General features: G+C 72.6%; 110 protein-coding genes and 1 tRNA gene (1 of these 111 only partly in view). 35 read left to right on the top strand and 76 right to left on the bottom strand.

Annotation, left to right across the window (positions count from 1 at the left end; translation table 11 throughout):
• Positions 1–279, bottom strand: the 5' portion of a protein-coding gene (locus IG69_RS0109010; RefSeq protein WP_030527833.1) for a DsrE/DsrF/DrsH-like family protein. Its footprint begins 261 nt before the window's first position; the window shows 279 of its 540 coding nt (coding positions 1–279); its start codon is at positions 277–279; its stop codon lies off the left edge, out of view.
• Positions 276–1,445, bottom strand: coding sequence for an NAD(P)/FAD-dependent oxidoreductase (locus tag IG69_RS23265; protein WP_425414801.1), 1,170 nt, complete (start codon positions 1,443–1,445; stop codon positions 276–278). The genes IG69_RS0109010 and IG69_RS23265 overlap by 4 nt, the downstream gene beginning before the upstream one ends.
• A 115-nt stretch (positions 1,446–1,560) precedes the next feature.
• On the opposite strand from IG69_RS23265, the gene pgm reads away from it, so the two are divergent.
• Entirely contained in the window at positions 1,561–3,225 is a 1,665-nt protein-coding gene (gene pgm / locus IG69_RS0108985; protein ID WP_030527829.1) for a phosphoglucomutase (alpha-D-glucose-1,6-bisphosphate-dependent), read from the top strand.
• 257 nt (positions 3,226–3,482) lie between these two features.
• Here pgm and IG69_RS20965 read toward each other — a convergent pair whose 3' ends face one another.
• Positions 3,483–4,016, bottom strand: a complete 534-nt coding sequence (locus IG69_RS20965; RefSeq protein ID WP_051750389.1) for a DUF1697 domain-containing protein — start codon at positions 4,014–4,016, stop codon at positions 3,483–3,485.
• An 86-nt stretch (positions 4,017–4,102) separates the two neighbouring features.
• Here IG69_RS20965 and IG69_RS0108975 point away from each other — a divergent pair, with 86 nt between their 5' ends.
• Positions 4,103–4,339 carry a hypothetical protein gene (locus IG69_RS0108975; RefSeq protein WP_157577472.1) on the top strand — a complete coding sequence of 79 codons (237 nt, stop codon included), beginning with the start codon at positions 4,103–4,105 and terminating at the stop codon, positions 4,337–4,339.
• A gap of 34 nt (positions 4,340–4,373) precedes the next feature.
• On the opposite strand, the gene IG69_RS0108970 is transcribed toward IG69_RS0108975, so the two are convergent.
• The 7 genes from IG69_RS0108970 to IG69_RS0108940 form a co-directional block, all read right to left on the bottom strand.
• Positions 4,374–5,642: an ATP-grasp domain-containing protein gene (locus IG69_RS0108970; RefSeq protein WP_036829629.1), complete on the bottom strand. Its 1,269-nt coding sequence runs from the start codon at positions 5,640–5,642 to the stop codon at positions 4,374–4,376.
• 15 nt (positions 5,643–5,657) lie between these two features.
• Positions 5,658–6,404: an esterase family protein gene (locus IG69_RS0108965; RefSeq protein ID WP_030527825.1), complete on the bottom strand. Its 747-nt coding sequence runs from the start codon at positions 6,402–6,404 to the stop codon at positions 5,658–5,660.
• A 22-nt stretch (positions 6,405–6,426) separates the two neighbouring features.
• Positions 6,427–7,479 carry an alpha/beta hydrolase-fold protein gene (locus IG69_RS0108960; protein WP_051750388.1) on the bottom strand — a complete coding sequence of 351 codons (1,053 nt, stop codon included), beginning with the start codon at positions 7,477–7,479 and terminating at the stop codon, positions 6,427–6,429.
• 2 nt (positions 7,480–7,481) lie between these two features.
• Positions 7,482–8,477 (bottom strand): tetratricopeptide repeat protein, encoded by a 996-nt coding sequence (locus IG69_RS0108955; protein WP_030527823.1) that lies wholly within the window; start codon positions 8,475–8,477, stop codon positions 7,482–7,484.
• Between the two features lie 43 nt (positions 8,478–8,520).
• Positions 8,521–9,546 carry a DUF8094 domain-containing protein gene (locus tag IG69_RS0108950; protein WP_030527822.1) on the bottom strand — a complete coding sequence of 342 codons (1,026 nt, stop codon included), beginning with the start codon at positions 9,544–9,546 and terminating at the stop codon, positions 8,521–8,523.
• Positions 9,543–10,244 carry a hypothetical protein gene (locus IG69_RS23110; protein WP_157577470.1) on the bottom strand — a complete coding sequence of 234 codons (702 nt, stop codon included), beginning with the start codon at positions 10,242–10,244 and terminating at the stop codon, positions 9,543–9,545. Before IG69_RS23110 ends, IG69_RS0108950 begins: the two co-directional genes overlap by 4 nt.
• A 107-nt stretch (positions 10,245–10,351) precedes the next feature.
• The gene (locus IG69_RS0108940) at positions 10,352–10,867 is read right to left on the bottom strand and encodes a MarR family winged helix-turn-helix transcriptional regulator (RefSeq protein WP_030527820.1); all 516 of its coding nucleotides are present in this window, start codon (positions 10,865–10,867) and stop codon (positions 10,352–10,354) included.
• Positions 10,868–10,956: 89 nt separating this feature from the next.
• Here IG69_RS0108940 and IG69_RS0108935 point away from each other — a divergent pair, with 89 nt between their 5' ends.
• Both IG69_RS0108935 and IG69_RS0108930 read left to right on the top strand, forming a co-directional pair.
• Positions 10,957–11,694 (top strand): HAD family hydrolase, encoded by a 738-nt coding sequence (locus IG69_RS0108935; RefSeq protein WP_030527819.1) that lies wholly within the window; start codon positions 10,957–10,959, stop codon positions 11,692–11,694.
• Complete coding sequence (locus tag IG69_RS0108930) at positions 11,691–14,234, top strand: glycoside hydrolase family 65 protein (RefSeq protein WP_030527818.1); 2,544 nt, start codon at positions 11,691–11,693, stop codon at positions 14,232–14,234. The genes IG69_RS0108935 and IG69_RS0108930 overlap by 4 nt, the downstream gene beginning before the upstream one ends.
• A gap of 20 nt (positions 14,235–14,254) precedes the next feature.
• On the opposite strand, the gene meaB is transcribed toward IG69_RS0108930, so the two are convergent.
• Positions 14,255–15,220 (bottom strand): methylmalonyl Co-A mutase-associated GTPase MeaB, encoded by a 966-nt coding sequence (gene meaB, locus IG69_RS0108925; RefSeq protein ID WP_030527817.1) that lies wholly within the window; start codon positions 15,218–15,220, stop codon positions 14,255–14,257.
• 5 nt (positions 15,221–15,225) lie between these two features.
• Positions 15,226–16,425 carry an acetyl-CoA C-acetyltransferase gene (locus IG69_RS0108920; protein ID WP_030527816.1) on the bottom strand — a complete coding sequence of 400 codons (1,200 nt, stop codon included), beginning with the start codon at positions 16,423–16,425 and terminating at the stop codon, positions 15,226–15,228.
• Positions 16,426–16,560: 135 nt separating this feature from the next.
• On the opposite strand from IG69_RS0108920, the gene mce reads away from it, so the two are divergent.
• Positions 16,561–16,998, top strand: a complete 438-nt coding sequence (gene mce, locus IG69_RS0108915; protein WP_030527815.1) for a methylmalonyl-CoA epimerase — start codon at positions 16,561–16,563, stop codon at positions 16,996–16,998.
• A gap of 6 nt (positions 16,999–17,004) precedes the next feature.
• On the opposite strand, the gene IG69_RS0108910 is transcribed toward mce, so the two are convergent.
• Entirely contained in the window at positions 17,005–19,014 is a 2,010-nt protein-coding gene (locus IG69_RS0108910; protein WP_157577468.1) for a hypothetical protein, read from the bottom strand.
• A 150-nt stretch (positions 19,015–19,164) separates the two neighbouring features.
• Here IG69_RS0108910 and ccrA point away from each other — a divergent pair, with 150 nt between their 5' ends.
• Complete coding sequence (gene ccrA, locus IG69_RS0108905; RefSeq protein WP_030527813.1) at positions 19,165–20,505, top strand: crotonyl-CoA carboxylase/reductase; 1,341 nt, start codon at positions 19,165–19,167, stop codon at positions 20,503–20,505.
• A gap of 73 nt (positions 20,506–20,578) precedes the next feature.
• Complete coding sequence (locus tag IG69_RS0108900) at positions 20,579–21,805, top strand: AI-2E family transporter (RefSeq protein WP_036829628.1); 1,227 nt, start codon at positions 20,579–20,581, stop codon at positions 21,803–21,805.
• Between the two features lie 6 nt (positions 21,806–21,811).
• Here the strand turns inward: IG69_RS0108900 and IG69_RS0108895 are convergent, their stop codons facing one another.
• The 5 genes from IG69_RS0108895 to IG69_RS0108875 all read right to left on the bottom strand — a co-directional run bounded on the left by IG69_RS0108895 (position 21,812) and on the right by IG69_RS0108875 (position 28,494).
• On the bottom strand, positions 21,812–22,090 hold the full coding sequence (locus tag IG69_RS0108895; RefSeq protein WP_036829626.1) for a hypothetical protein: 279 nt from the start codon (positions 22,088–22,090) through the stop codon (positions 21,812–21,814).
• Between the two features lie 17 nt (positions 22,091–22,107).
• A complete protein-coding gene (locus IG69_RS0108890) occupies positions 22,108–24,573 on the bottom strand; it encodes a GcvT family protein (RefSeq protein ID WP_030527810.1) in 2,466 nt (821 codons plus the stop codon).
• Positions 24,574–24,620: 47 nt separating this feature from the next.
• Positions 24,621–25,952, bottom strand: a complete 1,332-nt coding sequence (locus IG69_RS0108885) for a peptidoglycan DD-metalloendopeptidase family protein (protein WP_030527809.1) — start codon at positions 25,950–25,952, stop codon at positions 24,621–24,623.
• 223 nt (positions 25,953–26,175) lie between these two features.
• Positions 26,176–27,954, bottom strand: a complete 1,779-nt coding sequence (locus tag IG69_RS0108880; protein WP_030527808.1) for a 3-hydroxyacyl-CoA dehydrogenase family protein — start codon at positions 27,952–27,954, stop codon at positions 26,176–26,178.
• A gap of 84 nt (positions 27,955–28,038) precedes the next feature.
• Positions 28,039–28,494, bottom strand: coding sequence for a hypothetical protein (locus tag IG69_RS0108875; RefSeq protein ID WP_157577466.1), 456 nt, complete (start codon positions 28,492–28,494; stop codon positions 28,039–28,041).
• 84 nt (positions 28,495–28,578) lie between these two features.
• Between IG69_RS0108875 and nucS the strand changes: the two genes are divergently transcribed.
• Positions 28,579–29,274 carry an endonuclease NucS gene (gene nucS, locus IG69_RS0108870; RefSeq protein WP_030527806.1) on the top strand — a complete coding sequence of 232 codons (696 nt, stop codon included), beginning with the start codon at positions 28,579–28,581 and terminating at the stop codon, positions 29,272–29,274.
• A gap of 32 nt (positions 29,275–29,306) precedes the next feature.
• Here nucS and IG69_RS22100 read toward each other — a convergent pair whose 3' ends face one another.
• Positions 29,307–29,471, bottom strand: coding sequence for a hypothetical protein (locus tag IG69_RS22100; RefSeq protein WP_157577464.1), 165 nt, complete (start codon positions 29,469–29,471; stop codon positions 29,307–29,309).
• Positions 29,472–29,897: 426 nt separating this feature from the next.
• Here IG69_RS22100 and IG69_RS0108855 point away from each other — a divergent pair, with 426 nt between their 5' ends.
• Positions 29,898–30,443 (top strand): type 1 glutamine amidotransferase domain-containing protein, encoded by a 546-nt coding sequence (locus tag IG69_RS0108855; protein ID WP_030527804.1) that lies wholly within the window; start codon positions 29,898–29,900, stop codon positions 30,441–30,443.
• A 27-nt stretch (positions 30,444–30,470) separates the two neighbouring features.
• On the opposite strand, the gene IG69_RS0108850 is transcribed toward IG69_RS0108855, so the two are convergent.
• Positions 30,471–32,549, bottom strand: a complete 2,079-nt coding sequence (locus tag IG69_RS0108850; RefSeq protein ID WP_030527803.1) for a protein meaA — start codon at positions 32,547–32,549, stop codon at positions 30,471–30,473.
• Positions 32,550–32,654: 105 nt separating this feature from the next.
• Positions 32,655–32,993: an STAS domain-containing protein gene (locus tag IG69_RS21580; protein WP_242525824.1), complete on the bottom strand. Its 339-nt coding sequence runs from the start codon at positions 32,991–32,993 to the stop codon at positions 32,655–32,657.
• A gap of 153 nt (positions 32,994–33,146) precedes the next feature.
• Here IG69_RS21580 and IG69_RS0108840 point away from each other — a divergent pair, with 153 nt between their 5' ends.
• The gene (locus IG69_RS0108840; protein WP_030527801.1) at positions 33,147–33,770 is read left to right on the top strand and encodes a cob(I)yrinic acid a,c-diamide adenosyltransferase; all 624 of its coding nucleotides are present in this window, start codon (positions 33,147–33,149) and stop codon (positions 33,768–33,770) included.
• Between the two features lie 2 nt (positions 33,771–33,772).
• Here IG69_RS0108840 and IG69_RS0108835 read toward each other — a convergent pair whose 3' ends face one another.
• From IG69_RS0108835 to IG69_RS0108750, 17 genes are all read right to left on the bottom strand, one after another.
• Positions 33,773–34,204: a DUF2550 family protein gene (locus tag IG69_RS0108835; protein ID WP_030527800.1), complete on the bottom strand. Its 432-nt coding sequence runs from the start codon at positions 34,202–34,204 to the stop codon at positions 33,773–33,775.
• 25 nt (positions 34,205–34,229) lie between these two features.
• Positions 34,230–34,496, bottom strand: coding sequence for a F0F1 ATP synthase subunit epsilon (locus IG69_RS0108830; protein ID WP_030527799.1), 267 nt, complete (start codon positions 34,494–34,496; stop codon positions 34,230–34,232).
• Entirely contained in the window at positions 34,493–35,950 is a 1,458-nt protein-coding gene (gene atpD / locus IG69_RS0108825) for a F0F1 ATP synthase subunit beta (RefSeq protein ID WP_030527798.1), read from the bottom strand. The genes IG69_RS0108830 and atpD overlap by 4 nt, the downstream gene beginning before the upstream one ends.
• A gap of 14 nt (positions 35,951–35,964) precedes the next feature.
• On the bottom strand, positions 35,965–36,864 hold the full coding sequence (locus IG69_RS0108820) for a F0F1 ATP synthase subunit gamma (protein WP_030527797.1): 900 nt from the start codon (positions 36,862–36,864) through the stop codon (positions 35,965–35,967).
• A gap of 36 nt (positions 36,865–36,900) precedes the next feature.
• Positions 36,901–38,541 (bottom strand): F0F1 ATP synthase subunit alpha, encoded by a 1,641-nt coding sequence (gene atpA / locus IG69_RS0108815; protein WP_030527796.1) that lies wholly within the window; start codon positions 38,539–38,541, stop codon positions 36,901–36,903.
• 78 nt (positions 38,542–38,619) lie between these two features.
• On the bottom strand, positions 38,620–39,432 hold the full coding sequence (locus IG69_RS0108810) for a F0F1 ATP synthase subunit delta (RefSeq protein ID WP_030527795.1): 813 nt from the start codon (positions 39,430–39,432) through the stop codon (positions 38,620–38,622).
• A complete protein-coding gene (locus IG69_RS0108805; RefSeq protein WP_030527794.1) occupies positions 39,432–40,016 on the bottom strand; it encodes a F0F1 ATP synthase subunit B in 585 nt (194 codons plus the stop codon). The genes IG69_RS0108810 and IG69_RS0108805 overlap by 1 nt, the downstream gene beginning before the upstream one ends.
• A 56-nt stretch (positions 40,017–40,072) precedes the next feature.
• On the bottom strand, positions 40,073–40,294 hold the full coding sequence (gene atpE, locus IG69_RS0108800) for an ATP synthase F0 subunit C (protein ID WP_030527793.1): 222 nt from the start codon (positions 40,292–40,294) through the stop codon (positions 40,073–40,075).
• Positions 40,295–40,377: 83 nt separating this feature from the next.
• Positions 40,378–41,217: a F0F1 ATP synthase subunit A gene (atpB, locus tag IG69_RS0108795; RefSeq protein WP_030527792.1), complete on the bottom strand. Its 840-nt coding sequence runs from the start codon at positions 41,215–41,217 to the stop codon at positions 40,378–40,380.
• A 115-nt stretch (positions 41,218–41,332) separates the two neighbouring features.
• Positions 41,333–41,788, bottom strand: coding sequence for a Cg1360 family ATP-synthase-associated protein (locus IG69_RS0108785; protein WP_030527791.1), 456 nt, complete (start codon positions 41,786–41,788; stop codon positions 41,333–41,335).
• Between the two features lie 95 nt (positions 41,789–41,883).
• Positions 41,884–43,269: a sugar transferase gene (locus IG69_RS20960; protein WP_051750387.1), complete on the bottom strand. Its 1,386-nt coding sequence runs from the start codon at positions 43,267–43,269 to the stop codon at positions 41,884–41,886.
• 20 nt (positions 43,270–43,289) lie between these two features.
• Positions 43,290–44,570, bottom strand: a complete 1,281-nt coding sequence (locus tag IG69_RS0108775) for a serine hydroxymethyltransferase (protein WP_030527789.1) — start codon at positions 44,568–44,570, stop codon at positions 43,290–43,292.
• A complete protein-coding gene (locus IG69_RS0108770; protein ID WP_036829612.1) occupies positions 44,563–45,279 on the bottom strand; it encodes an L-threonylcarbamoyladenylate synthase in 717 nt (238 codons plus the stop codon). Before IG69_RS0108770 ends, IG69_RS0108775 begins: the two co-directional genes overlap by 8 nt.
• A gap of 43 nt (positions 45,280–45,322) precedes the next feature.
• The gene (prmC, locus tag IG69_RS0108765; protein ID WP_030527787.1) at positions 45,323–46,192 is read right to left on the bottom strand and encodes a peptide chain release factor N(5)-glutamine methyltransferase; all 870 of its coding nucleotides are present in this window, start codon (positions 46,190–46,192) and stop codon (positions 45,323–45,325) included.
• Positions 46,189–47,265, bottom strand: coding sequence for a peptide chain release factor 1 (prfA, locus tag IG69_RS0108760; protein ID WP_030527786.1), 1,077 nt, complete (start codon positions 47,263–47,265; stop codon positions 46,189–46,191). The genes prmC and prfA overlap by 4 nt, the downstream gene beginning before the upstream one ends.
• A gap of 85 nt (positions 47,266–47,350) precedes the next feature.
• On the bottom strand, positions 47,351–47,566 hold the full coding sequence (gene rpmE / locus IG69_RS0108755) for a 50S ribosomal protein L31 (RefSeq protein ID WP_030527785.1): 216 nt from the start codon (positions 47,564–47,566) through the stop codon (positions 47,351–47,353).
• A gap of 242 nt (positions 47,567–47,808) precedes the next feature.
• The gene (locus IG69_RS0108750) at positions 47,809–48,255 is read right to left on the bottom strand and encodes a sensor histidine kinase (RefSeq protein WP_030527784.1); all 447 of its coding nucleotides are present in this window, start codon (positions 48,253–48,255) and stop codon (positions 47,809–47,811) included.
• Between the two features lie 163 nt (positions 48,256–48,418).
• Between IG69_RS0108750 and IG69_RS0108745 the strand changes: the two genes are divergently transcribed.
• On the top strand, positions 48,419–49,273 hold the full coding sequence (locus IG69_RS0108745) for an LLM class flavin-dependent oxidoreductase (protein WP_030527783.1): 855 nt from the start codon (positions 48,419–48,421) through the stop codon (positions 49,271–49,273).
• Between the two features lie 75 nt (positions 49,274–49,348).
• Here IG69_RS0108745 and rho read toward each other — a convergent pair whose 3' ends face one another.
• From rho to IG69_RS0108710, 7 genes are all read right to left on the bottom strand, one after another.
• Positions 49,349–51,199 (bottom strand): transcription termination factor Rho, encoded by a 1,851-nt coding sequence (gene rho, locus IG69_RS0108740; RefSeq protein ID WP_030527782.1) that lies wholly within the window; start codon positions 51,197–51,199, stop codon positions 49,349–49,351.
• Between the two features lie 245 nt (positions 51,200–51,444).
• Positions 51,445–52,377 (bottom strand): homoserine kinase, encoded by a 933-nt coding sequence (gene thrB, locus IG69_RS0108735; RefSeq protein WP_030527781.1) that lies wholly within the window; start codon positions 52,375–52,377, stop codon positions 51,445–51,447.
• A gap of 1 nt (position 52,378) precedes the next feature.
• On the bottom strand, positions 52,379–53,482 hold the full coding sequence (thrC, locus tag IG69_RS0108730; RefSeq protein WP_030527780.1) for a threonine synthase: 1,104 nt from the start codon (positions 53,480–53,482) through the stop codon (positions 52,379–52,381).
• Position 53,483: 1 nt separating this feature from the next.
• On the bottom strand, positions 53,484–54,797 hold the full coding sequence (locus IG69_RS0108725) for a homoserine dehydrogenase (RefSeq protein ID WP_030527779.1): 1,314 nt from the start codon (positions 54,795–54,797) through the stop codon (positions 53,484–53,486).
• A 29-nt stretch (positions 54,798–54,826) separates the two neighbouring features.
• A complete protein-coding gene (gene lysA / locus IG69_RS0108720; RefSeq protein ID WP_030527778.1) occupies positions 54,827–56,245 on the bottom strand; it encodes a diaminopimelate decarboxylase in 1,419 nt (472 codons plus the stop codon).
• A gap of 11 nt (positions 56,246–56,256) precedes the next feature.
• Complete coding sequence (gene argS, locus IG69_RS0108715; protein WP_030527777.1) at positions 56,257–57,903, bottom strand: arginine--tRNA ligase; 1,647 nt, start codon at positions 57,901–57,903, stop codon at positions 56,257–56,259.
• Between the two features lie 10 nt (positions 57,904–57,913).
• Positions 57,914–58,342, bottom strand: coding sequence for a response regulator (locus IG69_RS0108710; RefSeq protein WP_051750386.1), 429 nt, complete (start codon positions 58,340–58,342; stop codon positions 57,914–57,916).
• A gap of 65 nt (positions 58,343–58,407) precedes the next feature.
• Here IG69_RS0108710 and IG69_RS0108705 point away from each other — a divergent pair.
• The 3 genes from IG69_RS0108705 (at position 58,408) to IG69_RS0108695 (ending at position 61,655) form a co-directional block, all read left to right on the top strand.
• Positions 58,408–58,479 (top strand) — tRNA-Arg (locus IG69_RS0108705).
• Positions 58,480–58,868: 389 nt separating this feature from the next.
• The gene (locus IG69_RS0108700) at positions 58,869–60,890 is read left to right on the top strand and encodes a DEAD/DEAH box helicase (RefSeq protein ID WP_245616116.1); all 2,022 of its coding nucleotides are present in this window, start codon (positions 58,869–58,871) and stop codon (positions 60,888–60,890) included.
• A gap of 15 nt (positions 60,891–60,905) precedes the next feature.
• Entirely contained in the window at positions 60,906–61,655 is a 750-nt protein-coding gene (locus IG69_RS0108695) for a ZIP family metal transporter (RefSeq protein ID WP_030527774.1), read from the top strand.
• Positions 61,656–61,692: 37 nt separating this feature from the next.
• On the opposite strand, the gene IG69_RS0108690 is transcribed toward IG69_RS0108695, so the two are convergent.
• Both IG69_RS0108690 and IG69_RS0108685 read right to left on the bottom strand, forming a co-directional pair.
• The gene (locus IG69_RS0108690; protein ID WP_030527773.1) at positions 61,693–62,721 is read right to left on the bottom strand and encodes a hemolysin family protein; all 1,029 of its coding nucleotides are present in this window, start codon (positions 62,719–62,721) and stop codon (positions 61,693–61,695) included.
• Positions 62,718–64,049, bottom strand: a complete 1,332-nt coding sequence (locus IG69_RS0108685; protein ID WP_030527772.1) for a hemolysin family protein — start codon at positions 64,047–64,049, stop codon at positions 62,718–62,720. The genes IG69_RS0108690 and IG69_RS0108685 overlap by 4 nt, the downstream gene beginning before the upstream one ends.
• A gap of 163 nt (positions 64,050–64,212) precedes the next feature.
• Here IG69_RS0108685 and IG69_RS0108680 point away from each other — a divergent pair, with 163 nt between their 5' ends.
• From IG69_RS0108680 to IG69_RS0108660, 5 genes are all read left to right on the top strand, one after another.
• Complete coding sequence (locus tag IG69_RS0108680) at positions 64,213–65,214, top strand: ABC transporter ATP-binding protein (protein WP_030527771.1); 1,002 nt, start codon at positions 64,213–64,215, stop codon at positions 65,212–65,214.
• Complete coding sequence (locus IG69_RS0108675; RefSeq protein WP_030527770.1) at positions 65,211–66,008, top strand: ABC transporter permease subunit; 798 nt, start codon at positions 65,211–65,213, stop codon at positions 66,006–66,008. Before IG69_RS0108680 ends, IG69_RS0108675 begins: the two co-directional genes overlap by 4 nt.
• Before the next feature lie 181 nt (positions 66,009–66,189).
• Complete coding sequence (locus IG69_RS0108670) at positions 66,190–69,999, top strand: multifunctional oxoglutarate decarboxylase/oxoglutarate dehydrogenase thiamine pyrophosphate-binding subunit/dihydrolipoyllysine-residue succinyltransferase subunit (protein ID WP_030527769.1); 3,810 nt, start codon at positions 66,190–66,192, stop codon at positions 69,997–69,999.
• Positions 70,000–70,026: 27 nt separating this feature from the next.
• Positions 70,027–70,203, top strand: a complete 177-nt coding sequence (locus tag IG69_RS22490) for a DUF6104 family protein (RefSeq protein WP_169742049.1) — start codon at positions 70,027–70,029, stop codon at positions 70,201–70,203.
• Positions 70,204–70,211: 8 nt separating this feature from the next.
• Entirely contained in the window at positions 70,212–70,886 is a 675-nt protein-coding gene (locus IG69_RS0108660) for a GDSL-type esterase/lipase family protein (protein ID WP_030527768.1), read from the top strand.
• A 132-nt stretch (positions 70,887–71,018) separates the two neighbouring features.
• Here the strand turns inward: IG69_RS0108660 and IG69_RS0108655 are convergent, their stop codons facing one another.
• The 4 genes from IG69_RS0108655 to rfbB are packed head-to-tail and all read right to left on the bottom strand — an operon-like array spanning position 71,019 to position 74,587.
• Positions 71,019–71,987: a zinc-binding dehydrogenase gene (locus IG69_RS0108655; protein WP_030527767.1), complete on the bottom strand. Its 969-nt coding sequence runs from the start codon at positions 71,985–71,987 to the stop codon at positions 71,019–71,021.
• Positions 71,988–71,997: 10 nt separating this feature from the next.
• Positions 71,998–72,666 carry a class I SAM-dependent methyltransferase gene (locus IG69_RS20955; RefSeq protein ID WP_051750385.1) on the bottom strand — a complete coding sequence of 223 codons (669 nt, stop codon included), beginning with the start codon at positions 72,664–72,666 and terminating at the stop codon, positions 71,998–72,000.
• Positions 72,667–72,716: 50 nt separating this feature from the next.
• A complete protein-coding gene (rfbD, locus tag IG69_RS0108645; RefSeq protein WP_036829607.1) occupies positions 72,717–73,580 on the bottom strand; it encodes a dTDP-4-dehydrorhamnose reductase in 864 nt (287 codons plus the stop codon).
• Positions 73,580–74,587 carry a dTDP-glucose 4,6-dehydratase gene (gene rfbB, locus IG69_RS0108640; RefSeq protein WP_030527764.1) on the bottom strand — a complete coding sequence of 336 codons (1,008 nt, stop codon included), beginning with the start codon at positions 74,585–74,587 and terminating at the stop codon, positions 73,580–73,582. The genes rfbD and rfbB overlap by 1 nt, the downstream gene beginning before the upstream one ends.
• Positions 74,588–74,639: 52 nt before the next feature.
• On the opposite strand from rfbB, the gene rfbA reads away from it, so the two are divergent.
• Together rfbA and IG69_RS0108630 are read left to right on the top strand one after the other, a co-directional pair.
• Positions 74,640–75,512, top strand: a complete 873-nt coding sequence (rfbA, locus tag IG69_RS0108635; RefSeq protein WP_030527763.1) for a glucose-1-phosphate thymidylyltransferase RfbA — start codon at positions 74,640–74,642, stop codon at positions 75,510–75,512.
• Positions 75,512–76,120, top strand: a complete 609-nt coding sequence (locus IG69_RS0108630) for a dTDP-4-dehydrorhamnose 3,5-epimerase family protein (protein ID WP_030527762.1) — start codon at positions 75,512–75,514, stop codon at positions 76,118–76,120. Before rfbA ends, IG69_RS0108630 begins: the two co-directional genes overlap by 1 nt.
• 6 nt (positions 76,121–76,126) lie before the next feature.
• On the opposite strand, the gene IG69_RS0108625 is transcribed toward IG69_RS0108630, so the two are convergent.
• Positions 76,127–77,305 carry an NAD(P)-dependent malic enzyme gene (locus IG69_RS0108625; protein ID WP_036829605.1) on the bottom strand — a complete coding sequence of 393 codons (1,179 nt, stop codon included), beginning with the start codon at positions 77,303–77,305 and terminating at the stop codon, positions 76,127–76,129.
• Positions 77,306–77,615: 310 nt separating this feature from the next.
• On the opposite strand from IG69_RS0108625, the gene IG69_RS0108620 reads away from it, so the two are divergent.
• The 5 genes from IG69_RS0108620 to sodN are packed head-to-tail and all read left to right on the top strand — an operon-like array spanning position 77,616 to position 81,069.
• Complete coding sequence (locus tag IG69_RS0108620; RefSeq protein ID WP_030527760.1) at positions 77,616–78,536, top strand: ABC transporter substrate-binding protein; 921 nt, start codon at positions 77,616–77,618, stop codon at positions 78,534–78,536.
• Positions 78,537–78,538: 2 nt separating this feature from the next.
• Positions 78,539–79,453, top strand: a complete 915-nt coding sequence (locus tag IG69_RS0108615; protein ID WP_030527759.1) for an amino acid ABC transporter permease — start codon at positions 78,539–78,541, stop codon at positions 79,451–79,453.
• Complete coding sequence (locus IG69_RS0108610; protein WP_051750384.1) at positions 79,453–80,313, top strand: amino acid ABC transporter ATP-binding protein; 861 nt, start codon at positions 79,453–79,455, stop codon at positions 80,311–80,313. Before IG69_RS0108615 ends, IG69_RS0108610 begins: the two co-directional genes overlap by 1 nt.
• Positions 80,310–80,627 (top strand): S24 family peptidase, encoded by a 318-nt coding sequence (locus IG69_RS0108605; RefSeq protein ID WP_030527757.1) that lies wholly within the window; start codon positions 80,310–80,312, stop codon positions 80,625–80,627. Before IG69_RS0108610 ends, IG69_RS0108605 begins: the two co-directional genes overlap by 4 nt.
• Before the next feature lie 46 nt (positions 80,628–80,673).
• Positions 80,674–81,069 carry a superoxide dismutase, Ni gene (gene sodN / locus IG69_RS0108600; protein ID WP_030527756.1) on the top strand — a complete coding sequence of 132 codons (396 nt, stop codon included), beginning with the start codon at positions 80,674–80,676 and terminating at the stop codon, positions 81,067–81,069.
• Between the two features lie 73 nt (positions 81,070–81,142).
• Here the strand turns inward: sodN and manA are convergent, their stop codons facing one another.
• From manA to IG69_RS22485, 4 genes are read right to left on the bottom strand one after another with little or no spacing between them, the layout of a single operon-like run.
• Entirely contained in the window at positions 81,143–82,297 is a 1,155-nt protein-coding gene (manA, locus tag IG69_RS0108595) for a mannose-6-phosphate isomerase, class I (RefSeq protein ID WP_030527755.1), read from the bottom strand.
• 49 nt (positions 82,298–82,346) lie between these two features.
• A complete protein-coding gene (locus IG69_RS0108590; protein WP_051750383.1) occupies positions 82,347–83,663 on the bottom strand; it encodes an HD-GYP domain-containing protein in 1,317 nt (438 codons plus the stop codon).
• Between the two features lie 5 nt (positions 83,664–83,668).
• On the bottom strand, positions 83,669–84,922 hold the full coding sequence (locus IG69_RS0108585) for an HD-GYP domain-containing protein (protein ID WP_030527753.1): 1,254 nt from the start codon (positions 84,920–84,922) through the stop codon (positions 83,669–83,671).
• Between the two features lie 25 nt (positions 84,923–84,947).
• Entirely contained in the window at positions 84,948–85,085 is a 138-nt protein-coding gene (locus IG69_RS22485; protein ID WP_169742048.1) for a hypothetical protein, read from the bottom strand.
• Positions 85,086–85,244: 159 nt separating this feature from the next.
• On the opposite strand from IG69_RS22485, the gene IG69_RS23260 reads away from it, so the two are divergent.
• On the top strand, positions 85,245–85,319 hold the full coding sequence (locus tag IG69_RS23260) for a 50S ribosomal protein bL37 (protein ID WP_009775747.1): 75 nt from the start codon (positions 85,245–85,247) through the stop codon (positions 85,317–85,319).
• A gap of 62 nt (positions 85,320–85,381) precedes the next feature.
• On the opposite strand, the gene rsrA is transcribed toward IG69_RS23260, so the two are convergent.
• The 4 genes from rsrA to IG69_RS0108555 form a co-directional block, all read right to left on the bottom strand.
• Entirely contained in the window at positions 85,382–85,657 is a 276-nt protein-coding gene (gene rsrA, locus IG69_RS0108570; protein ID WP_036829601.1) for a mycothiol system anti-sigma-R factor, read from the bottom strand.
• Positions 85,657–86,289 (bottom strand): sigma-70 family RNA polymerase sigma factor, encoded by a 633-nt coding sequence (locus tag IG69_RS0108565; protein WP_036829600.1) that lies wholly within the window; start codon positions 86,287–86,289, stop codon positions 85,657–85,659. Before IG69_RS0108565 ends, rsrA begins: the two co-directional genes overlap by 1 nt.
• 135 nt (positions 86,290–86,424) lie before the next feature.
• Entirely contained in the window at positions 86,425–87,042 is a 618-nt protein-coding gene (locus IG69_RS0108560) for an alpha/beta hydrolase family protein (RefSeq protein WP_030527750.1), read from the bottom strand.
• The gene (locus IG69_RS0108555; protein WP_030527749.1) at positions 87,039–87,881 is read right to left on the bottom strand and encodes an SOS response-associated peptidase; all 843 of its coding nucleotides are present in this window, start codon (positions 87,879–87,881) and stop codon (positions 87,039–87,041) included. Before IG69_RS0108555 ends, IG69_RS0108560 begins: the two co-directional genes overlap by 4 nt.
• 87 nt (positions 87,882–87,968) lie before the next feature.
• Here IG69_RS0108555 and IG69_RS0108550 point away from each other — a divergent pair, with 87 nt between their 5' ends.
• The 3 genes from IG69_RS0108550 to rsgA are packed head-to-tail and all read left to right on the top strand — an operon-like array spanning position 87,969 to position 90,818.
• Positions 87,969–88,511 (top strand): DoxX family protein, encoded by a 543-nt coding sequence (locus IG69_RS0108550; protein WP_030527748.1) that lies wholly within the window; start codon positions 87,969–87,971, stop codon positions 88,509–88,511.
• Complete coding sequence (aroA, locus tag IG69_RS22095) at positions 88,498–89,790, top strand: 3-phosphoshikimate 1-carboxyvinyltransferase (protein WP_030527747.1); 1,293 nt, start codon at positions 88,498–88,500, stop codon at positions 89,788–89,790. The genes IG69_RS0108550 and aroA overlap by 14 nt, the downstream gene beginning before the upstream one ends.
• Positions 89,790–90,818 (top strand): ribosome small subunit-dependent GTPase A, encoded by a 1,029-nt coding sequence (rsgA, locus tag IG69_RS0108540; RefSeq protein ID WP_030527746.1) that lies wholly within the window; start codon positions 89,790–89,792, stop codon positions 90,816–90,818. The genes aroA and rsgA overlap by 1 nt, the downstream gene beginning before the upstream one ends.
• A gap of 39 nt (positions 90,819–90,857) precedes the next feature.
• Here the strand turns inward: rsgA and IG69_RS0108535 are convergent, their stop codons facing one another.
• The 5 genes from IG69_RS0108535 to IG69_RS0108515 all read right to left on the bottom strand — a co-directional run bounded on the left by IG69_RS0108535 (position 90,858) and on the right by IG69_RS0108515 (position 96,776).
• Positions 90,858–92,066, bottom strand: a complete 1,209-nt coding sequence (locus tag IG69_RS0108535; RefSeq protein ID WP_036829598.1) for an ABC transporter ATP-binding protein — start codon at positions 92,064–92,066, stop codon at positions 90,858–90,860.
• Complete coding sequence (locus IG69_RS0108530; RefSeq protein WP_051750438.1) at positions 92,059–93,090, bottom strand: ABC transporter ATP-binding protein; 1,032 nt, start codon at positions 93,088–93,090, stop codon at positions 92,059–92,061. Before IG69_RS0108530 ends, IG69_RS0108535 begins: the two co-directional genes overlap by 8 nt.
• An 8-nt stretch (positions 93,091–93,098) precedes the next feature.
• Positions 93,099–94,019 carry an ABC transporter permease gene (locus IG69_RS0108525; RefSeq protein ID WP_030527743.1) on the bottom strand — a complete coding sequence of 307 codons (921 nt, stop codon included), beginning with the start codon at positions 94,017–94,019 and terminating at the stop codon, positions 93,099–93,101.
• Positions 94,012–94,941: an ABC transporter permease gene (locus IG69_RS0108520; protein ID WP_157577460.1), complete on the bottom strand. Its 930-nt coding sequence runs from the start codon at positions 94,939–94,941 to the stop codon at positions 94,012–94,014. Before IG69_RS0108520 ends, IG69_RS0108525 begins: the two co-directional genes overlap by 8 nt.
• 212 nt (positions 94,942–95,153) lie before the next feature.
• The gene (locus IG69_RS0108515; RefSeq protein ID WP_245616115.1) at positions 95,154–96,776 is read right to left on the bottom strand and encodes a peptide ABC transporter substrate-binding protein; all 1,623 of its coding nucleotides are present in this window, start codon (positions 96,774–96,776) and stop codon (positions 95,154–95,156) included.
• 276 nt (positions 96,777–97,052) lie between these two features.
• Between IG69_RS0108515 and hisN the strand changes: the two genes are divergently transcribed.
• On the top strand, positions 97,053–97,835 hold the full coding sequence (gene hisN / locus IG69_RS0108510) for a histidinol-phosphatase (protein ID WP_404349621.1): 783 nt from the start codon (positions 97,053–97,055) through the stop codon (positions 97,833–97,835).
• On the opposite strand, the gene IG69_RS0108505 is transcribed toward hisN, so the two are convergent.
• The 4 genes from IG69_RS0108505 to IG69_RS0108490 are packed head-to-tail and all read right to left on the bottom strand — an operon-like array spanning position 97,832 to position 102,401.
• The gene (locus IG69_RS0108505; protein WP_030527739.1) at positions 97,832–98,347 is read right to left on the bottom strand and encodes a methylated-DNA--[protein]-cysteine S-methyltransferase; all 516 of its coding nucleotides are present in this window, start codon (positions 98,345–98,347) and stop codon (positions 97,832–97,834) included. The genes hisN and IG69_RS0108505 overlap by 4 nt on opposite strands.
• Entirely contained in the window at positions 98,337–99,683 is a 1,347-nt protein-coding gene (locus IG69_RS0108500) for a M16 family metallopeptidase (protein ID WP_036829597.1), read from the bottom strand. Before IG69_RS0108500 ends, IG69_RS0108505 begins: the two co-directional genes overlap by 11 nt.
• On the bottom strand, positions 99,680–100,978 hold the full coding sequence (locus IG69_RS0108495; protein WP_030527737.1) for a M16 family metallopeptidase: 1,299 nt from the start codon (positions 100,976–100,978) through the stop codon (positions 99,680–99,682). The genes IG69_RS0108500 and IG69_RS0108495 overlap by 4 nt, the downstream gene beginning before the upstream one ends.
• A 58-nt stretch (positions 100,979–101,036) precedes the next feature.
• Positions 101,037–102,401: an NAD(P)/FAD-dependent oxidoreductase gene (locus IG69_RS0108490; RefSeq protein ID WP_036829700.1), complete on the bottom strand. Its 1,365-nt coding sequence runs from the start codon at positions 102,399–102,401 to the stop codon at positions 101,037–101,039.
• 557 nt (positions 102,402–102,958) lie between these two features.
• Between IG69_RS0108490 and IG69_RS0108485 the strand changes: the two genes are divergently transcribed.
• Together IG69_RS0108485 and IG69_RS0108475 are read left to right on the top strand one after the other, a co-directional pair.
• Positions 102,959–103,588: a hypothetical protein gene (locus IG69_RS0108485; protein WP_030527735.1), complete on the top strand. Its 630-nt coding sequence runs from the start codon at positions 102,959–102,961 to the stop codon at positions 103,586–103,588.
• Between the two features lie 235 nt (positions 103,589–103,823).
• Entirely contained in the window at positions 103,824–104,912 is a 1,089-nt protein-coding gene (locus tag IG69_RS0108475; protein ID WP_030527734.1) for a beta family protein, read from the top strand.
• Positions 104,913–104,920: 8 nt separating this feature from the next.
• On the opposite strand, the gene IG69_RS0108470 is transcribed toward IG69_RS0108475, so the two are convergent.
• From IG69_RS0108470 to IG69_RS0108445, 6 genes are all read right to left on the bottom strand, one after another.
• Complete coding sequence (locus IG69_RS0108470) at positions 104,921–105,499, bottom strand: sce7726 family protein (RefSeq protein ID WP_051750382.1); 579 nt, start codon at positions 105,497–105,499, stop codon at positions 104,921–104,923.
• 151 nt (positions 105,500–105,650) lie between these two features.
• Positions 105,651–106,622: a hypothetical protein gene (locus tag IG69_RS0108465; protein ID WP_030527732.1), complete on the bottom strand. Its 972-nt coding sequence runs from the start codon at positions 106,620–106,622 to the stop codon at positions 105,651–105,653.
• On the bottom strand, positions 106,619–107,110 hold the full coding sequence (locus tag IG69_RS0108460; protein WP_030527731.1) for an ImmA/IrrE family metallo-endopeptidase: 492 nt from the start codon (positions 107,108–107,110) through the stop codon (positions 106,619–106,621). The genes IG69_RS0108465 and IG69_RS0108460 overlap by 4 nt, the downstream gene beginning before the upstream one ends.
• Positions 107,111–107,500: 390 nt before the next feature.
• Positions 107,501–107,917, bottom strand: a complete 417-nt coding sequence (locus IG69_RS0108455) for a hypothetical protein (RefSeq protein WP_030527730.1) — start codon at positions 107,915–107,917, stop codon at positions 107,501–107,503.
• Positions 107,918–107,967: 50 nt separating this feature from the next.
• Positions 107,968–109,131, bottom strand: a complete 1,164-nt coding sequence (locus IG69_RS0108450) for a hypothetical protein (RefSeq protein ID WP_030527729.1) — start codon at positions 109,129–109,131, stop codon at positions 107,968–107,970.
• 509 nt (positions 109,132–109,640) lie between these two features.
• Positions 109,641–110,264, bottom strand: a complete 624-nt coding sequence (locus IG69_RS0108445) for a hypothetical protein (RefSeq protein ID WP_030527728.1) — start codon at positions 110,262–110,264, stop codon at positions 109,641–109,643.
• Positions 110,265–111,076: 812 nt separating this feature from the next.
• Between IG69_RS0108445 and IG69_RS0108440 the strand changes: the two genes are divergently transcribed.
• Both IG69_RS0108440 and IG69_RS0108435 read left to right on the top strand, forming a co-directional pair.
• Positions 111,077–111,802, top strand: a complete 726-nt coding sequence (locus tag IG69_RS0108440; RefSeq protein WP_030527727.1) for a hypothetical protein — start codon at positions 111,077–111,079, stop codon at positions 111,800–111,802.
• A gap of 104 nt (positions 111,803–111,906) precedes the next feature.
• Positions 111,907–112,101 (top strand): hypothetical protein, encoded by a 195-nt coding sequence (locus tag IG69_RS0108435; RefSeq protein ID WP_030527726.1) that lies wholly within the window; start codon positions 111,907–111,909, stop codon positions 112,099–112,101.
• 359 nt (positions 112,102–112,460) lie between these two features.
• Here the strand turns inward: IG69_RS0108435 and IG69_RS22090 are convergent.
• Positions 112,461–112,542 (bottom strand): integrase core domain-containing protein (locus IG69_RS22090; RefSeq protein ID WP_157577508.1); only part of this gene is annotated, 82 nt, incomplete at its 5' end.

Raw genomic sequence — 112,542 nt, 5'->3', positions numbered from 1 at the left:
GATCCCCACGCCGCTGTGGCCCGGCGGGTGCATCGCCGTGTTGCCGACGAAGCTGAACTTGAGGTCGGCCATCGTCGCGCGCGTGATGATGTCGAAGCCCCAGAAGGTGAAGAACATGTGCGTCTCGACGCCCTCGCCGACGGCGGCGTTGGCGAGGACGAGACCGGGGTAGGCCATGTCGAGGTTGCCCTTGGAGCAGATGATCGCGAGCTTGCGCCCGCTGTCGACGGCGTCGTCGAACGAGGGGACGACGACGGGTGCGGTGTCGGTGGCGGTCATGTCAGACACATCCCCTGGGCTTGGGTAGGCCGGAGACGTAGGCCATCTTCTTGGCGGGCTTGCCGGGGAAGAGCGCGAAGAGCTGCTTGACGGGCGTCCCGGTCTGCGTCGAGACCCGGCGCAGGGTGGCGGTCTCGCCCTGGGCGGCGAAGTCGTCGCGCAGGAAGTGGATGAGCTTCCAGTGCTCGTCGCCGAGCCGGAGGCCGATGAGGCCGGCGAGCTCCGGGGCGAGGTCCTCGCTCCACTCGTCGGGGCGGGTGAGGAAGCCTTCCTCGTTGACCTCGACCTGGTGGCCGGCGATCGTCGTGGTGGTCATCGTGGTGTGTCCTTTCCGTGGGGAAGGTGCCCGTCAGGGGCTCGGTGTCGTAGTTGACGTCGAGGAGCAGCGCCTTGCCGTGGCCCGACTCGACGAAGCAGTTCGCGTGCCCGTCGAAGGAGTGGGTCATCGGCCGGCCGGCGACGTGCTCGACGAAGTTCTCGACGAAGACCTCGACCGAGAAGTGCGCGACCGACCCCGCCTTGCTCGTCGGGATGTTGCTCGCGTCGCCGAGGGCGAAGACGTCGTCGTACCCGTGCGCGAGGAAGGTGTGCTTGTCGACCGGCACGTAGTTGAGCTCGTCGCCGAGCCCCGACGTGCCGACGAAGTCCGCGCCCATGTTGAGCGGCACGGTGACGAGCTGGTCGTAGGCGACCTCCCGCTCGTCGAAGGAGACGATGACCTTCCGCTCCTGGTCGATCCGCTCGATCATGAAGTCGGTCTCGACGGTGATGCCCTTCTCCTCGAGCAGGCTCCCGAGCGTCCGGCTCGCGACGGGCTTCGTGAACGCGCCGTCGAGCGGGGTGACGAAGACGAGCTGGTCCCAGGGCAGGACGCGGCCGTCCTCGAGGCGCACCTCGTGGGCGTCGGTGTCGACCCGCTCGACCGTCCCCATGACGACGTCGACGCCGTCGTGGATGAAGGGGCGCCTGGTCCTGCGGACCTGCTCGGGGGTGGTGATGCCGAAGGGGATGAACAGGTAGCCCGGCTGGTAGTCGTGGACGTCGTCGCGGTCGACGACGGTGATGGTCCACGCCTCGCGGGGCAGCCGCTTGCGCAGCTTGTTGACGATCATCGTCCCGGCGGTCCCGGCGCCGAGGACCAGCAGGTGCTTCTGGGTTCCGGTCATGGTTCCTTACTACTCGTCGTAGTAGTTGCGGTCTACCCCGTGGGGTATGTCCGGGTGTGATCTCGCAGACACCGTCACCTGTCGGTGGTGCGGGTGGTCTGCGAGGATCGGCGCCATGACCTCCTCGCGCGCCGGACAGCCCGCCCAGCCCTCCGACCTCGTCGACGTCGCGGCGCTCGTCACGGCGTACTACACGCGCGTGCCCGACCCGGAGGACGTCGACCAGCAGGTCGCGTTCGGGACCTCCGGCCACCGCGGCTCGAGCCTGCGCACGTCGTTCAACGAGGCGCACATCCTGGCCACGACGCAGGCCATCTGCGACTACCGGCGCGAGCAGGGTTACGACGGACCGCTGTTCATGGGTCGCGACACCCACGGCCTGTCCGAGCCCGCGTGGTCGAGCGCCCTCGAGGTGCTCGCCGCGAACGACGTCACAGTGCTCGTCGACTCCGCCGACCGCTACACCCCGACCCCGGCGGTGTCCCACGCGATCCTCGTCGCCAACCGCGGCAAGGTCTCCGGCGTCGACGACATGCCGGCCGGCCGCGGCCTCGCCGACGGCATCGTCGTCACCCCGTCGCACAACCCGCCGACCGACGGCGGCTTCAAGTACAACCCCCCGCACGGCGGGCCGGCCGACTCCGACGCGACGAAGGTCATCGCCGCGGCGGCCAACGCGTACCTGCGCGCTGGGCTGGACGGCGTGCGGCGCATCCCCTTCGCCCGCGCCCGGGCCGCCGCGCAGTCCTACGACTTCATGGGCCGCTACGTCGACGACCTGCCGAACGTCCTCGACCTCGACGCCGTCCGCGGTTCCGGGGTGCGCATCGGCGCCGACCCCCTCGGGGGTGCGGCCGTGGACTACTGGGGTGCCATCGCCGAGCGGCACCGCCTCGACCTCACGGTCGTCAACCCGCTCGTCGACCCGACCTGGCGCTTCATGACGCTCGACTGGGACGGCAAGATCCGGATGGACTGCTCCTCCCCCTCGGCGATGGCCTCGCTCATCGAGCGGCGCGACCAGTACGACGTCGCGACCGGCAACGACGCCGACAGCGACCGGCACGGCATCGTCACCCCGGACGCCGGTCTCATGAACCCCAACCACTACCTCGCGGTCGCCATCCGCTACCTCTACGGCGGGGCGCGCCCGCAGTGGCGCGAGGACGGCTTCATCGGCAAGACCCTCGTGTCGAGCTCGATGATCGACCGGGTCGCGGCCGACCTCGGACGCCGGCTCGTCGAGGTGCCGGTCGGCTTCAAGTGGTTCGTGCCGGGGCTGCTCGACGGCTCCGGCCCGTTCGGCGGCGAGGAGTCGGCCGGTGCGTCGTTCCTGCGCCACGACGGCTCGGTGTGGACGACCGACAAGGACGGCATCCTCCTCGCCCTGCTCGCCTCCGAGATCATCGCGCGCACCGGGCGGACCCCGAGCGAGCACTACGGCGACCTCGTCGCGCGCCACGGCGAGCCGGCCTACGCCCGCATCGACGCCCCGGCCGACCGCGCGCAGAAGGCGAAGCTCGCGGCCCTCTCCCCCGCCGACGTCGCGGCCGAGACCCTCGCCGGCGAGCCGATCACCGCCAAGCTCACGGAGGCCCCCGGCAACGGCGCGGCCATCGGCGGCCTCAAGGTCGTCACGGAGTCGGCGTGGTTCGCGGCGCGGCCGAGCGGCACCGAGGACGTCTACAAGATCTACGCCGAGTCCTTCCGCGGCCCCGACCACCTCGCCCAGGTCCAGGCCGAGGCCAAGGACGTCGTCTCCGCCGCCCTCGGCTCCTGACCCGACCGCCCCATCCACCCCATCAGCCCCATCAGCCCCATCAGCCCCAACATTTCGGGGTCACCCCGAAATGTCCGCGAGACCCCGGCTCCGAACCGGGGTCTCGCGGACGAACCGGGGTCTCGCGCCGTGCCGGGGCGACCTCGCCGTGCCGGTGCCCCCTCGCCGTGCCGGGGTGATGTCGCCGTGCCGGGGCGCCCTGACAGGGCGGCAGGACGAGGTGGGGGCGGCAGGGCGAGGTGACGGCGGCGTGGTGGTCAGCGGGCGTCGATCTTCGCGACGAGCTTGGTCAGCATCGTGACGTTGCGGCTCGTGCTGCTCGCCGGGCCGAGGATGCGCTCCCAGTCGCGCGTCACCAGACGGGAGTCGGTCGACTTGCCCCGCATCCGCCAGTGCACGTCGCTCCCCCGGACGACGATGGTGTCGAACTTGTTCGAGAGGGCCTCGAGCGCCCCGCCGTCCGCGGCGGACGGCGCCGAGCGCAGGAACGTCACGAAGTGCGTGTCGCCGTCGGCGACCTCGAACGGCCGGTCCTCCAGCACCGCGTGCAGCTGCGTCGGCGTCCGGACGAACGTCGAGCACTCGAACCCGAGCTCCTCCTCGAGCGCCGTCTGCACCGCTCGCTCGACCGCCGCCCGGGTACCCGTCGCGTCGAGCACGACGTTGCCGCTGTTGACGTACGTCCAGACGTCCTCGTACCCGAGGCCCTCGCACACGGCGACCACGCGGCTCATCGCGACGCGACGCCGGCCGACGTTGACGGCCCGCAGGAACCCCACCCGGGTGCTCATGGCGCCCACCCTAGGCCCGTCACGCGCCGCGGCAGGGCGACGTGGCGCCCCCACGGGCGTACGGTCGGGCGCAGTGGGTGGTCGCCGTGGAACCTCTCTCGGGGGACCCGAGGACCTGGCCGGTCGCGCCGCCGGGCTCGCCGTTCTACGTACCGCCGACACCGACCCGGGTCCTGCGCCGTCGGATGGTGCTCGATCTCGCCGTCTTCGCGCCCCTGCCGGTCGCGCTCGTCGTGTTCCTCGTGCTCGGCCGATGGCGCGAGTCCGCGTTCCTCTTCCTCGCCCTCCTCCCTCTCGCGTCGGTGCGCCGGCTGCGGGCGTGAGCCACGCTGGCCGAGCTGCGCCGCCGGCGGGAGCTCAGCCCGCCGCCGGACCCGTCGTGAGCCGCACCTGCTCGTCCGAGAGCCACAGCCCGATCAGCCCCGTGAAGTGGGCGTCGAAGCGCTCCCACTCCTGCGGCGGGTAGGTCTGCTGCACGGTCGAGACGAGCATCCGGTGGAAGTCCTCGGAGCCGACCCACTCGAGGACCATCTCGGGGACGTGCGCCAGCGTCGAGTCGCAGAAGGCGCGGTAGCGCTCGGCCTCGAAGTGGTCGTCGGCCAGGGTCTGGTAGGCAGCCAGGCGCCCCTGGTGGTCGAGCACCTCGTCGTCGGCCACGGCGAACCACGGGGCGGTGTCGATGTGCGGACGCGGCGAGCGCCCGGTCACGGTGCAGAACGTCGTCCAGCGCAGCAGCGCCGTCATCGCCCACGGGAAGTAGTAGTGCAGCGACGTGACGGCGACGTCGGGGCAGGCGTTCGCGTAGTCGATGGGGTAGACGACCCCGTCCTTGACGAGCATCTCGCAGGAGTTGAACTCCCACCGGAAGAACGCGTTGACGGTCTGGCTCACCGTGAGGACCTCGCGACCGACCTCGTCGGAGAGGAAGTCGTGGACGACGGCGTAGCGCTCGTGCATCGGCTCCTCGGGGCGGAACTTCATCGCCATCGTCTCGGGGCCGATGGTCAGGGTCCGGACGAAGTGCTCGTAGTCGGGCACCGAGGCCTGCAGGTGCATGAGCATCTCGCCGGAGTCGTCGTACGCCCGGTGCAGGTCCTCGCGGTCGCGGACCTGCGAGACGCCGCGCCAGCCACCGCCGTCGAAGGGCTTCATGTAGAGCGGGTAGCCGAGCGAGTCGGCGATCTCGTCGAGGTCGAACGGGCGGTTGTACTTCGCCGAGGTGAAGGCCCAGCGGGCATTGTCGACGGGGTTCTTGTACGGCACGAGCACCGTCTCGGGCACGTTCATCCCGAGCCGCATGAGCGCGCAGTACGCCGAGTGCTTCTCCATCGACTGGAAGGTGAACGGGCTGTTGAGCAGGTAGACGTCGTCCATGAGCGCGGCCTTCTTGAGCCACTCGCGCGGGTGGTAGTACCAGTGCGCGAGCCGGTCGATGACGAGCTCGTGGCGCGCCCGGTCGCGCAGGTTGAACGGCTCGATCGTCATCCGCTCGGTCGAGAGCGTGTGCCGCGAGCCGTCGGGCGCGGTGAGCACGCCCAGCCGGGCGGCGAGCGCCTCGAACGCGGTCGGCCAGTCCTGCTCGGCGCCGAGCAGGAGGCCGACGGGGTGGTCGGTCGGGTCGGTCACGGCGAGGTCCCTTCGTCAGGTGAAGCGGGGCAGGTGGTGGGCGAGCTGGCGGGACCACCACGGCCAGTCGTGGGCGCTGTCGTGGCCCCAGACATCGAGCTCGTGGCGGATCCCCTTGCCGGACAGCACGTTCGCGAACTCGTGGGTGGCGGGCAGCGACCGCGTCGGTGAGACCTCGAACGGCCCCTGCCCGACGACGAGGAGGATGGACACCCGCGCGCGCAGCCAGTCGAGGTGGTCGCCGCCGGCGTGCGCGACGTAGGCCGACGGGTTCGCGAAGTACGTCGCGTCGCCGACCTCGCCCCAGCCGTTCCACGTCGTCGGGTCGTAGTTGCCCGAGAGCCCGATGGCGAGGGGCACGACGTCGGCGCGGGTCAGCGCGAGGTGCACGGCGTGGTACGCGCCCATCGACGGCCCGACCGCCACGACCTCCGACGAGCCGCCGCTCTCGCCCTGCACCCACGGCAGGACCGCCTCCGAGAGCCACGCCGTGTACGCGCCGGCGCGGCGGGCGCGCTCCTCGGTCGGCAGCGAGGTGTCGGACCAGGACCAGCCGTCGAGGGAGTCGACGCAGAAGAGGCTGACCCGGCCGGCGTCGACGAGCGGGCGGACCGTGTCGAGCATCCCGTTGCCCTCGGCGTCGCGCGCCGCGCCGGCCTCGGACGGAAAGAGGAGGACCGGCCGCCCCCAGTGGCCGTACCGCACGACCTCGAGGTCGGCGTCGTGACCGGGGACCCCGAGCCGGACGCTGCGCTGCTCCATGCGCCCCGACCCTAGCCGGGCGTCAGGGCCGCTCGCCCTCCGAGCACCACACCGTCCGCAGGACGTCGGTGAGCGTGGGGTCGAGCGCATCGCGCCACGCCGTGTACGAGTGCAGGTCGTCGACCTCGCGGTGGCGCACGTCGTGGCCGGCGCGGGCCAGGGCCGCGGCCATGTCGCGGTTGTTCGCGGCGTTCTCCTCGAGCGCGCCGCACGTCATCCCGACGACGAGCGGGTGCTCCGCGTGCCGGGTGTCGAGGACTGCCTGGACCGCGCGCGAGATGCGGCCGAAGTACCGGAAGCCGCTCTCGGACTCGTCGTGCCGGACCTGGAAGAACGAGCCCGACTGCGCGAGAACCCCACCCACGCGCGGGGCCGCGGCGAGGGCCAGCAGCAGCGCCGTCAGGCCGCCGAGGCTGGCACCGACGACGACGACCGGCGCCGAGACGGGGTGCGCCGCCGCGATTCGGTCGAGACCGGCCTCGGCGACCGTGCGCAGGTAGCCCGGCGAGCCGGAGTACCACGCGTCGCGCAGGACCGGGTGCGCCAGCGCGACGCGGTGCGGCGGGAGGACGCCCGCCTCGACGAGCGCGCCGGAGTAGCGCGTCATCCCGGCGAGCAGGTCGTACTCGGGCCCGTCGTGCACGAGGAGCAGCGGCGCGGGCTCGTCGTCGGCGAGCCGCTCGGGGGTCCACACGGTGACGGGCACGTCGTCGGCGGTCTCGCCCGCGACGGCCATCGGCGACATCCGCCCCGGGGCCACGGGGGCGTCGAGCCACCACGGCGGCGCGTAGCCGGGCAGCTCGAGCACCGACCGGTCGCCGAACGCGGTGCCGACGCGCAGCGGGTTGGCGGGGTCGCAGACGACCTCGGTCTCCTCACCCCGGCGCAGCGCGAGCCGGTACTCGACGCGCCCGAGGGCGGGCCGGGGCAGGACGAGCCGCCAGCCGCCGGGGACCGCCGTGAACTCCCGCGGCCCGGGCACGGCGGGGTCGCAGTCGAGCGAGACCCCGGTGAGCGTGGCGTCGTCGGTGTCGTGGACGAGCTCGAGGGTCTCGCCGGAGACGACGACGGGCACCGTCAGAAGAGGGCGCTCATGAGCGCGGTGCGCCCCTTGCGCACCCGCTCGTCCTGCGGGCCGACGACGTCGAAGAGCCCGAGGAGGTGGGTGCGGGCGCGGTCGCGCTCCTCCCCCGCGCTCGTGCGCACGAGGTCGACGAGGCGGGTGAAGGCGTCCTCGACGTGACCGCCGAGGACGTCGAGGTCGGCGACGACGCAGGCGGCCTCGACGTCGGACGGGTCGGCCGCGGCCGCCGCGCGGGCGGCGTTCAGGTCGACACCCTGGGTGCGCTCCATGAGCCGCACCTGCGCGAGCCCGAGGCGCGCGTCGTCGTCGGAGGCGTCCGCGGCGATCGCCTGCTCGTAGGCCTGCGCGGCCGCCGTGAGGTCACCCCGCTCGATGGCCTCGTACGCCGCCTCGTGGAGCGGCGAGAGCGCCTCCTCCTCGGCCTCGGCGCCCTCGGGGAGCGGGCCGAGGTCGACGCGACCGGTGATGCCGTTCTGCACCGCGGCCTGCAGCAGCTGCTCGACGGCCTGCGCGACCTGGCCCTCGTCGGCGATGCCGGGGAAGAGCGGGACCGGCTGGCCCTGGAGCAGCCCGAAGGTGGCCGGCACGGTCGGCTGGCCGAAGGCTTGCACGAGCAGCGGCTGGAAGGCCTGGAGCAGCTCCGGGTGGCCGGTGAGGTCGGCGGTGAGGACGAGGACACGCCCCTCCTGCCGGGCGGCGACCGCCGCGACCGTGTCGATGAGCTGCCGCGTCTGCGGGTGGCCCGAGGACCACAGGACGAGCAGCCCGGCGACGTTGACCGTGCGGGTCAGGGCCTGCTGGAGCGTGGCCGGCGTGACCTCGACGACGAGGCCGTCCGGGATCGCGCGCCCGGCGGGGGCCGGCGGCCCGGGCACCGGCGCGGCGGGTGCGGCCGCGCCGGCGGTGGCGGCGCCGGGGGTCGTCATCGCCGCCACGGCGGACAGGTCGACGGCGCCCCGGGCGCCGGCGGGGTCGGGAGTCTGCGTCATGGTCGGATTCTCGCGCACCTCGGGCCCTCGCGCGGGACCGGGGTCAGCGACCCTTCCCGGAGACGAGGAGCTCGGTGGCGCCGATGGCGGCCACCTCGCCCTCGGTCGGCACGACGAGGACGACCGGCTCCAGGCTCGTGAGGCGCAGGTCGCGGGTCACCTTCTTCTTCCCGACGAGCCCCGAGTAGCGCGAGGGCAGGACGAGCTCCTTGGCCCCGGAGCCGACGGTGATGGTGTCGGTGCGCCGCATCATGCCGAAGGTCACGACGCCGCCGTCGGCGAGCCGGAAGGCGAGCGCGTCGTCGAGCACGGGCTCGTGGGCCTGCTCGAGCGTCGCGAGCTTGCCGAGCGCCTTGGCCTGCACGGCCGCCGAGGCCTCGAGCGCCTGGCCGAAGGGGTCGGCGGTGGTGACGCCGGCGGGCGCCTTCTTCGGGGCGGGCCGGCCGAGCGCGGCGGCGTAGGCGCCGTAGGCCTTCTCGGGTGACATGACGAGGCCCTCGCCGTCCGTGACGTCGACGAACGGGGCGCCCGCGCCCTGCGAGCCGAGGCTGGGCAGGCGCGAGCCGGCGAGCATCGGCACCGAGGCCTCGATGCGGTACGGCTGGTCCGGCTCGCGCGAGACCATGACGTGCAGCGACTGGGTGGAGGTCGCCTCGTCGAGGGTGGTGGCGAGGATGGCGCGCGGCCACTCGCGGCCCCGCGACTGCGCGAGCACGGACGGCTCGGGCTGCTTCGCGAGGTCGGTCGCGGCGGCTGGCGCGGCCCCACGGGCGGCGGTGTTGTCGGCCATCGTCAGGGCGTCGCCCGCGAGGACCTTCGCGCGGGCGTCGTGGCCGGCGTCGCCCTTCGTCGCTGCGTCGGCCGCGGCGGCGGAGAGCAGGCGCGTCGCGATGACGGTCGCGCCGTCCTCGTCGAGCGGGGCGGACGCGGGCTGCTCCGCCGGCGCGGGGTGGACACCGACGAGCGCGTCGGTGGCACCGCAGCCGGTGGTCGCGAGCGCCAGGCCGAGCGCCGCGGCCGCGAGGGCGGTCCGGCGACGGGGCCGGACGGACAGGGGGTGGCGGGTCATCGGGCGTCCTCCGGGGCGTCGGCGGTCGGCTCGTCGGCGGTCTGCTCGTCGGTGTCCGGCCCGGGAGCCGGTCGGGCGGGCACGGACGGTGCGGCCGGTGCCGGGCGGGGGCGACGCGGCCAGAGGGCGACGACGCCGGCGGCGAGGAGGAAGAGCCCGACGAGGGCGGCGACGACCGACTCGACGAACCAGCGCTTGTCGACGACCGTGAGCGTCACCTGCTCGACCGAGCCGCCGTCGGCGGCGATGACGACGCTCTCGGGCGCGTCCGCCTGCTCGACGGTCAGGGCGACCGGACCGTCGGCGTCGTCCTGCTGCCGCCAGAGGTCGGCGGCGCCCGGCGTCGCCGGCTCACCGCTGCCGCGGGCCGCGGTCAGCAGGGCCCAGTCCCGGACGGACACGCCGGTCACCTCGACGTGACGGCCCTCGCCGATGACGGCCGAGGCGTCGGAGGGGTTGGCGCGGGCCATCCAGAGCGACGCCCCGCGGGACGGGGTGGCGCTGACGCGCACGTCGGCATCGACGCGGTTGAGCACGTCGGGGGTGATGACGACCGGGGCGCCCGGGGCGGGCTTGGCGGTGAACTCGGCGGTGCCACTGCCACCGAGGGCGGCGGCGAACCACACGCCGGTCGCCGTGAGGGCGAGCCCGACGAGGGCGGCGAGGGCGCCGGCCACCCGCGTGAGTGTCCTGAGCATCGAGAGGGTTCCTTCGGGTCCGGGGACGCCCCGCACCGGGTCGGTCGGGCGCAGGGCGATCTCTCCACGATGACAAACGCCGAGGGGTCCGGACAAATCCCCGGTTCTCAGGGAAGGAAGTCGCGCGACCCCACCCGTACCTCCCGCAACAGGGAGAACAGGAGGGCGTGCTGCTCCTCGGAGAGCGAGGCGAGACCGAAGTCCGCCTCGTCGAGGTCGCGCGTCACGGCCTCCATCGCGACCCGCCCGCTGTCGGTGATGACGGCGAAGGCGCCGCGCCGGTCGGCGGGGTTCGGGACCCGCTCGACGAAGCCCTGGGCGACGAGGCGCTGGACGATGTTCGTCGCGCTCGTCGGGTGGACCATGAGCCGCTCGCCGACCTTGGACATCGACAGCCGACCCTCCCGGCTGAACGCGAGGAGGACGAGCGCCTCGTAGCGGGCGAAGGTCAGCCCGTGCCGCCCGGCGATGGCGTCGAAGCGCCCCAGGAGGAGCTGCTGGACGCGCATCACCGACGTCGCGGTGGCCATCGAGGTCGCCCGCGACCCCTCGCCCCACCGCGCCACCCACAGCTCGCGCGCCCGCTCGATCGGGTCGAACGGGAGGCGGACCGGCTCTCTCACGCCTCAACGCTAGCGAACGCGACACGCCCGCCGTTCGCCCGTCCGGGCCCCGTGTCCCTACCGTGGTCCCCGTGACTGGCTCGAGAAGCGTGGCCTGGGACGCGTACGCCGCCGTCCTCTTCGACCTCGACGGCGTGCTGACGCCGACCGCCGAGGTGCACATGGCGGCCTGGGCGGAGATGTTCGGCGCGTACCTCGCCGGCGTCGACACCTCCCGGCCCGGGCTCGAGGGCGCCGACACCTCCCCCTATACGGACGCCGACTACTACGCCCACGTCGACGGCAAGCCGCGCTACGAGGGCGTCGCCGACCTCCTCGCGGCGCGCGGCATCACGCTGCCGCACGGCTCCCCCGACGACCCGCCCTCCGCCGAGACCGTCTGCGGGCTGGGCAACCGCAAGAACGACGCCTTCCGCACCGTCCTCGAGCGCGACGGCGTGCGCCCGTACCCGGGCTCGGTCGCCCTCCTGGACCGCCTGCGCGACCTCGGCACGCCGCTGGCCGTCGTCTCGTCCTCCGCCAACGCGCCGGCCGTCCTCGACGCCGCGGGGCTGACCGACCGGTTCCGCACGGTCGTCGACGGGCGCGTGGCCCGCGAGCTCGGGCTCGCGGGCAAGCCCGCCCCCGACACCTTCCTGCACGCCGCGCGGGTGTGCGGGGCGGAGCCCGGCGCCTCGGTCGTCGTCGAGGACGCGGTCTCCGGCGTGCGCGCCGGAGCCGCGGGCGACGTCGCGCTCGTCGTCGGCGTGGACCGCGGGGCGGGCGCCGAGGCGCTCACCGCCGCCGGCGCCGACCTCGTGGTCGCCGACCTCGGCGAGCTCGCGTGAGGACCGCGGCCGTCGGGCCGGACCCCGTCGACCGGCTCCGCTTCCCCGCCGACCCCTGGCGCCTCGTCGAGTGCGCTCCCGACACGAGCGACCTCGGGCTGACCGAGACCCTCTTCGCCGTCGCCAACGGCTACCTCGGGATGCGCGGCAACCCCGAGGAGGGCCGCGAGGCGCACGCGCACGGCACCTACGTCAACGGGTTCCACGAGACCTGGCCGATCCGGCACGCCGAGTCCGCCTACGGGTTCGCACGCACCGGGCAGACCATCGTCGACGTCCCGGACGCCAAGCTCATGAAGCTCTACGTCGACGACGAGCCGCTCGTCGTCGGCATGGCCGACCTCGAGCACTACGAGCGCGCGCTCGACTTCCGGGCGGGCCTGCTGCGCCGCTCCCTCGTCTGGCGCACCCCGTCGGGCAAGCGCGTCCGGGTCGACTCGACCCGGATGGTGTCGATGACCGAGCGCCACCTCGCCGTGCTGACCCTCGAGGTGACGATGCTCTCGGGCGACGCGCCGGTCGTCGTGTCGTCGCAGCTGCTCAACCGCCAGGACGGCGAGGACGAGTACCACGCCCCCGCCCCCAGCCGCGCCTCGACGAGCGACCCCCGCAAGGCGTCGGTCTTCGAGGGCCGGGTCCTGCTGCCCGTGCTCCACACCGCCGACGAGGACCGGCAGGTCCTCGGGTACCGCTGCGCGAGCTCGGGGATGACCGTGGCCGTGGCCGCGGACCACCGGGTCGCCATCGAGGACCCCTACGAGGTGGTCGTCCGCGACGACGACGACCTCGCCAAGGCCGTCTACCGGGTCGAGGCGCACGAGGGCCACACCATCCGCGTCGAGAAGCTCGTGGCCTACCACACCTCGAACAGCCTGCCCGTCCGCGAGCTGCGCGACCGCTGCGAGCGCACCCTCGACCGTGCGGTGCGCCGCACGGTCGCCGACCACCACGCGACCCAGCGCGCCTGGTTCGACGCCTTCTGGGCGGCGAGCGACGTCGAGGTCGACACCGCCGACCAGCACGCCGACGCCGTGCAGCAGGCGGTGCGGTTCAACCTCTTCTCCCTCGCGCAGGCCAGCGCCCGGGCCGAGCGGATGGGCGTGCCGGCCAAGGGCGTGACGGGGTCGGGCTACGAGGGGCACTACTTCTGGGACAGCGAGATCTACGTCGCGCCGTTTCTCACCTACACCCAGCCGCAGACCGCCCGGAACCTGCTGCGCTTCCGCAGCCTCATGCTGCCGGCGGCCCGCGACCGGGCCCGCGAGATGTCGCAGCGCGGGGCCCTGTTCCCCTGGCGGACGATCAGCGGCGAGGAGGCCTCGGCCTACTACGCCGCCGGCACCGCGCAGGTGCACATCGACGCCGACGTCGTGCACGCGCTGACGCAGTACCTCGCCGCGACCGGCGACGTCGAGTTCCTCCTCCGGCACGGCATGCCGATCCTCGTCGAGACGGCTCGTCTCTACGCCGACCTCGGGTTCTGGCGCAGCAACGGCGCCGACAGCTTCCACATCCACGGGGTCACCGGCCCCGACGAGTACACGACGGTCGTCAACAACAACCTCTTCACCAACGTCATGGCCCGGGCCACCCTCGAGCAGGCCGCCGACGCGGCCGACCGGCTGCGCACCGAGCACCCGGACGACTGGGCGGTCATCGCGCACCGCCTGCACGTCAGCCCGGACGAGGTGGCGGAGTGGCGGCGGTGCGCCGACGGGATGCACATCCCGTTCGACGAGGGCCTCGGCATCCACCCTCAGGACGACTTCTTCCTCGACCGCGAGGTGTGGGACCTCAGCCGCACGCCCGCCTCGCTGCGCCCCCTCCTCCTGCACTACCACCCGCTCGTCATCTACCGCTTCCAGGTGCTCAAGCAGGCCGACGTCGTCCTCGCCCTCTACCTCCAGGGCCACCGTTTCACGGCCGAGGAGAAGCGCGCCGACTTCGAGTACTACGACCCGATCACCACCGGGGACTCGACGCTCTCCGCCGTCGTGCAGTCGGTCGTGGCCGCGGAGGTGGGCTACCACCAGGCCGCGCTGGAGTACTTCCACGACGCCCTGTACGTCGATCTCGCGGACCTCCACGACAACACCGTCGACGGCCTCCACGTCGCCTCCGCGGGCGGCGTGTGGGCGACCCTCGTCGGCGGCTTCGGCGGGATGCGCGACCACGGCGGACGCCTCGCCCTCGACCCGCGGCTGCCCGCGGCCTGGGGATCGTTGTGCTTCCGCCTCACGTGGCGGGGCACGCGAATCGCGGTGCGGCTCAACGCCTCCGAGCTGCGGATGGAGGTCGAGGCGGGTGACGGCGAGGTGCCGGTGTCGGTCCGGGGCGCCGACCACGTCGTCGCGCCGGGCCGGCCGGTCGTCGTCGCGCTCGGACACCAGGGACCCCGCGTCGACGGCCTGCTCCCCAAGCGCCCGCAGACCGGCGGCACCCGCGCCGACGGCAGCCGGATCACCGCGGGGGTGCCGGACCCGATGCCCTTCGACGTCGCCGACTCCCCCGACGCCTTCGCGGGCGACCCGACGAGCTGAGCCCGCGGCCCGACCGACCGTCAGGTCGTGCGGGACGCCTCGACGAGGCGGTCGGCGGCCGACCACGCGTCGGTCCGGCCGTCGACGACCTCCGCGGCGAGCGCGCCGAGCCGGTCGGCCCCGGTGACCCGGCCGACGCGGGCCCGCAGCGCCTCGAGCGCCAGGCCCTCGACCTCGCGCGCGGCCCGGGCCAGCCGCCGGTCGCGCAACCCGTCGGTGCCCAGGTGCGCCCGGTGGGCCTCGACGGCCTCGACGAGGTCGTCGACCCCCTCGCCGGACGTGGCCACCATCCTCACCACCGGTGGGCGCCAACCTGGTTCGCCCCGGTCGGCCATGTCCACCATGTGCCGCAGGTCGCGGGTGGTGCGTGACGCCCCCTCGCGGTCGGCCTTGTTGACGGCGAGGACGTCACCGACCTCGAGGATGCCGGCCTTTGCGGCCTGGATGCCGTCGCCCATGCCCGGCGCGAGCAGGACGACGGTGGTGTCGGCCGTCCCCGCGACCTCGACCTCGCTCTGTCCCACCCCGACCGTCTCGAGGAGGACGACGTCGCAGCCGGCGGCGTCGAGCACGCGCAGGGCCTGCGGCGCGGCCCACGACAGGCCGCCGAGGTGACCGCGCGAGGCCATCGAGCGGATGAAGACCTCGGGGTCGGCGGCGTGCTCGGACATCCGGATGCGGTCGCCGAGCAGCGCCCCGCCGGAGAAGGGCGAGGACGGGTCGACGGCGAGGACGCCGACGCGCCGGCCGCGGGCGCGGTGGGCCGCGACGAGCGCGTTCGTCGTCGTCGACTTGCCGACACCGGGGGCGCCGGTCAGGCCGACGACGTGGGCACGGCCCGAGTCGGGGGCGAGCGCCGCCATCACCTCGCGCAGGGCGGGGTGGGCGTCCTCGACGAGGGAGATCAGCCGGGCGACGGCGCGCGGGCTCCCCTCCCTCGCCGCGGAGACGAGGGAGGGGACGTCGACGTCGCGCGCCGCGGCCAGCGGGGTCAGCCCCGGGCCGGGACCTTGACGACGAGGGCGTCGCCCTGGCCGCCGCCGCCGCAGAGGGCGGCCGCACCGACACCACCGCCGCGGCGCTTGAGCTCGAGGGCGAGGTGCAGCGTGATGCGCGCGCCGGACATCCCGATGGGGTGGCCGAGCGCGATGGCGCCACCGTTGACGTTGACCTTGTCGGCGTCGAGGCCGAGCTCCTTGGTCGATGCGAGACCGACCGCGGCGAAGGCCTCGTTGATCTCGACGAGGTCGAGATCGGTCGGCGAGATCCCCTCTCGCGCACAGGCCTTCGCGATGGCGCGCGCCGGCTGGCTCTGCAGCGTCGAGTCCGGGCCGGCGACGACGCCGTGGGCGCCGATCTCGGCGAGCCACTCGAGGCCGAGCTCTTCGGCCTTCGAGCGCTTCATGACGACGACGGCCGCGGCGCCGTCGCTGATCTGCGACGCCGAGCCCGCGGTGATCGTGCCCTCCTTGCTGAAGGCCGGGCGCAGACCGCCGAGCGACTCGGTCGTGGTGTCGGGGCGGATGCCCTCGTCGCTCTTGAACTCGACCGGCTCGCCGCGGCGCTGCGGGATGCTCACGGTGACCACCTCGTCGTCGAAGAGGCCGTCCTTCCAGGCGCGCGCCGCGAGCTGGTGGCTGCGGGCCGAGAACTCGTCCTGCTGCTCGCGGGTGAAGGCGAGGTCGCCGGTGTTGGCGGTCTCGGTGAGCAGGCCCATCGCCTGGTCGGTGAACGCGTCCCAGAGGCCGTCCTGCGCCATGTGGTCGTGGAGGGTGACATCGCCGTACTTGTAGCCGTCGCGGCTCTTCTCGAGCAGGTGCGGCGCGTTGGTCATCGACTCCTGGCCACCGGCGACGACGACGTCGAACTCACCGGCGCGGATCAGCTGGTCGGCGAGCGCGATGGCGTCGATGCCCGAGAGGCACACCTTGTTGATGGTCAGCGCGGGCACCGACATCGGGATGCCGCCCTTCGTCGCGGCCTGGCGGGCAGGGATCTGGCCCTCGCCGGCGGTGAGGACCTGGCCCATGATCACGTAGTCGACCTGGTCCGGCGCGACGCCGGCCTTCTCGAGGGCGCCCTGGATGGCGAAGCCACCGAGATCGGACCCGCTGAAGCCCTTGAGGGAGCCGCTCATCCGCCCCATCGGGGTGCGGGCGCCGGCGACGATGACGGTCGGGTCGGTGGACATGCGGTGGCCTCCGTGGTCGGGTCGGGAAATCCTCTCGATGCTAGTCGGCGGCCTCCGACGCTGCCGACCCCGAGGCACGGTGACGCTCGCCACCGTGCCCTGTCGCCGCGCGCGGGGCCGACCTACGCTGGCCGCATGAGCGCCACCGACCTCTTCACCGCCATCGACCACGTGGGCGTCGCCGTCCGCGACCTCGACGAGGCGGTCGCCTTCTACGAGCGCGCCTACGGGATGACGAAGCTGCACGAGGAGACGAACGAGGAGCAGGGCGTGCGCGAGGCGATGATGGGCGTCGGCGACAGCGGCTCCTGCATCCAGCTGCTCGCCCCGCTGTCGGAGGAGTCGACGATCGCGAAGTTCCTCGACCGCAGCGGTCCCGGCATCCAGCAGATGGCCTACCGCGTCGAGGACATCGACGCCGTCTGCGCGACCCTGCGCGAGCGGGGGCTACGCCTGCTCTACGACACCCCGAAGCGCGGGACGAGCGACAGCCGGGTCAACTTCGTGCACCCGAAGGACGCCGGCGGCATCCTCGTGGAGCTCGTCGAGCCGGCGGCCGACGCCGCCCACTGACCCCGCTCAGGCGTCGCGGCGGGGTCCGGCGGCCGCCAGGACCGGCAGCAGCGGCAGCAGGACGAAGGCCGGGACGACAAGCCCGGAGTCGTTGACGGCGAACCCGACGACCCCGAGGACGACGGCCGCGCGCAGGAGCACGCCGCCGGGCGCCGGAACGCGCCACCCGGTGCGCCACGCGACGAGCAGGAGCACGAGCGCCGCGAGCGAGATCGTCAGCAGCGGCGGCGAGCCGAGGTTCGTGAGGTTCTGCGCGAGCTTGCGCCCGACCACCTCGTCGGCCCCGCCGTCGATCACGGTCTGGACGAACTCGCCGAGGTGCGTGCGCGCCGCGGCCGGCCGCAGCCAGTCGAGGACCGCGAGCGCGAGCGTGAGGACGACGACGGCGACCCCGGCGACGAGGACCCGGACGACGCTGAGCCGCAGGCCCGCCGCGGCCGCGAGGACGAGCAGGCCGCCGAGCACGAGACCGGGCGGGCCGCCGAAGTCGGCGCCGTAGGAGGGATGGCCCTCGAGGGCCGTCGCGAGCAGGAGCAGGAGCGCGGCGAGGCCGAGGGCGACCCGCCGGCGGGGCCGCGCCCACGCTCCGAGCGCCGCCATGACGGTGAGGACCGCGACGCCGTAGAGCGCGAAGCTCGTGTTGCCGAACCCGTAGAAGCGCCCGCCCACGGTCGGGTTCTGCCCGAAGACCGACGAGAGCTGCAGGCGCGAGCCGGCGAGGACGTCGCCACCGAGCACGACGAGCGTGACGGCGCCGACGACGAGGGCCGCGCCGAGGCGGTGGCGCCGCCCGGCCGCGAGCCCCACGGCCGTGACGAGCACGACGGCCACGGCCAGCGCACCCGCGAACGCCAGGCGCGGGCGACCGGTCGACCACCACGGCACGAGGTTGGCGACGAAGGTCGCGACGGGCACGGTCGCCACGGCGACGCCGGCGGCGACGAGCCACGCCGGCAGGGGCGCGTCCCCTCCCCCACGGCGACGACGGACCAGCAGCACACCGACGGCGGCGGCGCACCACAGCGCGAAGGCCGCCGCCAGCCACCCGGTGACCTGGGGGCTCACCTCGCGCAGCGTCGCGGCCCGGACCTCGAACCCGTCGCGCGCGGCGACCCGCTCCTGCCCGGGCACGTCGTCGGCCTCGGCGGTGACGACCCGCCCGGTCAGCCCGGAGGCGTCGGCCCCGGACCACTCGAGCACGGACGCCGTGAGGTCCTGGAGCTGCACGAGGCCCGGCTGGCGCGTCGAGGGCGAGGTGAGGACGCCCGCGGGCGGCCCGGAGACGACGACCGCACGGGGGCGCACCGGCGACTCGCCGTCACCGACCCCGGCGACGACGAGGCGGGTCCCCGGCGCCGTCGAGCGGACGAGGCCCTGGACGACCGCGTCGAGGCGGCGCAGCGCGGCGTCGCGCGCCGGCGGGTCGACCGGCAGGGTGCCGGCGTCGACGAGCAGCACCGGGCACGAGGGGGTGGCGGGGACGTCGGTCGAGTAGTCGGGGACGGCCCCGTCCTCGTCGGCGGCCGCGAGCGCGGCCCCCGGCCCGACGGCCTGCACGCACGTACCGGCGTCGGCCAGCCGCTGCCCGAGCGTCCCCGGCACCGCGCCGTAGGACGCGTCGCGGGCGGCCTGCCGGTAGGTGGCCCAGCCGGGGAGGACCCCCGACTCGGGGGCGGCCGGCGGCTCGCAGGTCGCGGTCGGACCACCGGCCCGGCGCCCGGCCGACAACGTGAGCCACCCGTCGACGGCGCACGCCCGCGAGTGCGGCCCCCGCACGGTGAGCGACGCGACGGCGCCCTCGGCGGCGACCCGCGAGAGCCACGGCGTGCGGGCCTCGTCGATGTCGGACCACGCGAGGCCGGGGGCCCCGACGAGCACGACCGGGACGGGGTCCGCCCCGGTGGCCGCCGAGGCCGTCGGCACCGGGCCGAGGAACAGCCCCAGCACCGCGCAGAGCGTCGCGACGAGCGCGCCTACCACGGCGCGCCGGGGTCGGCGGATGGGCTCGGGACGCACACCGGAACGGTATCCCGCGCGCCCGCCCACCGGCTCGCCGCTCCGTGACCGGGGTCACGGGGTGACTGCCGTCTCACGCAGTACCGGGCCCGGTGACCGGCCAGTAGGTTCGCCGGGAACCGCTGCCCAGCACCGAAGGAGCACGACCCCATGGACCAGATCCGCGAGGCCATCCTCTCCGGTGACCGCACCCCCGAGACCTACTCGGGCATCGCCGTCCCCGGCTCGTACCGCGCCGCCACCGTGCACAAGGACGAGGTCGACATGTTCGAGGGCCTGTCCACGAAGGAGAAGGACCCGCGCCGGTCCCTCCACGTCGAGGACGTCCCCACCCCCGAGCTCGCCCCCGGCGAGGCGCTCGTCGCGGTGATGGCCAGCGCCATCAACTACAACACCGTGTGGACCTCGATCTTCGAGCCCGTCTCGACCTTCGGCTTCCTCGAGCGCTACGGCCGCACCTCGGAGTTCGCGAAGCGGCACGACCTGCCCTACCACGTCGTCGGCTCCGACCTCGCGGGCGTCGTGCTGCGCACCGGCCCGGGCGTCACCAAGTGGAAGCCGGGCACCGAGGTCGTCGCGCACTGCCTCTCGGTCGAGCTCGAGGACGCCGAGGGCCACGACGACACGATGATGGACCCGCAGCAGCGCATCTGGGGCTTCGAGACCAACTTCGGCGGGCTCGCCGAGCTCGCGATCGTCAAGGCCAACCAGCTGATGCCCAAGCCGGCCCACCTGTCGTGGGAGGAGGCGGCCTCCCCCGGCCTCGTCAACAGCACGGCCTACCGGCAGCTCGTCAGCAAGAACGGCGCGCACATGAAGCTCGGCGACCGCGTCCTGATCTGGGGCGCGAGCGGCGGCCTCGGCTCCTACGCCACCCAGATGGCCCTCGCCGGCGGCGCGACCCCGATCTGCGTCGTCTCCTCCCCCGAGAAGGCGGACATCTGCCGGGCGATGGGCGCCGAGCTCATCATCGACCGCTCCGCCGAGGGCTACCGGTTCTGGAACGAGGAGAACACCGCGCAGGACCCGAAGGAGTGGCAGCGCCTCGGCAAGAGGATCCGCGAGCTGACCGGCGGGCACGACGTCGACATCGTCTTCGAGCACCCGGGCCGGGAGACCTTCGGTGCGTCGGTCTACGTCGCGCGCAAGGGCGGCACGATCATCACCTGCGCCTCGACCTCGGGCTACCTCCACGAGTACGACAACCGCTACCTGTGGATGAACCTCAAGAAGATCCTCTCCTCGCACTTCGCGAACTACCGCGAGGCGTGGGAGGCCAACGACCTCATCGACCGCGGCATCGTCCACCCGACCCTGTCGAAGACCTACCGGCTCGAGGACGTGGGGCAGGCGGCGCTCGACGTCCACCGCAACGCGCACCAGGGCAAGGTCGGCGTCCTCACCCTCTCGCCCGAGGAGGGCCTGGGCGTCAGCGACCCCGAGAAGCGCGCGCGCTTCGAGGCCGAGATCAACCGGTTCCGGGACGCCTGAGCGACATCCCGGGCGCCTCCGCCCCCGGCCCGCACCCGCCACTAGGGTGTGGGCCGGAGGTGTGCCGGTGCGGATGACGACGGTGTGGGGCCCGGTGTCCCGGTGGGGCGACTACCGGCGGCGCCAGCGGCGCGTCCTCGAGCAGAGCAACCACATCGACCCCGAGGCGATCCCCGCCGAGGGCGACCTGCCGCCGGGCCCCGCGGGCGCGCTCGACCCCGGCACCGCGGCGCTGCTGCGCTACGGCTCGGCGGGCCAGCCGCTCAACCGGCACTCGCCCTTCTACATCGGGTTCTTCGGGGCCACGGGGGCGCTGCTCGCCGTCGGCCTGTGGACGGGCCTCGCCCGGCTCGCGACGACGATCACCATCCTCCTCGTCGCCTTCTTCCTCGCCCTCGCGCTCGACCCCGTCGTCGAGAAGCTGTCGCAGCGGTGGCTGCCCCGCCCCGTGGCCGTCACGGCGGTCTTCGGCGGGCTGCTGCTCGTCCTCGCCGCCATCGCCTCGCTCGTCCTGCCGACCGTGGTCGTCCAGGGGTCGGCCCTCGCCGCCCGCACGCCCGAGTACGTCGGCGACCTCCTCGACGCCCGGTGGGTCCGCGAGCTCGACCGGCACTACGACGTCATCGACCGGCTCCAGGCCGAGCTCGTGTCCAAGCTGACCGACCAGTCGTTCGTCGAGGGCCTGCTCGGCGGCCTCCTCGGCGCCGGCCGGGCGGTGCTCAGCGGGACCTTCCAGGTCCTCACCGTCCTCGTCCTGACCCTCTACCTGCTCGTGTCGATGCCCCGGGTCAAGACCGCCGCCTACGCGCTGGTCCCGATGAGCCGGCGCCCGCGGGTCGTCGCGCTCTCGGAGGAGATCATGCGTCGGGTCGGCGCGTACGCCGGCGGCCAGGTGCTCATCGCGACCCTCAACGCGGTGCTGTCGTACGTGATGCTCCGCATCGTCGGCGTGCCCTACCCCGCGGTCCTCGCGGTAACCGTCGGCCTGCTCGGCCTCATCCCGATGGTCGGCGCCACGCTCGGCGCGGCCATCGTCACCCTCGTCGCGTTCTTCGACGAGCCGCAGAAGGCGCTCGTCGTGGTCGTCTACTACGTCGTCTACCAGCAGGTCGAGAACTACGTCATCGCCCCGCGGGTCATGCAGCAGACGGTCTCGGTGCCCGGCACCGTCACGGTCGTCGCCGCGCTCGCCGGCGGGGCGCTGCTCGGCGTGCTCGGGGCGCTGCTCGCCATCCCCGTCGCGGCCGGGCTGCTCCTGCTCTACGAAGAGGTCCTCGTCCCGCGCCAGCGCGAGGCCTGAGGAGGCTCAGGGCTGCGCGGCGTGCCGCGAGGCCCAGCAGCGGGTGTGCCAGTGGCGCCGCTCCTCGACCCCGCCCACCCCGGTCGCCGGCCACGCGACGACGTGGGCCGTCCCGACCGGGATGCCCTGGTGGCACCCCGGGCAGCGGTACTCGCGGCTCGACGTGGCGCCGGTCAGCCGGCGGACGTGCCAGGGCCGTCCGCGCCACAGCTCGGTCGCGACCTCGGTCGAGCCGCCGAGCGGACGGGACTCGAGGTCGCGGCGGCGACGGTTGGAGCGGGGCACGTCGACCAGTCTGCCGCTCAGCCGCGCACGCGGGCGGACGAGGGGTCGTAGGGCGGGCGGAGCGAGACCTCGGCCGGGTACCGCGTGCCCGCGACGTCGACCTCCCAGCGGCCCTCGCGCAGCCACTGCGCCGTGACGCCCTCCTCGTGCTCGACGCCCGCGAGGCCGACGGCTCCCCCGACGCTCCAGCCGTAGGAGCCGCTGCGGACGTCACCGACCGCGACGCCGTCGCGCAGGACGACCTCGCCGTGGAAGAGCAGCGGCTCGGGGTCGGCGACGACGAGCGAGACGACGCGGTGGCGCGGGGCGCCGGCCCGTGCGCCGGCCTGCACGGCCCCACGGCCCCGGAAGCCGCCCGGCTTGTCGGCCGCCACCGCGAAGGACAGCCCGGCGGTGCGGACGTCGTCGGTGGTGTCGACGTCGTGGCCGTAGTCGCGGTAGCCCTTCTCGAGGCGCAGGCTGCCGAGCGCGGCGAGCCCCGTCGGTCGCAGGCCGTGCGGCGCGCCGGCCGCGAGCAGCCGGTCCCACACGGCGGGCGCGGCGGCGGCCGGGACGTAGAGCTCCCAGCCCAGCTCACCGACGTACGTGACACGGACGGCGAGCACCGGCGTGCCGTCGACCTCGATGCTGCGGGCGGCCCGGAACGGGAAGGCCTCGTCGCTCCAGTCCGCCTGCGGCGCCACGGTCTCGAGGACCGCGCGGGACGCCGGCCCCTGGAGGCTCAGCATCGCGCCGTCCTCGGTGACGTCCGTGACGGTCGCGTCGGCGTCGCCGAGGGCGCGGCGCAGCATCCCGAGGACCTGTGCGTGCTGGGTGTCGGAGGCGACGACGAGGAGGTCGTCGGCGGCGAGGCGGGTCACCGTGAGGTCGGCGAGCAGGCCGCCGTCGTCGGCGAGCCACTGCGTGTAGGTGATCCGGCCGTCGACCGACAGGTCGCCCGCGCTCAGGTGGTCGAGCACGGCGAGGGCGTCCGGGCCGCGCACGGCGAATCGCCCCATGAACGACATGTCGAACAGGCCGGCGGCCTCGCGGACGGCCCGGTGCTCGGCCTCCCAGCGCGCGAACCACGGGGCGCGCCCCCAGGTCGGCTCCGCCTGCGGGGTCTCCCCCGGCCCGGCGTACCAGGCGGCGCCCTCCCAGCCCGAGACGTCACGCAGGTACCCGCCGGCCGCGACGACCCGGTCGTGGACGGGCGAGCGGAAGACACCCCGCGACGTGGTCAGCTGCACGCCCGGCGTGTGCGCGGCGTAGACGGTGCCGAGCACCTCGGCGGTGCGGGCCCGCCGGTGCTCCGGCAGCAGCTGGTGCTCTCGGAAGCGGGCGACGTCGATCCCCGTGACGTCGACGTCCGGCCTCCCGGTGAGCACCCAGTGGGCGAGGATGCGCCCGAGCCCGCCCGCCGAGAGGATGCCGACCGAGTTCAGCCCCGCGCAGACGAAGTAGCCGTGGATGCCGGGGGCCTCGCCGACGCCCGGGGCGAGGTCGGGCATGAAGGACTCGGGGCCGCAGAAGAACGTGCGGATGCCGGCGGTCTCGACGACGGGCACGCGCGCCATCGCCTTCTCGAGGAACGGGCCGACGCGGTCGGTGTCGGGCGGGAGGCTCCCGAAGGAGAAGTCCCGCGGGATGCCCTCGACCTTCCAGGCGGCCGCGACCGGCTCGAAGAGGCCGACCATCATGCCGCCGCCCTCCTCGCGGTAGTACCCGTAGGAGGCGGGGTCCTCGAAGACCGGGGCGTCCGGGCTCATCCCCTCGATCGCCTCGGTCACGAGGTAGTAGTGCTCGGCGGCCTGGTTGGGCACGACGACGCCGTTCTGCGCGGCGAGCTCGCGGGCCCACATCCCGGCGGCGTTGACGACGACGTCGCACTCGACCGTGCCGTGGTCGGTGACGACCCCGGCCACCTCCTCGACGACGCCGCGCCGCCGCGTGAGCACCTGCTCGACGCGCACCCCCTCGGCGACCCGCACGCCGCGGGCCCGGGCCCCCTTCGCGAGGGCCATCGTCAGGTCGACGGGGTTGACCCGGCCGTCCCCGGGCACGTGGAAGCCGCCGGCGAGGTCGTCGGTGCGGGCCAGCGGGAAGAGCTCGGCCATCTCGGCCGGCGAGACCTCCTCGACCTCCAGCCCGAGGCGCCGCTGGAAGGTCGCTACCCGCCGGTACTCCTCGAGGCGGTCGCGGTCGGCGGCGGCCTCGACGAGCCCGACCGGCGTGAAGCCGGTCGACTGCCCCGTCTCGGCCTCGAGTCGCCCGTAGAGGTCGCGGGAGTACAGGCGCAGCCGCGTGCTCGTCTCGCTGAAGGATCCGAAGCACGTCATGAGGCCGGCGGCGTGCCACGTCGTGCCGGAGGTCAGCCGGTCGCGCTCCAGCAGCAGCACGTCGCTCTCGCCGGCCTGCGCGAGGTGGTAGGCGACCGAGGTGCCGATGACACCCCCGCCGACGACGACGACACGGGCGCGGGCGGGCAGCGGTGCGGGGCTCACCCGCCGACCCTACTGGCCGGCGCGGCGGCCCCGACGGCCCGGACGGCTCAGCGCTGCTTGCGGATCTGGCTCGCGGCCGACCAGGCGCTGGCGCCCATCGCGTTGACCGCCCGGACCCGCACCTGGCAGGTCTGGTACCCGGTCAGGCCACGGTGGTTGTAGTAGTACGTCGAGGCGTTCGTCGTCCTCGTCGTCCACGGCTTCCACGCGGTGCCGTAGTAGCAGCGCACCTGCGTCTCGTAGCGGGAGACGGCCGCGCCGTTGTCGGTGCTCTTCCACCAGCCGTAGTGGATGTAGTCGCGGGTCGGCGAGGTGAGGAAGCGGGGGCTCTTCGGCACCGAGGGCACGCTCGCCGGGACGTACGACACCTGCGGCGCCCAGGCGCTGAAGCCCGAGGCGTTCGCGAAGGCCACCGTCGTCCGGTAGGTGCGGCCGTTGGTCAGGCTCGTCAACGTGGTGCCGGTCGTCGTGCCGCCGTAGGTGCGGTAGACCGGGTCGTTCCACGCCGACAGGCTCGGGCTCCACAGCTGCGTGGCGATGCGGACCGTCGTCGTGCCGGCGGGCGGCGTGCCCCACGACAGCTGCGCGGAGGAGCTCTGGCGGGTGACCGAGAGGCGCGGCGCGGTCGGCGTCGAGACCCACGGGGAGGCGATGCACGCGTTCGTCGAGTCGACCGTGGAGCTCTGCCCCTTGACGAGGCTGTCGAAGGACGAGACGCCGAAGGCCTTCGGGTAGTCCGCGCGCCCGTACGCGGTGCAGGCCGACAGGATGCGCGGCTCCACCCGCGTGCCCTTGATGCCGCCCTCGCGGACCTCGAAGTGCAGGTAGTTCGTCGTGCAGGGCAGGGTGTCGCCCCAGTGCCCCATCCGCCCGATCTGGGTGCTCGGTGTGACCCGGGTCCCCTCCGCCACGGTGAGCGAGTCCAGGTGCGTGTACTTGGTGACGACGCCGCCCCCGTGGTCGACCCAGCCCCACGTGCCGTCGCTCTGGCCCGAGGTGCTGCAGGTCCGGCTGGTCGCCCCGACGTGGAACACGCCCGCGCCGGCCGCGTAGACCGGCTCCCCGAGGTCGCCGATGAAGTCGATCGCCCAGTAGCCGTGGTAGTCGCCGCCGCTGCCCGCGCAGTTGGACTTCACGCACGAGATGGCCGAGGCCTTGCGCAGCGGCAGCCACACCGGCGCGCTGTACGGGTGGCTCGAGTCGATGGCCGCGACCCGGCCCGGCGCCGGGGCGGCCGGCAGGACGACGGGGCGCACGATGCGCGGCCCGTCGGCGAGCGCGGGGGCGGTGGCACCGACCGCGGCGGCGACGACCGTGGCGGCGGCCAGGAGGACGCGCCCGACGGCGCGCGGGACTCGCAGGACAGGGGTGGACTGCATGACGTCGGCTCCTCGGGCAGTCCTCACCGCGCCGTGCGGCAGGGGTGCACGGCGTCGTGAGGTGGGCGGCAGGGCGTGCTGGGCAGAGGGTCCACGTCTGCGCTGCAGCACCGATCTCCCCCTCAGGATCCCGTGCGACACGCCGGTGCGCACCCCGAAAGGTGTGTGATGTCCGTCCGGCCGATGCCCATCCACCGATCGGCCACGCCCGGACGGGCCGGGCTCAGGCGTACGTGCGGAACCCGCGCCCGGTCTTCCGACCGAGGTAGCCGGCCGTCACGAGGTGCTCGAGCAGCGGCGCCGGCGCGTAGCCGCGCTCACGGAACTCGAGGTAGAGCTCGCGCTCGATGGCCAGCGACACGTCGAGCCCGACGACGTCGAGCAGCTCGAAGGGCCCCATCGGCAGCCCGCAGCCGGTCTTCATCGCGGTGTCGATGTCGTCGGCGCTCGCGTAGTTGGCCTCGAGCATCTTCACGGCGTCGTTGAGGTACGGGAAGAGCAGCGCGTTGACGACGAAGCCGCTGCGGTCGCCGCAGGTGACGGCCACCTTGCCGGTCCTCGCGCACAGGTCCTGGACGGTCGCGACGACGTCGGGCGCGGTCGAGATCGTGTGGACGACCTCGACCAGCTTCATCACCTGCGCCGGGTTGAAGAAGTGCATCCCGATGACGTCCTGCGGCCGGGCGGTGACCTTGGCGCAGTCGATGATGGGCAGCGACGAGGTGGTCGTCGCGAGGATCGCGCCCGGCTTGCAGATGCGGTCCAGGTCGCGGAAGAGGTCCTGCTTGACCGCGAGGTCCTCGGCGACGGCCTCGACGACGAGGTCGACGTCGGCGAGCGCCTCGCGCCCGGTCGCGCCGGCGACCCGGCCCAGGAGCGCGTCGGCGTCGGCCTGCTCCATCCGGCCCTTCTCGACCGCGCGGGCGCAGCTGCGGCCGAGCGTGGTGACGACGTCGGCGACCTTGGCGTCCGAGCGGGCGACGAACGTCACCGCGTAGCCGGCCTTCGCGAAGACCTCGATGATGCCGGTCGCCATCGTGCCGCTCCCGACGACGCCGACCGTGCGCACCTCGCGCAGGTCGACGCCCGCGGGCACCCCGCCGGACGGGGTCTGCGCGTCGGCGACGACCTCGGGCGAGCCGGGGGCGGAGTAGGTGTAGAAGCCGCGGCCCGACTTCCGGCCGAGCAGGCCGGCGGAGACCATCTGCTTGATGATCGGGCTCGGGGCGTGGAGGCGGTCGCGACCCTGCTTGTACATCGTGTCGAGGATCTCGTACGCGGTGTCGAGGCCGATGAGGTCGAGCAGCTGGAGCGGGCCCATCGGGTAACCGCACCCGAAGCGCATCGCGGCGTCGAGGTCCTCGCGGGTGGCGTAGCGGCTCTCGTACATCGCGACGGCGTGGTTGAGGTAGCCGAAGAGCAGGGCGTTGGCGATGAAGCCCGCCTTGTCGCCGACGATGACCGGCTTCTTGCCGATCCGCTCGGCGAGGGCCTTGACGTCCTCGAAGACGTCGTCGGCCGTGATGACGGTGCGGATGACCTCGACGAACTGCTGCACCGGGGCCGGGTTGAAGAAGTGCATCCCGACGACGCGCTTGGGGTCTCGGGTGGCGACGGCGATCTCGGTGACGGGCAGCGAGGAGGTGTTCGTCGCGAGGACGGCGTCAGCAGCGACGATGTCGTCGAGCCGACCGAGGATCTGCTTCTTCAGCTCCAGCTGCTCCGGGACGGCCTCGACGACGAGCTGGCAGCCCGCGAGGTCGGCGAGGTCGCTCGTGAAGCGGACCCGGGCGTGGAGGGCGTCGTGCTGCTCCTGGGTGATCTTCTCGCGGCGCAGGGCGCGGCCGGTGCTGCCGGCGAGGATCTCGCGACCGTGGGCCACCCCGGCCTCGTTCGCGTCGACCGCGACGACGTCGATGCCGTTGCGCGCGAACACCTCCACGATGCCTGCGCCCATGGTCCCGAGGCCGATCACACCCACGCTGGTGAAGTCACGCGTCATGGCGGCGATCCTTCCAGAGGGCCCCACGGGCCACGAGACCGGCGGGGCGTGACGCTGCTTACCCCGTGGCCGCGGGGCCCGGCGTCACCAGTCGACGCCCGCGGCGACGAGCTCGACCTCCAGCCCGAGCCGGTCGCGCGGGTCCAGCGGCAGCAGGCCGATGGGTGTCGGCACGCGGGCGTGGCCGCAGAGCTGCACGAGGACGTGGTCGTACGCGGCCCGCGCGGCGGCGAGCCGGGCGGCGCGGTGCGGCTGGTCGTCGCCTTCGATGCGCACGACCTCCGCGGCCAGCCGGCGCAGCTCGAGGACGAGGAGCACCGGCAGCACCGGCTCGGGACGGGTCCGCCGCACCATCCCGACGCGCTCCATCCCGTCGGCCACACCCCGCAGCCGGTCGGCGCACCACCGGGTCGGCCGGCCGAGCCGGCGCAGGACCCGCGGCGCGGGCTCGCCGGTGAACCAGCGCAGGAGGGAGAGGCCGGCGACGAAGACGGCGCCCGGCAGCGCCACGAGCACCAGCGGCACCAGCGCTGCCCTCATCGGCCTCACCTCGGGCACCAGTGTGCGCGCGGGGTCCGGGGCGGGGCAAGCGGCCTCGACGGCCGGTCGGTAGGGTTCACGCTCGTGCGGATGGTCATCGCGACGTGCTCGGTCGACTACGAGGGACGCCTGAGCGCCCACCTGCCCCTCGCGACGCGCCTGCTCCTCGTCAAGGCCGACGGCTCGGTGCTCGTCCACTCCGACGGCGGCTCGTACAAGCCGCTCAACTGGATGTCCCCGCCGTGCGCGATGGCCGAGGTCGCCCCCGACGAGACCGAGGCCGCCGACGGCGTGAGCGCGGTCTGGGTCGTCCAGCACGCGAAGTCCGAGGACCGGCTGCGGGTGCGCCTGCACGAGGTCCACCACGACAGCTCGCACGACCTCGGGGTCGACCCCGGCCTCGTCAAGGACGGGGTCGAGGCGCACCTCCAGCGGCTGCTCGCCGAGCACATCACGACCCTCGGGGAGGGCTGGACCCTCTCGCGCCGCGAGTACATGACGGCGATCGGGCCGGTCGACATCCTCTGCCGCGACGCCTCCGGCGGCCACGTCGCCGTCGAGATCAAGCGGCGCGGCGAGATCGACGGCGTCGAGCAGCTGACCCGCTACCTCGAGCTGATGAACCGTGACCCGCACCTCGCGCCGGTCACCGGCATCTTCGCCGCCCAGGTCATCAAGCCGCAGGCGCGCACCCTCGCCGAGGACCGCGGCATCCGCTGCGTCGTCCTCGACTACGACGCCCTGCGCGGCATCGACGACACCGAGCACCGCCTCTTCTGAGCCCGGACGATCCTCTCGACCTCGAACGGGACTCAGACCGGCCAAGCGCCCGCGGTCCAGCCATCGTCCCCGACGGTGAACCGCAGCGGCACCGCGTTCGGCACGAACCCGTGGTCCAGAACGTGGTCGTCGCGAAGGTTGTCGCAGAGCCGGGGCACCGCGAAGGCCATGACACCGCCGTGGGTGACGACGAGCACCTGCTCACCCGGAACTCGTCGGTCAGCGAGAGCAGCGCCGCTCGGACCCGCGCGAGCACCTCGTGGCCGCTCTCCGCTCCCGGGACCCGGCGGTCGAGGTCCCCGCGCCGCAGCCAGGCGTCGAAGACGTCCTGGAAGGCCGGGTCGCCCTCCGGCAGGCCGGCGACGCGGTCGTCGTGCAGACCCAGCTCCCGGACCTGCTCACGCCCTCTCGCGGAGAGCCATCCCCCGGCGTCGCGGTAAACGGACGGCTCGTCGTACTCGGCCTCGCCGGCCAAGAATCCGCGTCATCACGGTGACGGCGCGGAAGCTCGTCGGCGTCGCGGATGCATCCCCGTCCCGATCCAACATCCGCGTCATCACAGGGACGACACGGTACCTCCGCACCGCTGTTTCGGCGTCCTCCCGGCCGGGTAGCCGATGCTCATGACCGACACCAACACCACCCCCCGCAAGGTCGCCTTCCTCGTCGCCACCGAGGGCATCGAGCAGGTCGAGCTCACCGAGCCCTGGAAGGCCGTCGAGCAGGCCGGCCACACCCCCGTCCTCGTCTCCACAGAGTCCGGCGAGGTGCAGGCCTTCAACCACCTCGACAAGGCCGACACCTTCTCCGTCGACGTCGTCGTCTCCGACGCCGAGGTCGGCGACTACGACGCGCTCGTCCTGCCCGGCGGTGTCGCCAACCCGGACGCCCTGCGCACCGAGCAGGACGCCGTCTCCTTCGTGCGCACGTTCGTCGAGTCCGGCAAGCCGGTCGCCGCGATCTGCCACGCCCCGTGGACGCTCATCGAGGCGGACGTCCTGCGCGGTCGCACGCTCACCTCGTGGCCGAGCCTGCAGACCGACCTGCGCAACGCGGGCGCGACGTGGGAGGACCGCGAGGTCGTCATCGACGACAACCTCATCACGAGCCGCAACCCCGACGACCTCCCCGCGTTCGGCAAGGCCCTGACCGACGCCCTCGGCGCCTGACCGACGCCCCCTCGCGCCCGTCCCGGCTCAGGCCGGGGCGGGCGCGTCGCTGTCGGCGGCCGGCGGTGCGAGGTTCCGGGACTCGCGGATGACGTCGACGAAGCGGGCCATGATGTCGTTGAGCCCGAAGTCCTTCGGGGTGAACACCTCGGCCACCCCGAGCGCCTTGAGCCGGGCCGCGTCGGCGTCCGGGATGATCCCGCCGACGATGACCGGCACGTCACCGGCCCCGGCGGCCCGCATCCGCTCGAGGACGTCGGGCACGAGCTCCATGTGCGAGCCGGAGAGGATCGAGAGCCCGACGAGGTGGACGTCCTCGGCGACGGCCGCGCCGACGATCTGCTCGGGCGTCAGCCGGATGCCTTGGTAGACGACCTCGAAGCCGGCGTCCCGGGCCCGGACGGCCACCTGCTCGGCCCCGTTGGAGTGCCCGTCGAGCCCCGGCTTGCCGACGAGCACGCGCAGCCGCTCGCCGAGCTCCTCGCCGGTCGAGCGGACGAGCTCGCGCACCCGGACCAGCTCGGCGCTGCCCGCGGCGACCCCGACCGAGCCCGTGACCCCCGTCGGCGCCCGGAACTCGCCGAACACCTCGCGCAGCGCGCCGGCCCATTCCCCCGTCGTCAGCCCGGCCCGCGCGCACTCGAGCGTCGCGGGCACGAGGTTGGTCGACCCGGCCGCGTCCTCGCGCAGGCGGGCGAGGGCGCGCTCGGCCCGCTCGCGCCGGGCGGGGTCGGCGTCCCGCTCCTCGCGCCAGCGCCGCACCGCCTCGACGGCGGCGGCCTCGACCCCGGGGTCGACGGTCTGGATCGCGGTGTCGAGGTCGGCGGTCAGCGGGTTGGGCTCGGTCGACTCGAAGCGGTTGACGCCGATGACGACCTCCTCGCCCGCCTCGATGCGGGAGCGGCGGCGCGCATGCGACGCGACGAGCTCGGACTTCATGTAGCCGCCCTCGACCGCCGCGACCGCGCCGCCGAGCTCGGCGACCCTCGCCATCTCCTCGCGCGCCCCGGCGAGCAGCTCCTCGACCTTGGCCTCGACGACGACCGACCCCTCGAAGAGGTCCGCGTACTCGAGCAGGTCGGACTCGTAGGCGAGCACCTGCTGGATCCGCAGCGACCACTGCTGGTCCCACGGCCGGGGCAGCCCGAGCGCCTCGTTCCACGCCGGCAGCTGCACGGCGCGGGCCCGCGCGTCCTTGCTCAGGGTGACGGCGAGCATCTCGAGGACGATGCGCTGGACGTTGTTCTCGGGCTGGGCCTCGGTGAGCCCCAGCGAGTTGACCTGCACGCCGTAGCGGAAGCGCCGCTGCTTGGGGTCCTGCACGCCGTAGCGCTCGAGCGTCACCTCGTCCCAGAGCCGGACGAAGGCGCGCATCTTGCACATCTCCTCGACGAACCGCACGCCGGCGTTGACGAAGAACGAGATGCGGGCGACGACCTCGCCGAACCGCTCCGGCGGCACCTGCCCGGAGTCGCGGACCGCGTCGAGGACCGCGATCGCGGTCGACATCGCGTAGGCGACCTCCTGCACCGGCGTCGCCCCGGCCTCCTGGAGGTGGTAGCTGCAGATGTTGATCGGGTTCCACCGCGGGATCTCGGCGACGGTGTGCGCGACGAGGTCGGTGATCAGCCGCATCGAGGGTCCGGGCGGGAACGCGTAGGTCCCCCGCGACAGGTACTCCTTGATGATGTCGTTCTGCGTCGTGCCGGCCAGCGCCCGGACCGCCTCGTCGGGGTCGAGCCCGGCCGCCTCGGCCTGCTCCTCGGCGACCACCTGGTACAGGGCGAGCAGCCACATCGCCGTCGCGTTGATCGTCATCGACGTGTTCATCTCGGCGAGCGGGATGCCGTCGAAGAGCGCCCGCATGTCGCCGACGTGCGACACGGGGACGCCGACCTTGCCGACCTCGCCGCGGGCCAGCGCGTGGTCCGGGTCGTAGCCGGTCTGGGTCGGCAGGTCGAAGGCGACCGACAGGCCGGTCTGGCCCTTCTCGAGGTTGCGCCGGTAGAGCGCGTTGCTCGCCGCCGCGCTCGAGTGGCCGGCGTAGGTGCGCATGACCCACGGGCGGTCGCGCTCGGGGCGCGGGGCGTCGCTGCTCTCGGACATGGCCGGAACGCTAGCCGCGGGCCCCGGAGCCGGGTAGGTCGTCCGGCGGTGAGAGTGCCCACACGTGAGGCACGCCACGGCGGCCGGCGTCGCGCCGGCCGCCGCTCAGGGCACGGGGACCGGCGGCGCCAGCAGGCCGGGCAGCCGCAGGCGCAGGAGCAGACGGCGGGTGCGGTCGTCGGCGGCCACGACGACGAGGCGCCGACCGGCGCGGTGGGCCCGCCGGTGCGCCTCGAGCAGCAGCCCGAGGGCGCACGCGTCCCCGATGTGCGCCCCCGTGAGGTCGAGATGGAGCGGGTCCGCGCCCTGGGCGATGACCCGGTGCAGCGCCGACCTGAGGTCGGCGGCGCTGCGGGCGTCGAGGCGCCCCGTCACGGTGATGAGCACACCCTCGTCCCGGGCGTGCTCGGTGATGGTCGCGGTCGGTTCTCCCCGGTCGGCCACGTCCTCCCCCTCTCCACGTCGTCGTGTGCCCCTATCGACCCACGAACCCACCCCGGTGGCCCAGCGCACACGGTCACGATTCGACAACGACGTCGCCGATGTCACCTAGCGGCCAGCGCCGTGGCCGTGCCGGTCGCCTGCCAGACTGTGCGCATGGTCAACCTCACCCGGATCTGGACCCGGACCGGCGACGACGGCACGACGGCGCTCGGCGACCTCAGCCGCACCCGCAAGACCGACGTGCGCCTGGCCGCCTACGCGGACGTCAACGAGGCGAACGCCGCCCTCGGCGTCGCCATCGCGTGCGGCGGGCTGCCGGTCGAGGTGCGCACCGTCCTGCTGCGCGTGCAGAACGACCTCTTCGACGTCGGCGCCGACCTGTGCACGCCGCTCCAGGAGAGCTACGAGTACCCGCCGCTGCGCGTCAAGGACGAGTGGGTCGCCGAGCTCGAGGCCGACTGCGACACCTGGCTCGCCCCGCTCGAGAAGCTGCGCTCGTTCATCCTGCCCGGCGGCACGCCCGGCTCGGCCTACCTGCACCAGGCGCTCACCGTCGTCCGGCGGGCCGAGCGCTCGACGTGGGCGGCCATCGAGGAGTACGGCACCGAGCCGGGCACCGAGCGCGGCCACGGCGGGGTCAACCCGACGACCGCGCAGTACCTCAACCGGCTCTCGGACCTGCTCTTCGTCCTCGCCCGCACGGCCAACGTCGACGCCGGCGGCGACGTCCTCTGGGCGCCCGGCGGCGGCCGCGAGGCCGACCCCAACGCCCGCTGAGGTCAGGCGACGTTGACGTTGAGTCCGGGCGGGCTCGACTCGAGCCAGGCCCGGACGGCGGTGTAGGCCGCCGGCACGAAGGCGAACTCGCACGAGCGGCCCGCCGCGGTGCCGGTCACGGCCACCGGCTCCGACAGCCCGGGGATGACCTCGGTCGTCGGCTGCGGCGAGCCGAGCTCGACCTCCCCGCGCAGCCAGGAGACCTCGGGCCGCAGCGACGGCCCGACGATGCTGAACCACTCGAAGCGCTCGGCCCCGAGCCGGGCCAGGCCCAGGCGCCAGCGTCCCCCGTCGTCGTCGCGCAGCGCGCAGAGCATGACGGGACGACCGTCCCCGGAGATGAACCGACGGCGCGCCCACACGAAGGTGAGCGCGCCGAGGACGGTGAGGACGACGAGGGCGAGGACGAGCTCGGAGACGACCAGTGCATCCATCCGAAGCCCGTCCCCGCCCGTGTCGTCAGGAACCCATGCCGGCGGCGTCCACCGTCTCGGCGACGATCGTCACGCGGTCGTGGTCGACCGACATGAAGCCGCCGTCGACGACCGCGCTCTTCCAGCCACCGGCGTTGATGCGGACCTCGCCCTCGGCGAGGACGACGAGCATCGGCTGGTGGCCCGGGAGCACGCCGAGGTCGCCCTCGGTCGAGCGGGCGCTGACCTGGCTGGCCTCGCCCTCCCAGACCTTGCGGTCCGCGGCGACGAGCTCGACCTGGAGAGCCATCAGAGGTTCTTCTGGATCTCGGCCCACTGGCGCTCGACGTCGTCGAGGCCACCGCACATGAAGAACGCCTGCTCACCGACGTGGTCGAAGTCGCCGTCACAGATCTTGGTGAAGCCCTCGATCGTGTCGGCGAGCGAGACCGTGGAGCCCTCGATGCCGGTGAACTGCTTCGCGACGTAGGTGTTCTGCGACAGGAAGCGCTGGAGGCGACGGGCCCGGTTGACGAGGACCTTGTCCTCCTCGGAGAGCTCGTCGATGCCGAGGATCGCGATGATGTCCTGCAGCTCCTTGTTGCGCTGGAGGATCCCCTTGACGCGCAGCGCGGTGCTGTAGTGGTCCTCGGCGATGTAGCGGCGGTCGAGGATCCGGCTCGTCGAGGTGAGCGGGTCGACGGCCGGGTAGATGCCGAGCGACGCGATCTCGCGCGAGAGCTCGGTCGTCGCGTCGAGGTGCGCGAACGTCGTGGCCGGCGCCGGGTCGGTGTAGTCGTCGGCGGGGACGTAGATCGCCTGCATCGAGGTGATCGAGTGACCACGCGTCGAGGTGATGCGCTCCTGGAGGGTGCCCATCTCGTCGGCGAGGGTCGGCTGGTAGCCCACCGCGGACGGCATGCGGCCGAGGAGGGTCGAGACCTCGGAGCCGGCCTGCGTGAAGCGGAAGATGTTGTCGATGAACAGGAGCACGTCCTGCTTCTGGACGTCGCGGAAGTACTCCGCCATCGTCAGCGCCGACAGGGCGACGCGCAGGCGGGTGCCCGGCGGCTCGTCCATCTGGCCGAAGACCAGGGCGGTCTGGCCGAGGACGCCGGCCTCCTCCATCTCGACCATGAGGTCGTTGCCCTCACGGGTGCGCTCGCCGACACCGGCGAACACCGACACACCACCGTGGTCGCGGGCGACGCGGGCGATCATCTCCTGGATGAGGACGGTCTTGCCGACGCCCGCACCACCGAAGAGGCCGATCTTCCCACCCTGGACGTACGGGGTGAGCAGGTCGATGACCTTGATGCCCGTCTCGAACATCTGGGTCTTGGACTCGAGCTGGTCGAAGGCCGGGGCCTTGCGGTGGATCCCCCAGCGCTCGTTGACCTCGAAGCGCTCGCCCTCGGCGAGGTTCATGACCTCACCGGTCGTGTTGAACACCTTGCCGAGCGTGACGTCGCCGACGGGCACCGTGATGGGGCCGCCGGTGTCCTGCACCGCCGTGCCGCGGACGAGACCGTCGGTCGGCTGCAGGGAGATGGCGCGGACCATGTTGTCGCCGATGTGCTGGGCGACCTCGAGGTTGAGCGACTTCTTCTCGCCGCCGATCTCGACCTCGGTGGTCAGCAGGTTGTACTGGTCCGGCATGCCGTCGACGGGGAACTCGACGTCGACGACCGGGCCGATGATGCGGGAGATCCGGCCGACCGCGCCGGCGGCGGCGGCCTCGCTGTTCTCGGTGACAGTGGCAGTCATGGTCTCTCTCTCACTCACTTGCTCTCGGCCAGCGCGCTGGCGCCACCGACGATTTCGCTGATCTCTTGGGTGATCTCGGCCTGGCGCGCCTGGTTCGCCAGCCGGGTGTACTTCTTGATGAGCTCCTCGGCGTTGTCCGTCGCCGACTTCATCGCCCGCTGGCGGGCGGCGAGCTCGGAGGCGGCGGCCTGGAGCATGCAGTTGAAGAGCCGCGCGTTGACGTACTTCGGCAGCAGCGCGTCGAGCACCTGGGCGGCCCCCGGCTCGAAGTCGTACAGCGGGAGCAGCTCGTCCGCGGACGGCTTCTCCTCACCCTCGACGACCTCGAGCGGCAGGAGGCGGATGACGTCCGGCTCCTGGGTCACCATCGACACGAAGCGGCTGAAGACGACGTGCACCTCGTCGATGCCGCCCTCGTCGGTCGCCGTCGTGAAGTCGGCGACGAGCCGCTCCCCGACCTCGCGGGCGATCTCGAAGGACGGCTTCTCGGAGAAGCCGCTCCACTCCGCCGCGATCTCGCGGTGGCGGAACTTGTAGAACCCGATCGCCTTGCGGCCGAGGAGGTAGGGCACGACCTCCTTGCCCTCGTCGCGCAGGCGCGCGACGAGGCGCTCGCTCTCCTTGATGACCGAGGAGGAGTACGCACCCGCGAGGCCGCGGTCGGAGGTCATGATGACGACCGCCGCACGCCGCACGTCGGTCTTCTCGGAGGTGAGCGGGTGGTCCTCGGTCGAGAACGTCGCCACCGCCGAGACCGCACGGGTCAGCGCCCGGGCGTACGGCGAGGACTCGCGGACCGCCTCCTGCGCCTTGACGACGCGGGCCGCGGCCATGAGCTCCATGGCCCGGGTGATCTTCTTCGTCGAGCTGACGGCGCGGATGCGCTGCCGGTACTCCCGGATCTGCGCTCCCATGTCATCCCGCCTTTCGTCGTGTCTCGGTGGAGGGCGTCAGCGCTTCTGGCGGACGATCTGCTCCTGGTCGGAGTCCATCGCCTCGCTGCCGTCCTCGCCCTGGTCGTTGACCGGGACCGACTCGGCGCCCGAGCCGTCGAAGAGCTTGGTCTTGAAGGTCTCGACCTCGGCCTCGAGCGCCTGCTCGGTGCTCTCCTCGAACTTCCCCGTCTCGCGGATGGCCGCGAGGAGGTCGCCCTTGGTGCGGCGCAGGTGGTCGAGGAACTCGCCCTCGAAGCGACGCACGTCCTCGACGGCGACGCTGTCGAGCTTGCCGGTCGTGCCCATCCAGATGGAGACGACCTGCTCCTCGACCGGGACCGGCGCGGCCTGGCGCTGCTTGAGGAGCTCGACGAGGCGGGCTCCCTTCGCGAGCTGGGCGCGGGAGGCCGGGTCGAGGTCGGACGCGAACATCGCGAAGGCCTCGAGGGCGCGGTACTGCGCGAGGTCGAGCTTGAGGCGGCCGGCGACCGACTTCATCGCCTTGATCTGCGCGGCACCACCGACGCGGGAGACGGAGACACCCACGTCGATCGCCGGGCGGACGTTGGCGTTGAACAGGTCGGCCTGGAGGTAGATCTGGCCGTCGGTGATCGAGATGACGTTGGTCGGGATGTACGCCGAGACGTCACCCGCCTTGGTCTCGATGATCGGCAGGCCGGTCATCGAGCCCGCGCCGAGCTCGTCGGAGAGCTTCGCGCAGCGCTCGAGCAGCCGGCTGTGCAGGTAGAAGACGTCACCGGGGTAGGCCTCGCGGCCCGGCGGGCGGCGCAGCAGGAGGGAGACGGCGCGGTAGGCCTCGGCCTGCTTGGACAGGTCGTCGAAGACGATGAGGACGTGCTTGCCCTGGTACATCCAGTGCTGGCCGATGGCCGAGCCGGTGTACGGCGCGAGGTACTTGAAGCCCGCGGAGTCGGAGGCGGGGGCCGCGACGATGGTCGTGTACTCCATCGCGCCGGCGTCCTCGAGGGTGCCGCGCACGGAGGCGATCGTCGAGCCCTTCTGGCCGATGGCGACGTAGATGCAGCGGACCTGCTTCTCCGGGTCGCCGGTCTCCCAGAACTCCTTCTGGTTGATGATCGTGTCGACCGCGACCGTGGTCTTGCCGGTCTGGCGGTCACCGATGATCAGCTGGCGCTGGCCACGCCCGATGGGCGTCATCGCGTCGACGGCCTTGAGGCCGGTCTGCAGCGGCTGGTGGACCGACTTGCGCTGGACGACGGTCGGCGCCTGGAGCTCGAGCGCGCGGCGCTCGTCCGAGGCGATCTCGCCGAGACCGTCGATGGGGTTGCCGAGCGGGTCGACGACGCGGCCGAGGAACGCGTCCCCGACGGGGACCGAGAGGACCTCGCCGGTCCGCTTGACCTCCTGGCCCTCCTCGATCTTGGAGAAGTCACCGAGGACGACGACGCCGATCTCGTGGACGTCGAGGTTGAGCGCGAGGCCCAGCGTGCCGTCCTCGAACTGCAGCAGCTCGTTGGTCATCGCCGAGGGCAGGCCCTCGACGTGCGCGATGCCGTCACCGGCGTCGGTGACGCGGCCGACCTCCTCGCGGGAGGCCGCCCCCGGCTCGTAGGAGCGCACGTAGCTGTCCAGCGCGTCCCGGATCTCGTCCGGACGGATCGAGAGCTCCGTCATGTGTGATCTTCTCCTCGGTCACCGGCCCCTGTGGGCCGCAGTTCGTGTGGTCGTGCGTCTGAAGTTGTCGTGCGGAGGTCAGCTGCCGGTGACGTGCCGGCGCGCCTCGTCGAGGCGGCGCAGCACGGTCCCGTCGACGACCTCGTCGCCGACCTGGACCCGGATGCCGCCCATGACGGCGGGCTCGAGGACCACCTGGAGGGCGACGGCCTTGCCGTAGTGCTTCTCGAGCGCGCTGCGCAGGCGGGCCTGCTGCTGCTCGCTCAGGGCGACGGCGGTCGTCACCAGGGCGGTGAGCTCGTCGCGACGGCGCGAGGCGAGCTCGAGGTAGGCCTCCATGACCCGGTCGAGCCGACGACCGCGCGGCGTGCGCACGGCCTGCTCGACGAGGCGCACCGTCTCGGGGGCGGCCTTGGCGGCCAGCAGCGTCCGGACGAGGCCGGCCTTGCCCTCGGCGTCGGTGTTGCGGCTGGAGAGCGTGTCGCGCAGACCGGGGTCGGCGGCGACGATCCGCTCGAAGCGGAACAGCTCGTCCTCGACCCGGTCGATGCGGCCCGCGGACTCGGCACCCGCGAGGACCGCCTGCACGGCGAGGCTCTCGAGGGTGTCGCCGAGGTCGCGCTCGTCGGCCCACCGCTGGCCCGCCACCGTGGCGACGAGCTCGGCGGTGGAGGCGCCGAGGCGGCTGCCGAAGAGCGAGCGGGCGAGCCCGGCCTTCGCCGAGCCCTCGCGGGAGGGGTCGGCGAGGGCGCGTCGCAGCGACGCGTTGCCCTCGACGACACCGGTCACCGCGAAGAGCTCCTCGGCGAGGGTCCCGGCGTCACCGCCGCGCAGGGCGGTGTCGAGGGCCTCCTGGGAGGCCTTCGCGGCACCGCGGGACGAGCCACGCATCAGGCGTCCTGCCCGGCCGGCGCGACCTTCTCGGGCCGGACCTCGCCGGCCTCGAGCTCCGCGAGGAAGCGGTCGACGATGCCCTTCTGACGCACCTCGTCCTCGAGGGACTCGCCGACGATCTTGCTCGCGAGGGCGGTCGACAGCGTGCCGACCTCCTGGCGCAGCTGGACCACGGCCTGCTGGCGCTCGGCCTCGACCTGGCGCTTGGCCGACTCGGTGATGCGGGACGCCTCGGCCTGGGCCTGCGCGCGCATCTCCGCGACGATCTGGGCGCCCTGCTCGCGGGCGGACTCGCGGATCGAGTTCGCCTCGGCGCGGGCCTCGGCGAGCTGGGCCGTGTACTGCTCCAGCGCGGCCCGGGCCTCGGCCTGGGCGACCTCGGCCTGCTGCATGCCGCCCTCGATCGCCGCGGCGCGCTCCTCGTAGAGCTCCTCGAGGCGCGGGACGACCTTCGTCTTGTACAGCCAGTACAGGATGCCGAAGGCGATGATGCCGATGATCATCTCGGCGGGGTGGGGCAGCAGCGGGAAGCCCGAGGGGAATCCGGTCTCCTCGGCGGCCACTACGGATGCGGTGAGCACATCGCGTCCTTATCTCGTCGGTTCAGGTCGAGCAGGTGCAGGTCGGTGACCCGACGTCAGTTCGGGTTCGTGCCCTGGAAGACGAAGGCGAAGACGAGACCGAGGATGGCCAGCGCCTCCGTGATCGCCATGCCGGTGAAGGCGATGGTCTGGAGCATGCCGCGGGCCTCGGGCTGACGGGCCACACCGTTGATGTAGGCGGCGAAGATCAGGCCGACACCGATGCCGGGGCCGATCGCGGCGAGACCGTAGCCGAGGTAGGCGATGGAGCCGTACATGTCGTGTGTTCCTTTCGGTGGCGCCGGGCCGGTCCCGACGTCGGGGATGGTGCGGGGGTCGTGCTACCGGACGAGGCCGGGGGTCAGTGGTGCTCGCTCACCGCGTCGCTGATGTAGAGCGCGGCGAGGAGGGTGAAGATGAACGCCTGGAGGAACTCGATGAGGAGCTCGAAGAACGTCATCGCGATCGAGAAGACGAAGGAGAGGACGCCCGAGGCGTTGAGGAAGAGGTTGTCCCCGTGGAGGAGGAGGTACTCGCCGCCGAGGATGAACACGAGGAGCATCAGGTGGCCGGCCAGCATGTTGCCGAAGAGTCGCAGCGCGAGCGTCAGCGGCCGGATCACGAAGTACGTGAGGAACTCCAGCGCGAAGAGGATCGGCTTGAGCCAGCCCGGCAGGCCGGGGGGCACGAGGCTCTTGAAGTAGGGCAGGACTCCGTGCTTCCGGCGGATCGCGACCGTGTGGTAGGTGATGTAGACGATCACCGTGAGCACGAGCGGGATGCCGAGGCGGCTCATCGTCGGGAACTGGATGAACGGGACGATGCCGAAGACGTTGTTCACGAGGATGAGCGTGAAGAGCGTCATGAGCAACGGGACGAACTGCAGGAAGTCCTTGCTGCCGATGATGTCGCGCCCGATGGTGTTGCGGACGAAGTTGTAGCTGCCCTCGACGAGGAACTGGCTCTTGGTCGGGACGACCGACAGCTTGCGGGTCGCGCCGAGGTAGAACCACGCGAGGAGGCCGACCGAGATGAGCAGGACGAGTGCCGGGCGGGTCAGCACCCACGGGCCGGTGCCGTCGAACGGCACGACGGGCCACCAGAAGTTGGCCACGCCGGGGGTCTGGAAGCCCCCCTCGCCTCCTTCGGCGGTCGCGACGGCGGCGGGCAGCCAGCTAGCGGAGACCACGGTCGGGCTCACAGCCTCTCCTCGGGGAATTCACAGGCGCCGACGACGGGCACCCGGGTGGACTGGACGTACGCTACCCGACCGCCGCGAGTGGTCGCGACGGCGGGACCCGCGGTCCCGGGCGCGCTCACGGGCGCTCCTCCGGGTCCGCTGCGGGCTCGTCGTAGACGGGGAAACGAGCGGTGCGCATCGCGCGCCAGGCGAAGGCCTGCCAGGCGATGGTGACGACGAGGGCGGTCACCGCGAGCGCGGTGCCGTCGACCCAGGAGGCGTCACGGAAGACGATGAAGAACACGAGCAGGAGCAGGACCTGCCCGAAGTACACGGCCATCGCGACGGCGAAGAACGCGTGCGGGCTGGCGCTGCGGACGAGCCGGCTGAGCAGGAACATCCCCGAGGCGTAGAAGCCGACGGAGACGGCGAGGCCGAGCAGCGAGCCGACGAAGGCGTCTCCCCCGCGCACGACCGTCAGGACGACCACGGCCACGACGCCGGCGACGGTGGACGGGAGCAGCGCTCCTCGCAGCATCACCGCGAACGGCGCCCCGGCGGGGGCGACGGCGTTCTCCTGGGGGTCGGTCATCCGTGATCGGCCTTGTCGTCGAGGGGTGGAGATCGACTCTCCGTGGACGGCTTGTGAAAGTTATCACAAGCCCCCGGCGGGGCCAAAAGCGCAGGTCAGACGCGCCGGGCGAGGACCACCCAGATGGTCCGCGCGATGATCTCGAGGTCGAGCACCGGGGACCAGTTGACGAGGTACTGCAGGTCGTAGCCGAGCTTGTACTGGGCGTCGGTGTGGTAGCGCCCGTGGATCTGCGCGAGGCCCGTCAGCCCGGGAGGGACCTCGTGGCGGCGGGTGTACCCCGCGATCTCCTGGTCGAACCCCGCCGTCAGCTCGGGGCGCTCCGGGCGCGGGCCGACGACGGACATCCGGCCGGTCAGGATGTGGAGGATCTGCGGCAGCTCGTCGGCGCGGGTGGCCCGCACCCAGCGGCAGGCGGGGATGACGCGGGGGTCCGCCGTCCCGCTCGAGAGCTGGGCACCCTCGACCTCGGCGTCGGTGCGCATCGTGCGGAACTTGACCATCTCGAACGTCTCGCCGCCGACGCCGACGCGCGTCTGGCGGTAGAGCAGCGGGCGCCCCGCGACGGCGAGCTGGTGCAGCGCCACTCCCCCGAGCAGCAGCAGCCAGACGGGGGCGGTGGGGACGACGAGGACGAGGTCGAGCAGCCGCTTGAACCGTCGCTGCGAGATGGCCATGGTCTGCGGCATGAGGAGCACGAAGGGCAGGCCTGCGACCTCGCGCAGCCGGTCCAGGCCGAAGAGCGTCTCGCGCCCGCCGACGCGCAGCAGCACCGTGACGTCCTGCTGGTCCAGCCGGCCGATCGTGCGGGGGTACCAGACGTCGAGCCACGCGGCGGTCAGGAGCAGGACGTCCGTCGCCCCCGTGCGCGCCACCACCTCGACGATGCGGTGCGGGTCGTCGACCTCGGCGACGACCTCGAGCCGCGAGTGGTTGTCGACGACGTGCTGGCGGGCCAGCTCGATGTCGGGGCCGAGCCCCGCGAGCACGACGCGCGGAGGACCTTCGCGCCGCGTGCGCATCCAGTGGACGACGCCGCGGTTGACCGCGACGGCGACCCCCGCGAGCGCGATGACCGCCACGAGGTTGAGGATCGGGAACGGAAGGGGCCGGTCGACGATCGACCCGCGCTGGCGCAGCAGGGCGCTGAGCACGAGGTTGAGCAGGGCGACGAAGCTGCCGGCGGCGAGCGAGAGCCGCGCCGCCCGCGGCAGGACCGCTGCTCCCCCGAGCCGGGGCTCGCGCTCGTAGAGCCCGCCGAAGTAGAAGGCCACGAGGAAGATGAGGGAGGAGACGGCGAACGACAGCCCGTAGAGGGCCGTCGGGTACGTCGGCCAGGGCGGCAGCCCGTTGCGCCAGAGCATCGACAGCACCGACAGCAGGAACACGGCCCCGGCGTCGAGCACCATGACGAGCCGGAAGCCCCGGCGGTTGAGCCGGGTCAGCAGGCGCGGTTCGGGGGCCGGGACGGAGTCGGTCACGGGCGGCGGCTCCGGCGGCCTCAGGCCGGGCGGGGGTACGCCGGGAACGCCTGCACGAGCTCGGTGACCTCGGCGCGGACCTCGCGCGAGACCGCGTGCTGCGGGTCGGCGTCGCCCTCGGTGACGGCCCGGGCGATGAGGCGCGCGATGGTGCGCATCTCGTCCTCGCCCATCCCCTGCGTCGTGACGCACGGGGTGCCGACCCGGATGCCGGACGCGATGTTCGGCTTCTGGGGGTCGAACGGGATCGCGTTCTTGTTGAGCGTGATCCCCGCGGCGTCGCTGCGCGCCTCGGCGTCGACACCGGTCACGTGCACACCCTGAAGGTCGTGCAGGCTGAGGTGGGTGTCCGTACCACCGGTCGTCGGGCGGATCCCGTGCTCCCCGAGGGCCTGCGCGAGCACCTTCGCGTTGGCGATGACCTGGCGCGTGTACGCGGCGTACTCGGGGGTCGCGCACTCCTTGAAGTTGACGGCCTTCGCGGCGATCGTGTGCATCTGCGGGCCACCCTGCATCATCGGGAAGACGGCCTTGTCGATGGCGGCGGCGTGCTCCTCGCGGCAGACGATCGCGCCGGAGCGCGGGCCGCGCAGCACCTTGTGCGTCGTGAACGAGACGACGTCGGCGTGCGGCACCGGGCTCTCGATGGCCTGCCCGGCGACGAGGCCGATGAAGTGCGCGGCGTCGACCCAGAAGATCGCGCCGACCTCGTCGGCGATGGCCCGGAAGCGCGCGAAGTCGATGGTGCGCGGGATGGCGGACCCGCCGGCGAGGAGCACCTTGGGGCGGTGCTCCTTGGCGAGGCGCTCGACCTCGTCGTAGTCGATGTCCTCGGTGTCCTTGTCGACGCCGTAGTGCACGGCGTCGAACCACTTGCCGGAGAACGAGACCTTGGTGCCGTGGGTCAGGTGCCCGCCGTGCGGGAGGCTCATCGCGAGGATGGTCTCGCCCGGCTTGAGGAACGCGCCGTACACGGCCTGGTTCGCGCTGGCGCCCGAGTGCGGCTGGACGTTGGCGTGGTCGGCGCCGAAGAGGGCCTTGGCGCGCTCGATGGCGAGCGACTCGGCCTTGTCGACCTCCGAGCAGCCGCCGTAGTAGCGGCGCCCCGGGTAGCCCTCGGCGTACTTGTTCGACAGCGTCGAGCCGAGGGCCGTGAGGACCTCGGGGCTCGAGAGGTTCTCGCTGGCGATGAGCTGCAGCCCGCCGCGGAGCCGGTCGAGCTCGCCGGTGAGGACCGAGGCGATCTCGGGGTCGAACGCCGAGAGGGCGTCGAAGTCGGATCCGTAGAACGTGTCACTCATCGTCGGCGCTCTCCCGCGGCTCGTCCTGGCTGCTCGCGCCGGGCCCGGCGCCCGACAACTCTAGGGCGTCGGCGCGCGAGCGCTCGACGACGGCCATGACGGCCTCCTCCGACAGCGCGCCGAGCCGGAGGATGGCCGGCTCGTCGCGGGTGCAGTCGACGATGGTCGACGCGAGGCCGCCCGTGCTCGGGCCGCCGTCGAGGTAGAACTCGACGCTTGCGCCGAGCTGCGTCGCGGCCTCGACGACCGTTCGGCTCGAGGGGTACCCGTGGCGGTTGGCGCTGCTCACGGCCATCGGGCCGACCTCGCGCAGGAGCGCGAGGGCGACCTCGTCGTCGGGCATCCGCAGCGCGACCGTGCCGCCGGTCTCGCCGAGGTCCCAGGCGAGCGAGGGCTGGGCGCGCAGGACGACGGTGAGCGGGCCGGGCCAGAACTCCTCGACCAGCGCGCGCGCGTAGTCGGGCACCTCGGTCGCGAGGCCCTCGAGCGTGCGCGCCTCGGGGACGAGGACCGGCGGCGGCATGTCGGTGCCACGGCCCTTGGCGTCGAGGAGGTCGCGGACGGCCTCCGGCGAGAAGGCGTCGGCGCCGATGCCGTACACGGTGTCGGTGGGCAGGACGACGAGACGTCCGTTGCGGACCCCCTCGGCGACCTTGGGCAGCGCGTCGGCGCGCCCCGCCTCGGTGGTGCAGTCGAAGACCGGGCTCATGGGGACCAGCGTAGGGCGCGGGCCCCGCCGGGACGCGGAGGGTTCAGCCGCGCCCGTCGCGGACCGCGACGGTGGTGCGCGGCCGGCCGGCGAGGTCGCGGTGGTCGACGACGTCGCGCCACTCCCCCGTCGCCCGCAGCGCCGCCGGCAGGCTCTCGCCCTGCTCGTCGGCGTGCTCCATGACGAGCACCCCGCCGGCGTGCAAGAGCACCGCGGCCCGCGCGGCGACGGCGAGCGGCACGGCGAGGCCGTCGGCGGAGCGGCCGTACAGCGCCAGGGCCGGGTCGTGGTCGCGCACCTCGGGGTCGACCGGGACGGCGCCGTCGGGGATGTACGGCGGGTTGCTCACGACGACGTCGACCGTCCCCTCGAGGTCGTCGAAGGCCGTCGTGGCGTCACCGAGCCGCAGGTCCACCGGCAGGCCGAGTCGGTCGGTGTTGCGACGCGCCCAGCCGTGCGCCTCGGGCGACAGCTCGACGGCGTGCACCCGGGCGCCCGGCACCTCGTCGGCGACGGCGAGCGCGATGGCCCCCGACCCGGTGCAGAGGTCGACGACGACCGGGGCCGACCCCGCCACGCGGGCCGCCTCGACCGCGTGCCCGGCCGTCAGCTCGGTCTCGGGGCGCGGCACGAAGACGCCGGGCCCCACGGCGAGGGTCAGGTGCCGGAAGTGCGCCCGTCCGGTGAGGTGCTGCAGCGGCACCCGCGCGGCCCGTTCCTGCACGAGGTCCTCGAACCGCGCCGCGTCCCGCTCGACGACGGCCGTGCGCAGGATGCCCCGCATCCGCACCTCGCCGTGGTCGACGCCGAGCACGTGCGACAGGAGCTCGACGGCGTCGGCGTCCGGCGACGGGACGCCGGCCCCCGCGAGCGCGGCCCGCGCCCCGGCGAGGAGGACGTCGGTCGTCGTCATCGGTCGGAGATGGCGGCGAGCCTCGCGGCCTCGTCGGCGTCGACGGCGGACTGCACGACCGGGTCGAGGTCGCCGTCGAGCACGGCGTCGAGGTTGTGCGCCTTGTAGCCGGTGCGGTGGTCGCTGACGCGGTTCTCGGGGAAGTTGTACGTGCGGATGCGCTCGCTGCGGTCGACGGTGCGGACCTGGCTCGCGCGGGCGTCGGACTCGGCGGCGTGCCGCTCGTCCATCGCCATCTGGTGCAGGCGGGCGCGCAGCACCCGCAGCGCGGCCTCGCGGTTCTGCAGCTGGCTCTTCTCGTTCTGGCACGAGACGACGAGCCCGGTCGGCAGGTGCGTGATCCGGACGGCGGAGTCGGTCGTGTTGACGCTCTGCCCGCCCGGGCCGCTGCTGCGAAAGACGTCGATCCGCAGGTCGCCCGCGTCGATCGTCACCTCGACCTCCTCGGCCTCGGGCATGACCCAGACCCCGGCGGCGGAGGTGTGGATGCGGCCCTGGCTCTCGGTGACGGGAACGCGCTGCACGCGGTGCACGCCGCCCTCGTACTTCAGGCGCGCCCACGGCGCCTCGCCGGGCGCCACCGCGCCCCGCGACTTCACCGAGACGCGGACGTCCTTGTAGCCGCCGAGGTCGGACTCGGTCGCGTCGAGGACCTCGGTGCGCCAGCCGCGGCGCTCCGCGTGCCGCAGGTACATCCGCAGGAGGTCACCGGCGAAGAGGGCCGACTCCTCGCCGCCCTCCCCCGCCTTGACCTCGAGGATGACGTCGCGGTCGTCCTCGGGGTCGCGCGGCACGAGGAGGCGGCGCAGCCGGTCCTCGGCCGCGGCGACCTCCGCCTCGAGCGCGGGCAGCTCCTCGGCGAAGGCCGGGTCCTCGCCGGCCAGCTCGCGGGCCGCCCCGAGGTCGTCGTGGGCCGTGCGCCAGGCGCGGTGCGCGGCGACGACCGGGCCGAGCGCGGCGTAGCGCTGGTTGGCCTCGCGCAGCCGGTCGGGGTCGGAGGCGACGGCGGGGTCCCCCATCGCACGCTCGAGGGCGGCGTGCTCGGCGACGAGCACCTCGGCGGACTCGATCACGGGCCGGACCTCCTCGGGACGGGTGGGGGTGGAGACACGGACGCGCCGGCCCGCCCTCCAGGGGCGGACCGGCGCGTCGCGGATGCTACTTGGCGGCCTTCTTGCCGTAGCGGGCCTCGAACCGGGCCACGCGGCCACCGGTGTCGAGGATCTTCTGCTTGCCCGTGTAGAACGGGTGGCAGGCGCTGCAGACGTCGGCGTGGATGACGCCGTTGGCCGCGGTGCTGTGGGTGGTGAACGTGTTGCCACACGTGCAGGTGACGGTGGTCTCCACGTACGTGGGGTGGATGTCCTTCTTCACGATGTCTCCTCGGATGTCTCCGGGTCGGCGGGCCCAGCACCCTGCTGGTCACCCTGGGCGCCCCGACTGCGGCCCTCGTGGGAGGCTGCTCAGGAAACGCGTCTGTGCCGTGAACCGGTCCAGCGGTCAAGTGTGCCAGAGCAGGTCACCGTCTCCTAAACGGCGGTGCTCCGTCCTCGACCACCCTGCACAACGGCCCGGGTGGCCGCGGCATTCCCGCCGTCGGGCGGTGCCCGGGCCCGTCAGACGACGGACAGGTGCCGGCCCGGCGCGGCGGTCGGCCAGGTCAGCTCGACGACGTTCCCCACCCCGGCGACCGACGTCACGTGGAGCCGGCCGCCGAGCGCCTCGACGGCCTCGCGGGTGAGGCCGCCGTCGGAGCCGGCCGGGGCGACGCCCGGGCCGGTGTCCCCGAGCCGCAGGGTGACGAGCCCGGCGTGCCGGCCCAGCGAGAGCGCGACCTCCGTCCCCGGGGGCAGCGTGGCCACGGCCCGCACGAGCACCGGGACGACGAGGTCGTGCCACGCCGCGGAGGGCAGCGGGAGGTCGAGCGGCTCGTCGTCGAGGTCGACCGAGAACAGGAGCGAGCGCCGGCAGGCGGCCGCGGCGAGGGTGGTCACGGCGTCGACGAGCAGCGCGGAGAGGTCGGGGGCCTCGGGCAGTGGCGAGGTGACGGGCTGGGCGGACATCGGGACTCCTTCCGGTGCTCGGTGGGGGCGTGCCGCCACGCTAGGGACCCGCCCCCGGGTGCGGTCCAGACCTCGGCCGCAGGTGGGGCCGTTCGCCCGATGCCCTCCTCGACCGGTCATCGCCCCGGGCCGACCGTCGGTCCCGGGGGCTACCGTCGGGCGGATGAGATACGGAGCCGTCGTCCCGTGGGCCACCGAGCGCGAGTTCGCCGATCTCGCGCGCGTCGCGGAGGACGCGGGGTGGGACCAGGTCTTCACGTGGGAGGCCGTCTGGGGGCAGGACGCGTGGGCGACCCTCGCCGCGGCGGCGATGGTCACCGAGCGCATCCGGCTCGGCACGATCGTCACCCCGGCGTCCCGCTACCGGCCCTGGGACCTCGCCTCCCGGGTGGCCTCCGTCGACCGGCTCTCCGGTGGACGGGTCACCCTCGGCGTCGGGCTCGGCGCCCTGCACGGCAACTGGCTCGCCTTCGAGCCCGACGAGGGCCGCGCGACCCGCGCCGCGAAGCTCGACGAGGGCCTCGCCGTGTGGGCCGGGCTCCTGCGCGGCCAGCCGTTCGAGCACCAGGGCGAGCACTGGTCGGCGCAGCCGGTCACCGAGCTCGTGCCCCCTCCCCCGGCGCAGCGCCCGCACCCGCCGGTCTGGTGCGTCGGCGCGCTGCTGCCCGGTCGCTCCCGCCAGCGCTCGCTCGAGCGCGCGGCCCGCTGGCAGGGTGTCCTGCCCGCGGTCGTCGGCGCGGGCCTGGACGACCCCGGCTCGCGCCTCACCCACGACGCCCTGCGCGAGGTCGTCGCGCGGCTGACCGACCTACGGGCCGGCGCCGGGCTCTCGATGGACGGCTACGACGTCGTCGTCGAGGGCGACTCCCACGGGTCGTTCGGCGACGCCCGTCCTCCGGTCGACGCGTGGGCCGAGGCCGGCGCGACGTGGTGGGTCGAGTCCTGGTGGGACCTCCCCGACGACGACGCCGGGCGGACGGAGCTGCGCCGCCGGCTCGCGCTCGGTCCGCCGCGCTGACGTGCCGTCCACCGCGACGACGACGCCCCGGCCACGCCATGGCGTGACCGGGGCGGCCGGGTCGGGCGGGGCGCCTCAGGCGTCCTCGTCCTCCGGCTTCATCGAGCTCGTCTGCTGCACCGAGACGAGGAACTCGTAGTTCGTCTTCGTCTTCTTCAGCCGGTCGAGCAGCAGCTCGATGCCCTGCTGGCTGTCGAGCGCGGCGAGCACCCGGCGCAGCTTCCACATGATCTTCAGCTCGTCGGGGGCCAGGAGGATCTCCTCGCGCCGCGTGCCGGAGTTGTTGACGTCGACCGCCGGGAAGATGCGACGGTTCGCGAGCTGCCGGTCGAGCTTGAGCTCCATGTTGCCGGTGCCCTTGAACTCCTCGAAGATCACCTCGTCCATCCGCGAGCCGGTCTCGACGAGCGCCGTCGCGAGGATGGTCAGCGAGCCGCCGTCCTCGATGTTGCGCGCCGCCCCGAAGAACTTCTTCGGCGGGTAGAGCGCCGCCGAGTCGACGCCGCCGGACAGGATGCGCCCGCTCGCCGGCGCCGCCAGGTTGTACGCGCGGCCGAGCTTGGTGATCGAGTCGAGGAGCACGACGACGTCGTGGCCCATCTCGACGAGGCGCTTGGCGCGCTCGATGGCGAGCTCGGCGACGGTCGTGTGGTCGTCGGCGGGCCGGTCGAAGGTCGAGGCGATGACCTCGCCCTTGACGGCGCGCTGCATGTCCGTGACCTCCTCAGGACGCTCGTCGACGAGGACGACCATGAGGTGGCACTCGGGGTTGTTCGTCGTGATCGCGTTGGCGATGGCCTGCATGACCATCGTCTTGCCGGCCTTCGCCGGGGCGACGATGAGCCCGCGCTGGCCCTTGCCGATCGGGGCGACGAGGTCGATGATCCGCGTCGTCAGCTGCTGCTGCGTCGTCTCCAGGCGCAGGCGGTCCTGCGGGTAGAGCGGCGTCAGCTTGCCGAACTCGGGGCGCCGGCGGGCGTCCTCCGGGGTCATCGCGTTGACCGTGTCGAGACGCGCGAGCGGCGTGTACTTCTGGCGGTTGTTGCGCCCGCCGACGGTGTGCTGCTGCGCCTCCTCGCCCTCGCGGACGGCCTTGATCGAGCCGGTGACCGCGTCACCCTTGCGCAGGCCGTAGCGCTTGACCATCTGCATCGGGACGTAGACGTCGCTGCTGCCCGGCAGGTAGCCGGTCGTGCGGACGAAGGCGTAGCTGTCGAGGATGTCGAGGATGCCCGCGACCGGCACGAGGACGTCGTCGTCGTGGATCTGCGGCTCCCCCGCCTCGGAGCGCTGCTCGGGGGCGTCACCGGGCTGGCGGGTCCGCTTGTCGCGGTTGCGTCCCCGGTTGCGGCGACGGCGACCGCGGCCGCCCTCCTCGTCGTCGTCCCGGCGCTGCTGGTCGGGGGCGCCGCGGTCGTCACGGGGCTGCTCGCGCTCGTCGCGCTGCTGCTCGCCACGGTCACGGCCCTGCTGCTCGCCGCGGTCACGGGCCTGCTCGCGCTCGGAGCGCTCCCGGCGGGGCTGCTCGCGCTGCTCGCGCTGCTCGCCGCGGTCGCGGGACTGCTCGCGGTCGCCGCGCTCGCGCACCTGCTCGCGCTCGGCACGCTCGACGGCCGGCGCCGGCTCGGGCGCGCGCTCGGCGGCCGGCGCCGGCTCGGCGGGGGCCTCGGTGCGACCGGCCGGGGCCTCGGCCCGGCGGGAGCGGCGCGCGACGGGCTGCTCGCCCGTGGCGGCGGGGCCGCTCTCGCCGTTCTGGCGGGCGCGGATGGCGGTGACGAGGTCGCCCTTGCGCATCTTGGCGGTCCCGCTGATGCCCATGCTCGAGGCGAGGCCCTGCAGCTCGGCGAGCCGCATGGCCGACAGGGCGCCGGACCGGCGCTGGCCGCCGGCGGACGCCGACGCCTCGAGGGTGGTGGTGTCTGACACGAAGGATCCTTTCCCTCGCTCGTGGACCGGCAGGGTGAGCCGGTCTGGGTGGAAGGGGCCACGCCCGAGCGTGCAGCCGGTCAGGCTGCGGTCTCTGTGCCCCGGGGGCGTGGGAGGGCGGTCGGCTGCAGGCATCGGGAACAGGGCCCGGCATCGGCGGCGATCGCTCGTTCTCCACAGTACCACCGCGCCCGGGGCCCGGACGCCGGATCCACTGGGACGGACACCGCGCGCGTCCGTGCAGGTCAGGGCCCGTCGACGACCTCGACCGACGCACCCTCGGCGGGGATCCCCGGTGTGAGCACGCGCCACCCCGCGGGGCCGAACGAGCGGGCGTGGTCGAGCCGCTCCCGCTGCGCGAGGACGAGAACCGACGGCCCGGCCCCCGAGATCGCGGCGGCGTGACCATCGGCGCGCAGGGCGTCGACGAGCGCCATCGACGCGGCGTAGGACGGCCGGCGCGCCTCCTGGTGCAGCCAGTCGCGGGTGGCCTCGACGAGGAGGGCGGGCTCGTCGCGCAGGGCGTGGACGAGGAGCGCGGCGCGGGCGGAGTTCGCCGCGGCGTCGGCGAGGCGCACCTGCTGCGGCAGCACCGAGCGGGCGCGCGCCGTCGAGAGCTGGGTGTCCGGGGCGAAGACGACGGGCGCGAGGTCCGGGTGCACCGGCAGGCGCACCGTCGTCGTCCCCCCGGGCTCGCTCCACGAGAGGGTCACGCCGCCGTAGACGCTCGCGGAGGCGTTGTCGGGGTGGCCCTCGAGACGCGCCGCCAGCGAGTTCGCGGCGTCGAGGTCGACCGCTCCCCCGTCACCGCGCGAGACCGAGGCCAGGGCGAGCGCGGCGACGATGCCGGTGACGATCGCCGTCGCCGACGAGCCCATCCCCCGGCCGTGCGGGACGGCGTTGACGCACTCGAGGCGCAGGCCGGCCGGCGCCTCGACGGCCGCCTCCGCCCAGGCCGTGCGCATCGCGCGGTGCACGAGGTGCGTCTCGTCGAGCGGGACGGCGCCCGCCCCCTCGCCCTCGACGACGACGACGAGGCCGGGCTCGGCGGTGACGGTCGCGCGGCAGCGGTCCCACACACCGAGGGCGCAGCCGACGGAGTCGAACCCGGGCCCCAGGTTGGCGCTGCTCGCCGGCACGCGGACGTCGACGGCCACCCCCGGGCGCAGCGCGCTCACGTCACCCCTCGAGGCCGAGCGCGGCCGCGACCGAGTAGGCGTCGACCGGCACGCGGACCGGCTCGACGTCGCCGCCGTCGGCCGAGCGCAGGGCCCACTGGGGGTCCTTGAGGCCGTGGCCGGTCACGGTGCAGACGACGGTGGCGTCCTGCGGCATCCGCCCGGCCCGGTGCATCTTGAGCAGGCCGGCGATGCTGGCCGCCGACCCGGGCTCGACGAACACGCCCTCGGTGGAGGACAGCAGGCGATGGGCCTCGAGGATCTCGTCGTCGGTGACGGAGTCGATGAGGCCGCCGGACTCGTCGCGTGCCGCCTCGGCCTGCCGCCACGAGGCCGGGTTGCCGATGCGGATCGCCGTGGCGACGGTCTCGGGGTGGTCGACCGGGTGACCGAGGACGATCGGTGCGGCGCCGGCCGCCTGGAAGCCCCACATCTGCGGGCGCCGGGTGGCCACGGGCGGCAGGAGCGTGCCGTCGAGAGCCGGTGTCTCCGAGGCGTACTCGGTGTAACCCTTCCAGTACGCCGTGATGTTGCCGGCGTTGCCGACCGGCAGCACGTGGATGTCCGGGGCGTCGCCGAGCGCGTCGACGACCTCGAACGCGGCCGTCTTCTGGCCCTCGATGCGTGCGGGGTTGACGGAGTTGACGAGCTCGACCGGGTAGGACTCGGCGAGCTTGCGGGCGACGGTCAGGCAGTCGTCGAAGTTGCCCTCGACCTGGATGAGGGTGGCGCCGTGGGCGATCGCCTGCGACAGCTTGCCCATCGCGATCTTGCCGTCGGGCACGAGGACGGCGCAGGTCATCCCCGCCTTGACCGCGTACGCGGCGGCGCTGGCGCTGGTGTTGCCCGTGCTGGCGCAGATGACGGCCTTCGCGCCGTTCAGCTTCGCGGCGGAGATCGCCGCCGTCATCCCGCGGTCCTTGAAGGACGCGGTCGGGTTGAGGCCCTCGTACTTGACGAGGACGTTGGCCCCCGTGAGCTGCGAGAGGTTCTCGCACGGGATCAGCGGGCTCCCGCCCTCGAGGAGGGTGACGACCGGCGCGCCGGCCAGGCTCGGCAGGCGCTCGGCGTACTCGCGGATGACGCCGCGCCACTGGTGGGCCACGTCAGGCTCCTTCCACACGCATGACGGAGGCGACGTCGTCGACCGCCTCGAGGGCGGCGAGGGCGTCGACGGTGGCGGACAGCGCGGCGTCGCTCGCGCGGTGGGTCACGACGATGAGCCGCGCCCGGTCGCCCTCGTCGGGGACGACCTGCTGGCGGACGGTCTCGATCGAGACGCCCTGCTCGGCGAAGACCGCCGCGACCTGCGCGAGCACGCCCGGGCGGTCGGCCACGTCGAGGCTGATGTGGTAGCGCGTCACGGCACGCCCCAGGTCGACGACGGGCAGGTCGGCGTAGGCCGATTCCCCCGGCCCGCGCCCGCCGGCCACCCGCTGGCGGGCGACGGCGACGACGTCGCCGAGGACGGCGGACGCCGTGGGGTCGCCGCCCGCGCCGCGGCCGTAGAACATCAGCTCGCCGGCGGCCTCGGCCTCGACGAACACGGCGTTGAACGCCTCGCGGACGCTGGCCAGCGGGTGCGAGCGCGGGACCATCGCCGGGTGCACGCGCACGCTGACGGCGTCGGCGCCCTCGGCCTCGACCCGCTCGCAGATCGCGAGCAGCTTGACGACGCAGTCGTTCTCGCGCGCGGCGTTGATGTCGGCGGCGGTCACCTCGGTGATGCCCTCGCGGTGGACGTCGGCCGAGGACACGCGGGTGTGGAACGCCAGGCTCGCGAGGATGGCGGCCTTCGCGGCGGCGTCGAAGCCCTCGACGTCGGCGGTCGGGTCGGCCTCGGCATAACCGAGCGCCTGGGCCTCGGCGACGGTCTCGGCGAAGCCGGCCCCCGAGACGTCCATCTTGTCGAGGACGAAGTTCGTCGTCCCGTTGACGATGCCCATGACCTTGCGGACCCGGTCGCCGGCGAGCGACTCGCGCACCGGCCGCAGGATCGGGATCGCCCCGGCGACCGCGGCCTCGTAGTACAGGTCGACCCCGGCCCGGGCGGCGGCCTCGAACAGCGTCGGGCCGTCCTCGGCGACGAGCGCCTTGTTGGCGGAGACGACGGCCGCGCCGTGCTCGATCGCGCGCAGGATGAGGCCGCGCGCCGGGTCGATGCCCCCGACGACCTCGACGACGACGTCGGCCCGGGTCACGAGCTCCTCGGCGTCGGCGGTGAAGAGCGAGGGGTCGACCGGGACGTCCGGCCGCGGGCGCTGCGGGCGCCGCACCGCGATGCCGACGAGCTCGAGCGGGGCGCCGACGCGCGCGGCGAGGTCGTCGGCCTGCTCGACGAGCATCCGGGCCACGGACGAGCCCACGACGCCGCACCCGAGCAGGGCGACGCGCAGGGGTGCGCCGGGTTCGTGGGCCATGGCGGGATCGGTCTCCTCGGTCGTCGGGCTCAGTCGTCCGCCACGTCGAGGGCGAGCAGGTCCTCGATCGTCTCACGACGCACGAGCACCCTGCTCTCGCCTCCACGGACGGCGACGACGGGCGGTCGGGGGGTGTGGTTGTACTGGCTGGAGAGGCTGCGGCAGTAGGCGCCGGTGCCCGGCACGGCGACGAGGTCGCCCGGGCGGACGTCGGCCGGCAGGTACTCGTCGAGGACGACGATGTCGCCGCTCTCGCAGTGCCGCCCGACCACGCGGGCGAGCACGGGGTCGGCGCTCGAGGCCCGGTTGGCGAGGGTGCAAGAGTAGTCGGCCTCGTAGAGCGCCGGGCGGGCGTTGTCGCTCATCCCGCCGTCGACCGAGACGTAGGTCCGCGAGTGACCCGCGCCGAGGTCGACCGTCTTGACGGTGCCGACCTCGTACAGCGTGAACGTCGTCGGGCCGACGATGGCGCGCCCCGGCTCGACCGAGACCCGCGGGACGCGGTCCCCGAACTCGCGGCCGACGATGGCGGCCATCGCCGCGGCGAGCGCGTCGGCCGGCAGGGGGTCGTGCTGCGAGGTGTAGGCGATGCCGTAGCCGCCGCCGAGGTCGACCTCCGGCATCGCAACACCGTGCTCCTCCTCGACCCGTCGGTGCAGCCCGGCGAGCCGGTGCACGGCGGCCTCGAAGCCTCCGGTGTCGAAGATCTGGCTGCCGATGTGGCTGTGCAGGCCGCGCAGGTCGACCGCCTCGGGGTGCGCGAGCAGCCGGGCGACGGCCTGCATCGCCCGGCCCCCGGCGAGGCTGAAGCCGAACTTCTGGTCCTCGTGCCCGGTGGCGATGAACTCGTGGGTGTGCGCCTCGACGCCCACCGTGACGCGGACCATGACCGGCGCGCGCACGCCGAGCTCCGTCGCGAGCGCCACGACGCGGTCGATCTCGTCGAACGAGTCGACGACGACGCGGCCGACCCCGTAGGTCAGCGCGGCCCGCAGCTCGGCGACGGTCTTGTTGTTGCCGTGGAAGGCGACCCGCTCCGCGGGGAAGCCCGCCCGCTGCGCGACGGCGAGCTCGCCGCCGGTGCAGACGTCGAGGTGGAGGCCCTCCTGGTCGACCCAGCGGGCGACGGCCGTGCAGAGGAAGGCCTTGCCCGCGTAGTAGACGTCGGCGCCCCCGAAGCGCGCGAACGCGTCGGCGAACCCGTCGCGGAAACCCCGTGCGCGCGACCGGAAGTCGTCCTCGTCCATGACGTAGGCCGCCGTGCCGTGACGCTCCGCGAGCGTGACGACGTCGACCCCTCCCACGGTGAGCCGTCCCCGCTCGTCACGCGCGACCGACGACGCCCACAGCTGCGGCAGCAGCTCCATGACGTCGCCCGGGGAGGGCAGGTAGAGCGGGGGTCCGCCGTAGCCCTCGGCGTGGAGGGCACCGGCCTCGTGCGCGCGCACGGCTCAGCCCCTCACATGCGCTCGGGCGCGGAGACGCCGAGCAGGTCGAGACCGTTGGCGAGGACCTGCCGGGTGGCGTCGTTGAGCCAGAGGCGGGTGCGGTGGAGGTCGGTGACCTCCTCGTCGGCGGTCATCGGGCGCACACGGCAGGTGTCGTACCACTTGTGGAAGCGCGCGGCGAGCTCCTCGAGGTAGCGCGCCACCCGGTGCGGCTCGCGCAGGTGCGCGGCCTGGGCGACGACCCGCGGGAAGTCGCCGAGCACGGCGAGGAGCGCGGCCTCGGTGGGGTCTCCGAGCAGCGAGGCGTCGAAGCCGTCCGCGCGGTGCACGCCGTCCTCGGCCGCGAGGCGCGCCACGTTGGCCGTCCGGGCGTGGGCGTACTGCACGTAGAAGACCGGGTTGTCGTTGGTCTGCTTGCGCAGCTCCTCGCCGTCGAGCGAGAGCGGGCTGTCGGCCGGGTACCGGGCCAGCGAGTACCGGATCGCGTCGGTGCCGATCCACCCGATGAGGTCGCGCAGCTCGATGATGTTGCCGGCGCGCTTGGACAGCTTCGCGCCGTTGAGGTCGACGAGCTGCCCGATGCGCACCTCGATGTTGTGCTCCGGGTCGTCCCCCGCGCAGGCGGCGATGGCCTTGAGCCGGTTGATGTAGCCGTGGTGGTCGGCGCCGAGGAGGTAGATCTTCTCGTCGAAGCCGCGGTCCTTCTTGGACAGGTAGTACGCGGCGTCGGCGGCGAAGTACGTCGGCTCCCCGTTCGCCCGGAACAGCACGCGGTCCTTGTCGTCGGTGAAGTCGGTCGTCCGCAGCCAGACGGCGCCGTCCTGGTCGAACACGTGCCCCTGCTCGCGCAGCCGGTCGACGGCCGAGGCGACCGCGCCGCCGTCGTGGAGGCTCTTCTCCGAGAACCACACGTCGAACCGCACCCCGAAGGCCTCGAGGGTCTCGCGGATGTCGGCGAGCTGCAGGGGGTAGGCGAGGTCGCGCGCCACGACGAGTGCCTCGTCGTCGGGGAGCGAGACGAGGTCGGGCCGCTGCGCGAGCACCTGCTCCGCGAGGTCGTCGACGTACGCGCCGGGATAGCCGCCCTCGGGGGTCGGCTCGCCCTTGGCGCGGGCCAGCACCGACGCGGCGAACTTGTCCATCTGCGAGCCGGCGTCGTTGAGGTAGTACTCCGTCGTCAGCGTGGCGCCGGAGGCCCGCAGCAGCCGTCCCATGGCGTCGCCGAGCGCCGCCCAGCGGGTGTGCCCGAGGTGCAGCGGCCCGGTCGGGTTCGCGGAGATGTACTCGAGGTTGATGACGTGGCCGGCCTCGGCCTCGTTGTGGCCGAACGCGGTTCCGGCCTCGACGATGCTGCGCGCGAGCTCGCCGGCGGCCGCGGCATCGAGCGTGATGTTGAGGAAGCCCGGGCCCGCGACGTCGACCGCGGCGACGCCGTCGACCGCCCGCAGGCGCTCGGCGAGGGCCGACGCGAGCTCGCGCGGGTTCATCCCGGCGGGCTTGGCCAGCTGGAGCGCGACGTTGGTCGACCAGTCCCCGTGGTCGCGGTTCCTCGGACGCTCCACGCGCACCTCGTCGGGGACGGTGACGGCGAGGTCACCGGAGTCGACGGCGGACACGAGGGCGCCGCGGATGGCGGCCGAGAGCTGTTCGGGGGTCACCCGCGCCAGTCTACGGACGGCGGTGTCGGGCCCGTCCGGCCGCCGCGAGCCGTGAGACGACCGCCACGAGGTCGTCGGGGTCGAACGGCTTGCTCACGTAGGCGTCGAAACCGGCGCCGCTCACCTCGGGGCTCTCCAGGTCGGTCGCCGTGGCGGTGACGAGGACGACCGGCACGTCGTCGAGGGGGTGGTGGGAGCGGATCGCCGCGATGGCCCACCAGCCGTCGTACGGGGCCATCTGCGAGTCCAGGACGATGACCGCCGGGCGCTCCCGGTCGGCGTCGATGAGCCGGCTCATGGCCTCGTGCCCGTCGGCCGCCTCCTCGACCCGGAAACCGCCCAGCTCGAGGTTGATCCGCAGGAGGCGGCGGATCGCCTCGGTGTCGTCGCACACGAGGACGAGTGGCCCGTCGCCAGGTCCCGCCCACCCGGTTTGCATGGCCCCAAGCCTAGGCTGCTAGCCTCTCCCCGCGTCGCGGTTTCGACCATGACGCGCGTCATGCCGCCCCCGTAGCTCAGGGGATAGAGCACCGCCCTCCGGAGGCGGGAGCGCAGGTTCGAATCCTGCCGGGGGCACCGACGCAGGAGGGCCCGGACCGCGCGCACACCGCGCCGCGGACCGGGCCCTCCCGTCGTCCGCCCCCCACCCCGCGGCGGTCGTGACCGCACCGTGCTCGTCCGACGGGCCCGGGCGGGGATACTCTGGGGTGGGGACCGGTCCTCGCTCGAGGACCCTGGGTGGTGCCACCACCCGGATGCGGCACCGCCGCGTGCACGCCGACGGCGTGTGCACCCGGTCCCCCGCGACACCGGCTGGCGTCCCCGGCCCGCACCCACGGGTGCCCGCCGACGCCACGACCCAGGAGAAGGAACGCTTGGCACAGCGAGCACCCCGGCGCCGCGGTGGCGGTCCCCGAGACCGTCGCCCGACCCGCACGACGCACGAGGAGGGACTCCTCCCCGTCATGGCGCGCACGGTCCGTCAGGTCGAGGCCGCGGCCGGCCGCGGGCACGTCCGCCCCTCCCAGCGCACGACCTTCCAGGTCCTCGCGCTGCTCGTGCGCGAGGAGCGGGCACGTCTGAAGGGCGACCCCTCCGTGCCCGAGTCCGAGCGCACCGCGACGATGACCCGGCTCGACGGCATCGCGACGATCCTCGCGAAGACCGCCGCCCGGGACACCAGCCTGCTCCAGCTGCTCGCCGAGGACGCCGTCGTCCCGCCCGAGGCCCACGACCTCAAGAACGACATGCTGCGCTCCGCCGGCCGCGAGCCGGAGCCCGAGCCCGAGCCGCCGGCCCCCTCGGCCGACGACGCCCCCGCCCCGCGCCGCGTCGTCCCGACCGCCGTCATGGCCCGCCAGCTCGCCAACCCCTTCCTCGCGCCGGACCTCTCCGCCGTCCAGGCCGTCCGGCCGCGCACCAACCGGCTCGCCACCTGGGAGCTGCTGACCCCGCTCTTCCGCGCCTTCGAGCAGGGCGGCGACGCGACGTGCATGCCGCTGCCCGAGCCCGAGGGCGTCGTCCACGGCATCGAGGGCCTGGAGCTGATGCACCACCAGGCCCAGGTCGTCGCCGCGGCCGCGGCCGGGCACCGCACCTTCCTCCTCGCCGACGAGCCCGGGCTCGGCAAGACCGCCCAGTCGCTGCTCGCGGCCGAGGCCGCCGGCGCCTTCCCCCTGCTCGTCGTCGTGCCCAACGTCGTCAAGGCCAACTGGGCCCGCGAGGCCGCCCGGTGGACGCCGCGGCGCACCGCGACCGTCGTGCACGGCGACGGCGACACCGTCGACGGCTTCGCCGACATCGTCGTGGTCAACTACGACATCCTCGACCGCCACGTCGGGTGGCTCGGCACCCACGGCTTCCGCGGGATGGTCCTCGACGAGGCGCACTTCATCAAGAACAAGACCTCGCAGCGCTCCAGGCACGTGCTGGCCCTGTCGCAGAAGGTCCGGGAACGAGCCGCCGCACCGCTGCTCATGGCGCTGACGGGGACGCCGCTCATCAACGACATCGAGGACTTCCGGGCCGTCTGGCAGTTCCTCGGCTGGATCGACGACACCCGCCCGCGCCCCGCCCTCATGGCGGCGCTCGAGGAGACCGGCCTCACCCCCGCCGACCGCGGCTTCTCGGCCGCCGCCCGGCGCAGCGTCATCGACCTCGGCATCGTCCGGCGCCGGAAGGTCGACGTCGCCTCCGACATCCCGGCCCGCCGGGTCGCCGACCTCCCCGTCGAGCTCGACGACGAGGCGAGCCGCTCGGTCCGCTCCGCCGAGCAGCAGCTCGCCACGCGCCTCCTCACCCGCTACGACGCGGCCGTCTCCGCGCGCAGCACCCCCGTCGAGGGCGTCGACCACGAGCTCGTCCGCCGCGTCGCCGCGGCCCTGCGCCGCGACACCGGCGGCGAGACCTCCGGCGACAACGTCTTCTCGGTCCTGCGGCGCATCGGCCAGGCCAAGGCCGGCCTCGCGGCCGACTACGCGGCCCAGCTGGCGCGCAACGTCGGCAAGGTCGTCTTCTTCGCCAAGCACGTCGATGTCATGGACACCGCGGAGGCGACGTTCGCCAAGCGCGGCATCGGGTACTCCTCCATCCGTGGAGACCAGACCCCTGCCGTCCGCGCGGCGAACATCAAGGCCTTCCTCGAGGACCCCGAGGTGTCGGTCATCGTCTGCTCGCTCACCGCGGCCGGCGTCGGGCTCAACCTCCAGGTGGCCTCGAACGTCGTCCTCGCCGAGCTGTCCTGGACCTCGGCCGAGCAGACCCAGGCGATCGACCGCGTCCACCGGATCGGGCAGACCGAGCCGGTCACCGCGTGGCGCGTCATCGCCACCGGCACGCTCGACCCGCGCCTCGCGGAGCTCGTCGACGAGAAGGCCGGGCTCGCCGCCCGCGCGCTCGATGGGTCCGACGAGGAGGTCGGCGACGCCACCGACGTCCAGCTCGAGGCGATGGTCACCCTGCTCGAGGACGCGCTCGCCGCGCGCTGACGCCGTGGGCACCCGGTGAGCACCGCGCTGGAAGCGGGCCTGTGGGGTCTGCTCGCCGGCGGGGCGCTCGTCGTCGGTGCCCTCGTCGCGTGGTTCGTCCGCGTGCCACGGGCGGTCGTCGCGGTCGTCATGGCCTTCGGCGCCGGGGTCCTCGTCTCGGCGCTGTCCTTCGACCTCGTCGACGAGGCCGAGCGCACCGGCGGCCTGCTGCCGACGGTCCTGGGCTTCCTCGGCGGCGCCCTGGCCTACTTCCTCGCGAACGTCGCGCTCGGGCGGCTCGGCGCCCGGCACCGCAAGCGGTCGCACGGCCGGCAGCCGTCCGAGTCCGAGCAGTCCGGCAGCGGCGCCGCCATCGCCGTCGGCGCGCTGCTCGACGGCGTGCCGGAGTCGGTCGTCCTCGGGCTCAGCCTGCTCGGCGGGCAGGGCGTCGGGGTGCCGGTGCTGGCGGCCATCGTCATCTCGAACCTGCCGGAGGGCCTCTCGAGCGCGGCCGGGATGAAGTCCGCCGGTCGCAGCGCCCGCTACGTGTTCGGCGTGTGGGTGGGCATCGCCGTCGCGAGCGGCCTGGCAGGGCTGGTCGGGGTGCTGCTCCTCCAGGGGGCCTCCCCCGAGGCCGTCGCCGCCATCACGGCGGTCGCGGCCGGCGCCATCCTCACGATGGTCGCCGACACGATGATCCCCGAGGCCTTCGAGCGCACCCACATGGTCACCGGGCTGGTGACGACGCTCGGCTTCGCCACCGCGTTCGTCGTCGGGCGGCTCTGACCCGCAGGGCCGGGCCGCCCGACGACGGTGGGCGCGCTCAGCGCTGGGACGCGTCCGAGACCTCGCCGACGAGCTCCTCGATGACGTCCTCGAGGAACACGACGCCGACGACGACCCCGTCGTCCGCGACGACGCGGGCGAGGTGGGAACCGCTGTCCTGCATGGTCTGCAGCACGGACTCGACCTCGTCACCGCGGCGCACGGTGGCCATCCGCCGCACGCGCTTGGTCGGCACCGGCTCGGTGCGCTCCTCGTCGTCGGCGTAGAGGACGTCCTTGAGGTGCAGGTACCCGCCCACCTCGCCGGCGCGGTCGAGCACCGGGTAGCGCGAGAAGCCGTGCCGGGCGACGAGCCGCTCGATGTCCTCGGGCGTCGCCTCGGCGGTCACGGTGACCAGCTGCTCGATCGGCACCCCGACGTCGGAGGCGTCCTTGTCGCTGAACTCCAGTGCGGCACCGAGCCGCTCGTAGTCCTGCGCCCCGACGAGTCCCTCCTCGCGGGACTCGTCGAGGATGTGCGCGACCTCCTCGGCGGTGAACGCCGACGCGAGCTCGTCCTTGGGCTCCACGCCGAAGAGCCGGATGACGGCCTTGGAGAGCCGGTCCATCCCGTGGATGAGCGGGGCGACGACCTTCGAGACCCACACGAGCGGCGGCACGAGGACGATGGCGGCCCGCTCGGGCTTCGCGATGGAGATGTTCTTCGGGATCATCTCGCCGTAGACGACGTGGAGGAAGACGACGACCGCGAGCGCGAGGAGCAGGGCGACGACGTCGGCGACGACCGTCGAGAGGCCGAGGCCCTCGGCGACCGGGACGAGCGCGTGGTGCAGCGCCGCCTCGGACACGGCGCCGAGGAGCACCGAGCAGACCGTGATGCCGAGCTGGCTCGTGGCCAGCAGGATCCCGGTGCGCTGCAACGCCTCCATCGCGACCCTGGCGCCCTTGCTGCCCGCCTCGGCGAGGGGCTCGAGCTGGCTGCGGCGGGCGGACATCGCGGCGAACTCCGCGCCGACGAAGAACGCGTTGGCGGCGAGCAGGACGACGGTGACGAGCAGCGTGGTCACGCGCCCACCTCCGTCGGGCGGGCGGTGGGGACGGCCCGCACCGGCAGCAGCCGGACCCGGTCGACCCGGTGGCCCTCCATGTCGACGACGCGCGCGGTCCAGCCGTCGACGACGACCTCGTCACCGACCTGCGGGACGCGGCCGAGCGCGGCCATGACGAAGCCGCCGACCGTCTCGTAGGCCGGACCCTCGGGCACGTCGACGCCGACGCGCGAGCGCACCTCGTCCGGCCGCCAGAGGCCCGGCACGGTCCAGGAGCCGTCCGGCAGACGGCGACCCGTCGTCTGACCACGGTCGTGCTCGTCGCTGACCTCGCCGACGATCTCCTCGACGAGGTCCTCGAGCGTCACGACGCCGGAGGTGCCGCCGTACTCGTCGACGACGACGGCGAGCTGCATCCCGCCGCCGCGCAGGCGGACGAGGAGCGGGTCCAGGCGCAGGGTCTCGGGGACGAACACGGCCTGGGTCATCAGGGCCGACACGGGCACGTCGGCCCGGCGCTCGAAGGGGACGGCGATGGCCTTCTTGACGTGGACGATCCCGTCGACGTCGTCCCAGTCGGCGCCGACCACCGGAAAGCGCGAGTGGCCGGTGTGCCGCGCGAGCGCGACGAGGTCGGCGGCGGACGCGGTGCGGTCGATGGACGTCGCCCGCGAGCGCGGCGTCATGACGTCGGCCGCGCTCTGGTCGGCGAACCCGAGGGACGCGGTGACGAGACGGGCGGTGCCGACGTCGAGGGTGCCGGCCTCGGCGGAGCTGCGGACGAGGGAGGCGAGCTCCGCGGGGCTGCGGGCGGCCGACAGCTCCTCCTGGGGCTCGATGCCGAGCGCGCGCAGGGTGCGGTTGGCCACGCCGTTGAGGACGGCGATGAGCGGCTTGGCGGCGAGGCCGAACCAGCGGACCGGGCCCGCGGAGACCTTCGCGGTGGCCATCGGCAGCGACACGGCGAGGGTCTTGGGGACCATCTCTCCGACGATCATCGAGAAGCCGGTGGCGAGGACCATCGCGAGCACCGCCCCCACGGAGGTGGCGACGCCGACCGAGAGGCCGGCCGACTCCAACGGCCCCTGGAGCAGGACGCCGACGGAGGGGCTCGCGATGAAGCCAAGGACGAGGGTGGTCAGCGTGATGCCGACCTGGCACGCCGAGAGCTGCGTCGACAGCTGCCGGTGCGAGGTGAGGACGGAGCGGGCGCCGGGCTCACCCGCGTCGACGGCGCGCTGGACGGCCGGACGGTCGAGGGCCACGAGCGAGAACTCCGCCGCGACGAACAGGGCGGTGCCGACCGTGAGGACGACACCGAGGAGGAGCAGGAGCCAGGGGGTCATCGGTGATCAGGACTGGGAGGGTGCATGCCTCCACAGCGTACGGGCCCCCGGGCGGGTTCCGGCCGGTGCTCATCCCCCGGGGGGAGCGCCGGTCCACCGAGGGGTTGACCCTCCCCCTGCGGCAGGCTGGGAGGATCGGTGCCATGAGCACGCGGAGGACACCATGACCACCACGACCGGGCGGCCCGGGGGCGCCGACTCCGGTCGCATCGAGATCACCGGCCTGACGAAGACCTTCGGCCAGTTCGTCGCCGTCGACGGCCTGACCTTCGGCGTCGAGCCCGGCCGGATCACCGGCTTCCTCGGGCCGAACGGGGCGGGCAAGACGACGACGCTGCGGATGCTCCTCGGCCTCGTCCGGCCGACGAGCGGCACCGCGACGATCGGGGGCCGGCCCTACGCCGACCTGCCCCGCCCGCTCGAGAGCGTCGGCGCTGCCCTCGAGGCCACGAACTTCCACCCGGGCCGCAGCGGCCGCGACCACCTGCGCGTGCTCGCCGCCGCCGGCGGCATCCCCGACCGCCGGGTCGACGAGCTCCTCGAGCTGACGGGCATCCCGGCGGCGGCCCGCAAGCGGGCCGGCGGCTACAGCATGGGGATGCGCCAGCGCCTCGGCCTCGCGGCCGCGCTCGTCGGCGACCCGCAGGTCCTCGTCCTCGACGAGCCGGCCAACGGGCTGGACCCCGAGGGCATCCGCTGGCTGCGCGGCTTCCTCAAGCACCTCGCGAGCGAGGGCAAGACCATCCTCGTCTCGAGCCACCTCCTCCAGGAGGTCGCGCAGACGGTCGACGACGTCGTCATCATCGCCAACGGCCGTCTCGTGCAGGCCGGCCCGATGGAGGAGCTCGAGGGCACCCCGGGCTCGCTCGTGCAGACCAGCGACGCGGCGGCCCTCGCCGGCGCGCTGCGGGTCGCCGACGTGACGAGCAGCGTCCAGGAGGACGGCTCGCTCGTCGCGGACACCGGCGACATGCGCCTCGTCGGCGACGTCGCCCTGCGCGCCGGTCTGCCCATCTACGGTCTGCGCCCGCAGCGGGCCGACCTCGAGACCCTGTACTTCTCCCTCACCGAGGGCACCAACCGCAACCTCGGCGACGGCGCCGCCCCCGTGGGTGCGCCCACCGAGGGCGACGCCGTCACCGGCCAGGAAGGAGCGAACCTGTGATCCCCGCGGTGCGGAGCGAGTTCCGCAAGTTCTTCACGACCCGCCTGTGGTGGGGCATGGCCATCGCGATCTTCGTCGCGGGGGCCGCCTTCGCCGCGCTCTTCGGCTTCCTCCTGACGAGCGAGACCGCCCGCAGCGGCGAGGCCGGGGTGCCGACCGGGGACGCGACCCAGGTCGCCAGCAGCGTCTACACCGGCGGGCTGTCCATCGGCTACCTGTTGCTCCTGACCATCGGCGTGCTCCAGATCGGGTCCGAGTACCGGCACAAGACGATCAGCGGCACCTTCCTCGCGACGCCGCGCCGGCTGCGGGCGATGCTCGCCAAGGTCGTCGCCCTGCTCGGCATCGGCGCCGTGTACGGCCTGGTCAGCCTCGTCGGGTCGGTGTCCGTGGGCGCCGTCGTCCTCGGCCTGCGCGACCAGGACGCCTTCCCGTCCGGCACGATCGTGCGCACCCTCGCCCTGAGCCTCCTCGTGCTCGGGCTGTGGGCGCTCATCGGCCTCGGCATCGGCATCCTCATCCCCAACCAGGTGGCCGCGCTGCTCATCGGGGTCGGGGTGGCCTGGATCGTCGAGCCGCTCATCGGGTTCGCCATGAGCTTCTGGGAGTTCGGCCGCGAGCACGTCGCCCAGTTCCTGCCGACGTCGGCGACCAACGCGATCGTCAACGCGGTGTCGAACGGCCCGGACGAGGTGCGCCTCGAGTGGTGGGGCGGCGCGCTCGTCCTCGCCGCCTACGCGGCCGTCCTCGCCGGCATCGGCATCTGGCGCACGACCCGGGCGGACATCGCCTGACGGCGGGCGCCGCCCGAGGGCGGACGGCACGTCGTCGCGGCGACCGGTGGGGCCTCCCCACCGGTCGCCGCGCGTTCGGCACCGCTCGGCGTGCGGCGACACGGTCGCCACGGCCACGTAATAGGCTGGGACGAACACCCGCGACCCGCACGCGACCAGCCGAGAAAGAGGCGCATAGCCCGTGGCCGAGCAGTCCCCGTCCAGCGACCCCCTGACCGCCTTCGGACCCAACGAGTGGCTGGTCGACGAGCTGTACGAGCAGTACCAACGGGACCGGAACAGCGTCGACAAGGCGTGGTGGAGCTTCTTCGCCGACTACCAGCCCGGTGACGCCGCCAAGGGCCGCACCAACGGGGGGTCCACGCACGCCGGCAACGGCAGGCCCGCCCCCCGGCCGCAGGAGAAGGCCGCCCAGCCCGAGACCCCCGCTCCGGCGGCTGCGCAGCCCGCCCCGAAGGAGCCGCAGGCCGCTCCGGCGCCCGCCCCGGCGAAGTCCGAGCCCGCCGACGAGAAGCCGGCCGAGGCCAAGGCCGCCCCGATGCCGCGCGAGCCCCAGGCCCCCAAGCAGACCGGGCCGCTCGCCGAGTCCGCGCACCAGCCGATCCGTGGCGCGAGCGCGCGCGTCGTCACGAACATGGAGGCCTCGCTCGAGGTCCCGACCGCCACCTCGGTGCGCGCCGTGCCGGCCAAGCTCCTCGTCGACAACCGCATCGTCATCAACAACCACCTCGCCCGCAGCCGCGGCGGCAAGGTGAGCTTCACCCACCTCATCGGCTACGCCCTCGTCAAGGCCCTCGGCGTCATGCCCGAGATGAACAACGGCTTCGGCCACGACGAGAAGGGCAAGCCGGTCCTCATCACGCCGGCGCACGTCAACCTCGGCCTCGCGATCGACATCGCCAAGCCCGACGGCACCCGCCAGCTCCTCGTGCCGTCCATCAAGGCCGCCGAGACGATGGACTTCGCGCACTTCTGGACCGCCTACGAGGACGTCGTCAAGAAGGCGCGCGGCGGCAAGCTGACCGTCGAGGACTTCCAGGGCACCTCGATCTCGCTGACCAACCCCGGCACGATCGGCACCGTCCACTCGGTGCCCCGCCTCATGCAGGGCCAGGGCACGATCATCGGCGTCGGCGCGATGGACTACCCCGCCGAGTGGCAGGGCGCGAGCGCCGAGACGCTCAACCGCAACGCCGTGAGCAAGATCCTCACGCTGACGAGCACCTACGACCACCGCATCATCCAGGGCGCGCAGTCCGGTGATTTCCTCCGGATCGTCCACTCGCTGCTCCTCGGCGAGCAGGGCTTCTACGACGAGATCTTCGAGAGCCTGCGCATCCCCTACGAGCCGGTCCGCTGGGTGCGCGACGTCTCGGCCGCGCACGACGACGACATCAACAAGGTCGCCCGCGTCCAGGAGCTCATCCACGCCTACCGCGTGCGCGGCCACCTCATGGCCGACACCGACCCGCTGGAGTACAAGCAGCGCCGCCACCCCGACCTCGACATCACCAACCACGGCCTCACGCTGTGGGACCTCGAGCGCGACTTCGCGACCGGCGGGTTCGGTGGCCAGCCGTTCCTCAAGCTGCGCAAGATCCTCGGCGTCCTGCGCGACTCGTACTGCCGCACCATCGGCGTCGAGTACATGCACATCCAGGACCCGGAGCAGCGCCGCTGGATCCAGGACAAGGTCGAGGTCGGGTACGCCAAGACCACGCGCGAGGAGCAGCTGCGCATCCTGCGCCGGCTCAACGCCGCGGAGGCCTTCGAGACCTTCCTCCAGACGAAGTTCGTCGGGCAGAAGCGCTTCTCGCTCGAGGGCGGCGAGTCCGTCATCGCGCTGCTCGACCGCGTCCTGTCGATGGCCGCCGAGGACGAGCTCGACGAGGTCTGCATCGGGATGCCGCACCGCGGCCGCCTCAACGTGCTGGCCAACATCGCCGGCAAGTCCTACGGCCAGATCTTCCGCGAGTTCGAGGGCAAGCAGGACCCGCGCTCGGTCCAGGGTTCCGGCGACGTCAAGTACCACCTCGGCACCGAGGGCGAGTTCACCGCCGAGTCCGGCGCGACGACGAAGGTCTACCTCGCGGCCAACCCGAGCCACCTCGAGGCCGTCAACCCGGTGCTCGAGGGCATCGTCCGCGCCAAGCAGGACCGCCTCGACCTCGCCGGCGAGGACTTCACCGTCCTGCCCGTGCTCATGCACGGCGACGCCGCGTTCGCCGGACAGGGCGTGGTGGCCGAGACGCTCAACCTCAGCCAGCTGCGCGGCTACCGCACCGGCGGCACCGTGCACGTCGTCATCAACAACCAGGTCGGCTTCACGACCTCCCCGAGCAGCTCGCGCTCCTCGACGTACTCGACCGACGTCGCGCGGATGATCCAGGCGCCGATCTTCCACGTCAACGGCGACGACCCGGAGGCGTGCGTGCGCGTCGCCGAGCTCGCCTACGAGTTCCGCAAGGAGTTCCACAAGGACGTCGTCGTCGACATGGTGTGCTACCGCCGCCGTGGTCACAACGAGGGCGACGACCCGTCGATGACGCAGCCGCTCATGTACAACCTCATCGAGGCCAAGCGCAGCGTCCGCAAGCTCTACACCGAGGCGCTCATCGGCCGCGGCGACATCACCGTCGAGGACGCCGAGGCCGCGCTGCGCGACTACCAGCAGCAGCTCGAGCGGGTCTTCGTCGAGACCAAGGAGGCGCTGAAGTCGGCCGAGAAGGACGCCCGGGACGGCCGCAAGGCCGACGCCGGCTCCGGCCTCGAGCCGCCGGCCGCGCAGGCCCCCTTCGCCGACCGCACGACGCACTCGGCCACCGAGACCGCGATCAGCACCGAGCTGCTGCACCGCATCGGCGACGCCTTCTCCACGCCGCCGGACGGCTTCACGGTGCACCCCAAGCTGCGCCAGATGCTCGACAAGCGCACCCAGAGCACCCGCGAGGGCGGCATCGACTGGGGCACCGGCGAGCTGCTCGCCTTCGGCTCCCTCCTCATCGAGGGCACGCCGGTCCGCCTCGCCGGGCAGGACAGCCGCCGCGGCACGTTCGTCAGCCGGCACGCCGTGCTCATCGACAAGGAGAACGCGTCCGAGTGGACGCCGCTGCTCTACCTCGGCCAGGGCCAGGCGAAGTTCTGGGTCTACGACAGCCTCCTGTCCGAGTTCGCGGCGATGGGCTTCGAGTACGGCTACTCCGTCGAGCGGCCCGACGCGCTCGTCCTCTGGGAGGCGCAGTTCGGCGACTTCTTCAACGGTGCGCAGACGATCGTCGACGAGTTCATCAGCAGCTCCGAGCAGAAGTGGGGCCAGCGCTCCTCGGTCGTCCTGCTCCTCCCCCACGGCTACGAGGGCCAGGGCCCGGACCACTCGTCGGGGCGCATCGAGCGCTTCCTCACGATGTGCGCCGAGGGCAACATGACCGTCGCCTACCCCTCGACCCCCGCGTCGTACTTCCACCTGCTGCGCCGCCAGGCCTACGCCCGGCCGCGCAAGCCGCTCATCGTCTTCACCCCGAAGTCGATGCTGCGCCTCAAGGCGGCGGCGAGCTCGGTCGAGGACTTCACGACCGGTGGCTTCCGGCCGGTCCTCCCGGACCGTCCGGGCGCGACGGAGGGCTCGGTGACCCGCGTCCTCCTCGCCGCCGGCAAGGTCGTCTACGACCTCGAGGCCGAGCGGGCCAAGCGCGGCGACACCTCGACGGCGATCCTGCGGATGGAGCAGTACTACCCGCTCCCCGGCGCGGAGCTGACCAAGGCCCTCGCGCAGTACCCGGACGCCGAGGTCGTCGTCGTGCAGGACGAGCCCCAGAACATGGGCGCGTGGCCCTTCCTGGCGCTCAACCTGCCCGAGGAGCTCGCGGCCCACGGCGAGACGCGGCCCCTGCGGGTGGTCTCCCGTCCGCGGTCGGCGTCGCCGGCGGCGGGCTCGACCAAGCAGCACCAGGCGGAGCAGGCCGACCTCGTCGCCCGCGCCTTCGACCGGTGAGGCGGGGCCGCCGGTAGGCTCGAGGACGTGTACTTCACCGACCGCGGCATCGAGGAGCTCCAGGCGCGGCGGGGGGACGAGGAGGTCACCCTCGACTGGCTGGCGGAGCAGCTGAGGACGTTCGTCGACCTCAACCCCGACTTCGAGGTGCCCGTGGAGCGGCTGGCCACCTGGCTGGCCCGACTGGACGACGAGGACGAGTGAGCGAGCAGATGCCGGACGAGCAGGGCGGCCCCGGGGGCCAGTCCCCCATCGAGTTCCGCCCGAGCGCGGAGGCGGTGGTCGTCCCCGACGGTCCACGCGACCTCGCGCTCGTCTTCCTCGGCGCCTCCCTCGTCGCCGGGGTCGGCGACCCCAAGGGCCAGGGCTGGGTCACCCGCGTCGTCGGGCGCACCCAGCACCCGGACCTCACGCTGACCTCGTACAACCTCGGCGTGCGGGGCGACACCTCCGGCGACCTGCTCGAGCGGTGGGCCGGTGAGGTGCCGCGGCGCTGGCGCGGCCGGTCCGAGAAGCGCCTCGTGCTGTCGGTCGGGACGAACGACATCCTCTCGGGCGTCTCGCTGGCGCGGCACCGGCTCAACCTCGCGAACCTCCTCGACGACGCCGCGTCGTCGGGCGTCGGCACCTTCGTCGTCAGCCCGCCCCCGACGGACGACGAGGAGCTGAACTCGCGGCTCGAGGTCCTCGTCGACGCGCAGGCCGACGTCTGCGGCCGGCGCGGGGTCCCGTTCGTCGACTGCTACGCCCCGCTGCTCGGGCACGACCAGTGGCGCACTGACCTCGCCGCGTCCGGCGTACCGCACCACCCGGGCCAGGCCGGCTACGGGCTCATCGCCTGGCTCGTCCTGCACAATGGCTGGAACGACTGGCTCCAGATCGCCTGAGCGACACGTCGATCCCCTGCGTCACGGTGATGGCGGGGAAACCCGCCTCGGACGCGGATGTATCCCCGTCCGCGACCAACCACCGCGCCGTCACGGTGATGACGCGGTTGTTCGTCGCGACCCTCCCGTCGGTCAGACGGTGAAGACGACCTTGCCGGCGACGCGGCCCTCGACCATCCGGGCGAAGCCGTCGCGTGCGTCGGCCAGGGGCATGACGGAGTCGACGAGCGGCTCGATGCCGGCGTCGACGACGAACCGGGCGAGGCGCTCGAGCTCGTCGCGCGTGCCCATCGTCGACCCGACGACCCGCAGCTGCTTGAAGAAGATCTTCGTCAGCTCGGCCTTGGAGGGGGCGTCGCCCGACGTCGCGCCCGAGATGACGACGGTGCCGCCCGGCCGCAGGCTGTTGATGCTGTGCGACCAGGTGGCGGCGCCGACGGTCTCCATCACCGCGTCGACGCGCTCGGGCAGCCGGGCGCCGTTCTCGAAGGCCCGGTCGGCCCCGAGCCAGACGGCCTGCTCGCCCTTCTCGGCGTCGCGCGAGGTGACCCACATCCGCAGCCCGGCCGCGGAGCCGAGCTGGACCAGGGCGGTGGCGACCCCGCCCGCGGCGCCCTGGACGAGCACGGTGGCGCCGGGCTGCACGGCGGCGTTCGTGAACAGCATCCGGTAGGCCGTGAGCCACGCGGTCGGCAGGCAGGCGGCGTGCTCCCACGAGAGGTCGTCGGGCTTGGGCACGAGGTTGTGCGTCGGGACGGCGACGACCTCGGCGAGCGTGCCGTCGTGCACCTCGGACAGCAGGCTGCGGCGCGGGTCGAGGGTCTCGTCGCCGGTCCAGCCGGGCGAGGCGACGACCGCGTGGACGATGACCTCGTCACCGCCCTCGGTCACGCCGGCGCCGTCGCAGCCGAGGACCATCGGGAGCCGGTCGGCCGGCAGCCCGACCCCGCGCAGCGACCACACGTCGTGGTGGTTGAGGGCCGCGGTGCGCAGCCGGACGGTCGTCCAGCCCTCGGGCGCCTGCGGGTCGGGGCGCTCCCCGACCTCGAGGCCGCTCAGCGGGTCGTCGGCGGACTGGGACTTGGCGAAGGCGGCGAGCATGCTCCCGACCCTACGGGGTCGGACGGCGGCGGGCGACGACGACGAACTGGTAGGTCAGCAGGTCGCGCAGGCCGGGGACCCAGCCGACGAGCAGCGCCAGCTTGTTGACGGCGACCGGGGCGTCGACGAAGCGCTGCGAGCGCTTCCACGCGACCGGCTCGAGCGAGGTCTGCGCGAGCAGCTCCTCGATGTCGCGGCGCGCGAACCACCGCAGGTGCGTCGAGTCGTGCAGCCCGCGGTCGCGGCGCGGCCAGGTGCGGCGCAGGAACACGCTCGTGAAGGTCGCCAGGTGCCCGACGTTCGGCAGGCTGATGACGACCTCGCCCTCGGGCGCCAGGTGGTCGGTGAAGGCGTCGAGGACGCTCCAGGGGTCCACGAGGTGCTCGAGCACGTCGGCGAAGACCATGCAGTCGTAGGGCCCCTCGAGCTGCGCGACGATCTCGTCGAGGCGGTTGAGGTCGCCGGTGACGACCCGGTCGAGGCGGCCGCGGGCCTCGCCGGCCAGTCCCTCGTCGTACTCCACCCCCGTGACGCGGGCTCCCTGTCGGCGCTTGACGGCGTCGCCGAGCGTGCCGTTGGCGCACCCCACGTCGAGCACCTCGCGGTGGCCGGTGCCGATCCGCTTGAAGATCTCGGGTCGCAGGCCGGTGTAGGACGAGTAGCGCGTGAAGGTCTTCACGGGGGGTGAGTCTGCCCTACGCGGGGCCCGGACGGATGCCCCGACCCGGCTCAGGCGCGCCGTTCCGTGCCGAGGACGGTGGGCGCGGCCCGGTGCAGCGCGTCGCGCCAGTGCGGCAGCGGCTCGAGCCCGGCGGCGCGCCACATCGCGTGGTCCAGGACGCTGTACGCGGGCCGTGGGGCGGGGGCCGGGTAGGCGTCGGAGGTGATGGGGGCCACCCGCGCCGGGTCCTCCCCCAGCTCCTCGAGCACCGCGCCGGCCAGCCCGTGCCAGGAGGTCTCGCCGTCGGCCGTCCCGTGCCAGATGCCGTAGGGCGCGCCGGCCTCGACGATCCGGGCGATGCCGTCGGCGAGGTCGACGGTCCACGTCGGCTGGCCCACCTGGTCGGCGACGAACCCGAAGGTGTCGCGCTCGCGCGCGAGGCGGGCGACGGTCGCCGGGATGCTGCGCCCGTGCGCCCCGTAGAGCCACGCGGTGCGCACGACCCAGGCGCGGGGGCACTCGGCCCGCACGGCCCACTCCCCGGCCGCCTTGGTGCGGCCGTAGGCCGAGGCGGGGGCGACCGGCGCGTCGGCGGGCCACGGCGTCGTGCCGTCGCCGGCCACGACGTAGTCGGTGGACACGTGCACGAGCGAGCCCGGGCCGGCTGCCACGGCGCGCGCGAGGTTGGCCGCGCCGACGGCGTTGACCGCGAAGGCGCGGGCCTCGTCGGTCTCGGCCGCGTCGACCGCCGTGTAGGCCGCGCAGTTGACGACGACGTCGGCGCCCGCGACCGCCGCGGCGCAGGACGCCGGGTCGAGGACGTCGACCGCGGGCAGGTCCATCCCCACGACCTCGTGCCCGCGCTCGCGCAGCACCTCGACGAGGTCGGTGCCGAGCATCCCGGCCGCACCGACGACCAGCCAGCGCGCCATCAGCGGCCGAGGACCTGTTGCGTGCGGGCGTACCGGGCCTCGGTGGCCTCCTTCTGCGGGCGCCACCAGGCCTCGTTCTCGCGGTACCAGTCGATGGTGGCGGCCAGGCCGTCGCGGAAGCTCTCGTAGCGCGGGCTCCAGCCGAGCTCGCGCCGCAGCCGGTCGGCGTCGATGGCGTAGCGCAGGTCGTGGCCGGCGCGGTCGGTCACCTGGTCGAAGCCGTCGGGGTCCTCGCCCATGAGCTCGAGGATGAGCCGGACGACGTCGAGGTTGTTGACCTCGCCGTCAGCGCCGATGAGGTAGGTCTCGCCGGAGGCGCCGCGGTCGACGATCGTCCAGACGGCCTCGTTGTGGTCGTCGACGTGGATCCAGTCCCGCACGTTGAGCCCGGCGCCGTAGAGCTTGGGGCGCACGCCGTCGATGACGTTGGTGATCTGGCGGGGGATGAACTTCTCGACGTGCTGGCGCGGGCCGTAGTTGTTCGAGCAGTTCGAGATCGTCGCGCGGATGCCGAAGGATCGGACCCAGGCGCGCACGAGCAGGTCCGAGCCGGCCTTGGTCGAGCTGTACGGCGAGCTCGGGTTGTACGGCGTGGCCTCGGTGAACTTCGCGGGGTCGTCGAGCTCGAGGTCGCCGTAGACCTCGTCGGTCGAGATGTGGTGGTAGCGCACCCCGTGGCGGCGCACGGCCTCCAGCAGGGTGAAGGTGCCGACGAGGTTGGTCCGCACGAACGGGCTCGGGTCCTCGAGCGAGTTGTCGTTGTGCGACTCGGCCGCGAAGTGCACGACGAGGTCGCACTCGCCGACGAGCCGGTCGACGAGGTCGGCGTCGGCGACGTCGCCCTCGACCAGGCGGACGCGGTCGAGGGTCCCCTCGAGCGAGGCGGTCGAGCCGGCGTACGTCATCAGGTCGAGCACGGTCACCTGCGCGTCCGGACGCGTCGCGAGCGTCCGGTGCACGAAGTTGCTGCCGATGAACCCGGCTCCCCCGGTGACGAGTACCTTCATGCGCGCAAGGCTACTGCGCGGCCCGGAACCGCCCACCGATAGGCTCGACGGCATGAAGGGCATCGTCCTCGCCGGCGGAAGCGGCACGCGGCTGCACCCCATCACGATGGGGATCTCCAAGCAGCTCATGCCGATCTACGACAAGCCGATGGTCTACTACCCGCTCTCGACGCTGATGATGGCGGGCATCCGCGAGATCCTCGTCATCACCACCCCCGAGGACGTCGACCAGTTCCGCCGGCTGCTCGGCGACGGCTCGCGCTGGGGCATCGAGCTCTCGTACGCCGTGCAGCCGCGGCCCGAGGGCCTGGCCCAGGCCTTCGTCATCGGGGCGGACTTCATCGGCGAGGACTCCGTCGCCCTCGTCCTCGGCGACAACATCTTCCACGGCAGCGGCCTCGGCACCGCGCTGCGTCGCCTCACCGACGTCGAGGGCGGCCACATCTTCGCCTACCACGTGGCCGACCCCACGGCCTACGGCGTCGTCGAGTTCGCCGACGACGGGACCGTCGTGTCCATCGAGGAGAAGCCGGCGCAGCCGCGCAGCGACTACGCCGTGCCGGGCCTCTACTTCTACGACAACGACGTGGTCGAGATCGCGCGGTCCCTGGAGCCGAGCCCCCGCGGCGAGCTGGAGATCACGGCGGTCAACGACGCCTACCTGCAGCGCGGCGAGCTGACGGTCACGGTGCTCCCCCGCGGCACCGCGTGGCTGGACACCGGCACCTTCGAGGGGCTCATGGACGCCAGCCAGTTCGTCCACGTCGTCGAGGCCCGCCAGGGCCACAAGGTCGGGTGCGTCGAGGAGATCGCCTGGCGGGCCGGCTGGATCGACGACGACGCCCTGCGCGCGCTCGGCGACGCGCTCCTCAAGTCCGGGTACGGCGCCTACCTCCACGCCTGCCTGGCCCGGGGGACGCGCTGATGGACATCCGCGCGCTCTCGATCGAGGGGGCCTTCGTGGTCACCCCGCGCCAGTTCCCCGACGACCGCGGCGTCTTCCTCGAGTCCTTCCGCGGCGACCGGCTCGCCGAGCACCTCGGACACCGCCCCGACGTCGTCCAGACCAACGTGTCGGTCTCCTCGCGCGGCACGGTGCGGGGCATCCACTTCGCCGACGTCCCACCCGGCCAGGGCAAGTACGTCACCGCGCTGACCGGCTCGCTCGTCGACTACGTCGTCGACGTCCGCGTCGGCTCGCCGACCTTCGGGCAGTGGGAGGCCGTCCTCCTCGACACCGTCGACCGCCGCGCGGTCTGGCTCTCCGAGGGCCTCGGCCACGCGTTCTGCGCGCTCGAGGACGGCACGACGGCGATGTACCTGTGCTCCGCCGCGTACAACCCGACCGGCGAGCACGGCGTCCACCCGCTCGACCCCGCCGTCGGCCTCGAGCTGCCCGAGGGGGTCACGCCGCTGCTCTCCCCCAAGGACTCCGAGGCGCCCACGCTCGCGGAGGCCGCGGGCCAGGGCCTGCTCCCGACGTGGGAGGCGTGCCGCGCGCACGCCGAGGAGCTGGCCCGCCGCTCGCGCTGAGCGCGCTCAGCCCCGCGCCGACCGGGTCGGGGCGAGCCGCCGCACGGCCTGCGCCACCGCCTCGGCGACCCCGGGCTCGAACACCGAGGGCACGATCTGCTCCGCCGTCGGCTCGGGCACCATGTCGGCGATGGCCCGCGCCGCCGCCAGCTTCATCGCCTCGGTGACCCGCGTGGCCCCGGCGTCCAGCGCGCCCCGGAAGATGCCGGGGAAGGCGAGGACGTTGTTGATCTGGTTCGGGAAGTCCGAGCGCCCCGTGGCCACGACGGCGGCGTGCCGGTGCGCGACGTCGGGGTGCACCTCGGGGGTCGGGTTCGCGAGCGCGAAGACGATCGCGTCGGGGGCCATGGCGGCCACCTGCTCCTCCGGCACGGTGCCGCCGGAGACGCCGACGTAGCAGTCGGCCCCCTCGAGCGCCGTCCCGAGCGAGCCGGTGAGGCCGCGCGGGTTGGTCGAGAGCGCGAGCCGCTGCTTGTGCTCGGAGAGGTCCGGGCGCCCGGCGTGGATGATCCCGCGCGAGTCGCACACGACGACGTCACGGACGCCGGCGCGCTGGAGGAGCCGGGTCACGGCGACGCCGGCGGCCCCGGCGCCGGCCACGACGACCCGCAGGTCCTCGAGCCGGCGGTCGAGGACGCGCACCGCGTTGTACAGGCCGGCGAGCACGACGATCGCCGTCCCGTGCTGGTCGTCGTGGAACACGGGGATGTCGAGGCGCTCCTTGAGCTGCTCCTCGATCTCGAAGCAACGCGGCGCCGAGATGTCCTCGAGGTTGATGCCGCCGTAGCTCGGCGCGATGCGGGCGATCGCCTCGACGAGCTCGTCGACGGTGCCGGTCTCCATGACCACCGGCACCGCGTCGATGCCCGCGAAGTGCTTGAACAGCACCGCCTTTCCCTCCATCACGGGCATCGCCCCGAGCGGGCCGATGTCCCCGAGGCCGAGGACGGCCGTGCCGTCGCTGATGACGGCCACCGTGTTGCCGCGGGCGGTGTAGCGGGTCGAGAGCGTGGGGTCGGCGGCGATGGCGAGGGACACCTCGGCGACCCCCGGGGTGTAGAGGAGCGAGAGGTCCTCGCGCCCCCGGAGCGGCTGCGTCGCGTGTACCCCCAGCTTCCCGCCCTCGTGAGCACGGAAGACCGGGCTCTCCGGGTCGAAGGACGGCAGGACGGGGGACGCGGACACGATGGCTCCTCGGAGAGGGAGGGGGGCACGCGAGCGGACAGCGTGCGGGAGGGGGTGCTGCGGCCCGCAGGGATGGGTGCGTCTGCGGGTGTCGCGCGGCGGGGGTGTCCACCGGAAGGTCCTCATCATGGCACAGGGGCCCGCGGCGGCCGAGGCCTCCGCGTGTGACGCACGTCGCGGTGCGGGCCCGCGGACACGCCCGGATAGTTACCCGGGCGTGACGCACGTCGCACGCTCCGGTGGCAGGATCACCTGCACACCCTCTCGGTCGGGCGCCCACCCGGGGTCCGGCACCCGTGAAAGGACCAGCATGCTCCGCACCCGTGCGATCGCCGTCGCCGCTCTCGCCACGACCGCCCTCGCCCTCTCGGCCTGTGGCTCCGACTCGCTCTCGACGGGCGGCAGCACCACCTCGGCGCCGGCCGGCTCCTCGGCCCCCGCGCCGAGCGTCGACGCGGCCCTGGCCGCCAAGCTCCCGGAGAAGATCAAGAGCGCCGGCAAGGTCGTCATCGGCACCGACGCCACCTACCAGCCGAACGAGTACCTCGACTCCGACGGCCAGACGGTCATCGGCATGGACGTCGACCTCTTCGACGCCGTGATGGCGAAGTTCGGCGTCAAGACCGAGTGGCAGCCCTCGGCGTTCGACTCGATCATCCTCGGGGTCCAGAGCGGCAAGTACGACGTGGGCGTCTCGAGCTTCACGGTCAACGCCGAGCGCGAGCAGCAGGCGACGATGGTCAGCTACTTCAAGGCCGGCACCCAGTGGGTCACCCAGAAGGGCAACCCGAAGAAGGTCGACCCGGCCGACGCGTGCGGCCTCAACATCGCGGTCCAGAAGGGCACGGTCCAGGCCGACACCGACCTGCCCGCCCGTGACAAGGCGTGCACCGACGCCGGCAAGCCCGCCATCAACGCCCTCGTCGACGGCGACCAGGCGAAGGTCACGGCCATGGTGCAGTCCGGCAAGGCCGATGCGATGCTCGTCGACCTGCCCCCGGCCATCGCGGCGGTCGACTCCACCGGCGGCACCCTCGAGCTCCTCGGCGACCAGTACGACTCCGCCCCCTACGGCTACGTCCTGCCGAAGGACCAGACCGAGTTCGGCGACGCCATCGTCGAGGCGCTCAAGCAGCTCGAGGCCGACGGCACCTACCAGGAGATCCTCGCCAAGTGGAAGACCGAGGGTGGCGCGATCAGCGACTTCGCGGTCAACCCCTCCGTCGGCTGACCATGACCGACACCACCGCCGACCGGCCGGGCGCGATCGACGCCCGGCCGGTCCGGCACCCCGGACGCTGGGTCGCGGTCGCCGTCATCGGGGTCCTCGTCGCGATGCTCGTCAACTCGTTCGTCACGAACGAGCGCTGGGACTGGGCCTACACGTTCCAGATCATGCAGCAGAAGTCGGTGATCAACGGCCTGTGGATGGGGACCATCCTCGGCACGGTCATCGCGATGGCGATCGGCGTCGTCCTCGGCGTCGTGCTGGCCATCATGCGGATGTCCGAGAACCCCGTCCTGCGCGGTGTGTCCTTCGTCTACACGTGGTTCTTCCGGGCCATCCCGCGCTACGTCCTGCTCTCGCTCTTCGCCGTCGGCTTCGGGTACCTCTACCTCAACAAGTTCGACGTCGGGATCCCGTTCTCCAGCATCCACTTCGCGACGATCGACTACAGCGCGTGGTCGAGCACCGTCCTCATCGGCGGCATCGCGCTCGGCCTCTCGGAGGCCGCCTACATGGCCGAGATCGCGCGCGCCGGCATCCTGTCGGTCGACCGGGGGCAGGCCGAGGCCGCCCAGGCGCTCGGGATGGCCCCCGGCAAGACGATGCGCCGCATCGTCCTCCCCCAGGCCATGCGCGTCATCGTGCCGCCGACCGGCAACGAGACGATCGCGATGGTCAAGGACACCTCGCTGTTCATCGCCGCCAACATCACCATCGAGCTGTACTACCAGGCGACCTTCTTCGGCTCGCGCGCCTTCAAGATCATGCCCGGCCTCATGGCGGCGACCCTCTGGTACCTCATCGTCTGCACCATCCTCATGCTCGGGCAGTCCTGGTTGGAGCGGTACTTCGGCCGTGGCTACGGCCCGACGCCGAAGGCCACGAAGCAGAAGCTCACCGAGATCGGAGCCGACCACTGATGCCCGCCACGTCGGACGCACCGCTCGTCCACGCCGTCAACGTCACCAAGTCCTTCCACGGCAACGAGGTGCTCAAGGGCATCGACCTCGACGTGCGCACCGGCGAGGTCGTCGTCCTCCTCGGTCCCTCCGGCTCCGGCAAGACGACCTTCCTGCGCTGCATCAACCAGCTCGAGACCATCGACGGCGGGCGGATCTGGGTCGACGGCGACCTCATGGGCTACGACGACCGCGGCGGCACCCTCCACCGCCTCACCGACAAGCGGATCGCCGCCCAGCGCCGCGACATCGGCATGTGCTTCCAGCGCTTCAACCTCTTCCCGCACAAGACGGTCCTCGAGAACGTCGTCGAGGCGCCGGTGCAGGTCAAGGGCGTGGACCGGCGCACCGCCGAGGCGCGGGCGCACGAGCTGCTCGAGCAGGTCGGCCTGCAGGACAAGCCTGCTGCCTACCCGAGCCAGCTCTCGGGTGGGCAGCAGCAGCGCGTGGCCATCGCCCGGGCCCTCGCGATGGAGCCCAAGCTCATGCTCTTCGACGAGCCGACCTCGGCCCTCGACCCCGAGCTCGTCGGCGAGGTCCTCAAGGTGATGCGCGACCTCGCGCAGAAGGGGATGACGATGATCGTCGTCACCCACGAGATGGGCTTCGCCCGCGAGGTCGCCGACCGGGTCGTCTTCATGGACGGCGGCGTCGTCGTCGAGGAGGGCCCCCCGGGCCAGGTCATCGGGAACCCGCAGCACGGGCGCACCCGCGCCTTCCTCTCCCGGATGCGCCAGGAGGAGCAGGCCCACGCGCAGGCCGTCACCGAGGCGGTCAGCGCCGGGGTCGCCGCGCTCGACGACGCCCCGAAGGAGCCGTGAGGCCGGCGCTCGTCCGCGTCCGCGGGCGCTCGATGCTCCCCACCTACCGCGAGGGCGACGTGCTGCTCGTGCTCCGCGGGCTGCGCCCGCGCGCCGGACGGGCCCACGTGGTGCGCCTGCCACCGGACGCCGCGGGCCGCCCGCGACCGCTCGCGGTCAAGCGGCTGACCGGGCGCGACCCGGACGCGCCCGAGCGCTGGTGGGTGGACTCGGACAACCCGGCCGAGGGGGTCACGTCCTTCGACGTCGGCTCCCTCGCCGAGGCCGACGTCCTCGCGGTGGTCGCCGGGTTGGTGTGGCGTCCGCTGGGGTAGGTTGAGGACGACCGCGCGTCCCCCCATCTGAGTAGGAGTGACCCACATGCTGTCCCTGTTCCGCGTCACCGAGGTCTCGGCCCACTGCGACCTCCCGTGCGGCGTCTACGACCCCGCCCAGGCCCGCATCGAGGCGGAGTCGATCAAGGCGATCATCGCCAAGGTCGCCGACAACGACGACCCCGACTTCCGCACCCGCGCCATCCTCATCAAGGAGCAGCGCTCGGAGCTCGTCAAGCACCACCTGTGGGTGCTGTGGACCGACTACTTCAAGGCGCCGCACTTCGAGAAGTACCCGCAGCTGCACACCCTGTTCAACGAGGCCACGAAGCTCGCCGGCGCCTCCGGCACCAAGGGCGAGCTCGACGCGGCCAAGGCCGACGAGCTGCTCGCCAAGATCGACGAGATCGCGACGATCTTCGCCGAGACCAAGAAGGCCTGAGCCACCGGCTCGAGTCCGACGGCGGGTGTCCCCTCGGGGGCGCCCGCCGTCGTCGTGTCCGAGGTGCCCGAGCTCAGAGGCCGGGGACGGTGACGACGTAGACCTCGCCGGAGCCCTCGAGGTCGACCGGGCCCTCGCGGTCGGGCAGGAACGCGGAGCCGGTGTCGGAGAGCTCGACCTCCCCGGTGGCCGAGCGCAGGGTCACCCGCCCGCGCAGGCAGAAGACGAGCCGCGGGCCCGCCTCCCCCGGCAGCCGGCGCCCGGGCTGCACCCTGTGTAGGAGGAAGCGGTCGGACGCCCCGGGGTACACCTCGACACCGTCGGCCAGCCGGACGCCGCGGCCCGCGACGCCGTCGGCGCGCGGGTCGACGATCCGCAGGAGCTCGGGGACGTTGACCTCCTTCGAGGTGAGACCCGCGCGCACCACGTTGTCGGAGTTGGCGAGGACCTCGATGCCCAGGCCGTGCACGTACGAGTGCAGGACCCCGGCCGCGACGTCGATGAACTCCCCCGGCCGCAGCACGCGGTGGTGCATGAGGAGCAGGACGACGAGCCCGATGTCGTCGGGGTGCTCCTCCGCCCGGGCGACGACGGCGGCGGCCGCGCCGGCGATCTCGTCCTCGCCCTCGGACATCCGCAGGCACGCCGCGACGACCTCGCGGGTCAGCCCCGGCACCTCGACCGGCGGCGTCGCGAGGACGTTCGCCAGCACCGCGTGGCAGGGGTCCTCGGCGCCCCGCGCCGCCTCGACGGCGCGCGTGAAGGCGGGCACCGCGAGCCGGCGGGCGATCTCGGCGACCTCGTCCGGCTCGCGCATCCCGACGAACACCTCGAAGGGGGCCACCGCGAGGAGCAGCTCGGGCTTGGCCGAGTCGTCGACGTAGACGCTGTCGCCGGTCAGCGCCCGCAGCTCACCGGCCTGCGCGGCGCTCGGGTGGACCTGGATCGAGATGGCCCGCCCCGGGGCGAGCACCTTGAGGAGGAACGGCAGCCGCTCGCCGTGGCGCTCGACGCAGGCCGCTCCGAGCTCGCCGACCGGGTCGCTCGCGACGACCGCCGCGAGGTCCGGGGCGCCCGGACGGTCGGTGCCGGCGGGCCCGCTCTCGTGGGCCCCCATCCACAGCTCTGACTCCGGCAGGGCGGTCGGGATCGAGCGGCCCTGGAGGCTCGCGATGGCGACGTGGGATCCCCACGCGTCGTTGAAGACGACAGGCGTGAGGCGGTCCACGGGGTCCTTCGGGTCGGGGCGGCCGGACGGGCCGGCAGGTCGCTCGACTCTACCGGGCGCCCGCGCGCTGCTCGCCGACGCGCCCCACGGCCCCGTCCTCGACGATGCGGGTCAGGGCGTCGACGACGTCGGGGTCGTACTCGTAGCCGAGGCCGAGGTGGATCCGCTCGATCGCCGCCTCGACGAGCGCGGGGTCGGCCGAGCCACCGGTCAGGTCGTCGTAGGCGTTGGCGCACTTGATGATCCGGCTCGCCATCGGGACGTCCTCGCCGAGCTCGCGGACCATGCGGTACGGAACGGTCTGGTCCTCGACGTAGTCGGCGACGTCCTCGAAGATCTCGGCGCGGCGGATGATGCGACCGCCCTCGGCCGCGATGGAGCGCTGGTCGGCGGGCGCCGCGAGCACCGTGGCGCCGTCCGGGATGGGGTCCAGCAGGGAGATCTGCCCCAGGTCGTGCAGGAGGGCCGCGTACTCGAGGTCGCGCAGCGTCCGTTCCGACAGGCCGAGGACGCGTCCGATCCGGAGCGACAGCTGGGCCACGCGCTCGGCGTGGTGGACCGGGGTGTAGCCGCCGTGCTCGGTGAGGTGCGACAACGTGGCGATGAGCTGGCGGTTCGTGGCGCGGTTGCGGATGTACTGCCGCACCGCGGTGTAGGCCATCGCGAGCGGGAAGAGCGCCAGCGGCAGCGACAGCAGCCCGAGGACCGGGGCCATGAGGGCGACCATGGGTCCGGTGACGACGACCGCCACCGTGAGCGGGGCAGCCTCGCCCACCTCGTCGCGCACGGCCGCGGACCACGGGGTCCGCTGGCGCTCGGCGCGCACGGCCGCCACGAGGACGATCTCGGTCAGCAGCCCGACCGTCGCGACGAGCACCATCCCGAGGGCCACCGCGGCGCGCGGCACCGTCGGGTCGACCTGGGTCTGCCAGAGCGTCGGCGCCCCCCAGTCACGGGTGACGAGCGCGGCGACCGCCACCCCGACGACGCGGGCGGCGAGCACCGGGGCGCCCGCCGGCCGGTGACGCAGCGCCCGGTAGCCGGCGGCGAGCAGCAGCCCCGCGGCGACGACGAGGACGACGAGCCCGGCCTGGACGTCGAAGCGTGGCTCACCGAACACCGGCCCGAGGAAGACCGCGCTGAGGGCCGCGGCGGACGACAGCGGCGCGGTCTCACGGCCGCTCGGCATCCTGATCCGGGCCAGCTCGCCGAGCGCGACGCACGCGACGACGACGAGCAGCGTGTCGCCGTGGGTCGTGAGCAGCGTCGGCAGCTCCCACCCGGCGGCGAGGAGCCCGCGCAGGACCGCGAGGGCCCCGAGCAGGAGGACGACCGAGCGCGCGACCCCCTGGGGCCGACGGATCATCGGCCTCATCGCCGCACCGACTGACCGCTCCGCATCAGCGCGTGGTCCAGGGCCCGGAGAATCTCGCCGTCGGGCGTCCGCCGGGCGAGCAGCTCCCTGGCCTGCGTCGGGGCCAGCAGGTGCCCGTCCGGTGGCCCGACGGAGGTCAGCAGGTCGAAGCTGTCGGCCACGCCCACGATGCGCGCGGGGAGCGACAGCTGCCGGTCGGTGCCGAGCGCCTCCCGGTGGCGCCGGATGGGGTCGAGCGCCCCGTCGAGGAAGCTGAGGTCGTGGAGGATCTCCGCTCCCCGTGCCGGGTAGTCCAGCACCGCTGCCTCGTCGGTCAGGTCGATGCTGCGCGCGGTCCGGGTCGGCAGGCTCGTCTGGCCGAGGTCGTGGAGCATGCCGGCCACCCGGGTCTCGGCGACCTGCTGGGGGCCGAGCCCGAGGTGCTCGGCCATGTGCGCGCTGAGCTCCGCGACCCGGGCGCTGTGCCCGGCGAGGCGGGGGGCCTTCGCCTCGAGGGCGGCGACGAGCACCTCGAGAGCTCGTTGTTGGCCGGTGAGCTCCTCGGCCCGCTGGCGGTAGACCCACTGGGCGACGATGAGCGGCACGAGGACGATGACGGCGGCGTACGGGCCGAGGTCCCCGAGGGTCCACAGCACGACCATGATGAACGCGATGACACCGTGGGCGATGTAGGCGAAGCCGGTGCCGCGCAGCATCGTCAGGGCCTGCGGGCGCATCGGCACTCCCTCCGCCACGCGGAGCACCGCGACGATGGCGACGAGGTTGGTCAGCGCCTGGGCCACGTCGGCCACGAGGAGCGGGAGCGCCAGGTGCACCACGATGTCGCCCACGTCCTGCAGCCGTGCGGGGTCGGTCGTGCCCCCGACGAGGAGGAAGGCGATCCCTCCGGCCGCGCCGTGCAGGGAGCACTGGGCGGCGTTGTAGACCCGGTTGCGCAAGGGGACGTGACGCCCCTGGGGGGCGCCGACGGCCAGACCCACGATCGCGACACCCGCGGGGCCGACGACGGCCTGACCTGCGAGCAGGATGACGCCCGAGAGGGACACCCTGACCCGGCCCTCCACGACGGCGTCCGGGAGGATGACGTGCAGGACCGCGAAGAGGACGAAGACGAGGACGGCCGCGGGCTCCCCGATGCCGAACTCGGTGTAGGACCAGACACCGACCACCACCGCCAACATCGCGACGACCGTGATGAACACGGCCGTCGCGATGCGGCGAGGAGAGCGCTCCCGGGCGGCGTCCTTCATCGAACCGTCTCGGGAGTGACCGACGTCACCAGGTCCAGGACGCCTTGCCGACGTAGACGGTCTGGGGGCCGTCGGAGGGAGCGGCCGACGCGGTGCCCGAGACGGTGATCGTGGCGAGAGCGGCGAGGAGCGCGGCAGCGGCGAGAGAACGGAACGTGCGCATGATGTGTCCTTCTTCCAGAGGGTGGATGTCCCGGCCCTGGCTCTCCGGGGCGGCCGAGACAGCGGAATTCTTTCACGGGCGGTGGTGTGCGACAATCGCAACGGACAAGATCGCCCGCGCGTGTCGTCGCGCTGGGCACCCCACGGACGAGGAGTCACCATGAGCAAGCGCGCCCGCAAGCGCCGCTCGCGCAAGGGCAACAAGGCCAACCACGGCCGCAAGCCCAACGCCTGAGCGCGCGGACGACGAAGGGCCCGGAGTGCGTCGCACTCCGGGCCCTTCGCTGTCCGGTGGGGTCAGTCCTCGTGCTCGACGCGGACGACGGTGAGCCTCTGCAGCACCTGCATCCGCACCGCGGCGGGGGTCTCGGTCTCGGTGCACGACCGCTTGACGACGGCCTTGACCGCGGCGTCGAGGTCGTGCTCGGCGAGGCACGGGCGGCACTCGGCGAGGTGGGTCGCCACCCGCTTGACGTCCTCGGGGCTCATCTCGCCGTCGAGGTACTCGTAGATGTGGTGGAGGACCTCCGAGCAGTCGGCGTGCCCCTGGTGGTCGGCGTGCTGGTGTCCCATCACTCCACCTCCGCCCCGACGAGGCCGCGGTCCCGGGCGTAGCCGGTGAGCAGCGCGCGCAGCTGACGACGCCCGCGGTGCAGGCGGGACATGACGGTGCCGATCGGGGTCCCCATGATCTCGGCGATCTCCTTGTACGCGAAGCCCTCGACGTCGGCGAGGTAGACGGCGAGCCGGAAGTCCTCGGGGAGCTCCTGGAGCGCCCGGGTCACCTGCGTGTCGGGCAGGTGCTCCAGCGCCGCGGCCTCGGCGGACTTGAGGCCGGCGGACGTGTGCGACTCCGCCCGCGCCAGCTGGTAGTCCTCGACCTCGGCGGCGTCGGACTGCTGGGGCTCGCGCTGCTTCTTGCGGTAGGTGTTGATGTAGGTGTTCGTGAGGATGCGGTACATCCAGGCCTTGAGGTTGGTGCCCGGACGGTACTGGTGGAACGCGGCGTAGGCCTTGGCGTAGGTCTCCTGGAGGAGGTCCTCGGCATCGGCCGGGTTGCGGGTCGTCCGCATGGCCGCGGCGTACAGCTGGTCCATGAGGGGCATGGCCTCGCGCTCGAAGCGGGCCTGCCGCTCCTGCGGGGTCTCGGTCGCGAGGTCGACCTCCTGCGAGGTCTCCTCGAGCGGTGTCTGGGGGGTGCTCATCGCCTCCCAGCCTATCCGGGCCCGGGGACGGGTCGAGGTGTCGAGGACGAACACGAAAGGTGCCTCCGGTCGGTGACTGTGCTGACGCAGGCGAGAACGCCGGGGGCCGCGGAGTCATTCCGTGCCGCGCCCTGGTCAGGACGTCAGCGACGCCAGGACGGCGAGGGCCGCGGCCGCGACGGCGGGGGCGGAGCGCTCGAGCGAGTGCGGACCGTCGACCTCGGCGAGGGTGCCGCGCGGGGGCAGGACGGCGCGCAGCTCCGCCGGGGTGCCGAACGGGTCGGTGCGGCCCTGGACGACGTGGACCCCCAGCCCGTCCGCGGCGGGCCTGGCGAGCTCGTCGGCGCGTGAGCGCTCCGGACGGCCCGGTGGGTGCAGGGGGAAGGAGAGGGCGAGCACCGCGCGCGCCCCCACCGCGGACGCCGTCCGGCAGGCGACGCGAGCCCCGGCGCTGCGGCCCCCGACGACGAGGAGCGGCCCCGGGTCGAGGTCACGGAGCACGGCGACCCAGGCGGGGTCGAGCGCCGCGGGGCCGGGTCCCAGTCGCTTGCCGGCCACCCGCCAGGGCTGGTCGACGAGGACGACCCGCCACCCGGCCCCGAGCGCGGCGTCGCGCACGGCGGTGACGTCGGCGGTCCAGCGCAGGCCCCCGGCGCCGTGACCGAGGACGAGGGTGCCCGCCGCGTCCCCAGACGGCTCGCTCGTCGCGCTGCGGGCCGTCCCCGCCGGCGTCGCGTGCAGCCGCTCGCTCACTCCGCCGGACCGCCGACGACCTCGCCGGTCGTCGGGTCGACGACGCCCACGAGGTCCGCCTCGGGAGCCGGCTCGAGCAGCCCCGGCCCGTTCGCGCGGCTGCTGCTCACGGCACGCGAGACCGGGTACGCGGTGAACCGTCCCGGCGCCCGGGGCCCGAGCAGGTCCGCCACGTCGGCGGCGCCGGCGGCCGGGTCGAGCCAGCGGGCCCACTCCCCCGCCTCGAGGACGACCGGCTGGCGGTCGTGGATGCGGTCCAGCCCGGGCTCGGCCGGCCCGGTGAGGACGGTGAAGGTCGTCAGCCAGGCGAGCGGGTCGTCGGCGTCGGCGACCGCGGGGTCGCGCCAGAACTCGTAGAGGCCGGCCATCGCCACGCTCGCGCCGTCGGCGCGGGAGGTGAAGAACGGCTGCTTGCGCGGCTTGCCCTTGGCGTCCAGCGCCGTCGGCGAGACCTGCCACTCGTACCAGCCACGGGCCGGGACGAGGCAGCGACGGGCGGCGAGAGCGCGGGCGAAGGCGGGCTTCTCGGCGACCGACTCGACGCGGGCGTTGATCATCCGGACCCCGCCCCTGGCGTCCTTGGACCAGCTGGGCACCAGCCCCCACGTGAGGAGGCGCAGCTGGCGCCGCGCCGCGGCCTCGCGGTCCTCCCGCGGGGGGCGGCTGAGGACGACCGGGGCCTGCTTGGTCGGGGCCATGTTGTGGTCCGGCGTCCCCGGCGGGGGCTCCTGCGGGTTGACGAGGACGCTGCGTCCCGGCTCGCCGGTCCGGTCCTCGTCGACCTCGAACTCGAGGACGAGCTCGTCGGGGTTCGCCGTCGCCGCGTAGCGCCCACACATGGTGCTCAGGCTACGCAGCGGCAGCCCGAGCAACTACGGTAGGCCGGGAGGTCCTGACCAGCAGCGACCCCGACCCGGAGGTCCCGGATGTCCTTGGTGCGACGCCTCGCCCGACCCCTGCTCGCGTCGATGTTCGTCGTGGGGGGCACCGACCAGCTCAAGCACCCCTCGGCGAAGGCCGAGAAGGCCCGCCCGGTCGTCGAGAAGCTCGCCCCCCGCCTCGGGCTCCCCGACGACACCGAGCTGCTCGTGCGGGCCAACGGCATCGTCATGGTCGGCGCCGGCACGATGCTCGCCCTCGGCAAGCTGCCGCGCCTCTCGGCGGCCGTCCTCGCCGCGTCCCTGGTCCCCACCACCGTCGCCGGCCACCAGTACTGGCGCGAGGACGACCCGGCGACGCGCGCCCAGCAGCGCACCCACCTCCTGAAGAACCTCGGGATCCTCGGCGGCCTGCTCATCGCCGCGGTCGACACCGAGGGCCGGCCCGGGCTGGCCTACCGCGCGCACCTGGCGAACGAGAGCGTGCACCGTGCCGGTCGCACGACCCGGCGCGAGGTGCGGCACGCCGCACGGACCGCCGCCACCGAGGCCAAGCTGAAGGCGGCCCAGGCGCAGCATGCCTTCTCCTGACTGGCCCGCTCCGACCGCCGGGTCCCCGGTCGACGCCCGCGTCGTCCTGCCCGGCAGCAAGTCCCTCACCAACCGCTACCTCGTCCTCGCGGCCCTCGCCTCGGACGTCTCCCGCCTGCGGGCGCCGCTGCGCTCGCGCGACACCCTCCTCATGGCCGGGGCGCTGCGGACGCTCGGCGTGGGCGTCGACGACGTCGACGACGGTGACTGGCTCGTCACGCCCGCGGCCCTGACCGGCGGCGGCACCGTCGACTGCGGCCTCTCCGGCAACGTCATGCGGTTCGTGCCGCCGCTCGCCGGCCTCGCCGTCGGCTCCACCCGCTTCGACGGCGACGAGGGGGCCCGCCACCGCCCGATGGCCCCCGTCCTCGAGGGTCTGCGTGCGCTCGGTGTCGAGGTCGACGACGGTGGCCGCGGCGTGCTGCCCTTCACCGTCCACGGCACCGGCGCGATCCGCGGTGGCGAGGTGACCATCGACGCGTCGGCGTCGTCGCAGTTCCTCTCCGGGCTGCTGCTCTCGGCGCCGCGCTACGACCGTGGGGTCACCGTGCGCCACGCCGGTGGCACCCTGCCGAGCCTCCCCCACATCGAGATGACCGTCGAGACGCTGCGCGACGCGGCGGTCGTCGTCGACGACGGCGACGCGGACACCTGGCGGGTCGAGCCGAGCGAGGTCAACGCGCTCGACGTCCAGGTCGAGCCGGACCTCTCCAACGCCGCGCAGTTCCTCGCGGCCGCCCTCGTGACCGGCGGCACGGTGACCGTCCCCGGCTGGCCGCAGTACACGACCCAGGGCGGCGACTTCGTCCGCGAGGTCCTCGACATGATGGGCGCCGAGGTCGTCCTCGACCGCTCCGGCCTCACCGTCACGGGGACCGGGGGCATCCTCGGGGTCGATGTCGACCTGCACGGCTCGAGCGAGCTCACCCCCGTCGTGGCGGCGGTCGCGGCCCTCGCCGAGGGGCCCAGCGTCATCCGCGGGGTCGCGCACATCCGTGGGCACGAGACCGACCGCCTCGCCGCGCTGCGGACCGAGCTCACCGGCGTCGGCGCCGAGGTCACCGAGACCGAGGACGGGCTGCGCATCGTCCCGAAGCCGTTGCACGGCAACCGGTTCCGCACCTACGCCGACCACCGGATGGTCATGGCCGCCGCCGTGCTCGGCCTCGCCGTCCCGGGCATCGTCATCGAGGACGTCGGGACGGTCGGCAAGACGATGCCGGAGTTCACCACGCTCTGGGAGCGCATGCTCGACCAGCGGGTCCACGCGGACGCGTGATGGCGAGGTCGACCCGGGACTACGACGAGTCCGACGTCCGCATCCGTCCCAACCGTCGAGGGTCGCGCCCACGCACCAAGGACCGGCCCAAGCACGAGGACGCCGTCGTCGGCCGCGTCCTGGGGGTCGACCGCGGCCGCTACCGCGTCCGCGTCGGCGACGGCTCGGCGCACCACGACCTCGTCGCGATGCGGGCCCGCGAGCTGGGCCGCAAGGGCATCGTCGTCGGGGACGAGGTGCACCTCGTCGGCGACACGAGCGGGGCCGAGGGCTCGCTGGCCCGCATCGTCCGGCTCGGGGAGCGCGTGACCCTGCTGCGCCGGACCGCCGACGACACCGACCCGGTCGAACGGGTGCTCGTCGCCAACGCCGACCAGCTCGTCGTCGTCTCGGCCCTGACCAACCCCGAGCCCCGCCCGCGCCTCATCGACCGGTGCCTCGTCGCCGCCTACGACGCCGGGATGGATCCCCTCCTCGTCCTCACCAAGGCCGACCTCACCGACCCCGCGCCCTTCCTCGAGCAGTACGCCCCGCTGTCGGTGCCGCACGTCGTCACCTCGCGCACACCGCAGGACGACATCGAGGGGCTGGACGCGGTGCTCGAGGCGCTGCGCGGGCGCACCAGCGTCCTCGTCGGTCACTCCGGGGTGGGCAAGTCGACGCTCGTCAACGCGCTCGTCCCGGACGCGCTGCGGGCCGTCGGCGTCGTCAACGACGTCACCGGGCGCGGCCGCCACACCTCGACCTCCGCGGTGGCCCTCCCCCTGCCCGACGACGACGGCTGGGTCGTCGACACCCCGGGCGTGCGCTCCTTCGGGCTGGCGCACGTCGACCCGACGCGCATCGTGCACCACTTCCCCGACCTCGAGCCCGGCACGGCGGAGTGCCCGCGGGGCTGCACCCACGACGAGGAGGAGTGCGCCCTCGACGCCTGGGTGGCGAGCGGGGCTGCCGGCCCGGCCGGCCCCTCGCGCCTGGACTCCCTGCGCCGGCTGCTGCGCACGCGAACGGCCGCCGGCGAGGACTGATCCCCACCGGCGGCCGTCACGGGTGACGCGCCGCGCGCGTCAGCGCTGCTGGTCGTCCGTGTCCTGGACGACGCGGCTGGTGTCGGCCGGAGCCTGCGGGTCGGACACGCTCGACCGCTCGACCGTCGAGCGGTCGTCCGGCGCGAGCGAGTCATCGTGTCCGAGACCGGAACCCACGTCGTCGAGGTCGTCGGTGCTGCTGCTGACGAACCGCTCGTCGGGCACGAGGTCGCTGACGTCGACCGTCTCGACGACGAGCCGCGGCTCGGCGAAGTGGCACGCCGAGAGGTGGCCGCCGGCGCCGTCCTGGCGCATCTCGAGCTGGGGCTCCTCCTGGCTGCAGACGTCCTGCGCCTTCCAGCACCGGGTGTGGAAGCGGCACCCCGACGGCGGGTTGGCCGGCGAGGGCACGTCGCCGACGAGGACGATCTGCTCGCGCTTGCCGCGCAGGGTCGGGTCGGGCACCGGCACGGCCGAGAGTAGGGCCTGGGTGTACGGGTGCGTCGGACGCGAGTACACCTCGTCCTCCTCGCCGAGCTCGGCCATCCGCCCGAGGTACATGACCCCGACGCGGTCCGAGATGTGCCGGACGACGGACAGGTCGTGCGCGATGAACACGTACGCCAGGCCGAGCTCGTCCTGCAGCTTCTCCATGAGGTTGACGACCTGCGCCTGCACCGACACGTCGAGCGCGGAGACCGGCTCGTCGCAGATGAGCACCTTGGGGTTGAGCGCGATGCCGCGCGCGATCCCGATGCGCTGGCGCTGACCGCCCGAGAACTGGTGCGGGTAGCGGTTGATGTGCTCCGGGTTGAGCCCGACGAGGTCGAGCAGCTCCTGGACCCGCTGCCGGCGACCGCCCTTGGGGACGACGTCGGGGTGGATCTCGAGCGGCTCGCCGATGATGTCGCCGACCGTCATCCGCGGGTTGAGCGACGTGTACGGGTCCTGGAAGACGATCTGGATGTTGCGGCGCAGCCGACGGGTCTCGCGGGCCGAGGCCCCGGACCAGTCCTGCCCCTCGAACTGCACGGTGCCGGCGGTCGGCTCCTCGAGGCGCATGAGCAGGCGGCCGAGCGTGGACTTGCCACAGCCGGACTCGCCGACGATGCCGAGCGTCTCGCCCTTGTGCAGATCGAAGCTGACCCCGTCGACGGCCTTGACGTGGCCGACGGTGCGGCGCAGCACACCCTTCTTGATCGGGTAGTGCTTGACCAGGTTGTTGGCGCTGAGGACGACCTCAGGCATCGATGACCTCCTCGGCGAAGTGGCAGGCGGACAGCCGGCCGGGGGCGACCTCGCGCAGGGCGGGGCGGTCGGTGCGGCAGATGTCCTGCGCCATCCGGCAGCGCGGGTTGAAGGGGCACCCCGGCGGGATGTTCATGAGGTTCGGCGGCAGGCCGCCGATCGCCGCGAGGGTCTGGCCCTTCTGGTCCAGGCGCGGGATCGACTCGAGCAGGCCGCGCGTGTACGGGTGACCCGGGGAGGCGTAGAGGTCGAGGACCTCGGCCTTCTCGACGAGCCGGCCCGAGTACATGACCGCGATCCGGTCCGCGACGTCGGCGACCACACCGAGGTCGTGGGTGATGAGGATGAGCCCCATCTGGCGCTCCTCCTGCAGCTCCTCGAGGAGCGCCATGATCTGCGCCTGGACGGTGACGTCGAGGGCGGTCGTCGGCTCGTCGGCGATGAGCACCGCCGGGTCGAGCGCGATGGCCATCGCGATCATGATGCGCTGACGCATGCCGCCGGAGAACTGGTGCGGGTAGGCCTTGACCCGGTCGCGGGCGGCCGGGATCTGCACCCGCTCCATGAGGCGGACGGCCTGCTCGAGCGCGTCGCTCTTGTTCATCCCGCGGTGGACGCGGAACATCTCGGCGATCTGCCAGCCCACGGGGAAGACGGGGTTGAGCGACGAGAGCGCGTCCTGGAAGATCATCGAGATCTCCGGTCCGCGGGTCTTGCGCCGCTGCTCCTCCGGCATCGTCAGGAGGTCCTCGCCGCAGTAGCGGATGTGCCCCTGCGGGATGACCGCCGGCGGCATGTCGAGGATGCCCATGATCGCCTGCGCGGTGACGGACTTGCCGGAGCCGGACTCACCGAGGATGGCGAGCGACTCGCCCTGGCGCAGCTCGAACGAGACGCCGTTGATGGCCGTGGCCACGCCGTCGCGGGTGTGGAACTCGACGAACAGGTCGTCGACCTCCAGGAGGACGCCGTCCTTGGGGGTGTAGGTGTGCCCCGAGGTCGTGGTGTCGGTCGCGGTGCTCATCGTGTCGCTCACCGGTTCTTCGGGTCGAGGGCGTCACGGACCACGTCACCGAGCATGATGAACGCGAGAACCGTGAGGGACAGGAACAGGCTGGGGAAGAACAGCATGTGCGGGGTGGTGCGCATGCCGACGACCGCGGCGCTGATGTCGACGCCCCAGGAGACGGTCGGCGGCTGCAGGCCGATGCCCAGGTAGGACAACGTCGCCTCCGCCGAGATGTAGGCCCCGAGGTTGATCGTCGCGACGACGATCATCGGCGCGAGGGCGTTGGGGACGATGTGCGAGCGCACGACGCGCCACGGGCTCGCGCCCAGGGCCCGCGCGGCCTGCACGTAGTCGTTCGGCTTGACCTGGATGACGCTGGAGCGCATGAGGCGCGCCATGCTCGGCCAGCCGAGGACGACGAGCGCCAGCACGACCTTGAGGACGATGTAGAAGTAGTTGTCCGTGGCCGGCAGCGTGACGAGCACGATGACCGCACCGAGCAGCAGCGGGATGGCGAAGAAGACGTCACCGAGCCGCGAGAGGATCGTGTCGGTCCAGCCGCCCACGTAGCCGGCGAAGACACCGACGATGCCACCGACGAGCGTCGTGAAGACGGTCGTCAGGAGGCCGACGAGGATCGACGCGCGCGCCCCGTAGATGCAGCGGGCGTAGATGTCGTAGCCCTGGATGTCGCGGCCGAACCAGGCGTCGGCGTTGGGCCGCACGCGGGCGTCCCGCAGGATCGCCTCGGTCGGGTTGGTGCTCGTGAACAGGCTCGGGAAGATCGCCATCAGCGTGAAGATCACGATGAGCACGGACGAGACCCAGAACAGCGGGTTGCTGCGCATCGTGCGCCAGGCGTCCGAGGCGAGCGATCGGGCGGGAGCGGAGTCGCCGCCCTCGGGGGTGGACGTGGGGGCTTCGGAGACGGCGGCCTCAGTCATGGCTGATCCTCGGGTCGAGCAGTCCGTACAACAGGTCGACGAGCAGGTTGACGACGAGGTAGACGATCACGAGGAAGGTCACCGAGCCGACGACCGAGGCGCCGTCCCGCACCCGGATCGCGCGGAAGATGTAGCCGCCGACGCCGGGGATGTTGAAGATGCCCTCGGTGACGACGGCGCCGCCGAGGAGGGCCCCGAAGTCGAACCCGATGAAGGTGACGACGGGGATGAGCGAGTTGCGCAGCGCGTGCAGGCCGTAGGCCCGGCGCTTGGTCAGACCCTTGGAGATCGCGGTGCGGACGTAGTCCGAGCGCAGGTTCTCGACGAGGTTGGTCCGCATGAGGCGCGCGACGTAGGCGACCGACAGCGAGCCGAGGACCAGCGCGGGCAGCAGCAGCTCGTAGAACGTGGGGTTGCTCGAGGTCACCGTGACCGGGAACAGCCCGAACTTGACCCCGAGGTAGAGCTGGGCGACGTTGCCGATGACGAAGATCGGGATCGAGATGAGCACGAGGGTCGAGACGAGCACGAGGTTGTCGAGGAACCCGCCCTTGCGGATGCCTGTCAGCACGCCGGCCAGGATGCCGACCAGCGCCTCGAACGCGACCGCCATGAGCGCGAGCTTGCCCGTGACCGGCACGCGCAGCTTGAGCTGGTCGGCGACCGGGGTGTCGCTCGCGGTCGTGCCGAGGTCGCCCTTGGCGAGGTTGACGACGTACTTGCCGTACTGGATGGGCAGGGGGTCGTCGAGGTTGTACTTCTCGATGAAGGCCGCGCGGTAGGCCGCCGAGCAGGGGCGCTCACCGCACTTGCCCGCGACGGGGTCGCCGGGTAGGGCGAAGACCATCGCGAAGATGAGGAACGTAGCTCCCAGGATCACGGGGATCATCTGCAGGATCCGCCGGACGATGTAGGTGCCCACGTCACCTCCTTGGGGTTTCGGGACGCGTCGCCGGGGGTCGGGCGAGGGGCGTCGGGGTGGATTACCGGGTTGAACCTAGACCATGCGTGCGGGCATCGGTAGCAGGGGACCGGCCTTTCCCGCCTGCTCTGCCCGGACACGGCCGTCGGCCTGCCAGCTGCTGCTGACAGGCCGACGACTGTGGGGGTCGGGACCTCAGGAGGTCCCGTCCGTCACTTCAGGGCGACCGACGAGAAGTCGATCGTGCCGAAGGCGGTGATCTTCACGCCGGTGACCTTGTCGGACCAGCCCATCGTGGTCTTGCCGTACCACATCGGGATGGCCGGCATGTCCTGCGCGAGGAGCGCCTCGGCCTGCTGGTACAGGCTGTTGGCCTCGGCCTCGTCGGTCGACGCGGCCGCCTGGGTCAGCAGCTTGTCGAACTCCGGGTTGGAGTAGTCACCGTCGTTGGACGACGCGCCGGTCTTGAAGATCGGGGCGAGGAAGTTCTCGATCGACGGGTAGTCCATCTGCCAGCCGGTGCGGAACATGCCCTTCATCTTGCGCTCCGCGATCTGCGTGCGGAAGGTCGCGAAGTCGACGACACCGGTGGCGACGCAGTCGACACCCAGGGCCTGCTTGATGCTGTTGCAGGTGGCCTCGGTCCAGTCCTTGTGCGCGGCGTCCGCGTTGTAGGACAGGGTGATCTTGTCGCCCTTGAAGCCGCCGGCCTCCTGGAGGAGGGCCTTGGCCTTGGTCGGGTCGTAGGTGCAGTACTCACCGCACTGGTCGGCCTTGTAGCCGTCGACGACCGGGGAGACCCAGCCGGTGGCGGGGACGCGGGTGTTGTTGAAGATCTGCTTGATGATCGTGTCGCGGTCGATCGCCATGGAGATCGCCTGACGGATCTTCGGGTCCGCGTAGTTCGGGTCGACCTTGGTGGGCGCGAAGGTGACCGTCTGGATGACGCCGGTCTCCTTCTGCGCGTTGCGGTCGGGGAGGTCCTGCTTGTACTTGTCGTCGATCAGCGCGCTGGTCGGGATCTCGTCCGTGATGTCCAGGTTGCTGGCGATGACGTCGTTGTACGCGGCGTCGGACTCCGTGTAGATCTTGAAGGTGATCTTGTCGACCTTGCCGCCGAAGTCACCGGTGTAGTCGGCGAACTTGGACAGGACGATCGACTGCTCCTTGTTCCAGGCGTCCAGCTTGTACGGGCCCGAGCCGATCGGCTTGTCGCCGAAGGCCTTGGGGTCCGAGAAGAAGGCGTCCGGGAGCGGCGAGAACGCCGAGTAGCCCAGGCGGACCGGGAGGTTCGAGACCTTCTCGGTCGTCTTGATCGTGAAGGTGTAGTCGTCGACGACCTTGAGGCCGGTCAGCTTGTCGGCCTTGGCCTTGCCGTCACCGGCGCAGGGGTCGTCACCGGTGCCGGTGCACTGGAGGTCGCCGTAGCCCTCGATGGGCTCCATGAAGTAGCCCGAGGACTGGCCGTTGGGCGCGTAGGCGGCGTAGTTCCAGGCGTCGACGAAGTTCTTGGCCTTGATCTCGGTGCCGTCGTGGAACTTGCGACCCTGCTTGAGCTTGATCGTGAAGTTCTGGTTGTCCGTCGTGTCGATGGACTCCGCGAGGTCGTTCTCCGGCTTGGCCGTCTCCGCGTTGTAGTGCACGAGCTTCGAGAAGATGGCGTCGATGACGTTGCCACCGCAGGTCTCGGTCGTGTTGCTCGGGACGAGAGGGTTCTGCGGGTTGCAGCCGCGGACGGTGATCTCGCCGCCCGTCTTGCCGCCGGCCGCCGAGCTCTGGTCGCCGCCGCTGTCCCCGCTGCCACAACCGGCAGCGAGCAGAGCAACGGCGGACATGGCCGCAACGGCGACCGTGCGAGCAGTTCCTCGCATGGATGTCCTCCTGTGACGTGGTGCCACCCGAGGTCGGGTGGGCTTCTCCGTGAGGATGCCCCGGTCGGGTGCATCTCCCTGACAACGCCCTCCGGCGTGCCCGCACCACTAAAGACCAGAACCTCCACAGAGGGAAGTTCCGTGGCGCACCGAGACCCGATTGTGACCGAAGTGCGACCGCGCCGTGCCGCACGCCGGAAGATCTTCGGCCGCGGGAGGCCGCGGGGTAGGTTGAGCCGCGTGCCGGGCTACGACGACGACCTCCGCCTCGCCCACGTCCTCGCCGACGCCGTCGAGCGGCTGACGATGGAGCGCTTCCGCGCCGAGGACCTCCACGTCGAGACCAAGCCCGACCTCACGCTCGTCAGCGACGCGGACCGCGCGGCCGAGGAGCTGCTCCGGGCCCAGCTGAAACGCACCCGCCCGCGGGACGCCGTCATCGGCGAGGAGATGCCTGACACCGGCGCCAGCCCCCGGCAGTGGGTCGTCGACCCGATCGACGGCACGCACAACTTCGTCCGGGGCGTCCCGGTGTGGGCGACCCTCATCTCCCTCGTCGACCACGGCGTCCCCGTCGTCGGCCTCGTGGCGGCGCCGGCGCTCGGTCGTCGCTGGTGGGCCTCGCAGGGCACCGGCGCGTGGTCCGGCCGGAGCCTGACGAGCGCCCGGCGGCTGCGGGTCTCGGGCGTCTCGACGCTCGACGACGCCTCCCTGTCGATCTCGAGCACGACCTCCTGGGAGGCGGTCGGCCGCCTCGACCCGATGCTCGACCTCGCGCGCGCGTGCTGGCGCGAGCGGGCGTACGGCGACTTCTGGTCCTACATGCTCGTCGCCGAGGGGGCGGTCGACATCGCCGCCGAGCCCGAGCTCTCGACGTACGACATGGCCGCCCTCGTCCCGGTCGTCACGGAGGCCGGCGGTCGCTTCACCTCGCTCGACGGGGTCGACGGCCCGTTCGGGGGCAACGCCGTGGCCACGAACGGCCTGCTCCACGACGAGGTGCTGGCCCGCCTCTCCCGCTAGGGCTCGAAGAGCGAGCCCTGGTCGGCCTCGGTGGCGACGCCCTCGAGGTGCAGGAGGAAGGCCTTGCGCTGCAGCCCGCCGGCGTAGCCGGTCAGCGTGCCGTCGCTGCCCACGACGCGGTGGCACGGCAGGAGCACGGGCAGCGGGTTGGCGCCGTTGGCGGCCCCCACGGCCCGGGACGCGCCCGGCGGCAGGCCGAGCCGGGCCGCGAGCGCCCCGTAGGTGGTCGTCGTGCCCCACGGCACGAGCGCCAGCTCGCCCCACACCCGCCGCCGGAAGTCCGTGCCGTCCGGGCGCAGCGGCAGGTCGAACCCGGTGCGCTCCCCGGCGAAGTACTCGGCCAGCTGCCGACGGGCGGCCGCGAGGACGGGGTGGACGCGGGGGGCTCCGTCGTCCACCGGCCCCTCGGCGTCGAACCGGACCGCGACGAGGGCGTCACGGTCCGCGACGAGCTCGAGCGCGCCGACCGGCGAGCCGACGACGAGCGAGGTGGTCCCGGCGTCAGCGGGCAACCGTCGTCACCGGTCCGGGCACCCGGCCCTCGAGAGCCGGCACGATGCTCGCGGCGTCGCCGACGAGGACGACGGTCCACTCCCCCGTCGCCACGCGGCGGTAGGCGGTGTCGAGGTCCTCGACGCCCAGCTCGCGCAGCGCCGCCAGGTTGCGCGTCGTGAAGTCGAGCGGCAGCCCCTCCAGCGCGAGGGCGGCGGTCTCGTCGGCGACCGCGTCGGCGGTGGCGTACCGGCCCGGGGCGGTCTTGCCGACGAAGTCCACACCGGAGCGCAGCTCGGCCGGGGTGAACCCCTCCCGGGCGTCGGTGAGGATGCCGAGGAGCAGCTCGAGCGCCTCCCCCGTCACCTCCGAGCGCACCGACCCGGACGTGACGAACGAGCCGCCCGCGACCCGGGGCCGGAAGGAGGCGCGGACCCCGTAGGTGTAGCCCTTCTCCTCGCGCAGCACGGCGTCGAGGCGCGCATTCGGGGAGCCGCCGACGACGAACGCGAGCACCGGGTGGGGCGCCCAGCCGTGCGGCGTCGAGCGGTCCGGGCCCGGGCAGGACACGGCGATCTCGGTCTGGACCGAGCCCGGCCGGTCGACGACCACGACCCGCGCCCGGTCGGCGGCCGGCCGCGGGGCGACCGGCCGGCTGCCCGGCTCGTGGCGCGGGGCGTCCCACGCCCCGAGGGTCGCGGTGAGCACCTCGAGGGCGGCGGTGCCGGTGAGGTCGCCGGCGAGGACGACGGTGGCGTCCTGGGGGCCGACGCGCCGGGCGTGGTGCTCCACGACGGCCTCGCGGGTGATCCGGCCGATCGACTCCACGGTGCCGGCGGCCGGGCGGGAGGCCCGGTCCCGCGGGTCCCACAGGGTCGCGGCGACCTCCCGTGCCGCACGGTGCGCGGCCGAGGCCCGTTCCTGCTCGATCTCGGCGAGGCGCCCACGCAGGATGCGCCGCACCTCCGCCTCGGGGAAGACCGGGTGCGCGAGCGCCTCGGTCAGCAGCCGGGCCGCCGTGGGCAGGTGCGCCTGCGGGACGTCGACGTCGACGAGGAGGCCGCCGTCCGAGACACCGGCGCCGAGCGCCATCCCGTGCCGCTCCATCAGCTCGGCGAACTCCTCGGGGCCGTGCTCGGCGGTCCCCTCGTCGAGCAGCCGCGCGGTCATCGACGAGATGCCCTCGAGCCCCTCGGGCTCGTCGGCGAGGGAGCCCGGGACGACGACGCGCAGGGAGAGGACGTACTGGCCGGGCAGGTCGTGCAGGAGCAGGCGGACCCCGTTGGGCAGGAGGTGCTCCTGCGCCGCGGGGAAGACCCAGGGCTCCGGGTCGAGGACGGCCGGGCGGGTGCTCACGCGACCGCCTCCGTCGCGTCGGCGTCGCCGGAGGCGTCGAGGTAGGCGACCACCGCCCGGCTCTCGGGGCGCAGCCAGCGACGGGTCACCTCGACGACGCGCTCGGCCGTCACGGCGCGGACCCGGTCGAGGTGGGTGTTGACGAGCTCGGGGTCGTCGTGGAGCAGCGCGTACCGGCTCAGGAGGTCCGCCCGCTCCTCCTGCGAGGCCAGGGCCGACAGCCACGCCCGCTCGGACTGGGCGATGGACGCCTCGAGCTCGGCCTCGGTCGGGCCGTCGGCCGCGAGGCGCTCCAGCTCCTCGACGAGCGCCGCCTCGAGGTCGGCGGGGTCGGCGTCGGGGGCCGCGTCGATGACGACGAAGCCGAGCGAGACGCCGTCGACGAACCCCCACGCGGTGGCGTGGGCGCCGACCGCGCTCTGCTCGCGCCGCACCAGCCGGCGCACGAGCCGCGAGGTCGACAGGCCGCCGAGGCAGTCGAGCGCGACGGTGGCGGCGACGAGCTCGTCGGTGCCGTCGACCGGCAGCCGGAAGGCGACGTGCAGGCGGTCGTTGGGCACCTGCTCGCGCCGCTCGACGCGGACGGGGGCCGTGAGCGGCTCGAGCTGCGCGAGGGTGGGCCGGGGCTCCTCCGCCCGGGACTCGATGCCGCCGAAGTACCGCTCGACGAGGGCGAACCCCTCCCCCGGCTCGACGTCGCCGCACAGCGTGACCACCGTGTTGTCCGGCGCGTAGTAGCGGCGGAAGAACGCGTGCACGTCCTCGAGCCCGGCCGCGTCGAGGTCCTCCATCGACCCGATCGTCGGGTGGTGGTACGGGTGCCCCTCGGGGAAGACGGTCGCGTAGACGTCGATGAGCGCGGTGCCGTACGGCTGGTTGTCGTACCGCTGGCGCTTCTCCTCCTTGACGACGTCGCGCTGGTTGTCGAGGTTCTCCTGGGTCAGCGCGTCGAGGAGGTGGGCGTGCCGGTCCGCCTCGAGCCAGAGCGCGAGCTCGAGGGCGCCCTTGGGCACCGTCTCGAAGTAGTTGGTCCGGTCGAACCACGTCGTCGCGTTGAGCCGGCCCCCCTCGGCCATGAGCGCCTCGAAGTGCTCGCCGCTGCGGACGTTGCGCGACCCCTGGAACATCAGGTGCTCGAAGAGGTGCGCGAACCCGGTGCGGCCCGCCTGCTCGTGGCGGGAGCCCACACCCACCCAGAGGTTGAGGGTGACGTTCGGGACGGTGTGGTCCGGGGAGACGACGACACGCAGCCCGTTCGGGAGCGTGCGCCGGTGCACCGGGTAGTCGAGCGGCATGGCCGTCACCCTAGGTCAGCGGCGCCCCCGCGTCCCAGCCCCGACGCAGGACGCGGGCTCAGCCCGCGTCGCGCAGCTCGTCCTTCGGGGTGGAGCGCAGCTCGTCGCCGACCTGGAGCATGGCCCGCCGGCCGAACACCTGCTGGTGCGTGGCCACCCGCTCCGCCCGGCCGCGGCCGAGGAAGCTGACCGCCCAGTGCAGCAGCGTCGTGATGCGGTTCTTGAAGCCGATGATGTACACGAGGTGCACCCCGAGCCACAGCAGCCACGCGAGGAAGCCGTGGAAGCGCAGGCGGCCGATCGAGGCGACGGCGCTGAAGCGCGACACCGTGGCCATCGAGCCCTTGTCGAAGTACTCGAACTCGCCCTGCGAGGGCTTGCCGTCGAGCCGGTGCGCGATCTCCTTGGCGGCGAAGCGCGCGCCCTGGATGGCGACCTGCGCGACCCCGGGCAGGTCCTTGAGCGCGATCATGTCGCCGACGACGAAGACCTCGGGGTGGCCCGGCAGCGTGAGGTCGTCCTGCACCTTGACGCGGCCGGCCCGGTCGAGCTCGACGCCGGACTGCTCCGCCAGCTGCTTGCCGAGTGGGCTGGCCTGCACCCCGGCCGCCCAGACCTTGGTGAGCGTCTCGATGCGCGTCACGTGGTCCTGGCGGTCCTTGTACGTGAGGCCGTCCTCGTCGACCCCGGTCACCATCGCGCCGGTGCGCACGTCGACCCCGAGCTCCTGGAGCCGCTTGCGCGCCGCTCCCCCGAGGCGCTCGCCGAAGCTCGGCAGGATCGTGTCGGCCGCGTCGAGGAGGATGACGTGCGCCTGGGTCGGGTCGATGCGGCGGAAGTCGTGGCGCAGCGTCCGGCGCGCGAGCTCGGCGATCTGCCCCGCCATCTCGACCCCGGTCGGGCCGGCCCCGACGACGACGAAGGTGAGCGCGCGGCGCACGTCCTCCTCGCTCGTCGCGAGCTCGGCGAGCTCGAACGCGCCGAAGATGCGGCCGCGCAGCTCGAGCGCGTCGTCGACCGACTTCATGCCCGGCGCGTACTCGGCGAACTCGTCGTGGCCGAACCAGGACTGGCCGGCGCCGGCCGCGACGAGCAGCGAGTCGTACTCCGTGACGGTCGTCGTGCCGAGCAGCTCGGAGGTGACGGTGCGCGCCGTCAGGTCGACGTCGGTCACCTCGCCGAGGATGACCCGGGCGTTCTTCTGCTTGGCCAGGACCTCGCGGGTGCTCGGGGCGATCTCGCCCTCGGAGAGGATCCCCGTCGCCACCTGGTAGAGCAGCGGCTGGAAGAGGTGGTGCGCGGTGCGCGCGACGAGGGTGATCTCGACGTCGTCCCGGCGCTTGAGGGCCTGGGTGCCGAAGAGGCCACCGAAGCCCGACCCGATGACGACGATCCGGTGCTTGCGGTTCACGGGGGTGGTCACGTCGGTGTCAACGTGCTCGGCGCTGTCGGTATGCCGGGGCTGCGGCGTGCTGGGGGTCACGGCGGAGGTCTCCTGGGGCTGGGCGCGGGTGGGGCGTGCCCGCGCGGGCGGAGGGAGCGTCGGCGGTCCCTGGTGGGTGGGGTCGTCCCCCGATCATCCCGGCTCGGCCGTGGTCGTGGGGCGGTCCGTGCCGGCGGACCCGCGCTCACGCGCGGGTCGCGGGGGCAGGACCCGCGCTCGCCCGCCGGCATCCCGCCCATGACATCGGCCCCGACCGGCTGTCGCCGGTCGGGGCCGATGTCAATCGTGGTAGCGGGGGAATCGTTTGAACCACCGCGCTGCTTGTGTCGTGCCCCACCTGGTCACGCTGAGATGGTCAGTTGTGCCCCAGATGCACCCGAGGTCGGCTGGTTCGTATCAGCTCCGCTGGTCACATTGAGCGAGAATCAGCCCGCACCGTCGACCGCGGCCGATACGAGGACTTTTGCCCTCCGACGCCTGTGACTTCGCATGGATGTGTCCTCGCGGCCACCCACGGGTGAAGTAAAAGGGTCCCTATGCCGCCTGACGACTTGAGTCCCGACGTCGCAGCCTCCGCGTTCGAACCGCTCCTGGCCAAAGCGTGCTCCAAGGTCAAACGGCCGTGGATGCTGATGCCGGTCAGCGACGAACACGGTAGGCGCGTGAAAGAGGTGTACCGCGAACGTGTCTACTGCTACGAGCTCTACCACCAGCTGAGGACCTTGTGCGATGGAGCTGACCCTATGGCCGTCAGGGCCGGGGCGCCGTACTACTCGCTCGGCGGCGAGATCGACAAGCAAGGACTACACGCAGTCACGAAAGATGGCCGCCATCAACCTGACCTGGTGTGGCACGTCCCCGGCACCGACGAGAACGCTGTGGTGGTGGAGGTCAAGATCGCGTCGACCATCACGAAGCGGGGACTGGAGAAGGACCTCCTCACACTGGCCGCGTTCTGTTCCCGCGAGAGGACTGCCTACCAGCAGGGGTGGTTGCTGTTCGTCGGCTGGGAGCGAAGCGACGACTCGCTCCTCGCCCTGATTCATCGTGCTGCGGCTAGCTTGAGGGATGAGTTGGCTTCCGTCCCAGCTGGCTACCTTCGCGCGTTCAGGCATGAGGATGTGGGCAAGCCTGCGCGGGAACTGGCGGTCGAACTCTTCCGCTAGCCGCGATCGAGTGGGATCGGCGCCGCTCGCCTCCGGGGCTACTCGCGAACGCGGCGTGGGTGGACTTCGGCTAATCGAGCAAGGAGCAGGAGGGTGGTTGAGCGTCGGATGAGCGAGCGGCCGAGGGCGGACGTGGCCGCAACCTGCCTCGTGCTCGCCCGCGTGTTCGGCATCCTTCTGCGAATGGCGCTCTAGTCTCGACCGCCTTACCCCCGCCACTCGAGGAGTGCTTCTCTTGCCCCTGGACCAGCTGGACTACGTTCCGTGCTTGAAAGCTCGGGAAGCGGAGATCAAGGCGCTGATGCGCGCGCCTCAGGCACTGCGCCTGACCCCGCTCTTCGAGCTCCAGCGAGCCTCGGCCGGTTCAGTCGATCCCGCCACCGGCCAGCCCCGGCGGGCCAAGGCGACGACCACCGACATCTCCTACTTCCTTGACGACATTGCCCGGCTGTGGAGCGATCCGGCCTACGTCGACATCTGCCGGGTCATCGACGGACAGGTTGGGTCGGGGACACGTTGGTGGCGCCTTCTGGCAGCGCTGAACGATCTCGCTGCGACCCCCGCGCGCCTCATTCCCGTGCTGCTCATATCGGCAGACCAGCAAGAGGTCACCGCCGCAGCCGACGTCGCTCGCACCTCCGGGCGACTGGCGGTGCGCGTGCCCATGCACGAAACCGATCCCTCGCCGCGGCTTCCCGACCGCTTGGACGAGGTCGCGACCGAGAGCGGCATCGGCGCCGCTGACATAGACGTACTGCTCGACTTCGCCGACCACACTGAGGACCTCGCCCTCGACGAGCTCGTCGAACGGACGATCCGCACCGTGGACGCGCTCGGCTCCAAGCACGGCCACATTGTCACGCTCGGCACACCGAACAGTGAAGCGTTTCTTCAGGTCGGCGACTGGGACGTGGCACGGCGCGAGTGGTGGCTGTGGCTGCGCGTGAGGGAGGCCGGCCGGACGGTCGTCTTCGGCGACTACGCCCTCTACCCTCCGGCCAACCCGGTCCCGGCCTCACCGCAGTACGGCCATCTTCGGTACTCGAGCCAGGACCGGCTGCACGTGCACCGTCGTGCCAAGCCCTCGTCCGGTGGCGGCCTTGCGGCTGCCTTCGCCGTCTGCTGCGCGCATCTGGTGGGACAGCCGCACTGGCTCGGCGCCAGCTTCAGCCGAGCCGACGGCAGGCTGGCCGATATCGCCGGCAACGCCGACAAGGAGTCGTCGGCCGGTAAGTGGCGGCAGATCGCAGCTGAGCACCACTTCGCGCTGGTTGCGGACCAGCTGACTTCTCCGCCGTCGTCTCCGGCTGCCGGAACCGCGTAGCTCACCAGTCAGGCGGCGGTCAACGAGCGCCCGCGCCAATCGGTGCGTTCGAGGAGCGTCTGGCGAGCAAGTCGCAATGTCTTAGACGAGCCCATTTCTGCGATGAGCAGCTGTCGAAGATCGTCGACGCTCAAGCTCGCCAGTCTCGGCGTGCCGCTACCCCTCAGCGCCGCCAGCAGCGCGCGCCGGTCCAAGAAGCTCGCGACGGCCAACGGGTTGACCTCACGGTTCAGGCGACCGACGCGTCTGGAAGTCAGCACAACCTGACCGTCTCGCCACCGCGCCACCCAGATCCCCCACCACGGCGGGACCAGCTGGGAAGCGCCAGCAAGGTGCCGCTCGCCGACCACCAGCGTGGCCCGCTCGGCCACCATTCCGTACGCCTGCACCTGCCTCGGTAACCGGCTCAGGCTGTCGACGTCACTCTTGATCTCGAAAGCGCACAGGCGATCGCTCACGAGCATCGCGTCCATCCGAGCGGGCACCGACCATCGGATGTCCACCTCCGGAACAAGGACGTGTCGTTGTTCCCCCATGGAGCGGGCGACAGCGAGCGTCAGGGCGCTGCGGATGTCACTGTCACGCATGGGAGGAAGGGTAGTGCCACCGGCAAGAGGCAGAGCTGAGGCTGACGACACGTTCACCTGAGTCGACTGTGACTGCATCGGCCCGCACGCCAATGCTGCTGCGCCTAGCCGAAGTGCGCGCATCGCGCGAGGGCTGCCTGCCGACAGCCATTCAGTCGCTGTCGATGGTTGTCGGGGTGCTCGACAGCGGCGCGTCCGCCTCCAGCGACTCGACACCGGGGTCGGACTCGGGCACGGTCTCGGCCCCATCCATGCTGTTGGAGCGACCGTTCTCCAAGCTGTCTGTGGGGACCGTTCTGAACGAGGCCCACGACGAGTTCGGCAGGTAGAGACCGGAGGGCCAGTTCGGGTCGTCACCACAGGCGCGACAGAGATTGACCACGGCGAGTGGCTGCACGGCCGGGTTCCGCAGCTTGGCCAGCGCCCGGTTGACTGAGTCGTCGTGGTGGCGGTCGAGGGAGAACAGCGGATACTCACGCCCGTCCCACACGCCCTTGAACTCGCGCGTGTCCAGCAGGCGCATGTCCGCGAGCGGGAAGGTGCTCTCGTCCACTCCTGCGTCCACTGCGCACTGAGCCATCGCCCACGCGACCTCGACGGAGAGGGTGAAGTGCCGTTGGCTGCAGGCGGACAGCACCCGAAAACCGGTGTCGATGCTCGGACCGAAGTAGTCGTACATGTAGTCGGCCGAGCGCGTCGCCAACGCTTCGTCGTTCAGTTCCACGACGCCCTTGTCCGAGGTCTCGGTGCGGGGGTCCCTCGGGATGGAGCTCTCGCTGTCGGGGCCGGGGAAGGTGGCCAGGAAGGCGCCGCCCTTGGTGGCGAGTCCTTCCTTGGCCAGCACCATCTCGTACTGCTTCATCGCTTCGAGCCAGCTGCGCACGGCCGCGAAGATTTCGGACTCGTGACTGACACGCACGGTGAAGATCAGCTCATCGCCGACCGGCTTCCACAGCTCGAATGGGCCGTGTATCTCCTGGGCGACGGTGATGTCGCCCAGCATCTGAGGAAACTGCCGGTAGAACGACAGGAACGTGATCTGCCACAGATCTCGCTGCTGCTTGAACTTCGTGGAGCCGACGATGTCGCAGGAGAGGAAGAGCAGGGAGTGTGGGGTGGTCACGACAGACCAAGCACCTGCGCCCGCACGGCGACGGCGGCGGGGGATACCTCGAACTGTCGCGCCAGGGCGTGAACGTCTCCATCCTTGAGGCGCCACGCCTCGCGGAAAACCCTCTCCGGCATGAGCAGGGAGGAAGCGAAGACGTTTGCCTGGGTCTCCACCGGGTTTCGCTCACCGCGTCCGAAGCTGGCAGCCGTTTCCGACCCCGGGTGCAGGTAGTGCAGGAAGTAGTGCCCGAGCTCGTGCGCGATGGTGAACCGGTCGCGTCGCGATGAGGTCAGGCGTGGCAGGTAGATGACGAAGTCCCCCGGAGCGTTGACATGGAGCGACTCTTTGCTGTCGCCGATCGCCAGTCGGCCACCGAGCCGGCGCACGAGGTCGTGGAGGTCTGCCGTGCCAGCGCGGTCGTAGATCTCGTGGTGCTCCCCCACCCGTTCCGCGTACTGACGGATCGCAGCGTTGGTGAGTCGGGAAGGTTCCCGCGTCATGGTGACTGCTCCTGCCTCTCTCCCCGGCGGTGCCTACCAGCGGCGGCTGTCGCTGAGATTATGAGCCTACGGGTCGCCTAGGACAGTGCCCTCGAGGCACGCGCGCACCAGTAGGCCGGATGTGGCACACGCCACTCAACGGGTCAGCGTGCGACGCTCTCCCAGCCGCGGTTGAGATAGCGACCCACGGGGTTGAAGCCATCCTCACGGCGCCACGACCTCTCGCCCGCCGCTCGCTCCGTGGCCACGGACGTTCTCGGCTATGCAGCGTGGGTCGCGTGCTCGTAGTTGCGGCGACGGGGCAGCGCAACGGTCGCCGGCCAAGCGTGGGGCCGCGGAGACACCATCTCCCGGCACTGGCCCCGACCCCGCTGTCTGGACCCGGTCTGCCTACTTCGGAGGGGGCGGGTTGACCCGTTGATAGGCATCATGCAGGAGGTTGATGATGATCAGAAGCGTCAAGAAGAAGACCGTTCCCAAGGCGAGACTGGCTGCCGTCAGGATGACCGCGACGAGGTGCGGCGTCGTTCCCGGTGCAGAAGTGGGGATGACAGTGAGGACTACGGTAAGCGCAGCTCCAGATATGCCCGTGAGACTGGCGATGAGGACGTGTGCCACCGCCTCATCGAGAGCGCGCTTCGGGATCTTGTCGACTACCTTTGTTCGGGCCGATAGAACTTCACGCCAGCGCGCGATCAAGGCAAAGGCGGCGAACATGGCCGTGGACATGAGACCGAACACTGCCGTGAGCTGACTTGGTTGGACCAGCACCACGCGCGTACTCACGCAGAGCAGGAACACCGCCACCGGCGCAAGGGCCAAGGCGTACCGAGTAGCGACATCAGGCTTCTCAGTGTCTAGCTTGCTTCGGATTCGAAGTCCCGCGCCGGCGGCTCGGAAAAGGTTGCCTGGGTTGAGTCTTCCGTGGGGCCGTCCGTGATCGGCGGTAGACACCGTGCAGCCTCCACTGAGTCGATCGTGCTCATCTCGATGTCGTTCAGCGCCGCGACGCGACGCAAGCGACCTTCGATCTTCCGGTAGTAGTCAACAGGTGAGCACTGACTCCATGACAGCGGGTACGTGAAGACTTCACGGGCAGTCAGAGGTCCGATGGTCACTGTCTCCGCGTCACGAGTGCGCACCTTGACCGCTACCTCGTCGAAGCCCGCCGTCTCGGCCGCGTCGAGGTGAAGAACCGCGTCCAGTTCCGCGATGGCTTCACGCTGACCAATTGCGTCTTTCTGCTTCTTCCGCTTATACCACTGCTGTCCGGTTCGACTCAGGTCCCGCCGCTCGCCCTCGTCTTCGACCTTCACGACCAGACGCTTGCGCTGGTAGGTGCCGCTGCCTCCACGAGGAGATGGCACGTTCAACGTGAAGACGGCGTCGACGGTCTCTGCGCGAGCCAGCAGCTCGTCCAGGTAATCGCCGTCGATCAGCTGACTGCTTCGGAAGATGTATCGGTCCGGCTTGAGGACTTTGGGGAGCGGGGTTACCCCTGCGGCCCTGGCGGCTCGGCGTGCCTCTTGGGAAGCGACCTTCGTGTCGTCGCGCAGCTTCATGGATGCGGTTGTGAGCTGCTTCAGCAGCAGCTCGTGCGCGTCGCTGGCGCCGATCGCCTCGCTCACCATCAGGAACCGGTCCCCTGCTGGTGGGAAGACCATCGTGACGAGACGGCGACTCTCCGCTGAACGCTCGTTGATCGGCAAGGGGGGCTGCCCTTCGGCGGTCGCGCGGTCATGGTCGCCCTCCCGACCGATCGACACAGACAGGTGCACCCACCCGTTCGCCCATTCCTCGTATTGCCGGATCGAGATCGAGCGTCGGCGTGGCTTGGGCGCCAGAGGGTCGGGATCTGCCGACGCCCGCTTCTTCTGAAAGTAGGTTCGCCCTTCCATCTCCTGAAGGCAGTCGAGCACGTTTCGATGCAGGGCGCCGTCGATACTCGCGTCAGCAGCGTTGCTGCCTGCTACGCGGTTCTCGAACGCCTGTACACCGAAGATGCGAAACCCGTACGCCATGTGTTGGCTCCCCTCGTCGGCTCGAAGCCTATGCACGTGAGCGCCTGAGGAAAAGCGACGCCCGGAACTCCTGCAGCACCGGCCGAATCGAGCGCTGCCGGAGCGTCCCACAACCGGATAGCGGTCGCAAGAGTCGACGCGCAGCCGGGCATTCGCTCGATCCAGCGGATGTCGGGAAAGCAGCTGCCGAGCGATCTCTGGTCCGGAGCCCGAGCCGGACGAGCGCTGCACACGGGAGTTGTCAGGGAGGACCGGAGCAGATCTCGGGGAGCTGGGTGCACGGAGTTGACCTCGCACCTGACATTCCCAATCGCCTGAAGACAACATCTGCCTGCCATCGAGGCGACCGTTCGGCGCTCGAAGAGGTGCGCGGACCTCCTCTCGTCGCGCCCCTCGTCAACGTGCTCTGCGGCGCCGACCTGACCGCAGGACCCGCTGCGTCAAGCCGCGCGCTGCTCTCGTAGCGGTCGCGGGGACACCGTGCCGAGCCGACTGGTCGCGATATTGGTTCAGGCCCCGTCCAACCAGCGCAAGTCCTTGAGCTGCGCCTCATCGGTCACCGGCAGTGCTCGGGTCGGATCTGCGGCGATACAACATCGCCAGACGCGCTCGCGGAGGCGCACCTGAGCCACCAGCAGGTAAACGTCTTCAGACCCAATCTCCCATTGCGCCATACCAACATTGGCGCCATCGTCGAGCCACTGCGCGGTCAGTTGCTTCGACCCTCCCCTGGACAGTCGAGGCCAGCGCCCTCGCTGGATGGTCGACTTCACTTCGACGGCGACCAGACGCTCGAGAGGGGGGTCGAGCATGAGTAGATCGATACCCGGCCCGAAGGAGAACCCTTCGACGTCGTCGTAGACCGGCTGCCAACCGCGTTCGACTAGCTCCATCTCCACGATGGCCTCGGCGACGTTGCCGAGTACGGGGACCACAGACGCGCGCATAGCCCCCGGCAGAGGCTTGCCAAGCGCCAAGGTCGCCCTGACGTGACCCTCCAGCAGCGCCAGCCGGTCGGCGTGCCTGACAAGTTCCGGCTGAGCCTCCAGAGCCGCTTCGACGCGGCTCCAAGAGAGTGGCAGCCGCACAGCCTCCCTCAGCGCACGCGAGAACACGACGCCTACGGAACCCATGGCTGCGAGTATCCCGTGAACGGCCAGCCAGACGCACTCTGCCAAACCAGGCGCGGACTGCCCGCACGCGGAGGCGCTTCGGCGCGTCCTTGACGTCGGCCGTGGTCGGCGTCACCTCGAGCGTGCGCAGCCGGCTGAGCCCGTTCCTGATGGAACCTTCCCCTGATCGACGGCTCCATGCCGCAGGGCCGCAGGTCCTCCGACTGCAGGTCGTCGACGCGCCCGAATGGATGGACCCATCGCGACCCCAAGTGGCGACTCGGCGACGGCCGCATTCGACTGTGAGCGCGGGGCCTCGCCGACGACGAGGGGACGATGTGGGCGCGCCCGGCGCCGGCACGTCTTACAAGATCGACGTGCGGCCCGTCTACGGGGTCAGCCCTGGGAGCACCCAGTGGCCGCCCCACCGCGATGAGCACGTCGTGCCGCTCGGATAGGAGGGCCCAGAGTTCGGCGACCTCGGCGATGAACGCCTCATAGTCCTCCTCGAGACGGACGTCTTCAACTCGTGCATCCGTGAAGACGTGACGAAGGAGAACGGCAATACTCGAACGCACTGGACCGTCCCCGAGGAACTGCAGCCCAGGAAGGACAGGGATGATGACGCACAGCCACGGACACGGCCGGCGCACGCTGAGACGCATCGACCTCGCCAGCGTCGCCTAGCCCCTGCGCGGCCTCGTATTCACTGTCGTCGTCTGCCCGCTGATTGTGGACGTGGGGGCGAACCCGGTCACTTTGGTGTTTGCTGTCGTGGCAACGACCTTGGCGGCGGCGACCCGGGCGGCGAGTGCTGGAGACGACGCCTGCTGATGCCCGACGGCCATCCGGAGTTGGACTGGCTCGCACGGCGACGCGCCGGCGAGTCGGTCCGGCTGATCGCGCAGCGAGCCGGGGTGGCGGCCTCGCGGGTGGAGAAGGCGACGAAGCGGTTTGGACCGTTCCCGAAGGCTAACCGGCAGGAGGGTGGGACCTACCTCGCCGCCTTCCTGCTCGAGGAGCGTCGGCAACGGTGGGTCATGAACCGCCGCCTGGGCATGCGTGTGAAGGAGATCGCTGAGCGTGACCAGGTCTCGCACCAGACCGTCACCCGGGCAACCCGTGGGTGGGGGCCGTTCCCGTCGCGCGAGACCATCGAGGCGTGGGTGGAGGCGCGCCAGCAGCGCCGCTCGCTAGGGGCGATCGCGTTGGAGTTCGGTGTCCTGCCGGGGATCGTGCAGCGCTTCACGACACCGCACGGTCCGTTCCCCCGCCCGGCCCAGCTGCCTGAAGGGATCGAGACTCGCGAGTCCATCGCCCGCCGTGCCGGGGTGAGCGACTCAGCTGTGCGCAACTGGCGGCACCTGCCGGAACCGGACTGGATCACCGCGACGGGCCGGCCGGTGTGGCTGTCGACGACCATCACCCGATGGCTCGAGACAGACGCTCTGGCTCGCTGTGCCCTCTGCGGCGCCCGGCCCGTGTCGCTCCCGGTGCACATGGGCTACCTCCACGGCCAGTCGGCCCGTCAGACCAAGCGCCTACGCTCCGGCAGGTGAGGGGTCGACCAGGCGCACAGGTCCACCGTGTCTTCCGGTGGGAAGCGTCCGCGGTCCGCCCGCAAGTCCGATCGGCATAATGCCTGACGCGAGGGAGCTTCACCGTGAACGACTACAGCAAGAGCTGGGACCTACTGCTGAGGGCCATTCGGCAGGCTGCAGACGGCAGCGACAGCCTGACTGTGTACGACACCGAGCATTTGACCATCGACCAGCAGTTGCAGGTGGCGCAGATCGCGGCCTTGCTCTCGATCTCGCAGGAGCTTTCGGCGCTCAACGGAGGAAGCACCAACGTGTGACGACGTGGCGCACCGCATCCGCAGGTCACGGGTCAGTGGGGCCGTCACGTCGCCCGGCAACGTGCCCCGACTCGACACGGGTATCGGTGCGAAAGGCGCGGGTCAAGCGTCCAGGAGAACCGCGAACCACGCACAGAAGTGGTGCTCGCGAGACACGAACGGACGCCGTGGGCCCGCCTCGGCTCGCGGGAGAGGGGACAACGCCGGGTCCGTGACGCGCACCGCTCGACGAACGACGAGGCCAGCATGGCGTGCGATCGGCGACCTACCGGAGCCACGATGCCGCGAGGGCGTTCCACGACAACCGCCAGTCTTCGACGAAACTCCGCGCCGTCGACCGATCTAGATGTACCCGGCCATCAGGTTGGTGACAGGCGGCTGGTCGGTGGGAGTCCGCCGAGGGCGGTGTGGCGTCGTTGAGTGTTGTACTGCTCGAGCCAG

The sequence above is a fragment of the Phycicoccus jejuensis genome (assembly GCF_000720925.1).
Lineage (GTDB): Bacteria > Actinomycetota > Actinomycetes > Actinomycetales > Dermatophilaceae > Phycicoccus > Phycicoccus jejuensis.
This window is presented reverse-complemented; position numbering and strand designations above follow the sequence as displayed.

Excerpts from the sequence above, each read along its gene's own strand:
- IG69_RS23265 (WP_425414801.1), bottom strand. The coding sequence starts at position 1,445 with ATGACCGGAACCCAGAAGCACCTGCTGGTCCTCGGCGCCGGGACCGCC.
- pgm (WP_030527829.1), top strand. The coding sequence starts at position 1,561 with ATGACCTCCTCGCGCGCCGGACAGCCCGCCCAGCCCTCCGACCTCGTC.
- IG69_RS20965 (WP_051750389.1), bottom strand. The coding sequence starts at position 4,016 with ATGAGCACCCGGGTGGGGTTCCTGCGGGCCGTCAACGTCGGCCGGCGT.
- IG69_RS0108965 (WP_030527825.1), bottom strand. The coding sequence starts at position 6,404 with ATGGAGCAGCGCAGCGTCCGGCTCGGGGTCCCCGGTCACGACGCCGAC.
- IG69_RS0108955 (WP_030527823.1), bottom strand. The coding sequence starts at position 8,477 with ATGACGCAGACTCCCGACCCCGCCGGCGCCCGGGGCGCCGTCGACCTG.
- IG69_RS0108950 (WP_030527822.1), bottom strand. The coding sequence starts at position 9,546 with ATGACCCGCCACCCCCTGTCCGTCCGGCCCCGTCGCCGGACCGCCCTC.
- IG69_RS23110 (WP_157577470.1), bottom strand. The coding sequence starts at position 10,244 with ATGCTCAGGACACTCACGCGGGTGGCCGGCGCCCTCGCCGCCCTCGTC.
- IG69_RS0108920 (WP_030527816.1), bottom strand. The coding sequence starts at position 16,425 with ATGTCCACCGACCCGACCGTCATCGTCGCCGGCGCCCGCACCCCGATG.
- mce (WP_030527815.1), top strand. The coding sequence starts at position 16,561 with ATGAGCGCCACCGACCTCTTCACCGCCATCGACCACGTGGGCGTCGCC.
- ccrA (WP_030527813.1), top strand. The coding sequence starts at position 19,165 with ATGGACCAGATCCGCGAGGCCATCCTCTCCGGTGACCGCACCCCCGAG.
- IG69_RS0108900 (WP_036829628.1), top strand. The coding sequence starts at position 20,579 with ATGACGACGGTGTGGGGCCCGGTGTCCCGGTGGGGCGACTACCGGCGG.
- IG69_RS0108885 (WP_030527809.1), bottom strand. The coding sequence starts at position 25,952 with ATGCAGTCCACCCCTGTCCTGCGAGTCCCGCGCGCCGTCGGGCGCGTC.
- IG69_RS0108880 (WP_030527808.1), bottom strand. The coding sequence starts at position 27,954 with ATGACGCGTGACTTCACCAGCGTGGGTGTGATCGGCCTCGGGACCATG.
- IG69_RS0108875 (WP_157577466.1), bottom strand. The coding sequence starts at position 28,494 with ATGAGGGCAGCGCTGGTGCCGCTGGTGCTCGTGGCGCTGCCGGGCGCC.
- IG69_RS0108855 (WP_030527804.1), top strand. The coding sequence starts at position 29,898 with ATGACCGACACCAACACCACCCCCCGCAAGGTCGCCTTCCTCGTCGCC.
- IG69_RS0108850 (WP_030527803.1), bottom strand. The coding sequence starts at position 32,549 with ATGTCCGAGAGCAGCGACGCCCCGCGCCCCGAGCGCGACCGCCCGTGG.
- IG69_RS0108840 (WP_030527801.1), top strand. The coding sequence starts at position 33,147 with ATGGTCAACCTCACCCGGATCTGGACCCGGACCGGCGACGACGGCACG.
- IG69_RS0108835 (WP_030527800.1), bottom strand. The coding sequence starts at position 34,204 with ATGGATGCACTGGTCGTCTCCGAGCTCGTCCTCGCCCTCGTCGTCCTC.
- atpD (WP_030527798.1), bottom strand. The coding sequence starts at position 35,950 with ATGACTGCCACTGTCACCGAGAACAGCGAGGCCGCCGCCGCCGGCGCG.
- IG69_RS0108820 (WP_030527797.1), bottom strand. The coding sequence starts at position 36,864 with ATGGGAGCGCAGATCCGGGAGTACCGGCAGCGCATCCGCGCCGTCAGC.
- atpA (WP_030527796.1), bottom strand. The coding sequence starts at position 38,541 with ATGACGGAGCTCTCGATCCGTCCGGACGAGATCCGGGACGCGCTGGAC.
- IG69_RS0108810 (WP_030527795.1), bottom strand. The coding sequence starts at position 39,432 with ATGCGTGGCTCGTCCCGCGGTGCCGCGAAGGCCTCCCAGGAGGCCCTC.
- atpE (WP_030527793.1), bottom strand. The coding sequence starts at position 40,294 with ATGTACGGCTCCATCGCCTACCTCGGCTACGGTCTCGCCGCGATCGGC.
- IG69_RS0108785 (WP_030527791.1), bottom strand. The coding sequence starts at position 41,788 with ATGACCGACCCCCAGGAGAACGCCGTCGCCCCCGCCGGGGCGCCGTTC.
- IG69_RS0108775 (WP_030527789.1), bottom strand. The coding sequence starts at position 44,570 with ATGAGTGACACGTTCTACGGATCCGACTTCGACGCCCTCTCGGCGTTC.
- IG69_RS0108770 (WP_036829612.1), bottom strand. The coding sequence starts at position 45,279 with ATGAGCCCGGTCTTCGACTGCACCACCGAGGCGGGGCGCGCCGACGCG.
- prmC (WP_030527787.1), bottom strand. The coding sequence starts at position 46,192 with ATGACGACGACCGACGTCCTCCTCGCCGGGGCGCGGGCCGCGCTCGCG.
- IG69_RS0108750 (WP_030527784.1), bottom strand. The coding sequence starts at position 48,255 with ATGTCCGCCCAGCCCGTCACCTCGCCACTGCCCGAGGCCCCCGACCTC.
- IG69_RS0108745 (WP_030527783.1), top strand. The coding sequence starts at position 48,419 with ATGAGATACGGAGCCGTCGTCCCGTGGGCCACCGAGCGCGAGTTCGCC.
- IG69_RS0108725 (WP_030527779.1), bottom strand. The coding sequence starts at position 54,797 with ATGGCCCACGAACCCGGCGCACCCCTGCGCGTCGCCCTGCTCGGGTGC.
- IG69_RS0108710 (WP_051750386.1), bottom strand. The coding sequence starts at position 58,342 with ATGCAAACCGGGTGGGCGGGACCTGGCGACGGGCCACTCGTCCTCGTG.
- IG69_RS0108700 (WP_245616116.1), top strand. The coding sequence starts at position 58,869 with ATGGCGCGCACGGTCCGTCAGGTCGAGGCCGCGGCCGGCCGCGGGCAC.
- IG69_RS0108685 (WP_030527772.1), bottom strand. The coding sequence starts at position 64,049 with ATGACCCCCTGGCTCCTGCTCCTCCTCGGTGTCGTCCTCACGGTCGGC.
- IG69_RS0108680 (WP_030527771.1), top strand. The coding sequence starts at position 64,213 with ATGACCACCACGACCGGGCGGCCCGGGGGCGCCGACTCCGGTCGCATC.
- IG69_RS0108660 (WP_030527768.1), top strand. The coding sequence starts at position 70,212 with ATGCCGGACGAGCAGGGCGGCCCCGGGGGCCAGTCCCCCATCGAGTTC.
- IG69_RS0108655 (WP_030527767.1), bottom strand. The coding sequence starts at position 71,987 with ATGCTCGCCGCCTTCGCCAAGTCCCAGTCCGCCGACGACCCGCTGAGC.
- rfbD (WP_036829607.1), bottom strand. The coding sequence starts at position 73,580 with ATGGCGCGCTGGCTGGTCGTCGGTGCGGCCGGGATGCTCGGCACCGAC.
- rfbB (WP_030527764.1), bottom strand. The coding sequence starts at position 74,587 with ATGAAGGTACTCGTCACCGGGGGAGCCGGGTTCATCGGCAGCAACTTC.
- rfbA (WP_030527763.1), top strand. The coding sequence starts at position 74,640 with ATGAAGGGCATCGTCCTCGCCGGCGGAAGCGGCACGCGGCTGCACCCC.
- IG69_RS0108630 (WP_030527762.1), top strand. The coding sequence starts at position 75,512 with ATGGACATCCGCGCGCTCTCGATCGAGGGGGCCTTCGTGGTCACCCCG.
- IG69_RS0108620 (WP_030527760.1), top strand. The coding sequence starts at position 77,616 with ATGCTCCGCACCCGTGCGATCGCCGTCGCCGCTCTCGCCACGACCGCC.
- IG69_RS0108615 (WP_030527759.1), top strand. The coding sequence starts at position 78,539 with ATGACCGACACCACCGCCGACCGGCCGGGCGCGATCGACGCCCGGCCG.
- IG69_RS0108610 (WP_051750384.1), top strand. The coding sequence starts at position 79,453 with ATGCCCGCCACGTCGGACGCACCGCTCGTCCACGCCGTCAACGTCACC.
- sodN (WP_030527756.1), top strand. The coding sequence starts at position 80,674 with ATGCTGTCCCTGTTCCGCGTCACCGAGGTCTCGGCCCACTGCGACCTC.
- IG69_RS0108590 (WP_051750383.1), bottom strand. The coding sequence starts at position 83,663 with ATGATCCGTCGGCCCCAGGGGGTCGCGCGCTCGGTCGTCCTCCTGCTC.
- IG69_RS0108585 (WP_030527753.1), bottom strand. The coding sequence starts at position 84,922 with ATGAAGGACGCCGCCCGGGAGCGCTCTCCTCGCCGCATCGCGACGGCC.
- IG69_RS22485 (WP_169742048.1), bottom strand. The coding sequence starts at position 85,085 with ATGCGCACGTTCCGTTCTCTCGCCGCTGCCGCGCTCCTCGCCGCTCTC.
- rsrA (WP_036829601.1), bottom strand. The coding sequence starts at position 85,657 with ATGGGACACCAGCACGCCGACCACCAGGGGCACGCCGACTGCTCGGAG.
- IG69_RS0108565 (WP_036829600.1), bottom strand. The coding sequence starts at position 86,289 with ATGAGCACCCCCCAGACACCGCTCGAGGAGACCTCGCAGGAGGTCGAC.
- IG69_RS0108555 (WP_030527749.1), bottom strand. The coding sequence starts at position 87,881 with ATGTGTGGGCGCTACGCGGCGACGGCGAACCCCGACGAGCTCGTCCTC.
- IG69_RS0108550 (WP_030527748.1), top strand. The coding sequence starts at position 87,969 with ATGTCCTTGGTGCGACGCCTCGCCCGACCCCTGCTCGCGTCGATGTTC.
- aroA (WP_030527747.1), top strand. The coding sequence starts at position 88,498 with ATGCCTTCTCCTGACTGGCCCGCTCCGACCGCCGGGTCCCCGGTCGAC.
- rsgA (WP_030527746.1), top strand. The coding sequence starts at position 89,790 with ATGGCGAGGTCGACCCGGGACTACGACGAGTCCGACGTCCGCATCCGT.
- IG69_RS0108535 (WP_036829598.1), bottom strand. The coding sequence starts at position 92,066 with ATGCCTGAGGTCGTCCTCAGCGCCAACAACCTGGTCAAGCACTACCCG.
- IG69_RS0108530 (WP_051750438.1), bottom strand. The coding sequence starts at position 93,090 with ATGAGCACCGCGACCGACACCACGACCTCGGGGCACACCTACACCCCC.
- IG69_RS0108525 (WP_030527743.1), bottom strand. The coding sequence starts at position 94,019 with ATGACTGAGGCCGCCGTCTCCGAAGCCCCCACGTCCACCCCCGAGGGC.
- IG69_RS0108515 (WP_245616115.1), bottom strand. The coding sequence starts at position 96,776 with ATGTCCGCCGTTGCTCTGCTCGCTGCCGGTTGTGGCAGCGGGGACAGC.
- IG69_RS0108495 (WP_030527737.1), bottom strand. The coding sequence starts at position 100,978 with ATGCCGCTCGACTACCCGGTGCACCGGCGCACGCTCCCGAACGGGCTG.
- IG69_RS0108485 (WP_030527735.1), top strand. The coding sequence starts at position 102,959 with ATGCCGCCTGACGACTTGAGTCCCGACGTCGCAGCCTCCGCGTTCGAA.
- IG69_RS0108470 (WP_051750382.1), bottom strand. The coding sequence starts at position 105,499 with ATGCGTGACAGTGACATCCGCAGCGCCCTGACGCTCGCTGTCGCCCGC.
- IG69_RS0108460 (WP_030527731.1), bottom strand. The coding sequence starts at position 107,110 with ATGACGCGGGAACCTTCCCGACTCACCAACGCTGCGATCCGTCAGTAC.
- IG69_RS0108450 (WP_030527729.1), bottom strand. The coding sequence starts at position 109,131 with ATGGCGTACGGGTTTCGCATCTTCGGTGTACAGGCGTTCGAGAACCGC.
- IG69_RS0108445 (WP_030527728.1), bottom strand. The coding sequence starts at position 110,264 with ATGGGTTCCGTAGGCGTCGTGTTCTCGCGTGCGCTGAGGGAGGCTGTG.
- IG69_RS0108440 (WP_030527727.1), top strand. The coding sequence starts at position 111,077 with ATGCCCGACGGCCATCCGGAGTTGGACTGGCTCGCACGGCGACGCGCC.